This is a genomic window from Curtobacterium sp. NPDC086286, assembly GCF_044746255.1.
GTDB lineage: Bacteria > Actinomycetota > Actinomycetes > Actinomycetales > Microbacteriaceae > Curtobacterium.
The window spans coordinates 110507-216840 of sequence record NZ_JBIVBW010000009.1 but is presented as its reverse complement, the minus strand read 5'-3'; the positions used below and the strand labels follow the sequence as shown (position 1 = coordinate 216840).

107 protein-coding genes and 1 tRNA gene (1 of these 108 cut by a window edge) are annotated in these 106334 nt (G+C 71.0%); 60 read left to right on the top strand and 48 right to left on the bottom strand.

Features of this window, described 5'->3' with window-relative positions:
* Positions 1-175: 175 nt before the first annotated feature.
* Positions 176-628 carry an SRPBCC family protein gene (locus ACIPKM_RS16965; protein WP_070417310.1) on the bottom strand — a complete coding sequence of 151 codons (453 nt, stop codon included), beginning with the start codon at positions 626-628 and terminating at the stop codon, positions 176-178.
* Between the two features lie 74 nt (positions 629-702).
* Here ACIPKM_RS16965 and ACIPKM_RS16960 point away from each other — a divergent pair, with 74 nt between their 5' ends.
* Positions 703-1245 carry an amino-acid N-acetyltransferase gene (locus tag ACIPKM_RS16960; protein WP_070417309.1) on the top strand — a complete coding sequence of 181 codons (543 nt, stop codon included), beginning with the start codon at positions 703-705 and terminating at the stop codon, positions 1243-1245.
* Positions 1246-1309: 64 nt separating this feature from the next.
* A complete protein-coding gene (locus tag ACIPKM_RS16955; RefSeq protein ID WP_402737162.1) occupies positions 1310-1996 on the top strand; it encodes a hypothetical protein in 687 nt (228 codons plus the stop codon).
* A 214-nt stretch (positions 1997-2210) separates the two neighbouring features.
* On the opposite strand, the gene ACIPKM_RS16950 is transcribed toward ACIPKM_RS16955, so the two are convergent.
* Positions 2211-2420, bottom strand: a complete 210-nt coding sequence (locus ACIPKM_RS16950) for a cold-shock protein (protein WP_022907629.1) — start codon at positions 2418-2420, stop codon at positions 2211-2213.
* 304 nt (positions 2421-2724) lie between these two features.
* Between ACIPKM_RS16950 and ACIPKM_RS16945 the strand changes: the two genes are divergently transcribed.
* Positions 2725-3108 (top strand): SseB family protein, encoded by a 384-nt coding sequence (locus ACIPKM_RS16945; protein ID WP_071296496.1) that lies wholly within the window; start codon positions 2725-2727, stop codon positions 3106-3108.
* Between the two features lie 75 nt (positions 3109-3183).
* Here ACIPKM_RS16945 and radA read toward each other — a convergent pair whose 3' ends face one another.
* Both radA and ACIPKM_RS16935 read right to left on the bottom strand, forming a co-directional pair.
* Positions 3184-4545: a DNA repair protein RadA gene (gene radA / locus ACIPKM_RS16940; protein WP_071302988.1), complete on the bottom strand. Its 1362-nt coding sequence runs from the start codon at positions 4543-4545 to the stop codon at positions 3184-3186.
* Between the two features lie 10 nt (positions 4546-4555).
* A complete protein-coding gene (locus ACIPKM_RS16935; RefSeq protein WP_071302970.1) occupies positions 4556-5545 on the bottom strand; it encodes an SGNH/GDSL hydrolase family protein in 990 nt (329 codons plus the stop codon).
* Positions 5546-5687: 142 nt separating this feature from the next.
* Between ACIPKM_RS16935 and ACIPKM_RS16930 the strand changes: the two genes are divergently transcribed.
* Both ACIPKM_RS16930 and ACIPKM_RS16925 read left to right on the top strand, forming a co-directional pair.
* Positions 5688-5777, top strand: a tRNA-Ser gene (locus ACIPKM_RS16930).
* 472 nt (positions 5778-6249) lie between these two features.
* The gene (locus tag ACIPKM_RS16925) at positions 6250-8688 is read left to right on the top strand and encodes a hypothetical protein (protein ID WP_402737161.1); all 2439 of its coding nucleotides are present in this window, start codon (positions 6250-6252) and stop codon (positions 8686-8688) included.
* Positions 8689-8884: 196 nt separating this feature from the next.
* Here ACIPKM_RS16925 and ACIPKM_RS16920 read toward each other — a convergent pair whose 3' ends face one another.
* A complete protein-coding gene (locus tag ACIPKM_RS16920; RefSeq protein ID WP_402737160.1) occupies positions 8885-9226 on the bottom strand; it encodes a nuclease-related domain-containing protein in 342 nt (113 codons plus the stop codon).
* Positions 9227-9268: 42 nt separating this feature from the next.
* Here ACIPKM_RS16920 and ACIPKM_RS16915 point away from each other — a divergent pair, with 42 nt between their 5' ends.
* The 4 genes from ACIPKM_RS16915 to ACIPKM_RS16900 all read left to right on the top strand — a co-directional run bounded on the left by ACIPKM_RS16915 (position 9269) and on the right by ACIPKM_RS16900 (position 13124).
* Positions 9269-10372 (top strand): family 43 glycosylhydrolase, encoded by a 1104-nt coding sequence (locus ACIPKM_RS16915; RefSeq protein WP_402737159.1) that lies wholly within the window; start codon positions 9269-9271, stop codon positions 10370-10372.
* A gap of 106 nt (positions 10373-10478) precedes the next feature.
* Positions 10479-11486, top strand: coding sequence for a TerC/Alx family metal homeostasis membrane protein (locus ACIPKM_RS16910; RefSeq protein ID WP_071296470.1), 1008 nt, complete (start codon positions 10479-10481; stop codon positions 11484-11486).
* 196 nt (positions 11487-11682) lie between these two features.
* Positions 11683-12684 (top strand): aldo/keto reductase, encoded by a 1002-nt coding sequence (locus ACIPKM_RS16905; RefSeq protein ID WP_071296469.1) that lies wholly within the window; start codon positions 11683-11685, stop codon positions 12682-12684.
* Between the two features lie 80 nt (positions 12685-12764).
* On the top strand, positions 12765-13124 hold the full coding sequence (locus ACIPKM_RS16900) for a UBP-type zinc finger domain-containing protein (protein WP_071296468.1): 360 nt from the start codon (positions 12765-12767) through the stop codon (positions 13122-13124).
* Between the two features lie 24 nt (positions 13125-13148).
* Here ACIPKM_RS16900 and msrA read toward each other — a convergent pair whose 3' ends face one another.
* Entirely contained in the window at positions 13149-13670 is a 522-nt protein-coding gene (gene msrA / locus ACIPKM_RS16895) for a peptide-methionine (S)-S-oxide reductase MsrA (RefSeq protein ID WP_071296467.1), read from the bottom strand.
* 85 nt (positions 13671-13755) lie between these two features.
* Positions 13756-14577, bottom strand: a complete 822-nt coding sequence (locus ACIPKM_RS16890) for an aldo/keto reductase (RefSeq protein ID WP_071296466.1) — start codon at positions 14575-14577, stop codon at positions 13756-13758.
* A gap of 76 nt (positions 14578-14653) precedes the next feature.
* On the opposite strand from ACIPKM_RS16890, the gene ACIPKM_RS16885 reads away from it, so the two are divergent.
* Positions 14654-14923 carry a hypothetical protein gene (locus tag ACIPKM_RS16885; RefSeq protein WP_139199413.1) on the top strand — a complete coding sequence of 90 codons (270 nt, stop codon included), beginning with the start codon at positions 14654-14656 and terminating at the stop codon, positions 14921-14923.
* A 28-nt stretch (positions 14924-14951) separates the two neighbouring features.
* Here the strand turns inward: ACIPKM_RS16885 and ACIPKM_RS16880 are convergent, their stop codons facing one another.
* The gene (locus ACIPKM_RS16880; RefSeq protein ID WP_071296465.1) at positions 14952-15962 is read right to left on the bottom strand and encodes a LacI family DNA-binding transcriptional regulator; all 1011 of its coding nucleotides are present in this window, start codon (positions 15960-15962) and stop codon (positions 14952-14954) included.
* A gap of 293 nt (positions 15963-16255) precedes the next feature.
* On the opposite strand from ACIPKM_RS16880, the gene ACIPKM_RS16875 reads away from it, so the two are divergent.
* The 4 genes from ACIPKM_RS16875 (at position 16256) to ACIPKM_RS16860 (ending at position 21580) form a co-directional block, all read left to right on the top strand.
* The gene (locus ACIPKM_RS16875; protein ID WP_402737158.1) at positions 16256-18289 is read left to right on the top strand and encodes a beta-galactosidase; all 2034 of its coding nucleotides are present in this window, start codon (positions 16256-16258) and stop codon (positions 18287-18289) included.
* The gene (locus ACIPKM_RS16870; protein WP_070417295.1) at positions 18286-19200 is read left to right on the top strand and encodes a carbohydrate ABC transporter permease; all 915 of its coding nucleotides are present in this window, start codon (positions 18286-18288) and stop codon (positions 19198-19200) included. Before ACIPKM_RS16875 ends, ACIPKM_RS16870 begins: the two co-directional genes overlap by 4 nt.
* The gene (locus ACIPKM_RS16865) at positions 19197-20147 is read left to right on the top strand and encodes a carbohydrate ABC transporter permease (protein ID WP_229085845.1); all 951 of its coding nucleotides are present in this window, start codon (positions 19197-19199) and stop codon (positions 20145-20147) included. The genes ACIPKM_RS16870 and ACIPKM_RS16865 overlap by 4 nt, the downstream gene beginning before the upstream one ends.
* Before the next feature lie 95 nt (positions 20148-20242).
* Positions 20243-21580 (top strand): ABC transporter substrate-binding protein, encoded by a 1338-nt coding sequence (locus ACIPKM_RS16860; RefSeq protein ID WP_402737157.1) that lies wholly within the window; start codon positions 20243-20245, stop codon positions 21578-21580.
* Positions 21581-21666: 86 nt separating this feature from the next.
* Here ACIPKM_RS16860 and ACIPKM_RS16855 read toward each other — a convergent pair whose 3' ends face one another.
* On the bottom strand, positions 21667-22122 hold the full coding sequence (locus tag ACIPKM_RS16855; protein ID WP_402716354.1) for a MarR family winged helix-turn-helix transcriptional regulator: 456 nt from the start codon (positions 22120-22122) through the stop codon (positions 21667-21669).
* Positions 22123-22282: 160 nt separating this feature from the next.
* On the opposite strand from ACIPKM_RS16855, the gene ACIPKM_RS16850 reads away from it, so the two are divergent.
* The 3 genes from ACIPKM_RS16850 (at position 22283) to ACIPKM_RS16840 (ending at position 24795) form a co-directional block, all read left to right on the top strand.
* Positions 22283-22936, top strand: coding sequence for a hypothetical protein (locus tag ACIPKM_RS16850; protein WP_071296464.1), 654 nt, complete (start codon positions 22283-22285; stop codon positions 22934-22936).
* 126 nt (positions 22937-23062) lie between these two features.
* Positions 23063-23944, top strand: a complete 882-nt coding sequence (locus tag ACIPKM_RS16845; protein ID WP_071296463.1) for a S26 family signal peptidase — start codon at positions 23063-23065, stop codon at positions 23942-23944.
* The gene (locus tag ACIPKM_RS16840; RefSeq protein ID WP_071296462.1) at positions 23941-24795 is read left to right on the top strand and encodes a LamG domain-containing protein; all 855 of its coding nucleotides are present in this window, start codon (positions 23941-23943) and stop codon (positions 24793-24795) included. The genes ACIPKM_RS16845 and ACIPKM_RS16840 overlap by 4 nt, the downstream gene beginning before the upstream one ends.
* A 78-nt stretch (positions 24796-24873) precedes the next feature.
* On the opposite strand, the gene aztD is transcribed toward ACIPKM_RS16840, so the two are convergent.
* Genes aztD through aztB form a run of 4 tightly spaced genes read right to left on the bottom strand, consistent with a single transcriptional unit; the run spans position 24874 to position 29043 of the window.
* On the bottom strand, positions 24874-26058 hold the full coding sequence (gene aztD / locus ACIPKM_RS16835) for a zinc metallochaperone AztD (protein WP_402737156.1): 1185 nt from the start codon (positions 26056-26058) through the stop codon (positions 24874-24876).
* Positions 26059-26084: 26 nt separating this feature from the next.
* Positions 26085-26999: a metal ABC transporter substrate-binding protein gene (locus ACIPKM_RS16830; RefSeq protein ID WP_083403496.1), complete on the bottom strand. Its 915-nt coding sequence runs from the start codon at positions 26997-26999 to the stop codon at positions 26085-26087.
* The gene (locus ACIPKM_RS16825) at positions 26996-28168 is read right to left on the bottom strand and encodes a hypothetical protein (RefSeq protein ID WP_071296460.1); all 1173 of its coding nucleotides are present in this window, start codon (positions 28166-28168) and stop codon (positions 26996-26998) included. The genes ACIPKM_RS16830 and ACIPKM_RS16825 overlap by 4 nt, the downstream gene beginning before the upstream one ends.
* Complete coding sequence (gene aztB, locus ACIPKM_RS16820; protein WP_071296459.1) at positions 28165-29043, bottom strand: zinc ABC transporter permease AztB; 879 nt, start codon at positions 29041-29043, stop codon at positions 28165-28167. Before aztB ends, ACIPKM_RS16825 begins: the two co-directional genes overlap by 4 nt.
* 50 nt (positions 29044-29093) lie before the next feature.
* On the opposite strand from aztB, the gene aztA reads away from it, so the two are divergent.
* Positions 29094-29720 (top strand): zinc ABC transporter ATP-binding protein AztA, encoded by a 627-nt coding sequence (gene aztA, locus ACIPKM_RS16815; RefSeq protein ID WP_071296458.1) that lies wholly within the window; start codon positions 29094-29096, stop codon positions 29718-29720.
* Between the two features lie 27 nt (positions 29721-29747).
* On the opposite strand, the gene ACIPKM_RS16810 is transcribed toward aztA, so the two are convergent.
* Genes ACIPKM_RS16810 through ACIPKM_RS16795 form a run of 4 tightly spaced genes read right to left on the bottom strand, consistent with a single transcriptional unit; the run spans position 29748 to position 34526 of the window.
* On the bottom strand, positions 29748-31013 hold the full coding sequence (locus ACIPKM_RS16810) for an MFS transporter (protein WP_261646050.1): 1266 nt from the start codon (positions 31011-31013) through the stop codon (positions 29748-29750).
* A 51-nt stretch (positions 31014-31064) separates the two neighbouring features.
* Positions 31065-31808, bottom strand: a complete 744-nt coding sequence (locus ACIPKM_RS16805; protein ID WP_402737155.1) for a copper homeostasis protein CutC — start codon at positions 31806-31808, stop codon at positions 31065-31067.
* A complete protein-coding gene (locus ACIPKM_RS16800; RefSeq protein ID WP_402737154.1) occupies positions 31805-33349 on the bottom strand; it encodes a M81 family metallopeptidase in 1545 nt (514 codons plus the stop codon). The genes ACIPKM_RS16805 and ACIPKM_RS16800 overlap by 4 nt, the downstream gene beginning before the upstream one ends.
* Complete coding sequence (locus ACIPKM_RS16795; RefSeq protein ID WP_083295119.1) at positions 33342-34526, bottom strand: ROK family protein; 1185 nt, start codon at positions 34524-34526, stop codon at positions 33342-33344. Before ACIPKM_RS16795 ends, ACIPKM_RS16800 begins: the two co-directional genes overlap by 8 nt.
* 215 nt (positions 34527-34741) lie before the next feature.
* Here ACIPKM_RS16795 and ACIPKM_RS16790 point away from each other — a divergent pair, with 215 nt between their 5' ends.
* The 5 genes from ACIPKM_RS16790 to ACIPKM_RS16770 all read left to right on the top strand — a co-directional run bounded on the left by ACIPKM_RS16790 (position 34742) and on the right by ACIPKM_RS16770 (position 41158).
* On the top strand, positions 34742-36538 hold the full coding sequence (locus ACIPKM_RS16790; RefSeq protein WP_071303289.1) for a peptide ABC transporter substrate-binding protein: 1797 nt from the start codon (positions 34742-34744) through the stop codon (positions 36536-36538).
* Positions 36539-36628: 90 nt separating this feature from the next.
* Positions 36629-37588, top strand: a complete 960-nt coding sequence (locus tag ACIPKM_RS16785) for an ABC transporter permease (protein ID WP_071296453.1) — start codon at positions 36629-36631, stop codon at positions 37586-37588.
* Positions 37585-38484 carry an ABC transporter permease gene (locus ACIPKM_RS16780; RefSeq protein WP_071296452.1) on the top strand — a complete coding sequence of 300 codons (900 nt, stop codon included), beginning with the start codon at positions 37585-37587 and terminating at the stop codon, positions 38482-38484. Before ACIPKM_RS16785 ends, ACIPKM_RS16780 begins: the two co-directional genes overlap by 4 nt.
* Positions 38484-40235, top strand: coding sequence for a dipeptide ABC transporter ATP-binding protein (locus ACIPKM_RS16775; protein ID WP_402737153.1), 1752 nt, complete (start codon positions 38484-38486; stop codon positions 40233-40235). Before ACIPKM_RS16780 ends, ACIPKM_RS16775 begins: the two co-directional genes overlap by 1 nt.
* Positions 40232-41158, top strand: a complete 927-nt coding sequence (locus ACIPKM_RS16770; protein WP_071296450.1) for an ROK family protein — start codon at positions 40232-40234, stop codon at positions 41156-41158. The genes ACIPKM_RS16775 and ACIPKM_RS16770 overlap by 4 nt, the downstream gene beginning before the upstream one ends.
* A gap of 109 nt (positions 41159-41267) precedes the next feature.
* Here the strand turns inward: ACIPKM_RS16770 and ACIPKM_RS16765 are convergent, their stop codons facing one another.
* Positions 41268-41726, bottom strand: coding sequence for a DUF4383 domain-containing protein (locus tag ACIPKM_RS16765; RefSeq protein ID WP_071296449.1), 459 nt, complete (start codon positions 41724-41726; stop codon positions 41268-41270).
* 186 nt (positions 41727-41912) lie between these two features.
* Between ACIPKM_RS16765 and ACIPKM_RS16760 the strand changes: the two genes are divergently transcribed.
* Both ACIPKM_RS16760 and ACIPKM_RS16755 read left to right on the top strand, forming a co-directional pair.
* On the top strand, positions 41913-42800 hold the full coding sequence (locus tag ACIPKM_RS16760; RefSeq protein WP_071296448.1) for an SDR family oxidoreductase: 888 nt from the start codon (positions 41913-41915) through the stop codon (positions 42798-42800).
* A 9-nt stretch (positions 42801-42809) separates the two neighbouring features.
* A complete protein-coding gene (locus ACIPKM_RS16755) occupies positions 42810-43109 on the top strand; it encodes a Dabb family protein (RefSeq protein ID WP_083403494.1) in 300 nt (99 codons plus the stop codon).
* Between the two features lie 27 nt (positions 43110-43136).
* On the opposite strand, the gene ACIPKM_RS16750 is transcribed toward ACIPKM_RS16755, so the two are convergent.
* Together ACIPKM_RS16750 and ACIPKM_RS16745 are read right to left on the bottom strand one after the other, a co-directional pair.
* Positions 43137-43769 carry a Pr6Pr family membrane protein gene (locus ACIPKM_RS16750; RefSeq protein WP_071296446.1) on the bottom strand — a complete coding sequence of 211 codons (633 nt, stop codon included), beginning with the start codon at positions 43767-43769 and terminating at the stop codon, positions 43137-43139.
* A 41-nt stretch (positions 43770-43810) separates the two neighbouring features.
* Positions 43811-44656, bottom strand: a complete 846-nt coding sequence (locus tag ACIPKM_RS16745; protein WP_071296445.1) for a helix-turn-helix transcriptional regulator — start codon at positions 44654-44656, stop codon at positions 43811-43813.
* Positions 44657-44757: 101 nt separating this feature from the next.
* Here ACIPKM_RS16745 and ACIPKM_RS16740 point away from each other — a divergent pair, with 101 nt between their 5' ends.
* The gene (locus ACIPKM_RS16740; protein WP_071296444.1) at positions 44758-45456 is read left to right on the top strand and encodes an SDR family NAD(P)-dependent oxidoreductase; all 699 of its coding nucleotides are present in this window, start codon (positions 44758-44760) and stop codon (positions 45454-45456) included.
* A 73-nt stretch (positions 45457-45529) separates the two neighbouring features.
* Entirely contained in the window at positions 45530-46177 is a 648-nt protein-coding gene (pcp, locus tag ACIPKM_RS16735; protein ID WP_402737152.1) for a pyroglutamyl-peptidase I, read from the top strand.
* Between the two features lie 22 nt (positions 46178-46199).
* Here the strand turns inward: pcp and poxB are convergent, their stop codons facing one another.
* Positions 46200-47924, bottom strand: coding sequence for a ubiquinone-dependent pyruvate dehydrogenase (gene poxB / locus ACIPKM_RS16730; RefSeq protein WP_071296442.1), 1725 nt, complete (start codon positions 47922-47924; stop codon positions 46200-46202).
* A gap of 110 nt (positions 47925-48034) precedes the next feature.
* Here poxB and ACIPKM_RS16725 point away from each other — a divergent pair, with 110 nt between their 5' ends.
* Entirely contained in the window at positions 48035-48760 is a 726-nt protein-coding gene (locus tag ACIPKM_RS16725) for a phosphatase PAP2 family protein (protein ID WP_402737151.1), read from the top strand.
* Here ACIPKM_RS16725 and ACIPKM_RS16720 read toward each other — a convergent pair.
* A complete protein-coding gene (locus ACIPKM_RS16720) occupies positions 48750-50003 on the bottom strand; it encodes a multidrug effflux MFS transporter (RefSeq protein ID WP_402737150.1) in 1254 nt (417 codons plus the stop codon). The two genes, ACIPKM_RS16725 and ACIPKM_RS16720, sit on opposite strands and share 11 nt — an antisense overlap.
* A gap of 45 nt (positions 50004-50048) precedes the next feature.
* Between ACIPKM_RS16720 and ACIPKM_RS16715 the strand changes: the two genes are divergently transcribed.
* On the top strand, positions 50049-50495 hold the full coding sequence (locus tag ACIPKM_RS16715) for a MarR family winged helix-turn-helix transcriptional regulator (protein WP_402716335.1): 447 nt from the start codon (positions 50049-50051) through the stop codon (positions 50493-50495).
* A 63-nt stretch (positions 50496-50558) separates the two neighbouring features.
* Here ACIPKM_RS16715 and soxR read toward each other — a convergent pair whose 3' ends face one another.
* The gene (gene soxR / locus ACIPKM_RS16710; RefSeq protein WP_070417265.1) at positions 50559-51047 is read right to left on the bottom strand and encodes a redox-sensitive transcriptional activator SoxR; all 489 of its coding nucleotides are present in this window, start codon (positions 51045-51047) and stop codon (positions 50559-50561) included.
* Between the two features lie 125 nt (positions 51048-51172).
* Here soxR and ACIPKM_RS16705 point away from each other — a divergent pair, with 125 nt between their 5' ends.
* Positions 51173-51406: a hypothetical protein gene (locus tag ACIPKM_RS16705; protein ID WP_071296438.1), complete on the top strand. Its 234-nt coding sequence runs from the start codon at positions 51173-51175 to the stop codon at positions 51404-51406.
* A gap of 27 nt (positions 51407-51433) precedes the next feature.
* On the opposite strand, the gene ACIPKM_RS16700 is transcribed toward ACIPKM_RS16705, so the two are convergent.
* Complete coding sequence (locus ACIPKM_RS16700) at positions 51434-52462, bottom strand: aldo/keto reductase (protein ID WP_071296437.1); 1029 nt, start codon at positions 52460-52462, stop codon at positions 51434-51436.
* A gap of 188 nt (positions 52463-52650) precedes the next feature.
* Here ACIPKM_RS16700 and ACIPKM_RS16695 point away from each other — a divergent pair, with 188 nt between their 5' ends.
* Complete coding sequence (locus ACIPKM_RS16695) at positions 52651-53895, top strand: MFS transporter (protein ID WP_071296436.1); 1245 nt, start codon at positions 52651-52653, stop codon at positions 53893-53895.
* Positions 53896-53955: 60 nt separating this feature from the next.
* On the opposite strand, the gene mnhG is transcribed toward ACIPKM_RS16695, so the two are convergent.
* The 7 genes from mnhG to ACIPKM_RS16660 all read right to left on the bottom strand — a co-directional run bounded on the left by mnhG (position 53956) and on the right by ACIPKM_RS16660 (position 61286).
* Positions 53956-54312, bottom strand: coding sequence for a monovalent cation/H(+) antiporter subunit G (mnhG, locus tag ACIPKM_RS16690; RefSeq protein ID WP_070417261.1), 357 nt, complete (start codon positions 54310-54312; stop codon positions 53956-53958).
* Entirely contained in the window at positions 54309-54653 is a 345-nt protein-coding gene (locus ACIPKM_RS16685; protein WP_070417260.1) for a hypothetical protein, read from the bottom strand. The genes mnhG and ACIPKM_RS16685 overlap by 4 nt, the downstream gene beginning before the upstream one ends.
* Complete coding sequence (locus ACIPKM_RS16680) at positions 54650-55237, bottom strand: Na+/H+ antiporter subunit E (RefSeq protein ID WP_070417259.1); 588 nt, start codon at positions 55235-55237, stop codon at positions 54650-54652. Before ACIPKM_RS16680 ends, ACIPKM_RS16685 begins: the two co-directional genes overlap by 4 nt.
* Entirely contained in the window at positions 55234-56934 is a 1701-nt protein-coding gene (locus ACIPKM_RS16675) for a Na+/H+ antiporter subunit D (protein ID WP_402737149.1), read from the bottom strand. Before ACIPKM_RS16675 ends, ACIPKM_RS16680 begins: the two co-directional genes overlap by 4 nt.
* Positions 56931-57341, bottom strand: coding sequence for a Na(+)/H(+) antiporter subunit C (locus ACIPKM_RS16670; protein WP_071303302.1), 411 nt, complete (start codon positions 57339-57341; stop codon positions 56931-56933). Before ACIPKM_RS16670 ends, ACIPKM_RS16675 begins: the two co-directional genes overlap by 4 nt.
* Positions 57338-60226, bottom strand: a complete 2889-nt coding sequence (locus ACIPKM_RS16665) for a Na+/H+ antiporter subunit A (protein WP_402737148.1) — start codon at positions 60224-60226, stop codon at positions 57338-57340. Before ACIPKM_RS16665 ends, ACIPKM_RS16670 begins: the two co-directional genes overlap by 4 nt.
* A 109-nt stretch (positions 60227-60335) precedes the next feature.
* The gene (locus ACIPKM_RS16660; protein WP_402737147.1) at positions 60336-61286 is read right to left on the bottom strand and encodes a zinc-binding dehydrogenase; all 951 of its coding nucleotides are present in this window, start codon (positions 61284-61286) and stop codon (positions 60336-60338) included.
* A 73-nt stretch (positions 61287-61359) separates the two neighbouring features.
* On the opposite strand from ACIPKM_RS16660, the gene ACIPKM_RS16655 reads away from it, so the two are divergent.
* From ACIPKM_RS16655 to ACIPKM_RS16635, 5 genes are all read left to right on the top strand, one after another.
* Entirely contained in the window at positions 61360-61776 is a 417-nt protein-coding gene (locus tag ACIPKM_RS16655; RefSeq protein ID WP_402737146.1) for a MarR family winged helix-turn-helix transcriptional regulator, read from the top strand.
* Positions 61777-61875: 99 nt separating this feature from the next.
* Positions 61876-62511: an SIS domain-containing protein gene (locus ACIPKM_RS16650; RefSeq protein WP_083403493.1), complete on the top strand. Its 636-nt coding sequence runs from the start codon at positions 61876-61878 to the stop codon at positions 62509-62511.
* Positions 62486-63004, top strand: coding sequence for an HAD-IIIA family hydrolase (locus ACIPKM_RS16645; protein ID WP_071296431.1), 519 nt, complete (start codon positions 62486-62488; stop codon positions 63002-63004). The genes ACIPKM_RS16650 and ACIPKM_RS16645 overlap by 26 nt, the downstream gene beginning before the upstream one ends.
* 24 nt (positions 63005-63028) lie before the next feature.
* Positions 63029-64069, top strand: coding sequence for a D-alpha-D-heptose-7-phosphate kinase (locus ACIPKM_RS16640; RefSeq protein WP_071296430.1), 1041 nt, complete (start codon positions 63029-63031; stop codon positions 64067-64069).
* Entirely contained in the window at positions 64042-64752 is a 711-nt protein-coding gene (locus tag ACIPKM_RS16635; RefSeq protein WP_139199417.1) for a sugar phosphate nucleotidyltransferase, read from the top strand. The genes ACIPKM_RS16640 and ACIPKM_RS16635 overlap by 28 nt, the downstream gene beginning before the upstream one ends.
* A gap of 28 nt (positions 64753-64780) precedes the next feature.
* Here ACIPKM_RS16635 and ACIPKM_RS16630 read toward each other — a convergent pair whose 3' ends face one another.
* Positions 64781-65581, bottom strand: coding sequence for an SDR family NAD(P)-dependent oxidoreductase (locus tag ACIPKM_RS16630; RefSeq protein ID WP_071296428.1), 801 nt, complete (start codon positions 65579-65581; stop codon positions 64781-64783).
* Between the two features lie 61 nt (positions 65582-65642).
* Here ACIPKM_RS16630 and ACIPKM_RS16625 point away from each other — a divergent pair, with 61 nt between their 5' ends.
* Both ACIPKM_RS16625 and ACIPKM_RS16620 read left to right on the top strand, forming a co-directional pair.
* Positions 65643-66365: an SDR family oxidoreductase gene (locus ACIPKM_RS16625; RefSeq protein ID WP_071296427.1), complete on the top strand. Its 723-nt coding sequence runs from the start codon at positions 65643-65645 to the stop codon at positions 66363-66365.
* The gene (locus tag ACIPKM_RS16620) at positions 66362-67015 is read left to right on the top strand and encodes a FadR/GntR family transcriptional regulator (protein WP_071296426.1); all 654 of its coding nucleotides are present in this window, start codon (positions 66362-66364) and stop codon (positions 67013-67015) included. Before ACIPKM_RS16625 ends, ACIPKM_RS16620 begins: the two co-directional genes overlap by 4 nt.
* A 3-nt stretch (positions 67016-67018) precedes the next feature.
* Here the strand turns inward: ACIPKM_RS16620 and ACIPKM_RS16615 are convergent, their stop codons facing one another.
* Together ACIPKM_RS16615 and ACIPKM_RS16610 are read right to left on the bottom strand one after the other, a co-directional pair.
* Positions 67019-67981, bottom strand: coding sequence for a glycosyltransferase (locus ACIPKM_RS16615; RefSeq protein ID WP_402737145.1), 963 nt, complete (start codon positions 67979-67981; stop codon positions 67019-67021).
* Entirely contained in the window at positions 67978-68946 is a 969-nt protein-coding gene (locus ACIPKM_RS16610) for a GDP-mannose 4,6-dehydratase (RefSeq protein WP_071296424.1), read from the bottom strand. The genes ACIPKM_RS16615 and ACIPKM_RS16610 overlap by 4 nt, the downstream gene beginning before the upstream one ends.
* An 81-nt stretch (positions 68947-69027) precedes the next feature.
* Here ACIPKM_RS16610 and ACIPKM_RS16605 point away from each other — a divergent pair, with 81 nt between their 5' ends.
* From ACIPKM_RS16605 to ACIPKM_RS16585, 5 genes are all read left to right on the top strand, one after another.
* Positions 69028-70176 (top strand): glycosyltransferase family 4 protein, encoded by a 1149-nt coding sequence (locus ACIPKM_RS16605; RefSeq protein ID WP_261646031.1) that lies wholly within the window; start codon positions 69028-69030, stop codon positions 70174-70176.
* A gap of 61 nt (positions 70177-70237) precedes the next feature.
* Complete coding sequence (locus tag ACIPKM_RS16600) at positions 70238-71116, top strand: SMP-30/gluconolactonase/LRE family protein (protein ID WP_071296422.1); 879 nt, start codon at positions 70238-70240, stop codon at positions 71114-71116.
* A gap of 71 nt (positions 71117-71187) precedes the next feature.
* Positions 71188-72333: a glycosyltransferase gene (locus ACIPKM_RS16595; protein ID WP_071296421.1), complete on the top strand. Its 1146-nt coding sequence runs from the start codon at positions 71188-71190 to the stop codon at positions 72331-72333.
* 7 nt (positions 72334-72340) lie between these two features.
* The gene (rlmC, locus tag ACIPKM_RS16590; protein ID WP_402737144.1) at positions 72341-73492 is read left to right on the top strand and encodes a 23S rRNA (uracil(747)-C(5))-methyltransferase RlmC; all 1152 of its coding nucleotides are present in this window, start codon (positions 72341-72343) and stop codon (positions 73490-73492) included.
* Between the two features lie 335 nt (positions 73493-73827).
* The gene (locus ACIPKM_RS16585) at positions 73828-74511 is read left to right on the top strand and encodes a transglycosylase family protein (RefSeq protein WP_071296419.1); all 684 of its coding nucleotides are present in this window, start codon (positions 73828-73830) and stop codon (positions 74509-74511) included.
* A gap of 64 nt (positions 74512-74575) precedes the next feature.
* Here ACIPKM_RS16585 and ACIPKM_RS16580 read toward each other — a convergent pair whose 3' ends face one another.
* Both ACIPKM_RS16580 and ACIPKM_RS16575 read right to left on the bottom strand, forming a co-directional pair.
* Complete coding sequence (locus ACIPKM_RS16580) at positions 74576-75802, bottom strand: LCP family protein (protein WP_402737143.1); 1227 nt, start codon at positions 75800-75802, stop codon at positions 74576-74578.
* A gap of 63 nt (positions 75803-75865) precedes the next feature.
* Positions 75866-76288, bottom strand: a complete 423-nt coding sequence (locus ACIPKM_RS16575; RefSeq protein WP_070417245.1) for a MarR family winged helix-turn-helix transcriptional regulator — start codon at positions 76286-76288, stop codon at positions 75866-75868.
* A gap of 76 nt (positions 76289-76364) precedes the next feature.
* Between ACIPKM_RS16575 and ACIPKM_RS16570 the strand changes: the two genes are divergently transcribed.
* Positions 76365-78491, top strand: a complete 2127-nt coding sequence (locus ACIPKM_RS16570) for an efflux RND transporter permease subunit (protein WP_229085810.1) — start codon at positions 76365-76367, stop codon at positions 78489-78491.
* Between the two features lie 12 nt (positions 78492-78503).
* Positions 78504-79154 (top strand): GntR family transcriptional regulator, encoded by a 651-nt coding sequence (locus ACIPKM_RS16565; protein ID WP_083295114.1) that lies wholly within the window; start codon positions 78504-78506, stop codon positions 79152-79154.
* Between the two features lie 156 nt (positions 79155-79310).
* On the opposite strand, the gene ACIPKM_RS16560 is transcribed toward ACIPKM_RS16565, so the two are convergent.
* Genes ACIPKM_RS16560 through ACIPKM_RS16550 form a run of 3 tightly spaced genes read right to left on the bottom strand, consistent with a single transcriptional unit; the run spans position 79311 to position 83842 of the window.
* Positions 79311-80087, bottom strand: a complete 777-nt coding sequence (locus ACIPKM_RS16560) for an IclR family transcriptional regulator (RefSeq protein WP_070417242.1) — start codon at positions 80085-80087, stop codon at positions 79311-79313.
* Positions 80088-80113: 26 nt separating this feature from the next.
* On the bottom strand, positions 80114-81520 hold the full coding sequence (locus ACIPKM_RS16555; RefSeq protein ID WP_402737142.1) for a hypothetical protein: 1407 nt from the start codon (positions 81518-81520) through the stop codon (positions 80114-80116).
* A gap of 45 nt (positions 81521-81565) precedes the next feature.
* Positions 81566-83842, bottom strand: coding sequence for an FAD-dependent oxidoreductase (locus tag ACIPKM_RS16550; protein WP_402737141.1), 2277 nt, complete (start codon positions 83840-83842; stop codon positions 81566-81568).
* 78 nt (positions 83843-83920) lie between these two features.
* Here ACIPKM_RS16550 and ACIPKM_RS16545 point away from each other — a divergent pair, with 78 nt between their 5' ends.
* On the top strand, positions 83921-85267 hold the full coding sequence (locus ACIPKM_RS16545; protein ID WP_083295113.1) for an MFS transporter: 1347 nt from the start codon (positions 83921-83923) through the stop codon (positions 85265-85267).
* Between the two features lie 138 nt (positions 85268-85405).
* A complete protein-coding gene (locus ACIPKM_RS16540; protein ID WP_261646548.1) occupies positions 85406-86941 on the top strand; it encodes an LCP family protein in 1536 nt (511 codons plus the stop codon).
* On the opposite strand, the gene ACIPKM_RS16535 is transcribed toward ACIPKM_RS16540, so the two are convergent.
* Positions 86934-87575, bottom strand: coding sequence for a TetR/AcrR family transcriptional regulator (locus tag ACIPKM_RS16535; RefSeq protein WP_402737140.1), 642 nt, complete (start codon positions 87573-87575; stop codon positions 86934-86936). The two genes, ACIPKM_RS16540 and ACIPKM_RS16535, sit on opposite strands and share 8 nt — an antisense overlap.
* Before the next feature lie 48 nt (positions 87576-87623).
* On the opposite strand from ACIPKM_RS16535, the gene ACIPKM_RS16530 reads away from it, so the two are divergent.
* Positions 87624-88184 carry a sigma-70 family RNA polymerase sigma factor gene (locus ACIPKM_RS16530; RefSeq protein WP_402737139.1) on the top strand — a complete coding sequence of 187 codons (561 nt, stop codon included), beginning with the start codon at positions 87624-87626 and terminating at the stop codon, positions 88182-88184.
* 25 nt (positions 88185-88209) lie between these two features.
* On the top strand, positions 88210-88992 hold the full coding sequence (locus ACIPKM_RS16525; RefSeq protein ID WP_071303320.1) for an endonuclease/exonuclease/phosphatase family protein: 783 nt from the start codon (positions 88210-88212) through the stop codon (positions 88990-88992).
* 10 nt (positions 88993-89002) lie between these two features.
* Here the strand turns inward: ACIPKM_RS16525 and ACIPKM_RS16520 are convergent, their stop codons facing one another.
* The gene (locus tag ACIPKM_RS16520; RefSeq protein ID WP_402737138.1) at positions 89003-89821 is read right to left on the bottom strand and encodes a hypothetical protein; all 819 of its coding nucleotides are present in this window, start codon (positions 89819-89821) and stop codon (positions 89003-89005) included.
* Between the two features lie 194 nt (positions 89822-90015).
* Here ACIPKM_RS16520 and ACIPKM_RS16515 point away from each other — a divergent pair, with 194 nt between their 5' ends.
* On the top strand, positions 90016-90927 hold the full coding sequence (locus ACIPKM_RS16515) for an SDR family oxidoreductase (RefSeq protein ID WP_071296596.1): 912 nt from the start codon (positions 90016-90018) through the stop codon (positions 90925-90927).
* Between the two features lie 65 nt (positions 90928-90992).
* On the opposite strand, the gene ACIPKM_RS16510 is transcribed toward ACIPKM_RS16515, so the two are convergent.
* Positions 90993-91316 (bottom strand): hypothetical protein, encoded by a 324-nt coding sequence (locus tag ACIPKM_RS16510; RefSeq protein ID WP_402737137.1) that lies wholly within the window; start codon positions 91314-91316, stop codon positions 90993-90995.
* A 168-nt stretch (positions 91317-91484) separates the two neighbouring features.
* Here ACIPKM_RS16510 and ACIPKM_RS16505 point away from each other — a divergent pair, with 168 nt between their 5' ends.
* The gene (locus tag ACIPKM_RS16505; protein ID WP_071296544.1) at positions 91485-92159 is read left to right on the top strand and encodes a TetR/AcrR family transcriptional regulator; all 675 of its coding nucleotides are present in this window, start codon (positions 91485-91487) and stop codon (positions 92157-92159) included.
* Positions 92160-92311: 152 nt separating this feature from the next.
* Here ACIPKM_RS16505 and ACIPKM_RS16500 read toward each other — a convergent pair whose 3' ends face one another.
* The 3 genes from ACIPKM_RS16500 to ACIPKM_RS16490 all read right to left on the bottom strand — a co-directional run bounded on the left by ACIPKM_RS16500 (position 92312) and on the right by ACIPKM_RS16490 (position 94667).
* The gene (locus ACIPKM_RS16500) at positions 92312-93817 is read right to left on the bottom strand and encodes a threonine/serine exporter ThrE family protein (protein ID WP_071296545.1); all 1506 of its coding nucleotides are present in this window, start codon (positions 93815-93817) and stop codon (positions 92312-92314) included.
* 52 nt (positions 93818-93869) lie between these two features.
* Complete coding sequence (locus ACIPKM_RS16495; protein WP_229085802.1) at positions 93870-94127, bottom strand: hypothetical protein; 258 nt, start codon at positions 94125-94127, stop codon at positions 93870-93872.
* Positions 94128-94226: 99 nt separating this feature from the next.
* Positions 94227-94667, bottom strand: coding sequence for an OsmC family peroxiredoxin (locus ACIPKM_RS16490; protein ID WP_071303323.1), 441 nt, complete (start codon positions 94665-94667; stop codon positions 94227-94229).
* Between the two features lie 275 nt (positions 94668-94942).
* Here ACIPKM_RS16490 and ACIPKM_RS16485 point away from each other — a divergent pair, with 275 nt between their 5' ends.
* Positions 94943-95986, top strand: a complete 1044-nt coding sequence (locus tag ACIPKM_RS16485) for an NAD(P)-dependent alcohol dehydrogenase (protein WP_229085801.1) — start codon at positions 94943-94945, stop codon at positions 95984-95986.
* A 19-nt stretch (positions 95987-96005) separates the two neighbouring features.
* Here the strand turns inward: ACIPKM_RS16485 and ACIPKM_RS16480 are convergent, their stop codons facing one another.
* Positions 96006-97907, bottom strand: coding sequence for a gamma-glutamyltransferase family protein (locus ACIPKM_RS16480; RefSeq protein WP_071296549.1), 1902 nt, complete (start codon positions 97905-97907; stop codon positions 96006-96008).
* Between the two features lie 27 nt (positions 97908-97934).
* Positions 97935-98774 (bottom strand): sulfite exporter TauE/SafE family protein, encoded by an 840-nt coding sequence (locus ACIPKM_RS16475; RefSeq protein WP_071296550.1) that lies wholly within the window; start codon positions 98772-98774, stop codon positions 97935-97937.
* Positions 98775-98850: 76 nt separating this feature from the next.
* Between ACIPKM_RS16475 and ACIPKM_RS16470 the strand changes: the two genes are divergently transcribed.
* The 5 genes from ACIPKM_RS16470 to ACIPKM_RS16450 all read left to right on the top strand — a co-directional run bounded on the left by ACIPKM_RS16470 (position 98851) and on the right by ACIPKM_RS16450 (position 102650).
* Positions 98851-99606 carry a helix-turn-helix transcriptional regulator gene (locus ACIPKM_RS16470; protein WP_071296551.1) on the top strand — a complete coding sequence of 252 codons (756 nt, stop codon included), beginning with the start codon at positions 98851-98853 and terminating at the stop codon, positions 99604-99606.
* Between the two features lie 79 nt (positions 99607-99685).
* Complete coding sequence (locus tag ACIPKM_RS16465) at positions 99686-100075, top strand: helix-turn-helix transcriptional regulator (RefSeq protein WP_071296552.1); 390 nt, start codon at positions 99686-99688, stop codon at positions 100073-100075.
* Positions 100072-100548 carry an SRPBCC domain-containing protein gene (locus ACIPKM_RS16460; protein ID WP_071296553.1) on the top strand — a complete coding sequence of 159 codons (477 nt, stop codon included), beginning with the start codon at positions 100072-100074 and terminating at the stop codon, positions 100546-100548. The genes ACIPKM_RS16465 and ACIPKM_RS16460 overlap by 4 nt, the downstream gene beginning before the upstream one ends.
* A 152-nt stretch (positions 100549-100700) precedes the next feature.
* Positions 100701-101897 (top strand): peptidoglycan DD-metalloendopeptidase family protein, encoded by a 1197-nt coding sequence (locus tag ACIPKM_RS16455; protein WP_071296554.1) that lies wholly within the window; start codon positions 100701-100703, stop codon positions 101895-101897.
* A gap of 390 nt (positions 101898-102287) precedes the next feature.
* Positions 102288-102650, top strand: a complete 363-nt coding sequence (locus ACIPKM_RS16450) for an NYN domain-containing protein (RefSeq protein WP_175475942.1) — start codon at positions 102288-102290, stop codon at positions 102648-102650.
* Between the two features lie 215 nt (positions 102651-102865).
* On the opposite strand, the gene ACIPKM_RS16445 is transcribed toward ACIPKM_RS16450, so the two are convergent.
* Complete coding sequence (locus ACIPKM_RS16445) at positions 102866-103042, bottom strand: hypothetical protein (protein WP_175473744.1); 177 nt, start codon at positions 103040-103042, stop codon at positions 102866-102868.
* Between the two features lie 288 nt (positions 103043-103330).
* Here ACIPKM_RS16445 and ACIPKM_RS16440 point away from each other — a divergent pair, with 288 nt between their 5' ends.
* The 3 genes from ACIPKM_RS16440 to ACIPKM_RS16430 all read left to right on the top strand — a co-directional run.
* Complete coding sequence (locus ACIPKM_RS16440; protein WP_071296557.1) at positions 103331-104428, top strand: type I restriction endonuclease; 1098 nt, start codon at positions 103331-103333, stop codon at positions 104426-104428.
* Positions 104429-104501: 73 nt separating this feature from the next.
* Entirely contained in the window at positions 104502-106259 is a 1758-nt protein-coding gene (locus ACIPKM_RS16435; protein WP_083403510.1) for a helicase HerA domain-containing protein, read from the top strand.
* A protein-coding gene (locus ACIPKM_RS16430; RefSeq protein ID WP_254790946.1) for a sulfite exporter TauE/SafE family protein crosses the window boundary here: on the top strand, positions 106202-106334 show its 5' end (the start). Its footprint extends 740 nt past the window's final position; 133 of the gene's 873 nt are visible here — the first part of the coding sequence; the start codon lies at positions 106202-106204; its stop codon lies beyond the right edge, outside the window. Before ACIPKM_RS16435 ends, ACIPKM_RS16430 begins: the two co-directional genes overlap by 58 nt.

The following is a 106334-nucleotide window of genomic DNA, read 5'->3' as shown; positions in this document are numbered from 1 at the left end:
GGGGGCGGTCGGGCCGGTTCCGCCCGTGCGGGGCGGGCCGGGCGACCCCCCCCTCCCCGGGGGGGGGGGGGGGGGGGGGGGGGGGCCGCCCCCCCCCCCGGGGGGGGGGGGGGGGGGCCCGGGGCCCCCGCGCCTCCCGTCCCGACCGTGGTCGCGCTCTCGTGCGTCGGCCTGATCAGGCCTGCACGTCGCCCCGCCACCCGGTGTCGGTGGGCGCCGACTCCACGCGCTCCTTGTAGTTCTGCAGGTCCTTCTTGATGGCGTGACCGCCGACGCCGACCGCTGCGCCGAGCTTCTCGAGGAAGCCGGAGGGCTCCCAGTCGATCTGCGCGGTGACGCGGGTCTCGTCGTCGGACAGCTTGTGGAAGGTGACGACGCCGGCGTGGTCGGTCTCGCCGTCCTTGACCGTCCACGCGACCCGCTCGTCGGGGTGCTGCTCGGTGATGAGTGCACGGAACTCGCGCTCCTGGCCGGCGACCTTCACGGTCCAGTCGGTGGTCTTGTCGTCGACCTGGACGATCTTCTCGACCTCGTCGAGGAACTCGGGGAACTCCTCGAAGCGGGTCCACTGGCCGTAGGCAGCTGCGACGGGGACGTTCACGTCGACGGTTTCGATGATCTGAGGCATGACCCGGACGGTAGGCGGCCACGGCTGGGCGCCGTACAGGGGCGTGTCCCCCGGGGCGCACTAGTGTGAGGGAGATGACTGAGCACGGGAAGCACGCGTTCCACGAACGGGACGAGCACGGCATCCTGGTGCGCCCGGCCCTGGCGTCGGACGTCCCGCACATCCAGCGGCTCATCTCGCCCTACGTCGACCGGCGGATCCTGCTCGGCAAGGAGAACGTCGCGCTCTACGGTTCGATCCAGCAGTTCCGGATCGCCGAAGGCCCCGACGGTGTCCCGATCGGGTGCGGTGCGCTCGCCGTGTTCTGGGACGACATAGCGGAGGTGCGAACGCTCGCCCTCGACGCCGACTGGATCCACAAGCGCGTCGGCCACCGCATGCTCGAGGCACTGGAGCACGACGCCCGCGAACTCGGTGTCGCCCGCATCTTCTGCCTGACGTTCGAGGTCGACTTCTTCACGAAGCACGGGTACCTCGAGATCGGCGAGAGCGTCGTCTCTCCCGAGGTGTACGCCGAGCTCGTCCGGTCGTCGGACGAAGGGGTCGCGGAGTTCCTCGACCTCGCACGGGTGAAGCCGAACACGCTCGGCAACACCCGCATGCTGAAGATCCTCTGACGCTTTCGGCTGCCGTCCGGCGGGGTTCCCTCGTCGGGCTCGCGCCGTTGTCTACCCTGTGCGCATGTCGTCGTTCCGTCACCCCGTCGGGCCCGAGAAGCCGGGCGTCTACTGGCGCCGTCGTGCGATGGTCATCGGGGTGCTGCTGCTGATCGTGGTCGTCGTCGTGTTGATCGTGGTCGGGCGGGGTGGGGCGTCTGCTGACCCGGGGCCTTCTCCCACTTCCGCCTCCGCATCGTCTGCCGGGCCGTCGTCGTCGCCGCGTGCCACGCCCTCTGCAGCCGCTTCGCCCTCGGGATCGGCCTCGCCCTCGGCCTCGTCTTCGTCTTCGGACTCGGCCAAGGACGGGTCGACGTGTACCAAGGAGCAGATCGAGCTCACGCCCGTCGTCGACAAGACCTCGTACGGCCCCACCGAGGACCCGAAGATCGCGATGTCGATCAAGAACACCGGGTCGAACTCGTGCCACATGGACCTCGGGTCGTCCCAGCAGGTCCTCACGATCTCGTCCGGCGAGGAGCAGTACTGGTCGTCGAAGGACTGCCAGACCGGCGGGACCAACCAGGACGTCACGATCAAGGCCGGGCAGACCCTGACCACGCCGGCGATCGCCTGGGACCGGACGCGGTCGTCGACCTCGACGTGCGACTCGTCTCGGCCGTCGGTGACCGGTGGGGGTGCGAGCTACCACCTGGAGGTGGCGGTGGGGAACATCGAGTCGAAGGCGTCGGTGCAGTTCATCCTCGGGTAGTCCGGCGGTGCTCACCGGCTACGATGAAGGCAAGTGGATTGGGAATGCCCGGTCGGCGTCAACCCCCGGATCTCCGGGGGTTTTCGCTTGTCGCGGGGGTTTTCGCTTGTCCGGGGAGACCTCGAGGCCACGGTCCTCGGTGCTGTAACCGTGTCGTGGAACGGGAACGGGCCCGTCGTCACGAGGACGACGGGCCCGTTCGGGCTGGAGGAGATCAGCCGATGACGGAGATGTTCTCCGCCTGCGGGCCCTTGCGACCCTCGGTGATGTCGAACTCCACCTTCTGGTTCTCCTCGAGCGACTTGTAGCCGTTGCCAGCGATCGCGGAGAAGTGAGCGAAGACGTCAGCGGAGCCGTCGTCCGGGGCGATGAAGCCGAAGCCCTTTTCGTTGTTGAACCACTTGACGGTGCCGGTCGATGCCATGATGGCGTTCCTTACTTTCTTGCCAGTCGACATCTGCAGTCGACTGCCTTGCGATGCGGTATTCGCTACCGCCGATCCACCGACGGATGTCGTCAGATCGATGCGTCCTGCGGGCATGGGGCCGGTAGAACGGGTTCGGGGCCAGGCGGCCGGGGAAGGCCAGTGACCGATGGCGCTCGAGGTGCTGTGCACCGGAAGAACGATGGACTCCCGCCGAAGCGGTTGGTACCAATCTACAGTCTTGTGGCCACAAGGGAAGAGCCGAAGTCGCCGAACGTCCATGAATCTGGTGGACTGGGTCTCGATGGCAGACAAGGAACAGCGTTTCCGGAGCGAACAGCTCGAGGCGGCGCTCGAGAAGCAGGACGTCGCGGCGGTGGCGTTCGCGCTCCGCAACGACATCGTGATCGTCCCCCGGCTGGTCACCGGCAAGAAGGACATGCAGGTGCGGGTGTTCGGGCGTGAGGGCTCGGACAAGCGCATCCTGCTGCTGTTCTCGTCGGCAGACGCGTACACGGCGATGGTGCCGGACGAGAAGGTCCGGCAGGTGATGGTCTACGACGGACCGCGGCTCGAGGAGTTCATCGCGGCGCACCTGGATTCGCTCGAGGGCGTCTTCTTCGACATCGCGGGCCCGCACACGATGCAGGCGACGCCCGAGGACCTGCTGGCGGCGCTCCGGGCCTGACTCGCGCTTACGTGTGCGTCGCTCGGCGGCGTGTCGCACCGCCGGCTCTGCCGTGATCGGTGCTGCCGTGATCGGTCAGAACGCTCGGTCGAGTTCGCGCTCCCGCTCGTTCGCGGCCAGGGAGAACGCGACCCGCAGTGCTTCGCGGAGGTGCTGGGCGTCCGCGCCGAGCACGGTCGTGAATCCGAGGCGTGCGGCTTCGCTCGCGCGCTGCTTCGTGCCCGTGGTCGGGCGGATCTCGCCCGCGAGGCTGATCTCGCCGACGGCCGCCAACGTGTGCGGGTACGGGCGGTCGCGGGCGGCACTCGCGAGGGCCAGTGCGATGGCGAGGTCGGCGCCGGGCTCCGTGAGCTTCATGCCGCCCACCGTGGACACGTAGACGTCGGCATCCGACAGCTTCAGGCCGGCGCGACGTTCGAGCACCGCGAGGAGCATCGCCACGCGGGAGGAGTCGACGCCGTTGACGACGCGGCGCGGCTGGGGTGCCGAGCTCGGGACGACGAGCGCCTGCACCTCGACCGGGAGCGCCCGGCGTCCCTCGAGCGCGACGGTCACGCACGTGCCGGACACCGGCGCGCCGTTCTTCGACATGAACAGGCCGCTGGGGTCGGGGACCTCGTGGATGCCGTCGCCGGCCATGTCGAAGCAGCCGACCTCGTCCGTGGGGCCGAAGCGGTTCTTGAGCGCGCGGACGAACCGGAGCGCGGTCTGCCGGTCGCCCTCGAAGTGGCACACGACGTCGACGAGGTGTTCGAGCAGTCGGGGTCCGGCGATCGTGCCGTCCTTCGTCACATGGCCGACGATGAGGACCGGGAGCGCGCGGTCCTTCGCGACGCGGATCAGCGTGGAGGCGACTTCGCGCACCTGCGACGTACCACCGGCGATGCCGTCGATCGAGCTCGACGAGATGGTCTGCACCGAGTCGGCGATGAGGAGGTCCGGCTTGACCTGGTCGATCTGGCCGAGGATGACGCCGAGGTCGACCTCGCTCGCCAGGTAGAGGTCGTCGTGCATCGCCCCTGTGCGTTCGGCGCGGAGCCGGACCTGGTCGACGGATTCCTCGGCGCTGACGTAGAGCACGCGCTTGCCGGTCGCTGCCGCTCGTGAAGCGACCTCGAGCAGGAGCGTGGACTTGCCGACGCCGGGCTCGCCGGAGAGCAGGACCGCCGCACCCGGGACCACTCCGCCGCCGAGGACGCGGTCGAACTCGCCGATGCCGGTCTGCCAGCGCTGGACCGTTGTTCCGCGGGATTCGGTGATGGGCCGTGCCACGCGGTTGCCCGTGACAGCAACCGAGGCGGTTCCCCGGGTACTGGCCGTGGCCGCAGTGGAGTCCTCGACCGTGCCCCAGGACTGGCACTCGCCGCAGCGGCCGACCCACTTGATGCTGGTCCAGCCGCACTCGGTGCAGCGGTAGAGGGACTGAGCGCGCGCCATGATCGCCAGGCTAGGCGGTGCCGCCGACATCACCCGCGCGGTCGTCCGGACCGTCGGGGCGCGTGTCGGGTCCGGCGTCGGGCACGGCGACCGACCCGGTCATGCGCTGCCGAAGGCGGTCGATGCGGCCGGGGCGCTCGGCGTGGTCGAGAGCCTCGGCGCCCTCGGTGTCCTGCTCGGCCCGGGCGGTCGCCACCGCTCCGGCTCCGGCGCCGAGGTCCTCGGCTTCGCGGGCGGACAGGTAGTGCCGGATCGCCGCGACAACGTCGACCCGTGCGTCGACCGCGGGTTCGAACGCGCTCGCCCAGATCTCGTACCCCCGGTCGTTCGGGTGGAACAGGTCGCCGTAGCTGTTGAAGAACGTCCGGCGCAGCCCGACCCGCTTCGTGATGGTGTGGAGCGGCGCGACCGTGAGCCCGAACTCCTCGGCCACGCGGTGCACGATCTCGTTCGCCACAGCGACCTTGCGCTCACGGTCGGGGACGAACATGCACGGCAGCTCGGCGACGATCGCATGTGACGGCACCGCGCCGTAGATGTCGCGGATGTTCCGCTCGAACTTGTCGGGGTGGAAGTCGGCGATGTCGTTCGCGCCGATCGACACCGTGCAGATGTCGGGTGTGTAGTTGCGGAGCTTCGGCAGTTGGTCCTTCCGTGCGCCCCAGGTCGTCGAGCCGGACACGCTGAGGTTCACGACGCGGACCGACGACCGGGAGCGGTGCCGGATCCGGCGGGCGAGCAGTCCTACGTACCCGCGGTGGGGCTCGCTCGCACCGACGCCCTGCGCTGCCGAGTCACCGATCGCGAGGTACGTGATCTGCCCCTCGTGCTGCAAGCGCTCGCGCCACCAGTCGGCATGCACGGGCAGCAGTTCGCCGACGCGACGGGCGGCGGCGCGCTGGCCGCGGACGCCCGCCCGGGCGCCGAAGGCAGCGCCCCCGAGGACGGTGAGGCCGCCGACGACCGACGACAGCAGGGCAATGAGCGTGCGAGATCTCATGCTGTGGACGTTACGCGGACTTCTTCGGGACGCGATCCGTCTCGACCGGGCCGTGGACGGGCGTCCGGGACCGGCCACCTGTGGAGGGGGAGTCGACGCGCGGTGGTGCGTGGTGCCTCCCGGATCGTGTAAACTCTTTCCCGGTACCGTGTCCGAGCGGCCGAAGGATCATGTCTCGAAAACATGTGTGGGGGCAACTCCACCGTGGGTTCAAATCCCACCGGTACCGCCACAGAAAACCCCCGTTCATACGGGGGTTTTCTTCGTTCGGGGGAGCCGTCTTAGAGGAGGCGTGGCGCGGTCTCTCGATACGCCGCTCCGCCTTGCGGCTTTCGCAGGGGCCTCCTCTTCGATCAGGCAGTCCGCCGTGCTTTCCAAGGCCTGAGGCTCCACGTGCACTCTCGCCTGTTCGGTAGCGCGCTTGGCGCGGAACTGCTCGTGGCAGTCGCTCCTGTGGCCGGCTGACTCCAAACGGGACCAGGAGTGGGGCTGAGCGTCATCGAGACCAGGGCTCAGATGTGTGGTGAATCCGCGAGGAGGATCCAAGAACTGCATGCGTGCGGCCGGCGGCAACCCTAGTCCGGGTGAGGCCTGAACCGCTGCATGATCACGCCGCGTGGACGACCGCGTAGCTGAGCGACGCTCCCTTTGGGTCTTGACATCAAGACCACGAGACTGTGACCTGTCACTATGAGCGGTAGGGCATGACCAGCATGGCGGCGACGGCCAAGGAACTTGCAGAACAATACGGGGATCCTCTGTGGCGTCGTAAATTCGTCGATCTCACGGACTTATTACAAATTCTCGCGGATTGCATCATTCCGAACGACTATTCGATACCCGACGGTATGAGTGGCGCTCTGTTGCTCACTGAGGCGGGAACTCGTATGAAGGACCGACTTATCCGTAAGGAGCACGTGCCGATTAAAGAGGCGCACCTTATGTGCGCTTTGACTGTTGGACATGACGAATTATTCCTGAACGTCGAAGAGACTGACCTCGATAAGCTGTCGAATCTTATTGAGGGGCAGCTACGGAATCGTCGAATCAGGTTCCCCTTCAGTTACGGGCGCAAGCTGTATGACGCTTACAGCCGCCTTTTCGAAGACGAAAAGGACGTGCTAACAATAGATGAGACTCTGCAGCTAATTGAGGCCGTCCCTGACGGCGTCTACCAATACGGAAAATACATTATCGGCCCATATGGCCTCCTTCAGAGTCGAGCGGAACGGCATGTCCGCTTCAGCCGAGTCGTGCCGGCCTACCACTGTTCACAACCGACCTGCAAGTCAGTGCATCAGGTGCGCCTTTCAACGGGATACGACGCACCGATCAATGACGAACGAAAGAAGTTGCGGCGGATACTTGACGAGTCGATCGCTAAGGCGGCCGACTGGTGGGGGCTCGCGCTCGAAGTCGACAATTTCGCCGGCGCGTTCTACGCCGATCATCATGCGGCCACGCTTGTAGGCCTGCTGGGTGATGCGGTGAGCGACGACGAATTGCGTCACCTGCTTGTATTTTTGCTCGACGAGACAAAGGGTGAGTTCCGCGCTGCGGTTAAAGATCTTCTCCCCCCGGGTGCGGCCGAGAAGATGGTCGAAGGACTCGGTCGCGACGAGATGCAACAGCTCGTACTGCTGGCAAATGAGGAACGGATCGCCCGGGGGCTCGATCGCCTTGTTTATGCAGGCATCATCGAGGTCCCGCGCGGCGAGGTTCGTCGGCCGGTCACAAACATTCGGAATCGCTCTGGTGCCTTCCAACTTACGCCCGAACTCGGGCACCTCGGCGTTCGCTTCGTCAGTGACGATCCCGGCTTTGCCTCTCTGCGCGAACGTGAATTGCTTGACCGTCTGTATCTTCGGGACAACGAGACGGACACCGAGGAGCTGGACTGGCAGTTGCGTGGATTCGATTCGGAGGACCTTGACGAGCGATTGGAAAACTTTTTCCGGTCCACGGACCCGCGGTCGGCTCTTACACGCATGATTCTGGCACGCAAAACGAATATGATCGCGGCTTGCGAGTATGTCGGGATTGAGGACGGAGCGCATCTATCCGACGAGCTTCTCGTCGAGACAGTGTTGTGGAAGCTTGGCTTCGATGTGCGAATCGAGCAAGATTCTCACGGACGATTTTGGGACCTTCATCAGCGGATCTCAGCCCTGACTCAAGCTAGTCGAATTTCTGGCATTGGCGAATCTGAGACCTTTAGGGGCGTGGCAAGCGCGTTCTTCAATGAACTGGAAGGTCTCTTAGCGGATGCCCTTGCGTTCTCTACGTGGGTGCTACTCGTGGACCATACGAGTCAACGGTTCCCATTCAGCTACAACGACGCTGATGATCGCGCGACAGCGCTTGCACTGCTTCAGATCGCTCATCAGGAGTCGGGTAATGTTGCGGAAGAGTTCGATTTTGGCTCCGATCGCTTAGAGCTCTATGCCCTGATCCGTGGGTTCGAGGTGCTCGCTAAGAAGCTCGACGCGGTTAAGGTACAGCAGTCCAGCCTCAGCCGACCGGCGAACGATATCCCAGATTTCGAAGGAAAGACGGCAATCAAGGAATTCGTCTTCAAGTCGCGCGTGCCGTATCTCAATCTGACCGAAGCGGCGCAAGATCGCTTGATAAAGGGTCTCAAAAGTATCTCGGCGGGGTTGCTGCATCCGGTAGAGGTCCATCAGGTGCGCAACGACTACTCGCATTACCGACGCACGTCGCCTGAGATCGAGCGTATGGTGCGAGCTCTAGATGCTATACGCGACGCGGTCAAAGAACTCGAGAACCTTGGGCTGGCGCGCCTTCTCTGCTTTCCTGCAGGTTTTGAGTCGGACGCCTGGGGTCGAAGTAAGCACCGCTTCTCTGGCCCTCGCAGTGTGGAACACCTGTTCGCCCGACCATCGAAGTTTGACTGGATGGGCCTGCCTGACCTGCAAACTTCCCAGTATATCGTCCGGGCAGCTGTGTTTGCGGAACCAAATGAGGTACTCCGCTTTACGCCCCGGTTTGAGAGTGAGTTTTCCAGGATGTGGGCCGGTTACCCTGCCCGACGCCAAAGTGGCCCAGTCGCCGGTGCGCCAAGTGAGGAATCCGGCCCACACGTGACTAACGTCGGAATGCAGACCGGTAGAACACCCGAGTAGTCCTTCTCAGCGGTGAACGGACGTAAGCGCGATCAGCGAGGGTGACGACGGTCGGTGCCCCAGTACGGGGCAAGCATGCGCTATGCCGAAACGCTAGCCGGCTGGGTCGTACGCGCCGCGACTGCCTGACCGACGCGGCCGACGGAATGAGCTCATGGCCGTCCGCGCTCGCCCTCTCGCGACGATTGTGAGCTCGTCAGATCTTTCCTCGGTGGTGCTTGGCGTCGACGACCCAGACACCGGCGCGGGTGACGACGATGTGGTCGATGTTCGCGGGGGAGCCGGGGATGCGCCGGTCGTGGAACACCACCACGTGTTCGGACGCGATGGCGTCGAGTCTCCGTCCGACCTCAGCCTCGCCGACCGCGCCGGACCTCCACGCCGCGGTGCTCTGTCGCTCGCTCGAGAGTGCGACGGCGATCGTGCCGATCCGCCCCTCGCCCCACGTCGAGCGGATCGTCGCCTCATCGCGCGCCCTGCGGCGGTCGTACTCGCGCTGCGCGGACGCGCCGGCGCCGGTCGTGTGGTCGGTCCCCATGGACCCATCCAGGCAGACAGCCTGCCTCGTCCACGAGCCCCAGTGCGAGGCGCGCGAACGACACGACGGGACGGTCGGACCACCGGACAGGAGGCGCGACACCGGACGCCAGCCGCGCCTCCAGTCCGACAAGCGGTCACCCTGGTCCGCGCGCGCCGACGGGGCGCAGAGTGGAGCGATGCCGACATCCGCACCCTCCGCAGCACCGCAGGCCGTGCGCCTCGTCGGCGCCCCTGGGGCGACGCGTCCCGCCGCGGGCGCCCCTACGCGAAGGACCCCTCCGTCATCCGGTTCGGCGGCCGGTACCTGCTGTACTGCTCCCTCCCGTCCGCGCGCGACGACGAGCCCGAAGGGTGGTCGGTCGGCATCGCCGAGAGCGACGACCTCGTCACGTGGCGGACGGTCGCCGAGCTGCCGTCGTTCGGGGAGTACGACCGCAGCGGTGCGGCAGCGCCCGGCGCGGTGGTGATCGACGGACGCGTCCACCTGTTCTTCCAGACCTACGGCCGGGGCCGCGAGGACTCGATCTGCCACGCGGTCAGCGACGACGGCGTGACCTTCACGCCGAACCCGGAGAACCCGGTGTTCCGCCCGACGGGGGAGTGGACCTGCGGCCGAGCGATCGACGCGGACCTGGTCGTCGCGGGTGATTGGCTGCTGCTCGGGTGGGTGACGCGCGACCCGACGATGACGACGCAGCTGCTCGGGACGGCACGAGCGCCGCTGGGGAGCGCGTACGGTCGCGACGACTGGGAGCAGCTGTCCGTCGACGGCCCGGCGCTGGCCCCGCAGCTGCCCTGGGAGCAGGACTGCATCGAGACGCCGGCGCTGCGGTGGGACGGCGAGACGTTCACGGTGTTCTACGCGGGCGCGTACAACAACCAGCCGCAGCAGATCGGGTGGGCGACGAGCCCGGACGGCCGGACGTGGACGCGCGGCTCCGACGAGCCGCTCGTGCCGGCGGGGCCGGATGGCGCGTGGAACCACTCCGAGTCCGGCCACCCGGGCTTCTTCCGCGACGAGGACGGGCGCGAGTACCTGTTCTTCCAGGGCAACCCGGACGACGGCCACACGTGGTGCATCGCTGCAACGGAACTGACGTTCGTCGACGGTGTGCCGGTCGTGCGGACGGACCCGGTGGGCTGACCCCGCCGGGTCGAGGCGGTCACGAACCGCGCCGTCGAGTGCGGGGCCGGCCCGCGCGCGTGGCAAGCTTGGACGTCCCCGACGCCCCCAACCAGGAAGGCCCCGGATGCTCGAGCTCCCGGCCGTGTTCGAAGTCGGCTCCCTGATCGCGATCGTCGCGATCCTGCTGGCCGACCTCCTCGTCGTCGCGCGGCGTCCGCACGTGCCGACGCTCAAGGAGTCCGGCCTGTGGGTGGGCCTCTACGTCGGCCTCGCGCTGTTGTTCGCCGTCGCGATGTTCGTCTTCGCCGGTGGGGAACCGGCCGGGCAGTTCCTCGCGGGCTGGCTGACGGAGTACAGCCTGAGCATCGACAACCTCTTCGTGTTCGTCATCCTCATGGCGCGGTTCTCCGTGCCGAAGGCGATCCAGCAGGAGGTGCTCATGCTCGGCATCATCATCGCGCTGGTCCTGCGCGGCGTGTTCATCCTGCTCGGCGCCCGCCTGATCGAGGACTTCTCGTGGATCTTCTACCTCTTCGGGGCGTGGCTGGTGTGGACGGCGATCCAGCAGCTCCGTGGCGAGGACGACGACGATGACAAGGACAGCCTCATCGTGCGGCTGCTCCGGCGTCGGATCCGCATCACCGACACCTACGACGGCATGAAGTTCCGCATCGTGCAGGACGGCGCACGGCACTTCACGCCGCTGCTGGTGGTCCTCATCGCGATCGGGACGACTGACCTGCTGTTCGCGCTCGACTCGATCCCGGCGATCTTCGGCATCACCGAGAGCGCGTTCATCGTGTTCACCGCGAACGTCTTCGCCCTGATGGGCCTCCGGCAGCTGTACTTCCTGCTCGGCGGGTTGCTCGAGCGGTTGGTCTACCTCAAGTACGGGATCGCGGCGATCCTCGCCTTCATCGGCGTGAAGCTCGTGCTGCACGCACTGCACGGCAACGAGCTGCCGTTCATCAACGGTGGGGAGCACGTCGAGTGGGCGCCGGAGATCGGCACCGGGGTGTCGTTGCTGGTCATCGTCGTGGCGATGGGTGTGGCGACCGGGGCGAGCCTGCTGCGGATGCGCCGCGAGGACGAGTCGCACGACGAGGTCTCCCGCGACGCCGGGACGGCGTAGCGGTCCTGCACCGCGCCCGTCGCGTGCGTCCGGCGGTGGAGGCACCACGAGACGGACTGGAGGCGCGGGTCGGGCCCGCACCGTCCCTCCAGGCACGGCCGTCACCCCGCTGGCGCGGTGCGCCGGAACCGGCTGGTGGGGTCCGCTAGCGTCGACACCGGACCCCGCCACCCCTCACGAACCGGATCGAGCAACGATGCCTGACGTCCACCGCCCCGCCGACGACCGCTACGAGCGACTCCCGTACCAGCGCGTCGGGAGGAGCGGCCTGCTCCTGCCCCGCATCTCCCTCGGGCTGTGGAACAACTTCGGCGCCGACCGAGCCCTCACGACCCAGCGCGACATCGTGCTGCACGCGTTCGACCGCGGGATCACCCACTTCGACCTGGCGAACAACTACGGCCCGCCGCCCGGAGCCGCCGAGGAGCAGTTCGGTCGCATCCTCGAGTCGGACCTCCGACCGTTCCGCGACGAGATCGTGGTGTCGACGAAGGCCGGCTACGACATGTGGCCCGGTCCGTACGGCAACTGGGGCTCGCGCAAGTCCATGCTCGCCTCGCTCGACCAGTCGCTCGGACGCCTCGGGCTGGAGTACGTCGACGTCTTCTACTCGCACCGGCCGGACCCCGAGACCCCGATCGAGGAGACCGTCAGCGCCCTCGTGACCGCGGTCCGCTCGGGCAAGGCGCTCTACGCCGGCATCTCGAACTACGACCCGGCGCAGACGGCCGCCGCGGCCGAGGCGCTCGCCGCCGAGAACATCCACCTGCTCATCCACCAGCCGCGCTACAACATGTTCGACCGGGTCCCCGAGGACGGGCTCTTCGACGAGCTGCTCCGTCTGGGGACCGGCGCGATCGTGTTCTCCCCGCTGGCCGGTGGGCTGCTGACGGACCGCTACCTCGACGGCTCGGTGCCGGTCGGGTCGCGGGCGGCGGAGGGGCGCTGGTTCGGCGCGGACCGGATCGACGACGAGTACCTGATGACCGCGCGGGCCCTGAACGACATCGCCGTGTCCCGTGGGCAGACGCTCGCGCAGCTCGCCATCACGTGGGTGCTCCGGCAGCCGGCGGTCACGTCCGCGCTCGTCGGGGCGTCGAGCGTCCGGCAGCTCGACGGGACGCTCGACGCGCTCGATGGTGCGCCGCTGACCGACGAGGAGCTCGCGGCCATTGACGCGCTGGTGCCGCGCGGCTGAGTCCGGGCGGCGTGCTGGCCGGGCGGCTGCGTCCGGGCGGAGCGCTGGCCGCGGGGCTGCGTCCGGGCCAGGATGGTCCCATGACGGACCACGCCGAGATGATCCACCCCGACGTCGCACCGAGCGGACCCGGGTGCGTCGAGTGCGACGCCACCGGGTCCTGGTGGGTGCACCTGCGCCGGTGCGCCGCGTGCGGCCACGTCGGCTGCTGCGACGACTCGCTGGACACCCACGCCACCCGGCACTGGGAGGAGACCGGGCACGCGGTCATCCAGAGCTACGAGCCCGGCGAGACGTGGTCGTACGACTACCGCGACCAGTCGACGTTCGAGGGCGTCGAGCTCGCGGCGCCGACGAGCCACCCCGTGGAACAGGCAGTCCCCGGGCCGGCGGATCGCCTGCCCGGGGACTGGTTGGAACTGCTCGGCGGGTCGCGCTGACCCGCCGGGGCCGATCAGGACGCGTTAGCTCGCGCTGACGGCCTCGTCGCGGCGCGGGAGCGTCCAGCCCGGACGCACGAAGTGGCACGTGTAACCGTGCGGGTGCTTCTCGAGGTAGTCCTGGTGCTCCTCCTCGGCCTCCCAGAACTCACCGGCGGGCTCGACCTCGGTGACGACCTTGCCCGGCCAGATGCCGGACGCGTCGACGTCGGCGATCGTGTCGAGGGCGACCTCGCGCTGCTCGTCGTTCGTGTAGAACACCGCGGAGCGGTAGCTGCGGCCGACGTCGTTGCCCTGGCGGTCCTTCGTCGACGGGTCGTGGATCTGGAAGAAGAACTCGAGCAGGTCGCGGTACGAGATCTGCGACGGGTCGAAGACGATCTCGACCGACTCGGCGTGGTCGCCGTGGTTCCGGTAGGTGGCGTTCGGGGTGTCGCCGCCGGAGTACCCGACGCGCGTGCTGATCACACCGGGACGGCGACGGAGGAGCTGCTGCGCTCCCCAGAAACACCCGCCGGCGAGGATGGCGGTTTCGGTGGTGGTCATGGTGGCCTCCTGAGTTCGGGAGTGCCGCTGGCTGCGGCACCGTGTGGTGCAACCGGCGGGGCCGGTCGTGTGTTCCCGCGCTGCGTCAGGCGGTGGTGTCCTCGAGCGCGTCGAGCGTCGCGACGTCCTCGGCCGACAGCGCGAAGTCCACGTCGGCGTTCGCGGCGATGCGGGACGGCGTGGTCGACTTCGGCAGCGGCAGGACGTCCTTCTCGAGCAGGTAGCGGATCGCGACCTGGGCGACGCTCTTGTCGTACTTCGCCGCGATCTCGGCGATCTGCTCGTTGTCGAGGAGTCCACCGGTGGCGAGCGGGGAGTACCCCTCGGTGAGGATGTCGTGCTCGCGGTCGAAGGCCGTCGTCTCGTCCTGCGTGTTGCCGATGAACCAGCGGATCTGGTTGGCGTGCGGGACGACGTCGGTGCGGCCGAGCAGGTCCTCGAGGTCGGCGACGGCGAAGTTCGAGACGCCGATGCTCTTCGTCCGGCCGGCGTCGTAGACCTCCTCGAGGACCTTCCACACCTCGACGTTGCCGTCCCGGTGGTCCGACCCCATGTCGCTCCAGGGCCACGGCGCGTGCACGAGGTACAGGTCCACGTGTCCGAGGTCGAGGTTGCGGCTGGACTCGTCGAAGGCGTCGCGCGCGCCGGCCGCGGTCTTGATCTCGGCCGGGAGCTTCGTGGTGATGAAGAGCTCGTCGCGCGGGATGCCGCTGTCGCGGACCGCCTCGCCGACGCTGGCCTCGTTGCCGTACGCCAGAGCGGTGTCGATGTGGCGGTAGCCGACGTCGAGCGCGGCCTTGGTGGTGTCGTAGGCGTCGGCGCCGGACGGGATCTGCCAGGTGCCGAACCCGATCTTCGGGATGTGCAGGCCGTTGGACATGGTGAACGTGTCGATGAGAGCGGGCATGCACCGGACAGTACGCCGCGCGGACGTCGGTCGGGTCGTCTACCATTCGAACACACGTTCGAACGAGGAGGGCGAGATGATGCTCACGCAGGAGGTCGCCACGCTGTGGTGGGACCGCGGTGTGCCGGTCCGGATGGTCTGGCGCGAACGGCGGTGGCGGGTCTCCGACACCCCGACGCGGCTGACGGCGACGGCGGAGTACCTGCCGTCGGCGGTGACGCACGCGCCGGAGCACACGGTGGGCTGGCGGTTCCAGGTGAGTGCGGACGACGGTGAGGACGACGTGGTGGTCGTCGACGTCGCGCCGGACGGCACCGGGTGGGTCGTCGCCCGGACGTGGCGCTGACCGGCGCTGCGCGATCCGCGCGGGGGTGTCAGGCGCTGCCGCGCCAGACCACCTCGGTGGGCAGGACGAACCCGCGCGGGGTGTCGTCCGTCCCCGCGATCTGCTCGAGCACCTGCCGCGCCGCGTGCTCACCAAGGGTCCGGGCGGGCTGCCGGACGGTCGAGAGCGGCGGATCGCACCGGAGTGCCCACGCGCTGTCGTCGAAGCCCACCACGCCGACGTCCCCCGGGACCGACCGACCGGCACGCTGCAGGACGTCCATCGCGCCGGCGGCCACGGCGTCCGACGCCGCGAAGACCCCGTCGATGTCCGGCGCCCGGTCGAGCAGCTCGCGCATGCCCTCGACCCCGGCGGTGTAGCTGAAGAGCGGGTTCCGCGCGACGAGCCCGGGGTCGAAGCGGTCGCCGAGCGCAGCGGTGAACCCCGCGAGACGGTCCTGGCCGGAGTCGCGGTCGAGGCCGGACGCGAGCATGCCGATGCGTCGGCGGTCGGTGTCCACGAGTCGCCGGGTGATCTGCTCGGCCGCGGCGCGGTTGTCGATGCCGATCCACGACGTGTTCGGCGCGTCGGACGGGTGGCCGACGAAGCACGCCGGCAGCCCGATCTGCTCGATCGCCCGGGTGACGGGGTCGCCGTCGCGGGCGGAGAGCACGATCGCGCCGTCGACGAAGCCGCCGCGCAGGTACTCCACGACGCGCTCGTTGTCGCGGGCGGAGTCGACCATGATCGTGACGAGCTGCTGGTCCGCCTCGGACAGGACGGCGTTCGTGCCGATGAGGATGTTGCCGATGTTCGGGTCGTCGAGCACCTGGACGCTCGGCTCGTGCACGATGAGCGCCACGGCGCCGGACCGCCGGGTGACGAGACTGCGTGCGGCGGCGCTCCGCACGTAGCCGACGCGACGGACGGCGTCCTGCACGGCTTCGCGGGCCCTGGGCGACACGTACGGTTCGTCGTTGAGCACGCGGGAGACGGTCCCGCGGGAGAGTCCGGCCTCGTCGGCGACGTCCTGGATCGTGGCGCGGGAACGGGCGGACATGCGGCAACGATAGCGGCTGGCCACCCGCGGATCGGCGGTCGGACGGCGTCGAACCACGATCGCGACGTCGAACCGGGCGTCGGTGCTGGTTCGACGTCGGATACCTGGTTCGGCATGGTCGTGTTGACACGGCAGGAATTGTGTCGTTTACTCTGGGAGCGCTCCCAGAACCCTCCGACCCCGTTCGGTCGGTACGGACTGGGAGCGCTCCCAGAACTTGGGTGACCTTCGCCGTCGAAGGGGTCGTTCACGACCGGACGGTGCAGCGCCGCCCCGATCAGCGAGGACCCGACGTGACCACCACCACCCTGCCGACGGCCGCCACCGGCGCGCTCGGGCTCGGCTCGACCGGCTTGGCGTTCGGGTGCGACTACAACCCCGAGCAGTGGGACCCCGAGGTCTGGGTCGAGGACGTCCGGCTCATGCGCGAGGCCGGCGTGAACCTCGTCGCGATCAACGTCTTCGGCTGGTCGCACGTCGAGCCGCGCCGGGGCGAGTACGACTTCGCCGCGCTCGACCGGGTCATCGAGCTCCTGCACGGCGCCGGCATCGGGGTCGACCTCGGCACCGGGACGGCCTCCACCCCGCCGTGGCTCACCACCGCCCACCCCGAGGTCCTGCCGGTCGTCGCCGACGGCACCACCCGCTGGCCAGGTGGACGCCAGGCGTTCTGCCCGAGCTCGCCGGTGTACCGCGAGCACGCCCTCGCCCTGGTCCGCGCCACCGCCGAGCGCTACGGCGACCACCCCGCGGTCAAGCTCTGGCACGTCTCGAACGAGCTCGGCTGCCACAACGCGCACTGCTACTGCGACGTCTCGGCCGAGGCGTTCCGCACGTGGCTCCGCGCCCGGTACGGCACGGTCGACGAGCTCAACGCCGCGTGGGGTACCGCGTTCTGGAGCCAGCGCTACTCCGCGTGGGAGCAGGTCCTGCCGCCCCGGGCGACCCTGTCCTTCACGAACCCCGGCCAGACGCTCGACTTCGACCGGTTCTCGTCCGACGAGCTGCTCGCCCACCACCGCGCCGAGGCCGAGGTGCTCCGCAGTCTGAGTGACAAGCCGGTGACGACGAACTTCATGGTCGCGGCGCACATCACCGCGCTCGACTACTGGTCGTGGACGGCCGACATGGACGTCATCGCGAACGACCACTACCTCGACCACCGTCTGCCCCGACCGCACGTCGAGCTCTCCTTCGCCGCCGACACCACGCGCGGGCTCGCGGGCGGGGCGCCCTGGCTGCTCATGGAGCACTCGACGGGAGCGGTGAACTGGCAGCCGCACAACGTCGCCAAGGCACCCGGGGAAATGCTCCGGAACACCGTGGCGCACATCGCCCGCGGTGCCGACGGGGTCTGCTTCTTCCAGTGGCGCGCGTCCGTCCAGGGCAGCGAGAAGTTCCACTCCGCGCTGCTCCCGCACGCCGGGACCGACTCCCGCGGCTGGCGTGACGTCGTCGAGCTCGGCGACCTCGTCGAGCGGCTCGGCGAACTGCGCGGTTCCCGCGTCGTCGCGGACGTCGCGCTCGTCTTCAGCTGGGAGAACCAGTGGGCGGCCGACCTGGAGGCGCACCCCACCACCGCGCTCCGCTACCTGGAACAGGTCCACGCGTTCCACGGCGCGCTGTGGGACCTCGGCGTGACGGTGGACGTCGTGGCGCCGGGTGCGCCGCTCGACGGCTACGCCGTCGTGCTCGTCCCCGAGCTCTACCTGGTGCGCGACGAGCACGCCGCGGTCATCGTCGACCACGTCGCCGCCGGGGGCCGGGCGGTCGTCACGTTCTTCAGCGGGATCGTCGACGAGCGTGACCGCGTGCGGACCGGCGGGTACCCCGGTGCCTTCCGTGACGTGCTCGGCGTGCGGGTCGACGAGTTCCTGCCGCTCGCCGCCGACGCGCACGTCGCCCTGTCCGACGGCTCCACCGGCACCGTCTGGAGCGAACCCGTCGAGCTCCGCGGCGCGACGAGCGTGCTCGACTACGCCGCCGGCCAGCTCGCCGGCTCGCCCGCGGTCACGCGCAACGCGCACGGTGCCGGAGCCGCCTGGTACGTCTCCACCGTCCTCGCCGCCGACACGCTCCGCGGCCTGCTCGGTGACGTCCTCGCCGAGGCCGGCGTCGCACCGGACCCCACCGCGCAGCCCGGCCTCGAGGTCGTCCGACGCCGCGACGACCAGCACGAGTGGGTGTTCCTGCTCAACCACACCGACCAGCCCGTCGAGCACCACGTGACGGGCCACGACCTCGTCGCCGACCGACCCCGGACCGGCACCACGACCATCGCCCCCGGTGGCACCCAGATCATCCGCACGGACAGGAAGCGCCCATGACCACCACAGCCCAGCGACCCCGGGTCGCCCGACGTCGACGCGGCGGGGGCTTCCGGTACCGCCGCGCGATCGCCGTCTTCGTCACGCCGTTCGCCGTGCTCTTCACCGCGTTCTACCTCGTCCCGATCCTCTACGCCGTGTGGCAGTCGCTGCAGAAGATCGAGCGCCAGGGGACCTTCGGTGCGCCGACGCAGGTGTTCGGTGGACTGAGCCAGTACGTGCTCGTGTTCCAGAACAGCGAGTTCTGGGGCTCGATCCTCCGCGTGCTGCTCTTCGGTGTCGTGCAGGTGCCGGTGATGCTCGCCCTGGCACTGGTGTTCGCGCTCCTGCTCGACTCGCCCCTGCTGCGCGGCAAGCGGTTCTTCCGCCTGGCGTTCTTCGCGCCGTACGCGGTGCCCGGCGTCATCGCCGCGATCATGTGGGGCTACCTCTACGCGCCGAACCTCTCGCCGTTCTCCGCCGTCACGTCGAAGGTCGACCTGCTCGGCTCCGGCACCGTCCTCTGGGCCGTCGCGAACGTCGTGACCTGGGTCTACGTCGGCTACAACATGCTCATCATCTACTCGTCGCTCCTGGCGATCCCGACCGAGATCTACGAGGCGGCCAAGCTCGACGGGGCGTCGCAGTTCCGGATCGCCTGGTCGATCAAGATCCCGATGGTGGTGCCGGCGATCGTGCTCACCGCGGTCTTCTCCGTCATCGGCACCCTGCAGCTGCTCACCGAACCGACCGTGTTCCGCCAGTTCACCTCGACGATCTCGTCGACCTTCACGCCGAACATGCTCGTCTACTCGACCTCGTCGGTGCCCAACTTCAACCTCGCCGCCGCGTTCTCCGTCGTCCTCGCGGTCGCGACCTTCGTCCTGTCGATCGGGTTCCTCCGACTGACCCAGCGGAAGGCTGACCAGTGACCGTCAACGCACCGAGCCGACGCGACGCCGTGCGGACCGCCGGCCGACCGCTCGAGCCGAACCGCGCCTCCAGGCCCCTGCAGCACGGAGCGCGCGGACCGCGCGAGAGCGTCATCTCGCGCAGCGCCGCGATGCTCGTGATGGGCGTCTTCACGATCTACTTCCTGCTGCCGATCTTCTGGCTGTTCGTGTCGTCGACCAAGACGACCGCGAACTTCAACACGACGTTCTCGCTGTGGTTCAGTGCCTCGTCGGTGCAGGACTTCGTCGCGAACCTGGGCGAGCTGTTCACCCGGCAGGACGGCGTGTACGTGCGCTGGATGCTCAACAGCATCGCCTACGCCGGTGTCGCCGGACTCATCGGCACCGTCCTGTCGGCGATGTGCGGCTACGCGCTGGCGAAGTACCGGTTCCGCGGACGCGAGGCCCTCTTCAACGTGTTCCTCGGCGGCGTCCTCGTGCCGGCGACCGCGCTGGCCCTGCCGCTGTTCCTCATCTTCAGCCAGGTCGACCTGACGGACACGTTCTGGTCGGTCTTCCTGCCGAGCATCGTCAGCCCGTTCGGCGTGTACCTGTCGCGGCTGTTCGCGGCGTCGAGCGTGCCGGACGAGATCATCGAGGCCGCCCGCATCGACGGCTCCGGCGAGGTCCGCACGTTCTTCACCGTGGCCGTCCGGCTCATGTCGCCCGCGCTCGTGACGATCTTCCTGTTCCAGTTCGTCGCCATCTGGAACAACTTCTTCCTGCCGCTCGTGATGCTCCGCGACTCGTCGCTGTTCCCCGTCACCCTCGGCCTCTACACGTGGAACTCGAGCGTGAACCAGTACCCGGACCTCCGCACCCTCGTGCTCATCGGGTCGTTCGTCTCGATCATCCCGCTCCTCGTCGCCTTCCTCTCCCTGCAGCGCTTCTGGCGGTCCGGCCTCGGCGCCGGCGGCCTGAAGTAGCGCCAGACCGCGGCCGACCGGCCCGCCCGACCGCGGCCGACCGGCCCCTCCCGACCAGCACCACCGACCCCACTCACATCCCGAACGGAAACAGCATGAAGACAACGAAGTTCCTCAGCGTCGCCGCCGTCGCGGTCGCCGCGACCGTCGCCCTCGCCGGCTGCAGCACCGGCGGCAGCGGCGCAGGCTCCGGATCCGACACGGCCGCCGCGAGCTGCAAGCCGTCCAGCGGCAAGGTCACCCTCGACTTCACGACCTGGGTGCCCAACATGGACAAGGTCGTGGACATCTGGAACGAGGAGCACCCGGACATCCAGGTCAAGGTCTCCATCGTCGCGAACGGCAACAGCGGCACGTACCAGAACTTCTTCAACCAGCTCAAGGCGAAGCAGGCGCCGGACATCGGTCAGGTCGAGTACGACACCCTGCCGGCGTTCCGCGTGCAGGGCGGCCTCGAGGACATCGGCGCGTGCTCCGGCATCAGCGCCGCGAAGAAGGACTTCTCGGACGGCCTCTGGAACCAGGTCACGTTCGGTGAGTCGAAGTCGGTCTACGCCGTGCCGCAGGACTCCGGTCCGATGGCCCTGTACTACCGCAAGGACCTCTTCGAGAAGGCCGGCCTCGACGTGCCGAAGACCTGGGAGGAGTACGCCCAGGACGCCGTGAAGATCAAGGCGCTCGGCGGCAACATCACCAACTTCGCCAAGGGCGACGTCAACCAGTTCGCCGGGCTCGTGTCGCAGGCCGGTGGCCAGTGGTTCTCGAACTCCGGTTCGGACTGGACGGTGGACCTGACCGACAGCGCGTCGAAGAAGGTCGCCGACTACTGGCAGGACCTCATCGACAAGAAGCTCGTGAACACCCTGCCGAGCTTCACCGACCAGTGGAACAGCGCCTACGACAAGGGGCAGGACTGGACCTGGGTCTCGGCCGTCTGGGGCGCGAACACCATCTCGAGCGGTGCGCCCTCGACCTCCGGCAAGTGGGCCGTCGCGCCGATGCCGCAGTGGACCGCGGGTGAGTCGAAGTCCGCTGCCTGGGGCGGTTCGTCGAACGTCGTCTTCGCGGGGAGCAAGCACCCGGCCGAGGCGTCGGAGTTCCTGGTCTGGCTGAACACCTCGAAGGAAGCACTCGCGGCGCTGAACAAGGAGGCCAACCTCTACCCCGCCTCGTCGACCGGCGCTGAGCTGCCGGCGCTGACCGAGGGGCTGCCGTTCTACGGGAACCAGAAGCTCTACGAGGAGTTCGCGACCGCGGCGAAGGACATCCAGCCCTTCACCTGGGGTCCGACGATGACGCAGACCTACTCCGACGTATCGGACGGCTTCGGGCAGGCGGCGTCCGGGCAGGGCACGCTCCTCGACGCGCTCGAGTCGGGGCAGTCGAAGACCGTGGCGGCGCTGAAGGCGCAGTCGATCCCGGTGAAGGGATGACGCGCGGGTCCTGACGCGCGCCCACGACGGACGGGAGGCACGGTGCCAGCTGGCACCGTGCCTCCCGTCGTGCGGTGGGTGCGGTGTCAGCGCATCGCTTCGCCGGCCGACCCGTACAGGCCCGTCGCGAGGTCGGTGAGCACCGCGAGCAGGCCGCCGGCGTGCGTCCGGTCGACCTCGGCGAGCACCTGGGCATACCGCTTCCGGTGCTCGCGGACGACCCGCTCGCCCTCGGGTAGGAGTCGCAGCAGCGAACCGCGGCGGTCGTTCGGGTTCGGCGCGCGCTCGAGCAGGTCGGCGGCCGTCATGCGGTCGATCATGTTCGTCACGGCGCCCGAGGTCAGCCCGAGGTACCCGGCCACCTCGGTGGGGGTGGAGTAGCCGGTGTCGCTCACGAGCACCAGGGCGCGCAGGGCGTTCTCGTGCACGCCGGCCCGCGCGCTGAGCTGTCCGACGAGGCTCGCGTTCGCGCGCACGACCGCGTCGAACGCCGCGATGAGGTCGGCCGCGTCGGTCGGGTCGGTCGGCGGCGCAGGGGTCACGGGTTCCTCGCTTCGGGTCGGGTGCGGTGGCGTCCCTCGCACTGGGGTCAGTATACGAGTGGTCAATTTGATGAATGACTGACTATCTTGATGATCGAAGCAAACGAGCCCGAGCCGATTGCTCCTCCACTTCCCTGAACGCCCGACCGAAGAGGTTCCCGTGTCCGACAAGCTCCGCACCTCCGCCCTGAAGCGGATCCGATTCGCCCCCGTCGCACTCCTCGCGGGCATCTTCGCCGCCGTGCTGCTCTCCCTCTCGCTCACCGGCACCCTCTCCGGGTTCGCCGCGAGCATCACCAACAGCAGCAACACCGCCGCCAGCGGCACGCTCACGATGCAGGAGCAGAACGCGGGCGGCACCGTCACGTGCACGAGCACCGACGGCGGCTCGGTCTCGACGAACTCCGCCACGTGCTCGACGATCAACAAGTTCGGCGGCAGCACCACGATGACGCCCGGCAACACCGTCACGACCGCGATCTCGATCAAGAACACCGGCACCGCGAACGCCTCGACGTTCACCCTGACCCCGGGTGCCACGTGCACCCAGTCGGCCAACGGATCGGTGAACGGCACCGCGACCGACCTCTGCGCGAAGATGAACCTCGTCATCTCCTCCGGCTCGACCACGGTGTTCAGCGGCACGCTCGCCAGCTTCAAGGGCGCGGCCGCGTCGGCGTTCACGATGCCCGCCGCACCGGCCGCCGGTGCCTCCGTGCCGTTCACCTTCGCCGTCACGCTCGACTCCTCGGCCGGCAACACCTACCAGGGCCTCGCCGCCTCCGTGCCGATGACCTGGACCTTCACGGCCTAGCCACCCCGACCGGCGACGCTCGACCGACCCCCCCTCCGGTCGAGCGTCGCCACCCATCACCCCACCCCGTCCCACCCCGTCCCACCCCGTCCTCCACCGCCCAGCCGCACACGACCGGAGCAGCAGATGAGCCAGACCGCCGCCATCCCGCTCAGCGGCACGCTCGACCGCCCGCTCCTCGGCGGCCACACCGCCACCCGCTTCGAGACGGTCCTCGCCTGGACGGTCGCCGCGGTCGCCGCCGTCCTCCTCACCGCCGCCGTGCTGTTCCTGTCCGCCGGCGGGCGGTGGTTCGTCGTCGAGACGCCGTCGATGGGCGAGGCCGCGCCGGTCGGCACGCTCGTCCTCGACCTGCCCGTGGACGTCGCCACCCTGCGCGTCGGCGACGTCGTCTCCTTCGAGACCGCGGCGAACCCGGGCGTCGTCTACACCCACCGCATCATCGACGTCGACGCCGCCGGACTGCACACCCGCGGTGACATCAACGGCGCGACCGACCCGTGGACGCTCACGCAGGAGAACGTCATCGGTTCCCCGGTGCTCCTCGTCCCGAACCTCGGGTGGCTGTTCCGGGCGGCGCCGCTCCTGCTCATCGGCACGCTGGTGATCTGGACGCTCACGAGCGTGTTCACCGACCGGGTCACCCGCACCTGCCTCCGCATCGCCGGCGGTGCACTCACGCTGTCGTACGCGGCCTTCATCCTCAAGCCGTTCGTCAACGTCACGACCATCACGAACTCGGCCACCCACGGCGGCGTCGAGGCCACCATCGTGTCCTCCGGCATGTTCCCGGTCCGGGTCGAGGCCCGTGGTGCCGAGAGCGTCCACCTCGTCGACGGGCAGGTCGGGCACATGGTCATCCGCGAGCTCACGAGGAACGGGCACTACCAGCTCACCTCGAACATCGACCTCGGGCCGGTCGGGTGGGGGCTCCTCGTCGTCGCCTGCCTCGTCCCGCTCCTGCTCTGCCTGGCCGTCGGTCGGGTCGAGGCGGTGCGTCCCTCGTGAGACTCCGCCGCCTCCGTGACGGTCGCGTCGTCGCCCTCGTCCTGGTCCTCGCCGTCGCCGTCGTCGGCCTCGCCAACGCGTTCGCGCCGACGCGGTCCGCCTTCAGCGCCGTGGTCGCGAACACCGGCAACAGCGCCGCGACCGCGCCCTACTTCACCTGCAACGCTGCGGTCGGTGCCGACACCTCGACCGCCCTCTTCGCCTACCGCCTCGGCGAGGCCTCCGGTTCGACGACCGCCACGGACTGGTCCGGCAAGGGCCTGAACGGCACCTACCAGGGCTCGATGACGGCGACCACGCCGAGCCCGAACGCCTGCCCGCGCGACGCCGGGAGCTCGTACGCGCTGAACGGCTCGACGAGCTTCGTCTCGACCCCGCGGTCGTACGCCAACCCGACCACCTTCAGCGAGGAGGTCTGGTTCCGCACGACGGTCGCCGGCGGCATGCTCGTCGGGTTCGGCAGCAACCAGGTCGCCGCCTCCGGGCAGCACGACCGCCAGGTCTACCTCAACACCGCCGGGCAGCTCGTCTTCGGCACCTACAACGGGACGACCCAGGTGGTGACGTCTCCGAAGGCGTACACGGACGGCGCGTGGCACCACGTCGTGGCGACGATGTCCGCGAGCACCGGGATGCGCCTCTACGCGGACGGCGCACTCGTCGCGTCGAACACAGCGTTCACCGTGCCCGAGAACTACACCGGCTACTTCCGCATCGGGTACGACACCGTGTCCGGGTGGCCCGGGCAGCCGTCGAACTTCGCCTTCACGGGGTCGATGCGGTACGCGGCGGTCTACGGCTCCGTCCTGTCGGCGACCCAGGTCGCGAACCACGCGGCGGCCGGTCGCTGAGACGCCGACGGACGGGAGGCGCGGTGCCAGCCGGCACCGCGCCTCCCGTCCGCCTGTCCGTTCGTCGGGTCCGCGTCGTTACGCGATCGCCATCTCGTTGGGCACGCCGGGCAGCACGTCGCTCGAGGCGATGGTCTCGCCGGTCGTGAGGTCGACCGCGTGGACCCGCCGCTCGGCAGGGTCGGTGACGTAGGCGACGTCGCCGGCGACCTTCAGTGCCGGGTGGGCGTCCTGCCACTCGGCCGGTCCCTCCCACGGGTCGATCACCGGGAAGGAGTCGAGCAGCTCGCCGGACGTCGTGTCGAAGGTGTGCAGCGCGCCGTCGTCCCCGAGCACGACGGCCTCGTCCTCGGGACCACGGGCGAGGTCCCGGAACGTGTAGCCGACGCCGTCCGGCACGTCGGTGACCCGGTAGGAACCGGATGCCGCGTCGATCAGGGCGATCTGGTGGAGGAGGTACCCCTCGCTGTCCGGGTCGTCGTTGTAGTCGCCGAGTGCGATCGAGGACGTGTCGGTCGTGAACAGGTTGCCGGTCCGGCCGTACTCGGTGGGGGCGTCGAGCTTCGTGAACGCGCCGTCGTCGTACACGAGTGCCCCGTCGGTGCACCCGAAGACCGCGACGTCGCCCTGGACCGCGCCCTCGCCGTGCACGTTCGGGCACTCCTCGGAGCGGGTGGTCTCGTTCCCGTCCGCGTCCAGCGCACGGACCCCGCTGCGGGACTCCTCGTCGCCGATGGTGGTGAGCAGCGTGCCGTCCTCCAGCACGATCGCGACGCCGTGGTGCGCGGCCTCGGACTCGGTCGTCTCGGTGTCGGGCAGTTCGGCGCCGTCGAGCTCGGTGTTGTCGAACGTCGTCACCTGGCCGGTGCCGTCGGCGAAGAGCGCCGTCCGGTCGCCGTGGACGACCGCGTGGCCCCCGGTGTCGGCGGGGAAGACCGCGTCGGTGAGGGCCGGATCGGCCGCGGTGTCGAGCACCCGGAAGCCGCTCGGCACCGTGACGAGCACGTGCCGTCCGTCACCTGCCGGGTTGACGCGGGTGAACCCGTCGACGGCGTCGTCGGTCAGGACGCGCAGATCGTCGTCGAGCACGAGGAGGCCGCCGTCGTACGTGAGCGTGATCCGGGTGCCGTCGGCGCGCTCGGTCGCGGTGCTCGTCGGCTCGGAGGGGGAGGGGTCGGCGGCGCAGCCGGTGAGGGCAAGGGCGGCCGCGCTGAGCAGGGCGGCAGGCAGGGCCGCGGTGCGCAGGGACTTGGTCGTCGTCATGCAGATCACTGTACTGATTCTCATTCTCAATTACGAACGGACAGTCCGTCGACGATCGCCTCGGTGTTCGACCGCATCATCCCGAGGTAGGTGGACGCGGGTCCGTCGGCCGTGAGCGACTCGGTGGCGAGGGAGCGGATCTCGACGTGGACGTCGACCTCGTCGGCCAGCACCTGCGCCAGGCGTGCGGGCTGGGACGCATCGGCGAAGACGGTCGGGACGCCCGCGCCCTCGATCGCATCGGCAAGGTCCCGCAGGTCAGCCGCGCTGGGCGAGGCGAGCGTCGTCCCGCTCGGGATGACGGCTCCGACGACCCGGAACCCGTACCGGTCGGCGAGGTACCCGAAGACGTGGTGGTTCGTCACGAGGGCCCGCTGCCCGGGGCTGAGCGCGCCGAAGGCCTGCTCCATCTCCCCGTCGAGCGCGTGCAGGGCGTCGAGGTAGTCCGCGGTGCCCGTCGCCCGGACGCCCACGTCGCGGAGGTCGTCGTCGAGCGCCTCGACGACGTCGACCATCCGTGCGGGGTCGGTCCAGATGTGCGGGTCCGGGCCGCTGTCGTCCTCGGTCGTCCACTCCAGGGCGTCGACCGCGTCGCCGGCGGTGAAGGCCGGGACGCCGTCGTCGGCCGCGGCCCGGACGTGCCGGGACACGCCCTCCTCGAGGCCCAGCCCGTTCTCCACCACGAGGTCGGCGGTGCGGAGTCGCGCGGCCTCCTGCGCGGAGACCTCGAACGAGTGCGGGTCCGCTCCGGCGGGCATGAGCACCATCACCTCGGCCGCGTCGCCGACGACCTCCGAGACGACGTCGCCGAGGATGTTCGTGGTGACGGCGACGAGTGGCCGGTCCTGCCCGGGAGCAGCGGTGCACCCGCTCGCGCCGAACGCGACACCCACGACGGCGAGGACCGTGACGACGACGGCCCGTGTGCGTGCCCGCGTCACAGTCCGACCTCCGCGAACGCGGCCGGGGCCACGCCGAGGTCGATGGTCCGGGCGACCCGCGCGCCGTCGGCGAAGTCGATCTCGTGCACGGTCCCCGTCCCGCGGTCGGCCAGGTAGGCGCGGTTCGCGTCGAGCTGCAGCAGGGGCGGGGCGTCGTCGGCGACGAGCGGGTCGGTCGCGACGATCGCTCCGGTGGCGAGCGTGTGCACCACCACCCGCCCGGTGTCGTCGACGCCGATCACGTGCTCGTCGGCGTCGTCGACCGCGGCGACGGCGCGGAGCGGGCGCTCGGTCGGCACCAGGCGCCACGAGTGTTCGCGGCTGTCGAGCAGCCAGAAGCCGGCGTCACCGGCCAGGCCCGCGACCGTCGGTCGTCCGGCGCGGGCGGCGAACGAGGTCGGCCGTTCGGCGCCGTCGGGCAACGGCACCGCCGTCGCGCCGTCGTCGTCCACGACCACCGCGCCGTCGGAACAGCCGACGACCGAGCCGGCCCGGGTGACGATGCCTCCGGCCGGGTCGGTGCACGCCGCCTCGGTGCCGGTCGGCGAGCCGTCGGCGTCGAGTACCCGGACGACGTCGTCGGTCGCGGCGACGAGGCGGTCTCCGTCGGGGAGCAGGACCCGTGCGTCGATCCGGGTCCGTTCCTCGACGGTCCCCTGGCCGAGCGCGGCCCGGTCGAGGACGACCGCCTCGTCCCGCTCCGGCCAGGTGATCGTCGTGGTCGTCTCGGAGGAGTGCACCTCGACCGGACCGCCCCCCGCCATCGTGCCGACGACCCGCGGCTCCGCCGCGTAGTAGTGGGTGTGGTCGCCGTGGTCGACCGTCCAGGCGCCGCCGTCCACGATCGTGGTGCGGCTGTCGGAGCTCGTCACGAGGAACCGGCCGTCGGTGGCGGAGTACGTGGGCACGTCGACGTCGTCGAGCGCCGTCGTCTCGCTGCTGAGCAGGTCGTGCAGCGCGGTCTCGCCCGTCCCGGAGACGGCCAGGAGGCGCAGCTGCGGTTCCCGGGATTCGCTCGCCCCCTCGACGAAGCCGTGTGGCCGGGCGGTCGCGCTGGGGTCGCCGGGGGCCGTGCCCGACGAGCAGCCCGTCGTCGCGACGGTGAGTCCGACGACGAGGCTCGTGGTGAGCAGGGTGCGCGTGGGAGCGCGCCGGGTGGAGTGGGTCATGCTGCCTCTCGAGGTGCTGGTACTGCTGTCGGTGGTTCTGTCCCGGGGGTCCGGTCGCGGACCCGGGTGCTGAGCGACGCGGCCGTGCGCGAGAGGCCGACCCCGGCGACGGCGACGGCGGCGATGCTCGCTCCCGCGGCGGTGCCGAGGTGCCACGAGACGAGCAGCCCGACGAGGACGGCCGCGATGCCGATCCCGGCGGCGAGCACCATCGTCGAGCCGACGTGCCGGGTCCACGCACGGGCGGCGGCTGCCGGGGCGAGGAGCAGTCCGACGACGAGCAGCGTGCCCACCGCCCGGTACGAGGCGACGACCGCGAGCGTGACGAGCCCGACCAGCACGATCTCGGCGGCCCGTGGGCGGAGGCCGAGGGTCGCGGCCTTCCGGACGTCGAACGCCGCTGCCGTGAACGGACGGTGGAAGAACACCGCGGTCCCGAGCGCCACCGCGACGGCGATCGTCAGGCCGGTGAGATCCGCACGGGTGACGGCGAGGACGTCACCGAACAGGATCGCGGTGACGTCGGTCGCGAAGGACCTCGAGGAGGAGACGATGATCACCCCGAGAGCGAGCATGCCGACGAACAGGAGCCCGATCGACGTGTCGTACGAGAGCCGGGCCCGACGGCGGAGTGCGCCGACCCCGAGCACCATCACCGCGGCGCTGGCGGCGGCGCCCAGCGCGACGGGGAACCCGGTCAGCGAGGCGATCGCGACGCCGGGGAGCATGCCGTGCGACAGCGCTTCGCCGAGGAAGGCCATGCCGCGGACGAGGACCCACGTGCCGACGACCGCGCAGAGCACCGCCGCCAGTCCGCCGCCCACGAGGGCACGGACCATGAAGTCGACGGAGAGGGGATCGGTCAGCCAGGTCACGGTCGGAGACGCTACATGAAAATGACTATCGATACTGATAGTGTCCTCAGGTGCCCACGACGACCGACGCTGCCACCCTCGACGTCGCCGGACTCGTCGTCCGACGCGGCGACCGGACCGTCCTCGACGGGGTCGATGCGACCTTCCCCGCCGGTTCGGTCACAGCGCTGACCGGGCCGAACGGCTCCGGAAAGTCGACGCTGCTCGACGCGCTCGCCGGGGTCGTGACGCCGGATGCCGGCGCGGTGACGCGCCGCACCTCCGTCGGCGTCGCCTACGTGACCCAGTCGGTTCCGCCGAGCGCGCTCCCGCTCACCGTCCGTGCCACGGTCCGCATGGGCCGGTGGTCCGGCCGTCCGTGGTGGCGACCGCTCGTGCGTGCCGACCGCGACGTGGTCGACGAGCAGCTCGACCGGATGGGGATCGCTTCCCTGTCGGACCGGCCGCTCGACGAGCTGTCCGGTGGGCAGCGTCAGCGGACCCTCGTCGCGCTCGGACTCGCGCAGCGGGCGGGGGTGCTCCTCGTCGACGAGCCCACGGCCGGGGTGGACGCCGAGTCGGGTCGCCTCGTGGTCCGCGCGCTCGCCGACGAGGCAGCGTCCGGGGTCGTGGTCGTGCACGCCACGCACGACCCGACGGTCATCGCCGGAGCGGACCGGGTCGTCCGGCTCGGCTGACCGTGGCGGCGCCGTCCGTCGGGACCATCAGGGGCAGGCGACGGCGACGGAACCGGTCGCGGTCGTCTCCGCCGGAGCGGTGGCACCTGCCGGATCGGGGACCGCGGGAGCGGTGACCTGCGCCGGGGCGGCGCTCGAGCGGCGCGCACCCAGCGTCACGAGCACGATCGCCCCGACGACCGCGACCCCGCCGGCGAGCCAGAAGTCGACGGCCAACCCGAAGGACGACACCGCGGCGCCGCCGAGCACCGACCCGGCCGCGATCGCCAGCTGGATCGTCGTCACGAACAACGCGAGCCCGGTCTCCGACCCCGCGGGCGACGACGTGGACATCCAGGTCTGCATGCCGAGCGGCAGTGCTCCCCACACGAGGCCCCACACGACCAGCAGGACGAACACCCCGACGACCGAGTGTGCGAGCAGCGGGAGCAGGACGACCGCGCCGGCGAGGACGAACTTCGCGGAGCCGATCGTGCCGAGGACGCTCCGGCCGAGCGTGAACCCGGCGACGAAGTTCCCGACGATGCCCGCGATGCCGAAGACCAGCAGCGCGATCGTCACGGTGTCCGCGCCGACCCCGACGAGGTCCTGCAGGTACGGCGCGATGTAGGTGTAGGCGGCGAACTGCGCGGTGAAGAGGAACGCGGCACCGATCAGGCCGACCCGGGCCCTGCGCACACCGAGCAGCGACCCGAGCGTGCCGAACCGGACGCGCTGCTGGGCGGGGATCCGCGGGAGCATCGCGAGCTGCAGGCCGAGCGCGACGAGCCCGAGCACGCCGCCGATCACGAACGCCAGCCGCCACGTGGCGAGGGACGACACGAGTGCGCCGAGGGGCAGGCTGACGACGGTCGCGACCGAGACCCCGGCGGTGATCAGGGACGTCGCGCGGATCACGGACTCGGGGCGGACGAGGCGTCCGGCGATCCCGGCGCCGATCGCCCAGAACCCGCCGATGCCGACGCCGAGGAGCATCCGGGCCACGAGCAGCACCCAGAACGAGGGCGCCACCGCTGCGAGCGCGTCCGCGACGACGAGCAGCACCGTCAGGCCGACCAGGACGACCCGGCGGTCGAGCGCGGACGTCCACACGGTGACGACCGGTGCGGCGACCGCTCCGACGAGGCCGGTCGCGACGACCATGAGCCCCGCGGTGCCGACACCGACGTCGAGGTCGGCGGCGATGGCCGGCAGCAGGCCGATCGGGAGGAACTCGGACAGGACGAGGACGAACGATCCGAGTGCGACGGATGCGACGCTGAGCCACCCACGGCGCGTTGCTGACGAGGTCATGCGGGCGTCAAGCACGCGCCCGCGCGGTCCATTCCCGCGTGACGGGTCGGGTCAGACGTCGAGGGCCCGGCGCGCGGCGGCGACCACCTCGGCGTCGGTGACGAAGTGCGCCGAACCGTCGTCCGCGCCGCCCATCGGCACGCCCGCGTGGGCGCTGTCGGCGGCGGGTCGCTTCGCCGAGAGGTGCACGGCGGCGGCTCCCGTCGCGACCAGGGCGCGGACGTCGGCCGGGGTGACACCGGCGCCCGCCATGACCTGCACGGGCCCCGCGGCGTCGACCATGCGCGTGATGGTCGCGGCACCGGCCACCGCGGTGGGCGCGGCCCCCGAGGTCAGCACCCGGGTGAACCCGAGGTCGGCGAGGGTGGCCGCGGCGGCGACGGGGTCCGCCGCGTGGTCGATCGCCCGGTGCAGGGTGACCTCGGCGGTCGCGCTGACCGAGCGTGCGGCGTCGACGAAGCGCCGGAGGGCGTCCTCGTCGAGCGTGCCGTCCGGACGCAGGGCACCGACCACGACGCCCGCTGCCCCGGAGCGCAGGACCGTGCGGACCTCGCGCACCATGAGCTCGACCTCGTCGGGGGTGTGCACGAAGCCGCCGGGACGGCAGCGGACGAGGGCGTGCGCGGGGATGCCGGTCTCGTGGGTCGTCTCGACGAGCGCCTGGGACGGCGTGAGGCCACCGAGCTCGAGCCCGACGCAGAGCTCGACACGGTCGGCGCCGCCGTCCCGTGCGACGATCGCGCCGGCGGGTGAGGTGACGGCGATCTCGAGGGCGACGGGGGCGGCGGTGGTCACGCGATGGCTCCGAGCGGTTCGTTCGACGGCGGGATGATCCGGGCGCCGAGGTCCGGCGCTGACGGGAACAATCGATCGTAGGGGAACATCGGCCGGACGATCCTGTGGTGCCCGAGCCGCTCGAGGTCCTGGTCGACCCCGCCCGGCGTCAGCGCGAGCATCCAGTCGGCAGCCATGTCGAAGAGCTCCGGCTCGAGGTACCCGATCTTCACGATCACCACGTCGGCGTCCCGCGGGGCGAGGTCGAGGTCGGTGAAGTCGTGCTCGTGGTGGTACGGCTTGCGGAGCTTCGTCAGGATCGCGAACACACTGCCGACCTGCAGCACCACCTCGGTCTCGGCGTCGCGGTCACCGTGCTTGATCGCGTGCACGCGGCCGGTCATCGTGATCGGCCCGGCGTGGACGGCGTCGACCGACGCCCCCGCCGTCACGGTGACCGTCGCGCCGACGCCGGCCTCCACCGCCGCCGCGACGGCCGCGGGGCCGGGAACGCTCGCGTAGATCACCGTCGGGCCGTCGGGCTCCGCGAAGGCCGGGTTCGCCAGCACCTGCGTGAGCCCCCACGTCATGTCGCCCGAGCCGCCGGCGGTCGGGTTGTCGCCGGAGTCGGACACGAAGAACGGCCTCGCGGCGCCCGGTGCGAGCGCAGCGGCGAGACACTCGTCGAACGTGCCGGTCGGTGCGACGAACACGAAGTCCTCACGCACGTCCCAGAAGGCCCGCGCGAGTCGTTCGGCACCCGCGGCGACGGCGTCGGCGTCCCAGCCCGTGACCACGGTGACCGCGCGGTCGCGGGGCTGGTCCGCCCAGGCGTAACCGACCCAGATCGCCGCGTCGAGCACGCCCTCGGTCTGTTCGACGAGCGGCACCTGCGCGTACAGCGACGCCGCGGGCTCGAGGCGCGTCGAGGTCTGCTCGCCGGGCAGGAGCACGGGGATCGGCACCCAGGCCTTCACCGGGCGCTGCTGCCCGACCGGTCGGGTGGTGAGCACGTCGACCAGGTTCCGGACGGCGCGCTCCTTCGTCTCGAGGGCGTCCTCGTGCGGGGCCATCCGGTAGCAGGTGACGAGGTCCACCTGGTGCGCGAGCTCCGCCGTGACGTTGCCGTGCAGGTCCATCGACGCCGACACGATGACATCGGGACCGATCACCGCGCGGATGCGGCCGAGCAGGTCGGCCTCGGCGTCGTCCAGGCCCTCGACCACCATCGCGCCGTGGATGTCGTACCAGAGCCCGTCGACGTGCTCGGCCTCGACGATCGCTTCCAGCCGCGAGACGATCTCCGCCGCGAGCGACTCGTACGAGTCACGGTCCACGATCCCGCCCGGCAGCGCGTGCCCGATGAGCGCCCCGCGGAAGTCGGCGTGCGCCGACAGCGGCCCGAGGAAGTCGTAGCGGGCCACGACCTCGTCCCCGCGGTCCGGGTGGAACGCCGGTGCGTGGGTGCGCGTCGGCGTGAACGTCGAGGTCTCGATGGCGAGACCGGCGATCGCGATGACCGGGCGGTGGGTGGCGGGTGCGGTGGACACGGGCTCAGACACGGACGTTCCTGTTCCTGGTGGTGGACTGGGGGATGGGCGCGGACAGTTCCTCGAGCGACGCGGCGAGACCTCGCTGCAGGGCGAACTGACCGGCCCCGACGAGCCCCGCGTCCGCGCCGAGCGAGACCGGCTCGATGACGAGGTGCTGCGTCATGAGCGGGTGGCAGCTCTCGTACAGCTGGCTCCGCACGGCGGCGATGAACGGGTCGAGGGTGGAGAGGATGCCGCCGAGGTACACGGCGTCCGGGTTGAAGAAGTTGACGTTCGCGGCGAGCACCTCGCCGAGGTACCGGCCCGCGAGCCGCACGGCCCGGGTCGCCTCGGGGTGGGCGTCCGAGGCCAGGCGGACCACGTCGGCGGTCGAGGAGACGTCGACCCCGGCGTCCGACAGGATCCGCACCAGAGCGGCTCCGGACGCGACGGTCTCGAGGCACCCGGTGTTCCCGCACGAGCACGGGGTGTCCCCGGCGGCGTCGATCCGGACGTGCGTGATGTCCCCGGCCGAGCCCGTCGCCCCGCGGTACAGCCGACCGTCGATGACGATCCCGGCCCCGATCGCCGAACCGGCCTTGATCGTGATGGTCTGCCGCCGGCCCGGGTCCTGCACGGTCTGCTCGCCCGCCGCCATGCAGTTCGCGTCGTTGTCGACGACCGCCGGCAACCCGAACCGCTCGGTCAGCCACGACGCCACCGGGAACCCGTTCCACCCCGGCATCCGGCTCGGCAGGTCGACCACGCCGGCCTCGACGTCGACCGGCCCCGGCAGACTGAGGCCGACGCCCCGCAGCCCGTCGCGACCGCGCTCGTCGGCGAGCCGCTCGAGCAGGGCCGCCAGCCGCTGGAGTCCCGCGGTCGGGCCGTCGGAGAGCGCGAACGGGACGTTCGCGACGGACTCGAGCGCGCCTCCTGGCAGGACGATGCCGATGCGCGCGTGCCCGCCGCCGACGTCCGCGGCGACCGCGTACTCGTCGACGCCGCCGATGCGGAGCACCTTGCGGGGGCGGCCGCCGGTCGAGACGTCGGTGCCCTCCTCGGCGAGCAGCCCGTGCGACAGGAGCTGCGCGACCACGTGGGACACGGTCGAGGGGGCGGCGCCGAGCAGCGCGGCGATCTCCGTCCGACTGGAGGCCTGCCCGGACGCGACGAGCTCCAGGACGCGGGCGCTGAGGTCCGGCACGACTTTCTCCAATCCGGGCGGAACGCGGCGGGTGACCACCGACTGCCGCGAGCCTAACCGGCAGATCAACCGGTCCACCCTTTCGCCCGAACGGCAGAAACGAACTATTTACACGGAGATGTTTGTTTTTCCAACGGCTTTGGACATTGACTGTCCCCGTGCCGCTCGGCACGCGTGCTCCACACCCCGAACCTCCCACGCACCAGGAGACACACATGACCAAGCCCCGTCGCTGGGCGCTCCTCACCGGAGCCGCGATCGCCGTGAGCGCGCTGCTCGCCGGCTGCTCCGGGGGCGGCAACGCCTCGTCCGGCAGCAGCTCCGACACGATCGACTACGCACTGCCGGCCAACTTCACGCCGAACTGGATCCTCCCGATCGGCACCGCAGCGCACCTCAACACGAACAACGGCTCGATCGCGCAGTCGCTGTACGAGCCGCTCGTCGCCTACGACGGCTCCACCGGCAAGATCGCGTGGAACAAGGCCGGTTCGGTCGCGACGGACGCGACGTTCGCGAGCGACTCGAAGAGCGTCACGGTCACCCTCGGCGACCGGCACTGGTCCGACGGCAAGCCGATCACGAGCCGGGACGTCGAGTTCTGGTTCAACCTGATCAAGGCGAACAAGGACGAGTGGGGCTCCTACTCGAAGGGCAAGGCGCCGGACAACTGGACCTCCTTCACGGCCGACGACGACACGCACTTCACGATCACGTTCGACAAGGCGTACAACCCGGACTGGATGCTCGCCAACCAGCTGAGCCACATCATCCCGCTGCCGCAGCACGCCTGGGACAAGACGAGCGCGAGCGCGAAGGTCTCCGACGCCGACGAGACCACGTCCGGTGCGAAGCAGGTGTGGAAGTACCTCAACACCGCCGCCGGCAAGATCTCCGACTACGCCAGCGACGACCTGTGGAAGACCATCTCCGGGCCCTACGGCGTGAAGACGTTCACCACGGCGGGCAAGGTCACCCTGACGGCGAACACGAAGTACGACGGCGGCGAGAAGCCCTCGATCACGACGGTCAACCTGCTGCCGTTCACCACGACGGACGCCGAGGTGAACGCGGTCCGCTCGGGCGAGGTCGACTACGGCTACATCAACGCCACCGACATGGACCAGAAGTCGTCCTTCACGTCGAAGGGCTACGACGTGCAGCCCTGGACCGGCTGGGCGATCACGTACATGCCGTACAACTTCAACAACCCGGACATGGGCGCCGTGTTCAAGCAGCTGTACGCCCGCCAGGCCGTGCAGATGTCGATCGACCAGACCTCGCTGTCCAAGGTCGTCTTCAACGGCACCGCCACCTCGACCTACGGGCCGATCCCGCAGGCGCAGGAGTCCGACTACGTGTCGAGCACGCAGAAGGACAACCCGTACCCGTTCAGCACGAAGAAGGCCAAGGCGCTGCTCGAGTCCCACGGGTGGGCGGAGCAGGGCGGCACGATGGTCTGCACCGACCCCGGTACGTCCGACAGCCAGTGCGGCGAGGGCGTCAAGCAGGGCACGAAGTTCACCATGAACGTCCTCTCGCAGTCCGGCTCGACCGTCACCGACAACATGATGAGCGCGATCCAGTCCTCGCTCGCGAAGACCGGCATCGGCTTCACCATCAAGACCGCGCCGGTGTCGAGCGTCCTGTCGCAGACCCCGACCTGCACGAGCGACGAGGCCAGCTGCGACTGGGACCTCTCCTTCTTCGGCACCGCGGGCAGCTGGTACTTCCCGGCCTACCCGACCGGTGAGTCGCTCTTCCAGACCGGTGGTTCGGCGAACTTCGGCTCGTACTCCAACGCCGACGTGGACAAGCTCATCGACGCGACGACCACGTCGCCCGACGCCACCGCCGTGCAGGACTACAGCGCCGCGGTCGCGAAGGACCTGCCGGTGATCTGGCTGCCGAGCCCGGACTACCAGATCTCGGTCGTCAAGCAGGGGCTGACCGGGTTCGACCAGGACTCGCTCGCCAACTTCCACCCGGCCCAGTGGAAGTGGTCGAAGTAACCACCTGACACCCTCTGGAGGCGCGGCGCGGGTCCGACCCGCACCGCGCCTCCCGGGGCCCACCGCACCAATCCAGACGACGGAAGCCGCATGACCACAGCTCTCTACCTCACCAGGCGCGTCCTGCAGGCGCTCGCGGTGATCCTCATCGTCACGATCGTCGTGTTCTGCCTGCTGCACGCCCTGCCGGGCGGGCCCGCCCGCGGCGTGCTCGGCGTCTCCGCGACGCCCGCACAGATCGCCGCGTTCAACACGGCGCAGGGGCTCGACCAGCCGCTGCCCGTGCAGTACCTCCGGTTCCTCGGCCGCCTCCTCACCGGCGACCTCGGCACGTCGTACACGCTCAACGAGCCGGTCTCGCAGCTCATCACGGAGCGGCTGCCGAAGACCCTCGTCCTCACCGGGATGTCCGCGGTGCTCGGCATCGTGCTCGCGATCCCGGTCGGCATGTGGCAAGCGGTCCGTCGCAACGGCGCGGTCGACTACGCGGCCACCGCCCTGGCGTTCGTCTTCTACTCGACGCCCGCGTTCTTCCTCGGGCTCGTCCTCATCATCGTCTTCAGCCAGCAGCTGCCCTGGCTGCCGTCCCAGGCACCGAGCGGGAACACCCTCGCCGAGGTCTTCCAGGACCCGGCCGGGCTCGTGCTCCCCGTCGTCACCGGTGCCCTCGCCATGATCGCCGTCTTCAGCCGGTACATGCGGGCCTCGACGCTCGAGAACCTGCAGGAGGACTACGTCCGCACCGCCCGCGCCGGCGGTGCCTCGACCGCGGCGATCCTGCGCCGGCACGTGTTCCGGAACTCGCTCACCCCGGTGGTGGCGATGCTCGGGTACTACCTGCCGGTGCTGTTCGGCGGGGCGCTCGTCACGGAGCAGCTGTTCAACTACCCCGGCATGGGGCTCCTCTTCTGGAACGCCGCGCAGACCTCGGACTACCCGACGCTGCTCGGGTGCGTCCTCGTCATCTCGATCGCGACCGTGGTGGGCACGCTGCTCGCCGACGTCGCGCAGTCCTTGATCGACCCCCGAGTGAAGGCAGGCCGCGCATGACCGCACAGCTGGCACCCGAAGCCCCCGGAGCGGCGTCGCTCGTGCAGCCCGTCGCCGCCACCGGCTGGCGCCTCGCCGTCCGCCGCTTCCGCCACAACACCCTCGCGGTGATCGGCCTCGTCGTCATCGTCGTCATCGTGCTGTTCTGCTTCGTCGGCCCGTTCCTGTACCCGACCGACCAGACGCACACCCAGCTCTCCCAGGCGAACCTCGCCCCCGGCGCCGCGCACCTGCTCGGCACCGACGCCGTCGGGCACGACGTGCTCGGCCGGCTGATGTTCGGCGGCAAGGTGTCGCTCATGGTGGGCATCGCCGCCGGCGTCCTCGCCACCGTCGTCGGCACCCTCTGGGGCTCGATCGCCGGGTACGTCGGCGGCTGGGTCGACGCGGTGATGATGCGCGTGGTCGACGCCGGCATCGCGATCCCGGCGCTCTTCATCCTGCTCGTCATCTCGGCGATCACGACGCCCGGTGTGTGGGGACTCATCGTGATCCTCGGCTTCGTGTCGTGGCTCGTGCCCTCCCGGCTCATCCGCGCCGAGACGCTGACGCTGAAGAACCGCGACTACGTGCTGACCCTCCGCGCGATCGGCGGGTCGCACGCCCGCGCGATCGGCCGCCACCTGCTGCCGAACTCGGTGTCCACGATCGTCGTCGCCGCCACGTTCCAGGTCGCCGACGCGATCCTCCTCGTCGCCTACGTCTCGTACCTCGGGCTGGGCGTGCAGGCACCCGCGACGGACTGGGGTGGCATGCTCTCGGCAGGACTCACCGCCGCCTACTCGGGGCGGTGGTGGCTCATCGTGCCACCGGGTCTCGCCGTGATCCTGGTCGTCTGCGCGTTCAACGCCGTGGGCGACGGGCTCCGGGACGCCTTCGACGTGAGGGGCCGTTGATGTCCATCCTGACCACCACCGACCTCGGGGTCTCCTTCAGCACGGAGTCCGGCACGGTCGACGCCGTCCGCGGGGTCTCCCTGCACGTCGAACCCGGTGAGACGCTCGCGCTCGTCGGGGAGTCCGGTTCCGGCAAGTCCACCGTCGCCCTCGCCGCGATGGGGCTGCTGTCCGGCAACGCCACCGCCACCGGCAGCGCGGTCGTCGACGGCCACGAGATCGTCGGTGCCGCCGAGCCCGCCCTGCGGTCGCTCCGCGGCAGCACCGTCTCGATGGTCTTCCAGGAGCCCGCGACCGCCCTCGACCCCCTCACCCGCGTCGGGGCGCAGATCGCTGAGGTCATCCGGAACCACGGCGCCGTCTCGGCAGCGGACGCCGCGGCACGGGCCGTCGACCTGCTCGACCGGGTCGGCATCCCCTCGCCCGCGCAGCGTGCCAGGGCGTTCCCGTTCCAGCTGTCCGGCGGCCAGCGGCAGCGCGTGGTCATCGCGATGGCGATCGCGAACTCGCCGAAGCTCCTCATCGCCGACGAGCCGACGACGGCCCTCGACGTCACCGTGCAGGCGGAGATCCTCGAGCTGCTGCGTCGCCTGGCGGCGGACACCGGCACGGGAGTCCTGCTCGTCACCCACAACATGGGCGTCGTCGCGGACTTCGCGGACCGGGTCGCGGTCATGTTGCAGGGGTCGATCGTCGAGACGGGCTCCGTCGAGGACGTCCTGCTCCGGCCGCAGCACGAGTACACGAAGCGGTTGCTCGCGGCGGTGCCGCGGCTGGCCGTGGCCGAGGCCGGTGCTGCCGTCGCGTCCGGTGCGTCCGGCGTGGCCGTCACGTCCGGCGCGGCCGTCGCGTCGGGTGCGTCCGGTGCGTCCGTCGCGGACGGTTCGGACGGTTCGGACGGTTCGGACGGGAGGCGCGGCGCGGCCCCGGTGGTCGACCTGCGGGATGTCTCGGTGACGTTCGGGCGCGGGGCGCGCGCCGTCCACGCGCTGCAGGGCATCGACATCGCCGTGCACGCCGGCGAGACCGTCGGCCTGGTCGGGGAGTCCGGTTCCGGCAAGTCCACCGCGGCCCGGGTCGCGCTCGGCCTCGTCAAGCCGACGTCCGGCAGCGTGCACCTGTTCGGCTCCGACCTGCGCACGGCTCGTGGTCGCGACCGCCGAGCGCTCCGGTCGGGCATCGGCGTCGTGCTGCAGGACCCGGTGGCATCGCTCGACGCCCGGATGTCGGTCGCCGAGTGCATCGCCGAACCGCTCGCCGTGCACCGCCGCGGCATGTCCTCCGCCGACCGTCGGAAGCGCATCGACGAGGTCCTCGACGCCGTCCGGCTGCCCCGGACCCTGGCGTCGCGTGCACCCCGGGAGCTCTCGGGCGGGCAGCGGCAGCGCGTGTCCCTCGCCCGGGCGCTCGTGCTCTCGCCGCGGTTGCTCGTCGCTGACGAACCGACCAGTGCGCTCGACGTCAGCGTGCAGGAGACGGTGCTCGAGGTACTCCGCGAGCTGCAGGACGACCTCGGGTTCGCGTGCCTGTTCGTCTCGCACGACCTCGCCGTCGTGCAGCAGTTCGCCGAGCGGGTCGTCGTGATGCGCCAGGGCGTCGTCGAGGAGCAGGGCACGACCGGTGCCACCCTCATGCACCCGACCACCGACTACACCCGACGGCTGCTCGCCGCCGTGCCCGTCCCCGACCCGGTGGTGCAGCGGCAACGCCGGGTCGAGCGACTCGCGACCCTCGGGGCGGTGACCGCGTGAGCGAGGTCGTCGCCGGCGTCGACGTCGGCGGGACGAACACGAAGGTGGTCCTCGCGACCCCGGCGCTCGAGGTGATCGACCGCATCGACCTGCCGACGCCCGCCCACGCGGGTGGCGCCGCGATCGTGACGGCCGCCCTCGGTGCCGTGACGGACCTGCTCGACCGGCACCGCGCCTCCGTGACCGGTGTCGGGGTGGGCGCTGCCGGCGTCGTCGACGCGAGCACTGGGACGGTGCTCGTGACGGGCAACTCGTTCACCGGCTGGGCTGGTTACGGCGTGACGGACGCGGTCACGTCGGCCCTCGGCGTCCCTGCGACGCTCGACAACGACGTGAACGCGTTCCTGCTCGGCGAGGTCGCCGCCGGTGCCGTGGCGGGGGAGCCGGACGTGCTCGGCATGACGCTCGGGACCGGGGTCGGCGGTGCGCTCGTGCTCGGCGGCTCGCTGTTCGCCGGGCCCCGCGGTGCGGCGGGCGAGATCGGCCACGTCCCGGGCTTCGGCGACGCGGTGTGCACCTGCGGGCAGGTCGGCCACCTCGAGACCATCGCCGGGGCGCGCGGCATCGCCGACCGCTACGCCGAACGGACCGGGCGCCGGGCCACCGTCCGCGAGGTCGCCGACGCCGCACGCGCCGGGGACCCCGACGCCGCCGCGGTGTTCGAGACCGCCGGCTGGGGGCTGGCGCGTGCTGCCCTGCTGACGGCGGGGATCCTCGACGTGACGACCATCGTCATCGGCGGGGGGATCGCGCGGTCATGGGACCTGCTCGAGCCGGCCATCAGCGCCGCCATCGCGCTGGAGCCCCCGGTGAGCGGGGCGCCGATCCGGCTGGCCCTGTCGTCGCTGGGGTCCGACGCCGTGGCGCTCGGGGCCGCTGCGCAGGTGCGGGACCTGGTGCTCGGGAGTGCGCCCGCGCGCTGAGGCGACCGCTTCCCGGAACGACGAGGAGCCGGCCTGGACCACCTGATCGCGTGGCCCAGACCGGCTCCGGTCGTGGGTGCTGTCGGCGGGAGGACCGCCGACGGCCGGGTCAGACCCGACGGGCCCCGACGCGGGGGAGCAGCAGCCCGAGCACGATCATCGCGACGGCGAGCACCAGGTGCAGGACGTTGTCGGCGCTGTTGAGCGGCACGAAGTTCGCCGGGTCGGCCATGCCGGCGGTGAACAGGCCGTAGACGAACAGGACCGCGTAGACGATCCCGCCGACGAGCAGGTAGAGCCGGGCGCCGCGGGCGCTGCGGGCCGCGAGGAGCCCGACGACGCCGAACAGCAGGTGGACGATGTTGTGGAGCACGGACACCTGGAACGTGCCGAGCAGGAGTGCCATCGAGCCGTGGCCGGCCACCGACATCGTGCCCATGTCCATCGTGAGACCGGGGATGAACCCGGCGATGCCGACGATGAGGAAGACGATCCCGAAGACCAGGGCGCCCTTCTGTGTCCAGGTGGAGCCGTTGGCGGTGCGGTTCGTTGCTGCGTTGCTGGTCATGATGCGACCTCTCTCTCAACGAGGGCCGGAACGCCGGTGCGCCGGTCCGGGCGCTCATGACGCCCACAGTGCATTCGGAGCATGTGCCCGGTCGGTTTGCAGGTACTTCGCGACCCACACATCCGCGCGCTGGCCGTGCCTGGGGCCTGAGCCGTCGCGGAGGGGACGCCGGGCATCGTGGAGCGCATGAGCCAGTACGACAAGCGCGATCCCAAGACCCTCTACCCCGCCCCGCCGTACCCGGAGCAGGAGCAGTCGCTCCCCGGGGCCGCGTGGAAGATGGACCCGAAGCCCGACCACGGCGAGGAGAGCTACGTCGGGCTCGGTCGCCTGAAGGGCTTCCGGGGCATCGTCACCGGCGCCGACTCGGGCATCGGCCGCGCCGCCGCCATCGCACTCTCCCGCGAGGGCGCCGACCTCGTCCTCTCCTACCTGCCCGACGAGCAGGAGGACGCCGAACAGGTGCGCGACCTGCTCGAGGGCGAAGGGCGTCGTGCGGTGCTCTTCCCCGGCGACATCTCCGACGAGCAGTACTGCACCGACCTCGTCCAGAAGGCCGTCGACGAGTTCGGTGGCCTCGACACCCTCGTCATGGTCGCCGGGCGGATGGACAGCAACGACGACATCCTCACGCTCACGACCGAGCACTTCGACTCGACCTTCAAGACGAACATCTACTCGCTCTTCTGGCTGACCAAGGCCGCCGTGCCGCACCTCGAGCCGGGATCCACGATCGTCACCACCGGGTCGATCCAGGCGAGCACGCCGTCGCCGGACAAGATCGACTACGCGGTGTCGAAGGGCGCGATCAAGCTCTTCACCGAGGCCGTCGCGCAGCAGCTCGCGCCGAAGGGCATCCGCGTGAACTCGGTCGCTCCCGGACCGGTGTGGACGCCCCTCCAGCCGGGGTCCGACGACGCCGAGACCGTGGCGCACTTCGGCGAGCAGTCGCCGTTCGGCCGCCCCGGTCAGCCCGCCGAACTCGCTGCCGCGTACGTGCACCTCGTCAGCCCCGAGTCCAGCTACCAGTCCGGGTCGACGATCACCATCGCCGGCGGCACCCCGGCCTTCTAGGAGGACACGATGAGCGGGACGACACACGTGGTCCTCGTCGCCTGGGACGGCGACGCAGCCGACCGGTCGGCGCAGGCCGATGCCATCGTGCGCGAGCACCTGCCGCGGATCGACGGCGTCGAGTCCGTGCGGTCAGGCGAGAGCATCAGCACCGAGGGGCTCGAGGGCGGTTTCGACTGGATGCTCGTCGTCCGGTTCCGGGACCGCGCGGCGCTCGCCGGGTACCTGCCGCACGAGGAGCACCAGCCCGTCGCCGCGTACATCCAGGGCGCGAGCGAACGCGTGGTGGTCTTCGACGTCGAGGACTGACGTCGGGGTGGTCGTCGGGCGTGCCGATCAGCGCGACCCGACGACCGCCGTCCGCCGGGCCATGGCGTTGCCCGATGCGCGCACGAGCACGGCGATCACGAGGAAGCCGACGAGCAGTGCCGCGCAGTACAACGCGACGCCGCCGTACCCGCCGACACGGGCCGGGTTGAAGAACGGGTAGGGGTAGAACCCGACGACCGCGCCGCGGACCAGCGTGTACGCGGTGTAGACGGCGGGCACGATCGCGGCCGCCCAGACCATGGTGAACGGCTGCCGGTGGCGGGGACGGTCCACGAACCAGTCGACCACGACGGCCGCCGGGATCACCATGTGGTGCACGACGTTCACCCACGGCAGGAGTTCGCCGAGGTCGGCACCGGCCAGCAGCGTGTTGAACACGATGCCGACGAACGCCAGGTAGACGACCGCGGCGCCGCGCGCGACCTCCCACCCGCGCGACGACGGGACACCCCGCAGGAGCCGGACGGCGCCGATCACGAACACGGTGCTGGCGTAGAGGTTGCCGAGGATCGTGAAGTAGCTGAAGACGCTCACGAGGCTGAAGTCCACCCGCACGCTCAGCACGACCTGGGTGACGACTCCGGCGACGGACGCGGCCGCGAGCGCGAGGCGGACGGCAGCCAGGACGGTCGTCTTCATGGCGCCACCCTACCGATCGCCGGCACTCCCGGACGGATCGGTCACCCGACGAGCGACTGCGTCCCGAGCACGACCGCCAGCGCCAGCCGCTCGGCATCGGCACTGCCCGGCTCCGCGGTGTACGCGAGCACCGTCAGGTCATCGGTCGCGATCCTCAGGGTGTCGCAGTCGAGGGCGATCCGGCCCACCGCCGGGTGGTCCACCACCTTCCGCCGGCCGGAGCTCTGCGGCGGTGCGGTGTCGCCGGTGTCCCACAGCTCGACGAACCGTTCGCTCGCGGCACGGAGGTCCCGCACGAGCTGCCGCAGCCCGCGGTCGAGCGGGTACCGGGCGACCGTGAGCCGGAGCTCGGCGACGACCGAGGCCTCGAACGCCCGCTGCTCGGCGTCCGAGTGCACCGCCCGGCTGCCCGGTCCGACGAGGTGGCGCCACGCGGTGTTCCGCTCGTGCCCACGGAGCGCACCGACCGGCCCCATCAGCGCGTCGTACGGCCCGTTCGCGGTCAGGATCGTGCCAGCGGCGTCGAGCACCGCGACCGGGGTGTCCGACAGCCGGTCGAGCAGCCGCTGCACGCTCGGCGGGATGCGCGAGGGCACGACGTCGGCGCCCGGGGCGGCGTGCCCGGCGAGCCGGAACAGCAGCTCGCGCTCCGCGTCCGCGACCCGGAGCGAGCGGGCCAGCGCCTCGACCACCTGCGCGGACGGCGAGGTCGCCCGCCCCTGTTCGAGCCGGGTGAGGTAGTCGGCCGAGATCCCGGCGAGGGCGGCGAGCTCCTCGCGACGGAGGCCGGTCGCGCGCCGACGGCTCCCCGCGACGACGCCGACGGTGTCCGGCGCGACGTGGTCGCGCAGCCGACGGAGGGTGCGGCCGAACTCGGTGTGTTCCACGGCTCCAGTCTGCGACCCGTCGCGCCCGCTGTCCTGGGTCCAGCAGTCCTACGACAGCGGGACGGCTCCCCGAGGGCGCTCGCCGGAGCGACGCTGGGGCCATGACAACGACATTCGTCACCGGGGCCACACGCGGCCTCGGCAAGGAGACCGCCCGCCAGCTCGCCGCCGCCGGCCACACCGTGTGGATCGGCGCCCGCGACCTCGACACCGGCCACGCGGTGGCCGACGAGATCAGCAGGGGACCGAACGCGGTCCGAGCCGTGCAGCTCGACGTCACGGTCGACGCCTCGGTCGCCGCGGCGTTCGCGACCATCGGCGCTGCCGGCGGGCTCGACGTGCTGGTGAACAACGCCGGCATCGGCAAGCTCGGGCTGGACGGACCGGAGGCGCTCGAGGTGTTCGACACGAACGCCGTGAGCGTCGTCCGGACCACCGAGGCCGCGCTGCCGCTGCTGCGGTCCTCGGCCGCCCCGATCGTCGTGAACATCTCGAGCGCGCTCGGTTCGTTCGCGGCCAACCACGACCCGGAGAAGCCGGCGTCGCAGTACCAGGCGATCGTCTACGGCGCGAGCAAGGCGGCGGTGTCGATGCTCACCGTGCAGTACGCCCGTGCCGTGCCGGAGGTCCACTTCGTCGCGGTCGAGCCCGGGTACACCGCGACCGAGTTCGGGGGTGTGCCGAACCCGCACGGCCGTCCGGTCGAGGTCAGTGCGGCGACGGTCGCCGCGGCGGCCGCCGCGGGCCCCGACGGTCCGACGGGCGTCTTCCTGGAGGACGGTGCGCCGCTCGGATGGTGACCATCCGACGAACGGGAGGCGCAGGGCGGCTGCGCACCGCGCCTCCCGGCCCGCAGGTCCCTACGATGAGGACGTGGCTGACGCGACCGAACCGACCGTCCTGCTGACCGCCTTCGAACCGTTCGGCGGCGACGCCGTGAACCCCTCGTGGGAAGCCGCGCAGCGGCTCGCGGCCACGTGGGACGGACCGGCGACCCTCGTCGTCGAGCAGCTGCCGGTGGTCTTCGCCGAGGAGCGGTCGCGGCTCGCGGCGGCGATCGCGAAGCACCGTCCCGCCGTCGTCATCGCGACCGGGTTCGCTGCCGGACGGGCCGCGGTGACACCGGAGCGCGTCGCGATCAACGTCATGGACGCCCGGATGCCGGACAACGCGGGCGCGCAACCGGTGGACGAGCCGATCGACCCGTTCGGTGCCCCGGCAGCGTTCAGCGGACTGCCGATCAAGCGGATCGTCCGGGACGTCCGGGCGGCCGGTGTCCCCGCTGCGGTGTCCAACACGGCGGGGACGTTCACCTGCAACCAGGTGTTCTACGAGCTCATGTCGTTCGCCGACCGCGAGGGCTTCCGAGCCGGCTTGGTGCACGTCCCGGCGACCCCGGACATCGCCGGGGACGGCCCCTCGCTCGACCTCGACCGGATCGTCACCGCGCTCGACGCCGTGGTCCGCGCCGCGCTCGACCCGGCGCCGGACATCGTCGCCGAGGGCGGCGCGGAGTCCTGATCCGCGCCGCCCGCGTCGTCGGTCAGATGAACTGGCGGAAGTTCGTCGACGCGAGGTCGAGCAACTCGTCGCCGCGACCGGACAGCACGGTGCGGATCGCGTAGAGCGTGAAGCCCTTCGCCTGCTCGAGGGTCACCGCCGGCGGCATCGAGAGCTCCTGACGGTCGGCCTTGACCGACACGAGCGCGGGGCCGTCGTGCGCGAGGGCGGCGGCGAGCGCGTCCTCGAGCTGGTCGGACTCGTCGACGCGGAAGCCCGCGATGCCGATCGCCTCGGCGACCTTCGCGAAGTCGGGGTTCTGCAGCTCGGTGCCGTAGGTGACGAACCCGGCCGCCTTCATCTCGAGCTCGACGAAGTTCAGGGACGAGTTGTCGAACACCACGATCTTCACGGGCAGCTTGTTCTGCACGATCGTGATGAGCTCGCCGAGCAGCATCGCGAGGCCGCCGTCGCCGGCCATGGCGATGACCTGCCGGTCGGGGAACGCCGCCTGCGCACCGATCGCCTGCGGCACCGCGTTCGCCATCGTGCCGTGCACGAACGACCCGATCAGCCGCCGGTCGCCGTTCATGGTGAGGTACCGCGACGCCCACACGACGGGGGAGCCGACGTCGGGGATGAACACGGCGTCCTGGTCGGCGAGCCGGTCGAGCGCGCGCGCGACGTACTGCGGGTGCAGCGGCTTGTGCTTGCCGGCCGGCACGGCCAGGTCGTCGAGCTTCGCGCGGGTCTTCGCGTAGTGCTTGCGCGCGTCCTCGAGGTGCTTCGTGGGGTGCGACCCGGTGAGCAGCGGGATGAGGGCGAGCGCCGTGTCCTTGACGGTGCCGACCAGGCCGATGTCGACCGGGTGCCGCTTGCCGAGCTGTTCGCCGCGGATGTCGACCTGCACGTGCTTCGCCTTCGCGGGGAAGAACTGCTGGTAGGGGAAGTCGGTGCCGAGCATGAGCACCACGTCGGCGTCCTCCATCGCGCGGTACCCGGAGGCGAAGCCGAGGAGCCCGGTCATGCCGACGTCGTACGGGTTGTCCCACTCGATGTGCTCCTTGCCGCGCAGGGCGTGCACGATCGGGGCCTGCAGGCGTTCGGCGAGGGCGATGACCTCGTCGTGGGCGCCCGCGACGCCGGCGCCGGCGAGGATGGTGACCTTGTCGGCGCCGTTGAGCAGCTGCGCGGTGCGCTCCAGCTCGGCCTGTGCGGGGATGATCCGCGGCTCGGCGCGCTCGATGGTCGTGACGCGGGGCGCGACGGCCTCGGCGAGGAGCACGTCGCCCGGGATGACGAGCACGGCGACGCCGCGCTTCTCGACCGCGGCGCGCATCGCGATCTCGAGCAGGCGCGGCATCTGGGACGGGTCGGCGACGTACTCGACGTAGACCGAGCACTCGCGGAAGAGCTCCTGCGGGTGGGTCTCCTGGAAGTAGCCGGAACCGATCTCCGCCGTGGGGATGTGCGCCGCGATCGCGAGGACCGGCACGCGGGAGCGGTTCGCGTCGTAGAGGCCGTTGATCAGGTGCAGGTTGCCGGGACCGCAGCTGCCCGCACACACGGCGAGGTTCCCGGTCAGCTCGGCCTCGGCGGAGGCGGCGAACGCGGCCGCCTCCTCGTGGCGGACGTGCTCCCACCGGATCGTGCCGTCCTTGCGCAGCGCGTCGGTGAAGCCGTTGAGGGAGTCCCCGGGGAGACCGTAGACCCGTTCGACGTCGTTCTGACGGAGGGTGGCGACGATGTTCTCGGCAACGGTTGTCATGCCTTCGTGTCTAGTCCTGGCGGCTGATCCCTGCCGTTCACTGAGCGACCTCTGATCGTCCGACACCGAACTCGGGGCCGCCCGGACGCCGCACCTGCGACGATGGGCGGATGTCCGACCACGATCTCCGCCCCCGCCGACGAGCGTCCGACGAGTACGGGATCCTCGACCGGAGCCGCTACCCGCTCGCGTCGGTGGCGATCGCCGTCGTCGCCGTCGTCCTCATCACGATCGTCGGGTTCACCCTCGGCACGGTCGACCTCGGGCTCTCGAAGGCGCTCAACGGGCTGCACACCGGCGCCCTCGGGGCGTTCACGACGGCGGTCTACCACGTCATCAGTCCCGCCCCGGCGATCGGGATCACGGTCGTGGTCGTCGCGGTGATCTGGTGGCGGACCCGCGACCTCCGCCCGGCGCTGGCGTTCGGGGGCACGATCGCGATCACGTGGGTGCCGTCCGCCGTCGTCAAGGAGATCGTGCACCGGGCCCGTCCGGACGTCGCCGTGCTGCCGCACCCGTTCCCGGTGCAGCCGGACCCCGGCTACCCGAGCGGGCACACGGTCTACATCACCGCGTTCGTGATCGCGCTCATCTGGCTGCTCCGCGACACCCGGTGGCACCGCCTCGCGCTGGGGCTCGGGGTCGTGGCGATCGTCGTCGTGTTCTTCGCGGTGTCGATCGACGCCGTGCACTACCCGACGGACGCCGCCGCCTCGATCGTGTGGGCGCTCGCCGTCGCGCCGGGCGTGCGGGTGGTGTGGGTCGACTGGCTCATGCCGAAGATCCCGTTCCTGCGGCCCCGGGGCCCTGCGGCGCAGCGCGAGGTCACGCGCTGACGCCGCGCCGACCGCGCGCGGCCAGCAGCGCCACCACGGCGACCACCGCGGCCGCGAGCATCACGACCGCGAGCGGCGCCGCCGTGCCCTCGCCGCCGATGCTCACGAGCGGCGACACGAGCGCCGCGAGCCCGAACTGCAGGGCACCCAGCACCGCCGAGGCGCTCCCGGCAGCCTGCGGCACCGCCCCGAGTGCGAGCGCGGTCGCGTTGCCGAGCACGAGGCCGAGCGACCCCACGGCGGTGAACAGCGGGACGGCGAGCCAGAACACCGGTGCGGACGTGACGACGAGCAGCGCGAACGCGACGGTCGAGGCCAGCACGAGGACGATGCCGAGCGCGAGCACCCCGGTGACCGATCGGGTCGCCGTGAGCTTCGCCGAGAGGATGCTCACGCCCATCAGCGCGAGGGCGTTGCAGCCGAACGCGAGACCGTAGCCCACCGTGCCGAGCCCGAGCATGTCCTGGTACAGGAACGGTGACGCGGAGATGTACGCCATCATCACGGCGAACGCGAAGCCGAACACGGCGGTGTACCCGACGAACGTCCGGGAGCGGAGTGCCCGCAGCGGCGAGCCCGTCGCGCCGGACGCCCGTCGCTCGGCGCGCAGGGCATCGCGGCGCGAACGCAGGTGCGTCTCGCGGACCACGGCGAGCACCGCCACGAGCATGAGGACCGACAGGCCGAGCACGATGGTGAGGAGCCCGCGCCAGCCGATCGGCCCCGTCAGGAGCCCACCGAGCAGCGGCGCGACCACCGGGGCGACCCCGCCGACGATCATCATGAGCGAGAACGCCCGCGCCGCCGGCTTGCCCGTCGCGAGGTCGGAGATCACCGCGCGACCGATCACCATGCCGGCCGCGCCGCCGAGGCCCTGCAGCAGCCGGGCGACGACGAGCACACCGACGTTCGGCGCGAGCACGGCCGCGGCGCTCGCGAGCACGCACAGTGCGGCGCCGGCGAGGAGCGGCGGCACCCGGCCGAACCGGTCGGACAGCGGCCCGAAGACGAGCTGTCCTGCGGTCACGCCGACGAGGAACGCGGTGAGGGTGAGCTGCACGGTCGTCGCCGAAGCCTGCAGTTCGGTGGTCATCTGCGGGAAGGCCGGCAGGTAGAGGTCGGTCGCGAAGGGCGCGACGGCGCTCAGCAGGCCGAGCACGAGCAGCAGGCCGGTGGTGATGCCCTGCTGTCGGGTCGTGGGTGTCGCGGCGTGCGCGCGGATGGCTCCGGTGTCCGTGGTCATGATTATGAAAGCATAACTGATGCGCGACGTCGGTAGGGTGACGGCATGGGATCCGCGCCGTCCGACGACCTCCTCGCCGAGCTCGCCGACGTCGTGCTCCGGATCTCGCGCGAGATCGACCCGCACGGTGCGAGGTCGCTCGACATCGTGCCGCTCACCGGTACCGAGGCCCTCGTGATGCGCTGGGTCGACCGGAACCCCGGGTCGACGCCGAGCGCGGTGGCCGAGGCGACGGCCCTCAAGCGCAGCAACCTCAGCGTCGCGGTCGGGTCGCTCGTGGCGAAGGGGATGGTCGAGCGTCGGCCCGACCCGGACGACGCCCGGACCGTGCAGCTGTACTCGACCGAGCTCGCCGCGGGCAGCATCGAACGGCTGCACGCGCACTGGGCCGGCATGCTCCGGCAGGCGCTCGGGGGCGACGACGAGGGTGTGGCGACGACGTTCGCGACGCTCACGCGCATCGACGGCCACCTGCGCGACGCGACGCGCTGACCGCGACGCGGCCGGTCGACGGCCTGGAGGCGCGGGTCGGGCCCGCACCGTCCCTCCTGGCCGTCAAACGGTCCGGTCCGGCACCTCGTCCGCGATCGGCAGCAACCGACGGGCTCCGTGCCCCTCGGCACCGAGCTCGTCGCCCGGGTTCATCACGAGGCAGGCGTTCAGCGACACGCAGCCGCAGCCGATGCACTGCGTCATCTCCTCCTGCAGGCGCTCCAGTTCGAGCTGCCGAGCGCGGAGTCGTGCCCGCCACCGCTCGTTCAGGCGGTTCCAGTCCCGCAGCGACGGCATGCGGTCGGAGGGCAGCGTCTCGAACTGCTCGGCGACCTCGCTCAGCGGGATCCCGAGGCGCTTGGCGACCTGGATGATCGCGATGCGCCGCTCGACGTGTCGTGGGTAGAGGCGGGTGCCGCCGGCGGTGCGCTCGGGGTGGATGAGGCCCTTGCGCTCGTAGAAGTGCAGGGCCGACGCTGCGACCCCGGTCCGGGCGACGACCTCGCCGATCGTGAGGAGGTCGGTCGGGCTCGGACGCGGGATCTCCACCATGGTCGAGATCCTACGACGCGGGAGTCGTCGAGACCGCGTGACATAGCAGTTGACATGAGAACTGATGTCCAATATGTTGTGTACCACGAGCCGCGAGGGGCGGCTCCCGACCCGGAGGTCCGACCATGACCACGATCCTGCAGCCCCGCACCGCCCGCACCACGACCGCCCGTCCGGTCGCTCCCGCACGCGCCACCGGCACCGCCGACGCGACCGACGCGACCGGCGCCACCCGCCAGCCGCTCGCCCTCGACGGCGTGCTCGGTCGGCTCGAGCGCGCCGCCGCTCGGCTCCCGCACGCACTGGCCCTGCCGGTCATGGTCGCGCACGCCGCGGTCAGCACGGTCGCGTACCGCTGATCGCCTCCCGCTGACGCGGTCCTCGCGTCAGTGGGTGAGGACGCGGCCGCGGAGCCGCTCCCGGCTGAGCCCCGGCAGCTCCACCCCCGTGTCGCGTTCCAGCACGTGCGTCCCCGGCGGCACGACCCGGTCGATGGCGTCGAGCACCTCGTCGTCGAGCACCACCTCGGCCGCCTGCGCGTACGCGTCCACGTGCGAGACCGTCCGCGGACCGATCACCACGCTCGACACGTCCGGGTGGGTGAGCGCGAACCCCACCGCGAGCTCGAGCAGGGTGAGCCCGGACTCGTCCGCGAGGTGCCCCAGGCGGTCGGCGACGTCGAGCTTCCGACGGTTCGCCGGGGCGCCGATGTCGTACGCGTGCGGCTGCTCCACCACCCGCGGCGACCGGGGCTGCACGGTACCGTTCCGGTACGCACCCGCGAGCCAGCCACCCGCGAGGGGCGCGGCCGCGAGCACACCGAGCCCGAACCGTCGGGCGACCGGGAAGGTCGTCCGCTCCGCCGTCCGGGTGAGGATCGAGTACGGGGCGTGCGTCGCGCTGGCACTCTTCCCGCCCGACCGGAGCCACTGCGCCTCGACGAGCTCCTCGGCCGGGAAGCCCGGGATCCCGAAGGCGCGGATCTTGCCCTGCGTGACGAGGTCGGCGAGCGCGTCGAGGGTCTCGTCGAGCGAGGTCGCCGGGTCCGGGTGTGCCGGCTGGTAGAGGTCGATGACGTCGGTGCCGAGCCGTTCGAGACTCCGTTCGACCGCGCGGAACATCCACCGCCGTCCGTTGCCGTGGTGCGACGGGTCCCGGTCGACCGGGTCCCCGAACCGCACCGCCAGGAACACGTCGTCGCGGCGGTCGCCGAGTGCGGCACCGAGGACGGTCTCGGCGAGGCCCGCCCCCTCCGCGTCGGACACGTCCACCGCGGTGACCCCGCGCACGAGCGCCTCGTGGACGAGTCGGACGGCGTCGTCCACGTCCCGCTCGGCGACCGTCGACACGGCACGGCTCCCCAGGGTCAGCGCGCTGACGGGAGCCCCCGTCCGCCCCATGCGTCGCTGTTCCATGGCGGCCACGATAGGAGGACGCCCGTGACACCGGGCCCCGGGTGACGAACCGTTACCGCTGGTACCCTGGGGCCGTTCCACCAACACGCAGTGTGTATCTACCGGCCGTCGACACCCCGACGGACAACGGCGGCACCCGATGGGTCCGCCCCAGGAGATCCCCGGCCGGGCCGAGAAGGCACACCTCCATGCTCCACACCCGTTCCACCGCGCCCGCGCCCGCCACCACCGACGACCGCTCGCTCGTCGCCCACGCCGGACGCTGGTACTTCCCCGTCGCGTTCGTCGCCCGGCTCCCCTTCGCGATGATGGTCGTCGGCGTGCTGACGCTCGTCGTCTCCGCGCGCGACTCCGTGGCGCTCGGCGGCGTCAACTCCGCGTCGGTCGGCATCGGCGCCGCGGTCTTCGGCCCGCTGGTCGGTGCCGCCGCGGACCGCTTCGGCCAGCGGAACGTGCTCGTCCCCGTCGGGCTGGTGAACGCCGTGCTGCTCGGGGTGTTCCCCTTCGTGGTGGACGGCACCGCTCCGGACGTCGCCGTGCTCGCACTCGCGTTCTGCATCGGGGCCTCGGCGCCCCAGGTCGCCCCGATGTCCCGGACCCGGCTCGTCGCGATCATCGGGCAGCGGATGGCCCCGGCACGTCGCGGCAAGGTCCTCAGCGGCACGATGGCCTACGAGTCCGCGGCCGACGAGACCGTGTTCATCATCGGCCCGTTCCTCGTCGGGATCCTCGCGAGTGCGATCGCGCCGTGGGTCGCCGTCGCCGGTGCCTCCGCGCTGACGTTCGTCTTCGTCACGGCGTTCGCGCTGCACCCGACCGGCAAGCTCGTCGTCGGCCGGCACGAGGAGCTCGAGCAGGCACCGGCCCGTCAGCTCCTGCGGCCCCGGCTCGTCGTGGTGGTCCTCGGGATCCTCGGCGTCGGCCTGTTCTTCGGCTCGACGCTCACCGCGCTGACCGCCTTCATGGAGACCCACGGCGAGCCCTCGCAGGCGGGATTGCTCTACGGCCTGATGGGCATCGGCTCCGCGGGGCTCGCCCTCGGCTCCGCGGCGTTCCCGCGCGGGTTCGCCCTCGGGTGGCGGTGGCTCGTGTTCGGCGTCGTGCTGCTCGGCGGTGCCGTCTGGTTCTCGCAGGCCGGTTCCGTCGTCGCCGTGGGGGTCGTGCTCGCGGTGATGGGGATCGGGATCGGTCCGACCCTGGTCGCGCAGTACAGTCTCGGTTCCGACCGCTCACCCGTCGGGCGCTCGGCGACCACCATGACGATCCTCGGTTCCGCCGTGATCGTGGGGCAGTCCATCGCGTCGGCGATCACGGGCGACGTCGCCCAGCAGCACGGGGCCGACGCCGCGATGCTGCTGCCGGCCGCGTCCGCGGCGGTCGTCGTGCTCGCCGCGGTGGCGAACCTCGTGCTCTCGCGTCGCGCACACGCGTGACCGCTTGACGGCCTGGAGGGACGGTGCGGGCCCGCACCGTCCCTCCATTCCGTCACCTGGTCACGACTCCGTGTCGTCGACCAGCAGGTCCTCGTGGCGGTAGTCGTCCGCCCGCAGCCCCGCGCGGGCGATCATGTGCGTCGACACCGGCACGAGGAACAGCTGGAACACCATGATCGGCAGGACGACCCACAGCGCCGTCCACGTCCACACGGCGACCACGATCGCGGCGAGGGCGAACGCCAGCCCGAGCACCTGCGGCTTCGCCATCGCGTGCAGCCGGACGAGCGGGTCGGGGAACCGGACGATCCCGACGCCGGCGCCGAGCGACAGCACCGCCCCGACGAGCAGCAGCCCGACGGCGATCCACGCGCGGACCCCGGCGCCGTCGATGAACCCCTGGATGATGTCGATCACTGGGGACGCTCCTGGTCGTCGGCGTGCTCGGGCGTGGTCACGGTCAGCCCCTCGTCGGACGGATCGGAGGACGGGGTGACCGCACGGGCGACGGCGATCGTGGCGAAGACGCTCGTCGCTGCGATCACCACGAGGACGGGTACGGCCGTCAGGTCCCGCCGGATCACCATCGCGGCGCCGATCACCACGAGCGCGGTCGTCAGCACCATGTCCGAGCCGATCATCCGGTCGAGGATGGTCGGGCCCCGCACGATGCGGAGGACGGCGAGCACGAGGGTGGCCCCGAGCAGCGCGAGCACCAGGGCGATCGCGATGCCCATGACGACGACTGCGGCGCTCATCGCGTGACCTCCGGCAGGGGTTCGGACAGTTCGGAGAGGTCCTGCTTCGACCCGAGCGCCCGGATGACGAGCGTCTCGATGCCGAGGGCCTCACGGCGGGCCGCGTCGACCTGCTCGACCCGCTCGGTGTCGAGGACGTGCAGGAGCAGCCGGCGGCGTCGCAGGTCGACGTCGGCGACGTAGGACCCCGGCACGAGGGAGATCGCGAGCGTCGCCAGGGTGAACGTCATCTCGGAGGTGGTGTGGAGCTGGACGAGCGTGATCGAACTCCGCCGGACCCCGCGTGGGCGGAGCGCGACCCAGGCGACTCGGAACGAGGCGAGCACGACCAGCCCGGACCACACCACCAGGAACCACGCGGCGTGCGGGATCGAGAACCGGGCGGACAGCGGCACCGGCGGCAGCGGGAGCAACTGCGTCACGAGCAGCGCGACGACGATCCCGCACAGCAGGGTCAGCGGCGTCCACGAACCCCAGAGCAGCGCCCAGAGCACGGTCAGCCCGGCGACGAGCGGGACGTCGTAGCGCCACGCGACGGCGATGCGCCGCGCGTTCGTGATCCGACGGGTGCTGTCCGCGGTCATCGCGTCCCCCCGAGCACGGCCTGCACGTAGCGGTCCGGGGACTCGAGCGACTCCGCCGCGCGGGTCGCGTAGCCGTACAGCGGGCCGGCCACGACGGTCAGGGCGACCGACCCGAGGACGGCCACGGTCGTCACGCCGACGAGCATGCGCGGCAGCTTCACGCGCGTGGGGGCTTCGCCGACGCCGTCCTGCGTGGCCGTCGGTGCGGTCTCCGGACTGGAGGCGCGACTCGCGTGGGGTGCGTCGGTGACCGTCACCGAGCCTCCTGGGTGGAACGCCTTGCCCGTGTCCTCGGACACGGTCAGCGGCGCCGGTTCCGGCGACCGCAGGTGGGCGTGCGGCTCTGCGGTGCTCGCGTGCGGGGCCGCTGCCTCGGCCGCGGGCTTCGGACGCCAGAACGCGGCGTCCCAGACGCGCATGAGCGCGTACAGGGTCAGGAGGCTCGTCACGACACCGGCGGCGATCGTCGCGTAGGCGAGGGGTGAGCTGTCGATCGCCGCGGCACGGAAGAGGCCGAGCTTGCCGATGAAGCCGGAGAACGGCGGGATGCCACCGAGGTTGAACGCCGGCACGAGGTAGAGCGCGGCGAGCAGCGGGGCGGCCTTGAGCAGCCCGCCGAGCGATCGGGTCGAGGTCGTGCCGCCGACGCGTTCCATCAGCCCCGAGACCAGGAAGAGCGTCGTCTGCACGACGATGTGGTGGACCGTGTAGAACACCGCGGCGGCCGTCCCGGCGACCGAACCGAGGCCGACGCCCATCACCATGAACCCGATGTGGCTGATGAGCGTGAAGGACAGCAGTCGTTTCACGTCGGTCTGCGACACCGCACCGAGCACGCCCACCACCATCGTCAGGATCGCCACGATGAGGAGCACGGTGTTGAGCTGCGGTCTCGGGAAGATGATCGTCTCGAGCCGGATGATCGCGTAGATGCCGACCTTCGTCAGCAGGCCCGCGAACACCGCCGTCACCGGGGCCGGCGCGGTCGGGTAGGAGTCCGGCAGCCAGAACGCCAGTGGGAACACGGCGGCCTTGATGCCGAAGCCGATGAGCAGCATCGTGTGGAGGAGCAGCTGCACGTGCTCGGGCAGGGCAGCCATCCGCTCGCTGATCTGGGCGATGTTGACCGTGCCGGTGGCGCCGTACACGAGGCCGATCGCCGCGAGGAAGATGGCCGACGCGATGAGGCTCGTCACGATGTACGTGGTGCCCGCCCGGACGCGCTGCTCGCTGCCACCGAGGGTGATGAGCACGTAGCTCGCCACCAGCAGCATCTCGAACGCGACGTACAGGTTGAAGAGGTCTCCGGCGATGAAGGAGTCGAGCACGCCGGCGGCGAGCACGAGGTACGTCGGGTAGAAGATCGTGACCGGCGCCTCGCCGTCGTCGGCCGCGAGCCCCTGTCCGATCGAGAAGAGCAGGACGACGAGGAGCACGCTCGCGCTCACGGTGAGGAGCAGCGCGCTCAGCCGGTCGACCACGAGCGAGATGCCGTACGGGGCGTCCCAGCCGCCGACCTGCACCACGATCGTGCCGTGCTGGTCGACGAGCACCATCAGGGTCGCGGCGACGGCCAGGGCGACGACGAGCACCACGACGGTGATCGCGCGCTGCAGCTTCTGGTGGTTGAGGAGTCCGAGCGCGACCGCGGCGCCGAGCAGCGGGACGAGGACGAGGAGCGGGACGAGCCAGGTCATCGGGTCGCCTCCTGTTCTGCGTCGGTGGTGGTCTCGGGGTCTTCGTCCGCGGGTTCGTCGCGTTCCCGACCGATCGCGACGTCGGCCTCGTCGACCTCGACCTCGTCGGCGCGGGAGAGCTTCCACGAGCGGTGGATGAGGGCCAACAGGAACGCGCTCACGGCGAAGGTGATGACGATCGCGGTCAGGGCGAACGCCTGGGGGAGCGGGTCCGTGATGCCCTCGGAGGTCTTGCCGATCGGCGGGTTGCCGGCAGCACCGGACATCACGAGGAGCAGCAGGTTGAGGGCGTTCCCGAGCAGGAGGAAGCCGAGCAGCATCCGGGTCAGGGAGCGTTCGAGGAGCAGGTAGACCCCGCAGGAGAACAGCACCGCCATCGCGATGACGAGCACGAGGGTGACGGTCACGTGGCGCTCCCTTCCGGGGTGGGGGCTTCGGTCATGTCCTGCACGGGCGTCGAGGCGTCTTCGAGCCGCTGCCGGTCGACCTCGGCGCCGAGGCTGCGGAGGACGTCGAGCACGAGGCCGACGACCACGAGGTACACGCCGATGTCGAAGAACGTGGCGGTGACGAACTCGACGTGGCCGAGCACCGGGACGGTGGCCTCGAAGAACTCGGAGTACAGGGCTTCCCTGCCGAAGAACATCGGCACGAGGGCGGTGATCGCGGCCGTGGCGACGCCGAGTCCGAGCAGGCGTCCGGCCCGGACCGGGGCCGCGGCGCCGAGCTCGGCCGGGCCACCCGCGAGGTACCGGGCCGCGAGGGCGATGCCCGCGACGAGACCGCCGGCGAACCCGCCGCCCGCCGCGTTGTGCCCGGCGAAGAGCAGGTAGACCGACAGGACGATCAGGCCGTGGAACAGCAGGCGGACGACGACGTCGAGCAGCGCCGAGCGGCCGGTCGGGATCGCGGCGCTCGTCGGCAGCCAGGCGCGGGGCTCGCCGTCCGTGCGCTCGTCGCGGTCGGCGGTCAGCCGGGCCGGCAGGTCGCGGAGGCGGGGGAGCGTGTCCTCGCGGGAGTTCACGAAGATCAGGCTCGCGACGCCCGTCGCGGCGGCGACCACGACGGTCAGCTCGCCGAGGGTGTCCCAGCCTCGGAGGTCGACGAGGGCCACGTTCACGACGTTCAGGCCGTGCCCGAACGAGCTCGTCAACGCCGGCAGGTCCGGCCAGAGCGGCTCGGCCGTCCGTGCCGACGCGGCGACGACGACCACGATCGCGAGGGTCAGCCCGGCGAGGCCCGCGAAGAGCGCCCGCACGACCCGGAAGCGGGACGGGTTCGCGGTGGCGATCCGCGGGGGGAGCCGGCGCAGCACGAGCACGAACGCGATGAGCGTCACCGTCTCGACCACGAGCTGGGTCAGCGCGAGGTCGACCGCTCCGTGCAGCACGAACAGGACGGACATGCCGTACCCGGTCACACCGACCAGCACCGCTGCGGCGAACCGGGTCTTGGCGGTGAGGACGGCGATCGCGGCGATCGACATGACGAGGACGACGGGGATCTGTCCCCACGAATCGGCGAACCGGACGTGGAACGCCCACGGTCCGCCGATGACCAGGTTGACGAGCGCCCCGGCGACGAACACCGACAGGATGACGGTCAGGTAGTAGGGGAGCGAACCGCGCTGGACCCCGGCGGTGAGGCCCGTGGCCACCCGGTCGAGCCCGCGCATGAGGTGTCGGTAGATGCTCGACGCGCTGGGGGAACCCGCGAGGCGGTGCTGGAGCGCCTCGACCGGACGGCGCAGGGCGAACAGCGCGAGACCGCCGACGAGCGTCACCGCGGAGAGGCCGAGCGCCGGCTCGAGACCGTGCCAGAGCGCGAGGTGCGGGACCTCGCCGGGGAGGGCGGCGGCGTGCGCGGCCGGCTCGATGCCGTGCGCCACGAGGGGCGTCGCGAGGCCGAGCGCGAGACCTGTGAGTGCGAGGACCGACGGGACGACGCCGAGGCCGTGCAGGCCGTGCGGTTCGGTGTCGGGCACGCCGGGCTTCCGGGCGAAGGCGCCCCACAGGAACCGCAGCGAGTAGGCCACGGTGAGCACCGAGCCGATCGTCACGCCGATGAGCGCGAACCACGCCCACCCGGCGTCGGGGCCGTGCAGCGAGTCGATGAAGCCGGTGAGCACGGCCTCCTTCGCGACGAAGCCGATCGTCGGCGGGATGCCCGCCATCGACAGCAGTGCGAGGACGGCCACGACGGTGAGCCAGGGCATCCGGCGTCCGAGGCCGCTCAGGCGCGCGAGGTCGCGGGTACCCGTGACGTGGTCGATCGCACCGACGACGAGGAACAGGGTCGACTTGAACGCCGCGTGGGCCACCAGCAGCGCCACCCCGCCGAGGGCGACCTCGGGCGCACCCCACCCGGCCGCGAGCACGAGGAACCCGAGCTGGGCGACCGTGCCGTAGGCGAGCAGGAGCTTGATGTCGGTCTGCCGGAGCGCACGGTACCCACCGATGAGCATGCCGAGCACCCCGAGCACGGTGATGGTCTCGCGCCACCCGCCGAGGAGCGCGAACGCGGGCGCGAGCCGGGCGACGAGGTAGATGCCGGCCTTGACCATCGCCGCGGCGTGGAGGTACGCGCTGACCGGGGTCGGGGCGGCCATCGCGGCGGGGAGCCAGAAGTGGAACGGCACGATGGCGGACTTCGTCAGCGCGCCGAGCAGGACGAGCACGACGGACACCGAGACGATCGTCCCCGACGGAGGGTCCTGGACGATCCCGGAGAGCGACGTCGTCCCGGCGGTCACCGACAGCACCACGAGACCGGCGAGCATCGCCAGACCACCGGCGGTGGTGACCACGAGCGCCTGCATCGCCGCCGCGCGACTGGCACGCTTCACCGAGTCGTGGCCGATCAGCAGGTAGGAGAAGACCGTCGTCGCTTCCCAGAGGACGAACAGCACGATGACGTCGTCGGCGACCACGAGCCCGTACATCGACCCGGCGAAGGCGGTGAGGACCCCGGCGAACCGACCGAGTCCGGGTTCGTCCGGCCCGAAGTACGTGGCGCAGTACACGAGCACGAGGGCACCGACCACGGTCACCACGAGGGCGAGGACCCACGAGAGGGCGTCCATCCGCAGGGCGATCGCGAGGTCGAGCTGCGGCACCCACTCGAACCGCTCCGTGACCGCGCCGTGCAACGCCGGACCGGTCTGCGCGACGGTCAGGACCGCGGCTGCTGCCGGTGCGAGGGCCGCCACGTAGAAGACGCGGCGGCCGAGGACGGGGGTCAGGGCGGGGACGATCAGGGCGACGATCGCGAACGCGACGAGGACGATGACCATCGGGCACCTCCTCGGGGTCGGGCTGCAGTCCGGCTCACTGGGCCCTCACAGCCTACGGAGAAGGGGATGTGGAGTTCCTGAGTGGGCGGACAGGGAGGCCGATCGAGGATCAGGCTTCCAGCACCACTCTGCCCGTCGACCCACCGACCTGTCCGGCCCAGGCCGCCTCGACCTCCGCCATGCGCACCGCCGTCGCGTCCACCCGGATCGTGCCGTCGGCGATCGCCGCCACGATCCCCGGGAGTTCCGCGACGAACGCCGCCCGACCGACGGAACCCTGGCCGCTCCCGACGATGGTCAGGCCGGACGCACGGAGCGCTGCGGAGGGGATCCGCGCCTCCTGGCCCGCCGTGGAGCCGATCGCCACCCAGTCGAGCCGGCGTCCGCGCTCCTGTCGCGCCGTGACGAGTGCGCGCATGACGTCCGCGGCGGGCTGGCCCCACACGTAGTCGATCACGACGTCGACGTCCGCGGCTGCCGCACCGACGGCGTCGACGTCGACGTCGTCGAGCGGGACCACGACGTCCGCGCCGAGTGCCGGCAGCGCTCCGAGTCGTGTCGCGTCCCGTCCGCTCGCGACGACGTGCTCGGCGCCGAGGTGCTTCGCGACCTGCACCGCCGCGGAGCCGGAGGCGCCCGTCGCGCCGAGCACGAGGACACGGCTGCCGGCGGCGAAGTCGATGCGGCGTCGGAGCGCTACCCACGAGGACATCACGGGGTTCGCGCCGGCGGCGACCGCGACCGGGTCGGCACCCTCGGGCAGGACGACGCTCGCCCGCGGGTCCACGGCGACCCGTTCGGCCATCGTGCCGCGGGTGTCGCTCGCGACGGCGAAGTAGCGGAGCGTCCCGTCGGGGAACCGCCCGACCGCGTCGACGCCCGGGACGAGGGGGAGCGCCCCCTCGCTCGTGTAGTGCGAGCCGTCGGCCTGGGACCGCACCCGTGGGTGGAGTCCGGCGGCGACGACGTCGACGACCACCTCGTCGGCGGTGGGGACGGGGTCGGTGAACTCCTGCCAGACCGGGGACCGGCCGAACTCGGTGACGACGGCTGCGTGCATGACTGCCTCCTGAAAGGTTCGTGTTACGAACAAAGTAGTTCGTAACACGAAGTGAGTCAAGTAGGCTGTCGGTATGCAGGAGATGACGGAGGACGAGCGGCTCGTCGACGCCCTCGGCGAGAGTGCGTTCCGGACGATGGGTGCCCTGACCGGCATCGCGGCGGATGCCGGGCTGTCGCTGACGCAGCTGCGTGTCCTCGCGATCCTGCGTGACCGGCGGATGCGGATCGGCGACCTGGCGCAGCACCTCGGCCTCGAGAAGTCGACGATGACCGGGCTGGTGGCGCGCGCGTCGGCCAAGGGGCTGCTCAGGCGGGTGCCGAACGCCGAGGACGCCCGGGCGGTGGACGTCGTCATCACCGATGCCGGGCTCGACGTCGCCCGATCGCTCGAGGCGGCGATCCGGGAGTCGCTGCTGCCCCTGACCACCCGGTTGTCCGTGGGGGAGCGGGGGGAGCTGCGGGTGTTGCTGGAGCGGATGCTGCGCTGAGTCTTCGAATATGAAATGCTTGCGTGTGATATTTCGACAAGGTAGCATGGTTCCGCACCCACCTCCGGTGCGCGAACGAGAGGCAGCCCGATGCGCAGCATGGAACGAATCTTCCGCGACACCATCGCAGTGAAGGAGCGAGTGCTCCAGGATCGAACGCTGCTCGACGCGGCCGATGCAGTGGCGGACGCCATGATCGCCACCTACCGCAGCGGCGGCCGCGTCTACTTCTGTGGCAACGGTGGCAGCGCCGCCGACGCGCAGCACTTCGCGGCCGAACTGAGCGGTCACTTCATCTTCGACCGACCGCCCCTCGCAGCCGAAGCGCTGCACGGCAACGCCTCTCACATGACCGCGGTCGCCAACGACTACGACTACGAGAGCGTCTTCGCCCGGGCGCTGACCGGCTCCGCACGTCGAGGCGACCTGCTGGTGGCCATCAGCACCTCGGGTGACTCCGCGAGCATCGTCCGCGCAGCCGAGGCCGCACGGGTCCACGGGGTCTCCGTCGTCGCCATGACCGGTGCCGGTGGCGGCGCACTCGCAGCCCTGGCCGACATCGCGCTCCGCATCCCGTCGAACGAGACCGGCCGGATCCAGGAGTCGCACATCGTCTTCGTCCACGCGATCTCGGAGCGTGTCGAGCACGTGCTCTTCGCCGACGAGTACAAGCTCCCCGCCGAGCGCCCCTGCGCCTTCGAGTCCGCCGATGTGGCCGCTCTTCCTCGACCGTGACGGCGTGGTCAACCGGCGGATCGCCGGTGACTACGTCCGGAGCGTCGAGGAGTTCGAGTTCCTCCCGGGGGCGCTCGACGCGCTCGTGTCCCTCGCGTCCTGGGCACCTCGGATCGTCATCGTCACGAACCAGCAGGGCGTCGGGCGCGGGATCATGTCGGCCCGTGCCGTCGACGAGGTGCATGCCGAGATGACCGCTCGGGTCGCCGCCGCGGGTGGGCGCATCGACGACGTGCTCGTCTGCCCGCACCTCGCCGGTACCTGCCGGTGCCGCAAGCCGCTCCCCGGGATGCCGCTCGGCTGGCTCGCCGACCACCCTGAGGTGGACCCCAGCCGGTCGACCATGGTCGGTGACTCCGACTCCGACATCGCGATGGGACGAGCCCTCGCACACCATACCGGCGGGTGCCGCACCGTCCGCATCGGGGTCGGGGACCCCATGGCAGACCAGTCCTTCCCCTCCCTCGCCGCGTTCGCCGCGTCGATCGCCTGACACCCGCCCGAACGGAGACCAGCCATGCACACCATCCGCAGTCGCGCACCCCTCCGCCTCGGTCTCGGCGGTGGCGGCACCGATGTGTCGCCCTACTCCGAGGACTTCGGCGGGCGTGTCCTCAGCGTCACCATCGACCGCTACGCCTACGCGACGGTCTCCCCGGCAGCGTCCGGTGTCGAGTTCCACTCGCCGGATCGACAGTGCACCGGCCGTGCCGCGCACGCGGACCTCGACGCGCTGCTCTCCGACTTCGGGCTCCACGTCGCCGTGTACCGCCGCATGGTCCGCGACCACAACGGCGGCCACGACGTCGCGCTTCGCCTCGCCACCGAGGTCGATGCGCCACCGGGGTCCGGGCTCGGGTCGTCCTCGGCGCTCGTCGTCGCGATGGTGCAGGCGATGGCAGAGTTCCTCGGCGTGAGCCTCGGCCAGTACGAACTCGCCCGCACGGCCTGGGAGATCGAGCGCGTGGACCTGGGGCTCGCCGGCGGTTGGCAAGACCAGTACAGCGCAGTGTTCGGCGGTTTCAACTACATGGAGGCCGACCGTGAGCGCGTCGTGGTGAACCCCTTGCGGATCCCGCGTGAGGTGCACGCGGAGCTCGAGGCGTCGCTCCTTCTGTACTTCGGTGGAGTGTCCCGAGACTCCGCCGTGGTCATCGAGCAACAGCAGGGGAACGTCGTCGCCGGTCGCGAAGACGCCCTCGCCGCGACCCACACCGTCCGGGCCGAGGCTGAGCGGATGAAGAACGCGCTCCTCGTCGGCGATGTCCCGGAGTTCGCCGCGAGCCTGAACGACGGCTGGCTCGCGAAGAAGCGGACGGCGGCGAGCATCAGCAACGCCGCCATCGAGCGAGCCCACGAGGTCGCCTCACGGCACGGGATGATCGCCGGCAAGGTCTCGGGAGCCGGAGGAGGTGGCTTCATGATGCTCGTCGTCGATCCGGAACGCCGGCTCGAGGTGGCTCGTGCGCTCGAATCAGAGTGCGGCGGCACCGTGACGGGAGCCCACGTGACACACCACGGCGTCGAGTCGTGGCCCGTCACGAAGGCGGTGCGCTGATGCAGGTGGTGGTGCTCGCCGGGGGCCTCGGGACCCGGCTCCGCGGAGTGATCCCGGACAGCACCCCGAAACCGATGGCGACCGTTGCCGGTCGGCCGTTCCTCGAGTGGCTGCTCGAGGACTGTGCGCGAGCGGGCGCGACCGAGTTCGTCCTGCTCGTCGGGCACCACGCGGACGTCATCCGTGACCACTTCGGCTCCGCGTTCGCCGGCGTCCCGGTCCGGTACTCGACGGAGACCGGCCCTCGGGGGACCGGCGGAGCGGTCCGGGACGCCCTCCCCCTGCTCCGCGATCGCTTCGTCGTGATGAACGGCGACACGTACGGCGCCGCCGAACTCCCGATGCTCGTCGCCGCCCTTGACGACGCCGACTTCGCGATGACCCTCGCCACCGTCCCCGACGTCGGGCGTTTCGGCGGGGTCGACACGGACGGCGCGCGCGTCGTGGCGCTCCGCGAGAAGGGATCGACGGGGCGGGGGCGGATCAACGCGGGTGTCTACGGCATGCGCAAGCGGTTCGTCGAGACGTTCCCGGCCGACCCGTTCGTCTCGTTCGAGCGCGACGTGATGGAGGTCAGGATCCCGGAACTCCGGCCGCCCTTCGTCGTCGGGGGTGCGACCTTCTTCGACATCGGGGTCCCGGACGACCTGCGCGCGGCCGACGCCTGGTTCCGCGAGCGCTGACGGACGAACGGGCCGTGGGACAGCGCCCTCAGCGCCCGTGCGCCCGCGCCGGGATCTGGGTGGCCAACTTGCCGCCGGACACGTCCAGCAGCGTCCCCGTGATGTACCCGGCGGCGTCGCTCGCCACGAACACGAGCAGGTCGGCCACGTCGTCGGCCGTCTCCCACCGACGGAGCGACAGGGTGTCGAGCAGGCGGTCCTGTGCCTCGGCGGGCATCGTCGCGAAGCCGTTCATCGCCGTCGGCACCATCCCCGGGGCGTACGCGTTCACGGTGATGTCCCACGGGCCGAGCTCCGATGCGAGCACCCGGGTGAACGCGACGACCGCCGACTTCGACGCGGCGTAGGCAGCGCTCCCGACACTCGGTACGATCGCCGCGAACGACGCCGCGTTGATGATCCGTCCGCGCCCGGCGGCCTGCATCACGGGTGCCACGGCCTGGCTCATCAGGAAGGTCCCGCCGAGGTTCACGTCCATGCAGCGGCGCCAGTCGTCCCACTGCAGGTCGGCGACGACACCCTCGACGTTGATGCCGGCGTTGTTCACGAGCACGTCGATCGTGCCGTGCCGGGCGACGACCTCGTCCACGGCGGCGCGGACGGAGTCGGCGTCGGCGACGTTGCAGCGCACCCGGTCGACCGGCAGCGCGGCGCCGGCGGCGGCCTCGTCCCCGGAGGCGGGCGCGTCCGCGGCAGCGGGTTCGTCGAACGCCAGGTCGAGCGCGACGACCCGGCACCCCTCAGCGTGGAACCGCGCGGCGATCGTGGCACCGATGCCGCGCGCGGCTCCGGTCACGACGACCACGCGGTCGGTCAGGTCGAGGTGCATCGTCGCTCCCGTCGTCGGTGCGGCCGTGGTCCGGTCGCAGCAATAGGCATACTATTCCCCCATGAACGACGCACGCGTGCTCTGGATCACCGGCGGCGGCAGCGGCATGGGAGCGGCGAGCGCTCGTGCGGCGGCCCGCGACGGCTGGACGGTGGTGCTCAGCGGACGCCGGGCGGACCGGCTCGCCGCGGTCGCGACCGAGATCCGCGACGAGGGTGGGACGGCGGACGTGCTCCCCCTCGACGCGAACGACCCGGAGGCCGTCGCCGCTGCCCGCGACACCCTGCTCGCGCAGTACGGGCGGCTCGACGGACTCGTCCTCGCCGCCGGGCTCAACAGCCCCGAGCGTCGGTGGGACGACCAGTCGCTGCCGGACTTCCGCGCCATCGTCGACACCAACCTCACCGCCGTCGTCACGGTCGTCGACGCGGCGCTGCCCGCGCTGCGCGAGTCCGGCGGGATCGTCGTCGTCGTGTCCTCGTACGCGGGCTGGTCGTTCCAACCCGGGGCCGGGGTCGCCTACTCGGCGTCGAAGACCGCGCTCGGCTCCGTCGTCCGGACGCTCAACCAGCAGGAGGCCGGGCACGGCGTCCGAGCGACCCACCTGTGCCCCGGCGACGTCGCCACCGACTTCCTCGACCAGCGCCCCTCGGTGCCGGACGCGGCCGCACGCGCGGTCATGCTCCAGCCGGAGGACATCGCCCGCTCGGTCTCGTTCGTGCTCGAGGCCCCGTCGTACATGCGCGTCGACGAGCTCGTGGTCAGCCCGGTCTCCCAGCGGTGATCTTCGACCGGGTGCTCGACGGGCTCGGCGCCGCGATCGTCGACGGATCGCTGCCGACGGGGCACCGCGACAGCATCGACGGGTTCGTCACCCGCACGGGCTCGAGCCGCAGCATCGTCCGCGAGACCGTCCGCGTCCTCGTCGGTCTCGGCCTCCTCAGCGCCGGTCGTCGCGTCGGGCTCCGGGTCCTGCCCGCGTCGGAGTGGGACGTCCTCGACCCGCGCGTCATCGGCTGGCGGCTCGCCGGTCCGGAGCGTGGGGTCGTCCTCGGGGAGTTGCGCGCGCTGCGCCGCGCGGTCGAGCCGGTGGCCGCTGCGGCAGCCGCCGGGCGCGCGTCCGACGCGTCGCACCGTGCCGACCTGGAGGCGCTGCTCGCCGCCGCCGACCGCCTCGCCGCCGCCACGGGTCCGGACGACGCGGCCACGTTCCTCCAGGCAGACCGCGAGGTCCACCGACTGGTGCTGGAGCTGTCCGGGAACGCGATGTACGGACGGCTGCACCGCGTGGTCGCGCGCGCACTCGACGAACGTGCGGGCATCCGCCCCGACGCGCACGACGTGGGCCTCCACGCGGCCGTCGCGCGCGCGGTCGCAAGCGGCGACGAGAGCGGTGCGTCTCGCGCCATGCAACAGATCGTCGACCGAGCGTGAGCGTCAGCGAACCACGCGCCAGCTCTCCGTGCACCGGGCGAAGTAGTCGCTCTGTACGGTTTCGAGTGACGGGCCTTCGCCGTCGATGACGGCCTCGATCGCACGTTCGTACGCGGCGGCGTCTCCGTCCGTCGCGACGAGACCGGGGTGCCCGGCACCGAACAGCCCGCGGAGGAAGTCGGTGTCTTCGCCGACCGTCGGCGTCCCCATCTCGACGGCTCGCAGTGAGACGCCGGACTGGAAGTACTGCCGGTACGTCAGCAGGTGCACCCACGAGCGGCCCAGGAGGTGCTCGAGCTCGTGCTCCGCGACGAACCGGTTCTCGACGGTCCAGCCCTCGATCTCCGGCCAGCCTCTCCCGACGATCGTCGTCTCCCACCCCCGCGCTCGGAGCCGCGGACCGAGAGCGGCGAGCAATTCGACGTTCCGGGCCGGCTTGTACTGACCGGCGACGAGGATCGACGGTCGGGCTGTCTTGTCGACGTGGCGTCGCGTGCTCAGCATCGGGTGCAGGACACTCTCGATCCGGTGGTGCGGAAGTGCCTGGCGCGCGATGGCGAACGCGTGGTCGTTGGAGACGAGGACGGTCGGGCGGTGCTCCGCGGGGGCGGCGGCTGCCCAGCGACGTGAGCGCTCGGAGTGCCCGTACTGGCGTCGGAGCGGAGCCGGGTCGTGCAGCATGACGTAGCGAGGGCCGTTCGGCGACGACCAGAGCCGGGTCTCGAGGAGACCGAGGCTCGGCCACGCCTGGAGGACCGGTCGCCGCTCGGCGCGCTGGCGCCGGAGGTTGTGGACCGCGTTCGCCAACATCCGCGCCTTGTCGAGGGCTCCGGGGAAGCCCTCGACCGGACGAGACCAGTGGGCCTGCGTCGCTGAGCCCCCGCCGCTCGCGAAGACGTCGTGGAGCTGTCGCTGGTAGTGGTGCTGCACGACCGGGATCGGGTCGGAGAACAGGAGGTCGATCACCGCGCACCTCGGGCGTACTGGACCTGCTCGAACGCGAGGACGTCTGCGATCGTCGTTTCGAGGCCGATCTCCGGACGCCAGGCCGTGTGCGACCGGATCTTCGACGTGTCACCGAAGATGATCGCCTCGTCCGACGGGCGGAGGAGGAGCGGGTCGACCTCCGTCGGCAGGCGACGTCCGGCCGCACGGAAGTACATCTCCAGTACCTCCGAGATGCGGTAGGCGCGGTCTGCGCAGATGTTGTACACCTCGCCGGGGCGGCCGGTCAGCGAGAGGTCACGGAGCGCCCGGACCATGTCGCGCACATCGATGATCGCGCGCTGGGTCTCGAGGTTGCCGTGGCGGACCGGTGTCCCCTCGTGCAGCGCTCGGACGACTGCACGGCCGAAGTCCGAGACCACGTCGTTGCGCTTCCGGGTGCCCGTGCAGTTGAAGATGCGCGCACGGACGGCTCGGATGCCGTGGTTCGCGTGGTACTGGTACGCGAGGAGGTCTTGGCTGACCTTGCTGACGCCGTAGGGGTGCAGCGGGAGCAACGGGGTCTCCTCGGTCACCGGGACGTTCGCGGGTGTGAGGCTCGCCCCGTACTCCGCCGACGAGCACGCCACCACGACGGTCGGGTCGTACTCGGGATCCAGACGGCGGACGTCGAGGACCGCTTCGAACACGTTGATCGTGCCCTCGGAGTTGACCCGCATCGTGGTCCACGGGTCCGTCCACGACACCGTTGGCAGGCTCTGCGCAGCGAGGTGGTGGATGACGGAGGGCCGGTGCGCCGCGATGGACCCCGTCACGGCATCGCGATCGAGGACGTCGAGTTCCCGGAACCGCACGGAGGGGTCGACGGTCGAGAGGTCGATGGTCGGGTGGAGCGAGGTCGCGACCACGTCGTCCCCGGCACTCATGAGGAGTTCGGCGAGGTGGGAACCCATCATGCCGCCGGCTCCGGTGATCAACACAGTCATCTCTGCTCCTTCGTTCCGTTCCAGTGTATTGTATATCAGTAGATATGTCATCAGCCGGTATCGCGACAGGGAGACGAAGTGATGGTCGACAAGGAACCGCGGGTCCGAACCACTCCGGCCGCGAGCATGCGGATCGTCCCGGAACTCCGGGCCGCGCACATCGAGCGACACCGACTCGGGACCCCTGCCGAGCTGCTCTACCTCGACACGAACTACGACCTCGCGGGCACGCCGCTCGTCGCGGGCATCCGACGCGTCACGATGCCGGGCGCGCTGCGGCGGTTCCTGCGCACCGGCGCCACCACGCTCGAGGTCCCCGAGCCGTACTGGATGCGCTTCTGGCCGAAGCACCTCGGGCTCGTGCTCGGCTTCAAGGCCGCGGGCGTGCTCCGGCGCCGCCGGCACCGCGTCGTCACCTACGCGATGGAGAACAACGCCCTCGCGACCCTGGTCGGCGGGCGGCGTCGGGTCCCCGGGTGGGCCGTCCGGGCCGTCGCACTCCTCATCGGCGGTGTCGCGCGCCTCACCCTGGACCGCATCTGCTTCGCGAGCGACGCCGCCCGGGTCGCGTACGCACGACTCCCGTTCCTGTCGGGGGTCGACCAGCGCACGACGCTCGAACTCCCGCGGGCGAACGACACGTCGGTGTCCGCCGAGCCGCTCTCGTGCGTGTTCCTCGGGGTGCTCGAGGAACGCAAGGGGCTGCGCGGGCTGACGGTGGCGTGGAGTGCCGTCGAGGAGGCGCTCCCGGACGCGCGGCTCTCGATCGTCGGTCCCGGGCCGCTGCAGGCCGAGCTCGAGGCGTGGGCAGCGCGCCGTCCGGACAGCCGGACGGTGCTCGGACGGTTGCCCCACGGCGAGGCCGGCGCGCTGCTCGCGTCGAGTTCCGTGCTGGTGGCCCCGTCCGTGCCCGACGGTCGGTGGATCGAGCAGATCGGCCTCCCGATCAAGGAGGCCCTCGCCGCTGGGCTGACGGTGGTCACGACGGACCAGACCGGTCTGGCGCCCTGGCTCGTCGCACACGGGCACGAGGTCGTCGACGTCGATCCGTCCGGGCTCCCGGAGCGGCTCGCAACGGCGCTCGTCCGGGCGCTGCGGAACCCGCTCGATCGTGACGAGGTCCGCGCCGCCCTCCCGGACCGTGACGGACGACTCGTGGCCGACGCGTGGTTGCACGAGCTCGTCGGTGGCACCTCGTCGGCAACCGGTGCACCCGAGGCCGACGGGTAGGGTCGATCCGCGGCCGAACTCCGACCGCGCCGCACCGCGGATCGTGTTCGAAGGAGAGCACATGTCGTTCACCGATCTCGTCCCCGACCCCGGCGCCGTCGAGCGCATCGCGACGGGCAGCACCTGGGCCGAGGGGCCGTGCTGGATCCCCGCGAGCCGGACCCTGCGGTGGTCGGACATCCCGGGCGACCGCATCCTGCAGTGGCACGCCGGCTCCGGTGAGACGTCGGTGTACGCCGAGGGGGTCGAGTTCACGAACGGCCGCACCCTCGACCGCGACGGCAGCGTCGTGCAGTGCTCGCACGGGAACCGACGGGTCGAGCGCGACCGGGACGGGGTCGTCACGCCGATCGTGGACGCGTGGGACGGCGTCCGGTTGAACTCCCCGAACGACGTCGTGGTCGCGCGGGACGGCAGCGTGTGGTTCACCGACCCGGCGTACGGCATCACCCAGCCGCGCGAGGGGCACCCGGGCGAGCGGGAGTACGGCGACCACTGGGTGTTCCGGTGCGGCCCGGACGGTGCGGACCTGCGGCCGGTCGCCACCGACCTCGACGAACCGAACGGGTTGGCGTTCGACCCGACCGAGCAGGTGCTCTACGTCGCGAGCTCGTCCGGCGACGACCCGGTCATCCGGGCGTACGACCGGCGGGGCGGCCGGGGCGACCTGCTCAAGAACGGTCGGGTGTTCGCGCGGTTGGAGCCCGGCGAGGGCGCCCCGGACGGCATCCGCGTCGACGTGCACGGCAACGTGTGGTCCTCGTCGCACCGGGGCGTGGTCGTGTTCGACCCGGACGGCACCCGGCTCGGCGACATCGCCGTCCCCGAGGTCACCGCGAACCTGTGCTTCGGCGGCGACGACGGCACGACGCTGTTCCTCGCCGCGACGACGTCCGTGTACCGGATCGCGACCACGACCCGGGACGCCGCCGCCGAGTAACCCGCTCTTCCGTCACCTGGAACTGCAATGTAGAATATCATTGCAGTCATCAGGTGAACGAGGGAGCGGGTATGTCCAAGCGTGTGGCGATCATCGGGACGCGCGGGTACCCGTCCTACTACGGCGGGTTCGAGACGGCCGTGCGGCACATCGCACCGCACCTGGCCGACGCCGGCTGGGACGTCACGGTCTACGGCCGTCCCGGACAGGAACGGGTGGACGACCCGTCCCTCGACCACCGGGTGACCCGACGCACGACCCGTGGCCTCGAGTCGCGGTCGCTCTCGACCCTCACGTACGGCATGACCGCCGTGCTCGACACGATCCGACGACGGCCGGACGTCGCGCTCGTGATGAACTGCGCGAACGGGTACTGGCTCCCGCTCCTGCGGCTCGCCGGCATCCCCACCGTGGTCAACGTCGACGGGATCGAGTGGGAGCGCGCGAAGTGGGGGCGGCTCGCCAAGGCGGTGTTCAAGACCGGCGCCCGGGCCACCGCACGGTTCGCCGATCGGCTCGTCTTCGACGCCGATGCCATCGGGGACTACTGGCGTCGCGAGTTCGGCCGCTCCGGCGTGATGATCCCCTACGGCGGCACGGAGTCCGACGTCCTGCCGCTGCACCCCGACGACGCGCACCTCGCCGGGCGACCGTTCGCCCTCGTGGTGGCGCGGTTCGTGCCGGAGAACACGGTGGCCGAGTTCCTCGTCGCCGCGGAGCGCATCGCCGAGCGCCACCCGGTCGTCATCGTCGGGTCGACGGGCTACGGCGGGGAGCTCGACACCGCCGCGCAGGACCTCGCCGACCGGAACACGGGCGTGTCCTGGCTCGGCCACGTGTCCGACGACGACCGGCTCTTCGCACTGTGGCAGCATGCCGGCGCCTACTTCCACGGGCACAGCGTCGGCGGCACGAACCCGGCCCTCGTGCAGGCGATGCACTGCGGGGCGCCCACCGTGGCCCGCGACACCGTGTACAACCGCGAGGTCCTCGCCGGCACCGGCGTCCGGTTCGTCCAGCCCGACCCCGGCGCGATCGCCGATGCCGTCCTCGACCTGCTCGCCGACCCCGTCGAGCAGGAGCTGCTCCGGGGCAGCGTGCGTGACCGGGCCCGCTCGGCGTACACGTGGTCGGGCGTCTGTGGCGCGTACGAAGACGCCCTCGAGCAGCAGACCCGCGGCGTCACCGTCCGGAAGGCGGCCGCTGCCGTATCCTGACTCGGCCATGCAGTGCGACTACTTCGACCGCGGGGTGTGCCGCTCGTGCACGCTCATGGGGCAGCCGTACGCCGAGCAGGTCCTCGACAAGGAACTCCGCACGCGCGAACTCCTGCACGACGCGGTCGAGGCCGCCGGGGGTCCGGGCTCGGTCGAGTGGCTGCCCGCGATCACCAGCCCCGAGTCCGCGTACCGCAACAAGGCGAAGATGGTGGTCGGCGGGACCGTCCAGCACCCGACGGTCGGCATCCTCGACCACCGGCAGCGCGGGGTGGACCTGCGGCACTGCGGCATCTGCACGCCCGGGATCCAGCACGCGCTCCCGATCCTGGCCGGGTTCATCGCGGACGCCGGGCTCATCCCGTACGACGTCGCCACCCGCCGGGGCGAGCTGAAGTTCGTGCTCGTGACGGAGTCGCCGGACGGGGAGCTCATGGTGCGGTTCGTCCTGCGCTCCGAGGGACAGCTGGTGCGCCTCCGGCAGCACCTCGACGCGCTCCACCGGGTGCTGCCGAACGCCGTCGTCGTCACCGTGAACCTGCTCCCGGAGCACAAGGCCGTCACCGAGGGGGAGCGGGAGATCGTGCTCACCGAGCGGGAGACGCTCTCGATGCGACTCGGTGACGTCACGATGCACCTCCGCCCGCAGAGCTTCTTCCAGACGAACACGCACGTGGCCACCGAGCTGTACGCCCAGGCCTCGGCGTGGATCGACGAGGTGGCGCCGGCGTCGATGTGGGACCTCTACTGCGGCGTCGGCGGCTTCGCCCTGCACGCTGCCCGCCCCGGTCGCGCGGTGACGGGCATCGAGACCAGCCGCGAGGCCGTCCGGTCGGCGGGGCAGTCGGCGCGCGAGGCCGGCCTCGAGGGCGTCCGCTTCGCCGCGGACGACGCGACCGAGCACGCGCTCCGTGCCCGTCCCGACGCCGTCCCCGAGCTCGTCGTCGTCAACCCGCCGCGGCGCGGGATCGGCGAGACGCTGTCGACCTGGCTCGAGGAGTCGGACGTCCGGCACGTCGTCTACTCGAGCTGCAACCCGGTGACCCTGGCGAAGGACCTCGCGCGGATGCCGTCGCTGCGCCTGCGGCGCGCGCGGGTGCTCGACATGTTCCCGCAGACCGGCCACCTGGAAGCGGTGACGCTGCTGTCCCGAGGGTGACCGACCGGCGGACGGGAGGCGCGGGTCGGCGCCGCCACGTGCCTCCTGGCCGTCATTGCCAGGGAATTGCCAAGGTGGCGTACCCAGGCGCGCCGCGATGACCATGCCCATGGGGATCCACGCGTACAGGTTCCGCTCTCGGAGACATAGCACCAACGGGTAGAACCGTTTGTCTCGGTTTGATAACGGTGAAGAGTTTCCTATGGTGGCCGACCGAGGCGCCACCGGCACGAGACCACTGCCCCCGGTGGCGCACCCCACGACACGACCGCGATCGGTCGGGACGGGCAGTGGCGATCGGCTCTCGATCCGTGGTCCCGGTGGAGCAATCAACCATGAAGAAGCTTTCTCGTACCCGCACCATCGTCGGTGGCCTCGCCTTCGCGGGCATCGCCGCGACGGGTGTCGGCCTCGCGGCGGCGCCCGCGAACGCAGCATCCGGCTCGACCTGGGACGCCCTCGCGCAGTGCGAGTCCGGCGGCAACTGGGCGATCAACACCGGCAACGGCTACTACGGCGGCCTCCAGTTCAACCTCGGCACCTGGCAGGCGAACGGCGGCACGGGCAACCCGGCCTCCGCGAGCCGTGCGACCCAGATCGCCGTCGCCGAGCGCGTCCTCGCCTCCCAGGGCTGGGGCGCATGGCCGGCCTGCTCCGCCCAGCTCGGGCTGAGCGGCACGACCGGCGCCGCCCCGCAGGCCGCCGCTCCGGCTCCCGCCGCCCCGACCCAGCAGGCTGCCCCGCAGCAGCAGGCGCCGGTGCAGCAGGCCGCCCCGCAGCAGGCCGCGCCGTCGACCCCGGCCCCCGCGACCGAGGCGGCTCCGGCTGCCCCGAGCAAGCCCGCGGCCGTCAAGACGAGCGGCAAGACCTACACGGTCGTGTCGGGCGAGACCCTCGACAGCATCGCGACGAAGCTGCGCATCGACGGCGGCTGGAACAAGCTCTGGGCCGCGAACACGTCGACCATCGACGACGCGAACCTGATCTACGCCGGCCAGGAGCTCCAGCTCCCCGCCTGATCGTTCCTCCGATCGACAGGACGCCCGGTGACCGTGTGGTCACCGGGCGTCCTGCTGCGTCCGGCTACTGCGGGTTGTCGGCCAGCCACCCGGCGACGTCGTTCGAGCGGAGCGCCTGGGACAGTGACTGCACGGCGATGGAGTTCACCGCGACGTAGGACTGTCCGTCCGCCGAGGTCCCGCCGCCCGCGGTCGGCATCGTGAACGTCCGCAGGTCCGACGGCCGGACGTCACGCAGGGACCAGCCGAGGTCGACCATCGTGCGGACGGTCAGACCGGCGTCCACCGACAGGTACTCGCTCGTCGCCCGGACGAAGTCCTGCACGCGCCCGGGGTTCGTGAGGGTGTCGCGCGAGAGGAGTCCGTCGACGATCCCGCGCATGAACGCCTGCTGGTTCCGGACGCGGGTGTGGTCGGCGTCGGCGAAGGCGTACCGCTCGCGGACGAACGCCAGGGCCGCGTCGCCGTCGAGGTGGTTCGCGCCGGCGGTGAACTCGTGCCCGCGGGCCGAGAACGCCGTCCGTGACTGCACCGTCACCCCGCCGAGCGCGTCGGTCATGCCCGAGAAGCCGGCGAAGTCGATCTCGGCGACGTGGTCGATGCGCACGTCGAGCAGGCGTTCGACCGTCTGGACCGTCAGCGGGACCCCGCCCCAGGAGTACGCCGCGTTGATCTTCGCGGTGCCGTGGCCGGGGACCTCGACCCACGAGTCGCGCATGATCGACATGAGGTACACGGCCCGCTTGTCGGCCGGGACGTGGGCGAGCATCAGGGTGTCCGAGCGACCACCGGCAGCGCGGTCGCCGTCGGGGTCGGCGCCCTGGCGGGAGTCCGATCCGATGAGCAGGATGTTCTGCGCGCCCTCGGTCGGAGCAGGGCGCGCGCCGGTCGGGAACGGGTCGGCGAGGACGTCGGCGTCGAAGCTGCGGACGAGGCCCGCGATGAAGAGGCCGGCGACGACGGCGAGCACCGTGGCGACGGCGACGAGCGAGCCAGCGGTGCCGAGGACGGCGACGAGGAACGGGCGCTTCCGGCGGCGTCGGCGCCGCTTCCGGCCGTTGCTGCCCCGGCTCCCGCTCCGGCTCGAGCCGCTGCTGTGGGGCCTGCGGGCGCTCGATCCGCTCCGGGGTGCCCGCGGTGCGGGGGCGTCGGTGCCCGCGTCGGTGCCCGCCTCGGTGCCGGCGTCGGCGGCGGCGATCGATGCTGCCTGCGCTGCCGCCTCGGCCAGTTCGGCCGCATCGGCTGCTTCGGCTCGTTCGGCGGCCTGACGGGCTGCTCGGCGCTCGGACATCGGGTCTCCTGCGGGTCGGGTCGGTCGTGCTACCGACTCCGCGAGTCTACCGTATGTGGTATATCAACCGCTAGGTGTTCGGTTCGGACGGTGCTTCTCGAGCAGCAGGGTCAGGGCGCCGCGCAGTGCGGCATCGTCCGGCAGGACGTCACGCTCGATGTGCCGGGCGGTCTCCCACGCCTCGCGCCCGTGCTCCGTCACGGTGACGATCCGCCGTCGCCGGTCGTCCGGGTGCGGCGAGCGTTCGACGAGGCCGTCGCGCTCCATCCGCTCGAGCGTGCGGGACATCGTCTGCGGCTGCACGCGTGCCGTCCGGGCCAGGGTGTCCGCGCCCGTCGGGCCGGTCCGCACGAGGATGTCGATCGCGATGAGCGCCGCGTGCGGGAGGCCGATCGCGCGCAGACGCTCGTCCCAGTCCCGTTCGATCGCCCGGGCAGCGGCGGAGAGGAGACGCCCCAGCGGCCATGCGTCGGGGGTGTCGTCCATGACCCGAGTCTACGGATCCCGTTCCTTCGATCTCTCTAGTAATCAGCATGCTGACGATTGGAGTACGCTCACGGACGTGTCCCGCTTCCTCCGCATCGTCCTCCCCGCGCTCGTCATCGTGGTCTGGCTCGCGATCGCCTCCGTCGGCGGTCCCTTCTTCGGCAAGATCTCCGAGGTGTCCACGAACGACCAGACGTCGTTCCTGCCGGCATCGGCGGACGCCACCAAGGTGCAGGAACGCGCGTCCGAGTTCCGGCAGGCGTCGGGCGCCCCGGCGATCATCGTGCTCGAGCGCGACGGCGGCCTGACGGCTGCGGACCAGCGCGCCGCGACCACCCTGGCAGACCGGCTCGGGGACCGCGACGACGTGCAGGGCGTCAGCCCGGTGATCCCGAGCGAGGACGGCGACGCGGTCGAGATCGTCGCCACGCTGACCCAGAGCGCGGACACCGGTGACGCCGTCGAGGCCGTCCGCGCCGACGTCGAGGACGCGCTGCCGTCGGGGGTGCAGGGCTACGTCACGGGTCCGGCGGGCTTCACCGCCGACCTCACCGAGGCCTTCGCGGGCATCGACGGGCTGCTGCTCGGTGTGGCGCTCGCCGCGGTCTTCGTGATCCTCATCATCGTCTACCGCTCACCGCTCCTGCCGATCCTCGTGCTCGGTACCGCGACGTTCGCCCTGTGCGCGTCGATCCTCGTCGTGTGGTGGCTCGCCAAGGCCGACATCGTGACCGTGAACGGCCAGGTGCAGGGCATCCTGTCCATCCTCGTCATCGGCGCCGCGACCGACTACGCGCTCCTCTACACCGCACGCTTCCGCGAGGCACTGCGCGACCACCGCACCGGGTGGGACGCGACGAAGGCCGCTCTGCGGGGGAGCCTCGAGCCGATCCTCGCCTCGGGCGGGACCGTGATCGTCGGCGTGCTCTGCCTGCTGCTCTCCGACCTCAACTCGAACAAGGCACTCGGTCCCGTCGCGGCCATCGGCATCGCGTTCAGCCTCCTCGCCGCGCTCACCCTGCTGCCCGCGCTCCTGCTGGCGTTCCGGCGCGCGGCGTTCTGGCCGCTCCGCCCGAAGTACGGCAGCGCGCACCCCGTCCTCACCGGGCCCGACGCCCGCGGGCTCTGGGCACGGGTGGGCCGCCTCGTGGCGCGCCGCTCCCGGATCGTCTGGATCGTGTGCACCGTCGGGCTCCTCGCGATGGGTACCGGCCTCGTCGGACTCAAGGCCGACGGCGTCCCGCAGAGCGACCTGGTCATCGGGAGCTCGCAGGCGCGCGACGGTCAGGACGTGCTCGCGGACCACTTCCCGGGCGGGTCCGGCAGCCCGGCCCAGGTCATCGGCGCCGCGTCGAGGACCGACGAGCTCGCCGCCGCGATCACCGGCGTGGACGGCGTGGACAGCGTCGTGGCGGCCGCGAAGGACGCACCGTCCGGCACCGTCCCCGTGACGACGAGCGGCAGCCCGGGTGGCACCACCGGTGCGACGCCGACCGTCTCCCGCGGCGACGTCCTCCTCGAGGCCACCCTGTCCGACCCGGCCGACTCCGACGCCGCCGAGCAGACCGTGCGTGCCCTCCGCACGGCGGTCGAGCGGGTGGACCCCGGCGCGATCGTCGGTGGCGCGACCGCGACCGCCGTCGACACGAACGACACCGGCATCCGGGACCGCACGCTGATCATCCCCGTGGTGCTCGCGGTCATCCTGCTCATCCTGATGCTGCTGCTCCGGAGCATCGTGGCGCCGCTCGTGCTCATCGGCAGCGTCATCGTGTCCTTCGCCGCGGCGCTCGGCGTCGGTGCCCTCGTGTTCGACCACGTGTTCCACTTCCCCGGGGCCGACCCGAGCGTCCCGCTGTACTCGTTCGTGTTCCTCGTGGCGCTCGGCGTGGACTACAACATCTTCCTCATGACCCGGGTGCGCGAGGAGGCCCTGCGGCACGGTCCGCACGAGGGCGTCCTGCGCGGGCTCGGGGTCACGGGCGGCGTGATCACCTCGGCCGGGGTCGTCCTCGCGGCGACGTTCGCGGCGCTCGGCGTGATCCCGATCCTGTTCCTCGTGCAGATCGCGTTCGTGGTCGCCTTCGGCGTGCTGCTCGACACGATCGTCGTCCGCTCGCTGCTCGTCCCGGCGCTGGCGTACGACCTCGGGCGTCGGGCCTGGTGGCCGTCGCGCCTGTCGCGTCCGGCCCATCACATGTGACACGCTGGGCGCATGCCAGTTCCTTCGACGCAGCCCGCCGCCGAGCGGAAGCTCCTCCGTGACACCGTGCAGGACAAGATCCGGGACGCGATCATGGACGGCACCCTCGAGCCGGGCGAACGGCTCAACGACGACGACCTCATCGCCTGGCTCGGTGTCTCCCGCACCCCCATCCGTGAAGCCCTCGCCGAGCTCGCCCGCGCCGGACTCATCGAGATGGCGCCGAACCGGTACACCCGCGTCGCTGCCCCGACCAAGGACGAGCTCCTCGACGCCTACCGCACGCTCGGCGTGATCTACGGCGGTGTCGCCCGCCTCGCGACGCCGCGCTTCACGGACGCGCAGCGCAAGAAGGTCGTGAAGACCCTCGACGACGTCACGGCGCAGGTCGAGGCCCGGCACCAGGGCGAGGTCGCCCAGCACGGCGCGGACATCTACGCGATGTGGGCCGACCACTGCGGCAACCCGTCGCTCGAGCAGCTCTGCAAGGCGACGACGGACGGGCTCGCGTTCAAGCTGCGGGTGCCGGAGCTGGCCGAGCTGGTGCCGGCCGAGGTCGTGCTGCCGGAGCTCGAGAAGCTCAAGGCCGCCGTCGTCGCGAAGGACCCGATCGCCGCCGAGCTCGCCATGGAGGCGATCCACCTGCTGCCGTCGCGCGACTGACGCGACGAGCGCGACTGACGCGACGAGCGCGACTGACGCGACGAGCGCGACTGACGCGACGAGCGCGACTGACGCGACGAGCGCGACTGACGCGACCGGCGCGACCACCTGACGGCCAGGAGGCGCGGTGCGGGCCCGCACCGTCCCTCCCGTCCGTCAGTGCGCGACCGCGCTGATCATGCCGAGGCCGACGCTGATGCGGTCGGCCACCTCGATGAGGTCCTCGGCGAGCGACGCGGTGTCGCGGTCCCGCAGCTGCGTCACCCGCCCGGAGATCGACAGCGCCGCGACGATGCGCCCCGACGCGTTCCGGATCGGTGCCGCGATGCAGAACCGGCCGAGCGCGACCTCTTGGTTCTCGACGCACCAGCCGCGCTTCGCGGAGGCCTCGAGGTCCGCCGTGAGCGCGTCGTGCGACGTGATCGTGTGGTCCGTGTAGCGCGCGAGGTCCGCGCCGAGCAGCGCCTCCCGCTCGGCCTGTGACAGGTCGAGCATGAGCGCCTTGCCGAGCGCCGAGGCGTGCAGCGGCTGCCGCATGCCGATCATGGTGTGCGACTTCGGGGCGAGTGAGCCCTCGAAGTGGCAGAGGTAGATGCAGGCCGCGTCGTCCTGCACCCCGACGTTCGCGGTGAGGCCGATGCGGTGCGCGAGCTCCTGCGCGGCGGCCCGGCTCTCGCGGTGGACGGGGTTGTGGTTGAGCCCCTGGCTGGCGAGCTCGAGGACGGCCCGCCCGACGGAGTACCCCTGCGACTCGGGGTCGCGTCGCACGTACTCGAGCGACTCGAGCGTGGCGAGGAGCCGCCCGGTCGTCGACGTGCCGAGGCCGATCGCCCGTGCGATGTCGGAGGCGCGCATCGCCCCGTCGGCGGCACCGAGCGCGCCGAGGACCGCCGCGGCGCGCTCGATGCTCTGGTTCGGAGGGGTGGTGGCCATCCGCCCATTCTGTCCCGTGGAGTCGATCAGGACACCGTGACACCGCTGACGAACTGGTTCGTCCGCACCTGTGCCGTGGTGAGGGGTGCGCCGCCGAGCACGACGTCCTCGAAGGCGACGTCCGACACCCCGTGCGTCGCGTCCCACCCGGACAGCGTCACCGTGTCGGCCGTGACGTCGGTGAAGTCGCGGATCGTGATGCCCGTGATCCTGCCCCGCTCGTCGCGGTACCCGGTGTCGTTCGAGTACTGGCCCTTGAGCACCTGCAGCACGATGGCCTGCCCGCCGACGGGCTGTGACTCCACGTGGAAACCGTCCATGGTGACGTCGGAGACCGTCGCCCAGTCCTGGACGTCGAACTTCAGGGCGACCTCCTTCGCGCGGAGGACGTACGACTGCGTGATGGAGACGTCGGTGAAGACCTCGGTCTCCATGGACGAGCCGAACCGGACGGGGTTGCCGCCGGTGACGTTCCAGAACGTGGTGTCGGTCGCGTGCAGCCCACGGGTCTCCGGTTCGCCGTTCGTGGCCGCGTCGAGGGCGTGCCAGCCGAACCCGTCGTCACCGCTCATCACGAAGTTGTGCTCGACCGTCATGTCCTGCACGCCGTCGGTGTCGATGCCGTCGTTGTTGATGAGCGTGCCCATCAGGTTCAGCCATGACACGTGGATGCCCGAGGAGCGGATGTACAGCGTCTGCCACCACTGGGCGTTGCGGACGCCGATGCCGGACACCGTGATGTCCGAGCTGTCGTGGAAGCGGATCGCCATCGTCTTGTCGGTCCGCGACGTGTCCGAGCCGGCGTCGAGGATCCCGCGCCCGAGCACGTGCACGCCGGTGACGTCGTCGCCGTCGATGCGCCCGTGCACGAGGGCACCCGGCGCGAGGTAGACCGTCTGGCCCGACACCGGGCGGATCACGCCGGCGTGGTGCTCGCCGGGTCCGAAGTACAGCACGTCGGGGTCCGACGCGGACGGTACCGCGGTCTCCGACGGCGTGACGAAGAGGAACAGTGCGCGGACGCCGGGGGTCTCGATGACGAGCGGGTGCGCGTCGCGGATCGTGAAGGTCACGGTGTCGCCGGCCCGGGTCGTGGCGATCCCGAGCGTCCGGGGCGTGACGACCGGGGTGGCCGACGCGGCGAGGCCGGGCATCGTGACGCTGATCGTCGCGGTACCCGTCCCCTTCGCGAACATCGCGACGTCGTGCGAGGTGCCGCTCACGGACTCGGCCTTGACCGGCACGGCGGTCCCGTTGACCGTCACCGTGTGCGCGGTGGCGGTGGGCGACGTCGGGTTCCCCGGGTTCGCCTGGATGCTCGCGGTGCCGGCGGCGACCGCGGTGCCGGACGCGACGGCCGGCGGCCCGACGACCCCGACGGTGGTGAGCGACAGTGCGACGGCCGTCGCGATGGTCAGTGCGCGCAGGCGCATGGCGATCTCCCTTGATCGTGGTGGTGCTGCGGGTGGTGCGGTGGGTCAGTAGACCTTCACGGCGCTCGCCGACACGAACGGTGAACCGTTCGTGGCGGTCACGACGACGCGGAGCGAGGCGGTCCGCGTCGGCGCGACGTCGTGCACGCGGTGCCGGTGCCGGTTGTCGGTGACGGTCGCGAGTCCCTGCCACGATCCGTCGACGCACGCCTCGATCCGGTAGTCGCGGGCCAGGGTCGGGACCGCGTCCCACGGCGTGCGGTGGTGGTGCAGGTTGATGAGGTCGGCATCGACGTCGTCGTTCCAGACGATGCGGACCTCGCGGACGTCGACGGGCTCCGCCCAGTCGAGGGTGAGGGTCGCCGCGCCGTCGTCCGGGTCCGACGACCACAGGTGCGGTCCGCCGAAGGGGCGCTGGTAGCCGTCGGTGACCCGGGAGGCGCGCCACGCGTCCGACGCGTCGGCTGCGGTGAACGCGAAGGAGCGTCCGCGCAGGGCCCGGGCCTCCCAGTCGGTGACCGGCTGGTCGGCCTCCTCGGGGATGTGGTCGTCGAACTGCTCGTCGTCGGCCGTGCGGGCGCGGAGCGCGAGGACGCCGTACGGGTGCCCGTCGGTGAGGACCAGGCGCACGCCGGGGGTCCGGCGGACCACGACGACGGCGTTGCACGGCTCGTCCGGCCGGAACCCGAGGTCGACGACCGCCTCGCCCGCCCCGGCGGGGATGCTCGCGGTGTGCGTCGACACGTGCGCGATCGGGGCGTAGTTCTGCGGCCGGCCCGTGATCCAGAGCTCGATCGTGACGTCGGTGTCGTGGTCGGCGACGGTCCGGAACGCGACGGAACCGAGCACGGGGTCGACCGGCACGACCAGCGCCGCGTCGCGGTCGAGCGCGAAGGTGTCCGCGGTCGCCCACGGGGTGGTGTCGAGCCGGACGAGTTCGCTGCTCGCGCTGATCCGGGCGCGCTGGGCGAGGTCCGCCCCGTCGTGGGCCCGGACGCCGATGAGCGGCGCGTCCTCGCGGAGGAGCGTCTGCTGCAGCATCGCGACGTGGTCGGTGCCGAGCTCGCGCGGCGTGACGCCGTGACGGGCGGCGAGGTGCGCGGCGGTCCCGGCGGCCTGGCCCTGGGTGGCGCAGGTGGCCATCACGCGGGTCGACCCGAACGCGACGTGCGACGCGGAGATGTTCCGGCCGGCGAAGAGCAGGTTGGCGACGTCCGCCGAGTAGAGGGAGCGGAACGGGATGTCGTACGTGCCGTCGGTGTACCGCTGCTGCGCCCCAGCGGTCTCGGCGTAGACGCCCTCGACCGGGTGCAGGTCGATCGACCACCCGCCGAACGCGACCGTGTCCGGGAAGGTCCGCTGCGAGAGGAGGTCCTGCTGGGTGAGGGTGTGGTCGCCCACGAACCGTCGGTACTCCCGCTTGCCCGGGATCGCGCCGACCCAGTCGAGGGTGAGCGAGTCGGCGTCGAACGCGCCGGAGTTCTTGATGTGGTCCCAGATGCCGTAGACGACGCCCCACAGCTCGTCGCGGATCCGTTCGTTCTCGGTGACGGTGTCGAGCTCGCCGCCCCACTCGATCCACCAGTAGTTGCAGCCGTTGTCCCCGGTCTTGATCGCGCGGTTCGCCAGGATCGGCGTCGTGCTGAGGTCCTTCGCGATCGACGGCGGCACGAACTTCTCCGGGCGGCCGGTGTCGTGCGTGGAGAAGAAGATCGAGCTGCCGAGGAGTTCGTCGTCCGGTTGTTCGGGCGCCCACTCCTCGCCGTGTTCGTCGCGGCCCTCGCGCCCGATCCGGTACGACGCCCCGGCCAGGGCACCGACGAGCCCGTCTCCCGTGCAGTCGAGGAACACCGGGGCGGTGAACGTCGTCTCGATCTCGGAGCCCATCGTCCAGCCGGTGACGGATGCGATGCGCGGTGCGCCGGTCTCGTCGTCCACCGTCGTCACGGTCCGCACGTCGGTGTTGAGGTGCAGGTGGACGTTCGGCTCGGCGCGCACGAGGTCGAGCACGACCTGGTCCCAGTAGATCGCGTTGCCCTGCGGGTTCCGGTACTGGTTCTCGAGGAACAGCTCGCCCATGATCCCGGTCTCGCGGGCGAACCGCTGCGTGCCGTGGGCGGTGGCGCCGACGACCCACACGCGGATCTCGCTCGAGGAGTTCCCGCCGAGGACCGGGCGGTTGGTGACGAGGGCGACGCTGGAGCCGAGGCGGGCGGCGGCGACGGCGGCGCTCACACCGGCGAGGCCACCTCCGACGACCACGACGTCGTGGTGCTGTTCACGGGACTGCATGGCGGCGACGGTATCACTTGCTGGCGACACTTTCCCACTGTGTGGCAAAGTGTGCCCGGCGAGTGCTATCGTCAACCAACTCTCGACAACGAAGTGTGAGGTCTCCCCATGAGCGACGGAACCCAGACGCGCACCAGCGCCGACGCCGCCAACGCCCCCGTCCCGGACGTGTTCGGCGACGACGCCCGCCGCCGGAGCATGCGGAAGGTGATCGTGGCGGCCGGCGTCGGCCACTTCGTGGAGTGGTTCGACTTCGGCCTCTACGGCACCCTGGCGACGGTCATCTCGCTGTACTTCTTCAAGCAGGGGGACCCGCAGGTCGCGCTGCTCTCGGCCTTCGCCGTGTTCGGCGCCGGGTTCGTGATGCGTCCGCTCGGTGGACTCTTCTGGGGCTCGCTCGGCGACCGGGTGGGCCGGAAGACGACCCTCGCGACGGTCATCCTCATCACGAGCGGCGCGACCGCGGTGATGGGCATCCTGCCGACCTACCAGAGCGTCGGGCTGCTGGCGCCGATCCTCCTCGTCGTGGTGCGGCTCGTGCAGGGCTTCGCCGCCGGTGGTGAGGGAGCGGGGGCGACCACGCTCCTCGCCGAGTCCGCGCCCTCGAACCGACGCGGCTTCGTCACGAGCTTCATCGACGTCTTCGGCTTCGCGGCGTTCATCGTGGGTGGCGGACTGGTCTTCCTGTTCACGGCGATCGCGGGCGACGGCGCCCTCGAGTCGTGGGGCTGGCGCGTGCTGTTCCTCATCGCGCTGCCGCTCGGGCTCGTCGGGCTCTACCTCCGCTCGAAGCTCGAGGACACCCCGGAGTTCCGCGCGCTCAAGGCCAAGGGCGACCTCGCGAAGAACCCGCTCCGGCGATCGCTCCGCACCGGGTGGAAGGCACTGCTCTTCTGCGTCGGGTTCGTCGTCCTCAAGGCCGTCGGGCACTGGATCCTGCAGACGTTCATGCCGTCGTACCTGCAGGCCGACCTCGGCTACTCGCCGCTCGTGTCGTACGGCGTGGTCGTCATCGGGTTCATCGTGATCGCCGGACTCGTGCCGTTCTTCGGCCTGCTCTCGGACAAGATCGGCCGGAAGCCCGTGATGCTCGCCGGCTGCGGCGGCTTCCTCGTGCTCACCTACCCGACGCTCATGCTCATGAACGCCGGCAACTTCTGGGCTGCCGCCGGAGCGATGGTGCTCCTCGGGCTGTTCATGGCGGCCTTCGACGGTGCGGTGAGCGCTGCGATGGCCGAGCTCTTCCCGACCGCGATCCGCTACGGGTCGATGGGCATCGCGTACAACATCAGCGTCGCGCTCTTCGGCGGGATCACGCCGTACTTCGCCACCTGGCTGATCACGGCGACGGGCAACACGTTCGCGCCGGCGTTCTACGTGATGGCGGCCGCGGCGATCACCGGGATCACGGTGCTGCGGGCGCGGGAGACCAACAAGGGCAAGCTCGCGTCCTGAGACGCGACCGAACACGGACGGGAGGCGCGGTGCCGGCTGGCACCGCGCCTCCCGTCCGCCGGTCGGTCACGGCGGGATCGCGGCGACCTGCCAGGACGGTTTGATGTTGTCGGCACACACGCCGGTTATGGTTTCCGGGTGACGAACGAGCCCGAGCAGACGACCGGTCGTGGCCGCCGCGGCTTCACGCCACCGCGGCACGGCCGCCAGAAGCGACGTGGCGGGGTGGTCCTCCCCGCCGTCGCGGGCGTGCTCACGATGGCGCTCCTGCTCGGCGGCGGCTACGCCGCGTACGCCTACGGATCGCTGTCGAACGGCGTCACCAAGATCAACGCGATCACCGGGAGCACTGCGACGAAGGACGACGTCGACGGCCAGGCGCAGAACATCCTGCTGGTCGGCGACGACCACCGCCCGGACAACGCGACGCCGGAGGAGATGGCGGAGCTCAGCACCGAGTCGGACGGCGGTGCGACGAACACCGACACGATGATCGTCCTGCACATCAACGAGGACGGCTCGCAGGCGACGATGATCTCGTTCCCGCGCGACTCGTACGTCGACATCCCGGGAGTCGGCAAGGGCAAGCTCAACAGCGCGTTCTACTTCGGCACCCTCAACGGCGGCGGGGACACCGGGGGCGCGAAGCTGCTCATCAAGACGATCCAGAACCTCAGCGGCCTGACGATCGACCACTACGTGCGCGTCTCGCTGCTCGGCTTCTACCAGGTGGTCAAGGAGCTCGGGCCGGTCGACGTCTGCCTCAACAACGCCGTCAACGACCCGTACTCGGGCGTGAACCTGCCGAAGGGCAAGTCCACCCTCGACGCGAAGCAGGCGCTGTCCTTCGTCCGACAGCGGCACGGGCTGCCCAACGGGGACCTCGACCGCAACGTCCGGCAGCAGTACTTCCTCTCGCAGGAAGCCCGCAAGGTGCTCTCCGCGGGGACGCTGCTCAACCCGATCAAGATGGGCAACATCCTCAAGGCGGTCGGCGGCTCGATCCAGACCGACACCGACCTGGTCAACCTGGCGACCCAGATGCGGAACCTGCGCCCGGGCAACATCCAGTCGGCGACGATCCCCACGCTCGGTACCCCGACGATCACCGTCAACGGCTCGCCGCTGTCGATCGTCGAGGTCGACACGGTCGGGCTGCCGGCCTTCGTGCAGGGTCTCGTCGGTGAGCCCGCGGAGTACAGCAAGGCCGGGCGCGCCCAGCCGGCGAGCACCTCGGTCACCGTGCTGAACGGCAGCGGTGTCACGGGTGCCGCAGGAGCCGCCGGGACCGTCCTCACCGCGCGCGGCTTCCAGGTCGGTGCACCCGGGTCCTCCGACCTGACGAAGACGACCCAGGTGCAGTACCCGGCCGGCATGGAGAAGCAGGCGAAGGCGGTCGCGGCCGTCGTGCCCGGTGCCGTCGCGGTGCGGACGAACGCGGTCACCGGCGTGACGCTGGTGCTCGGGTCGGACGGCAAGACGGTGACCCCGGTCGCCGCTGCCGGTGGGACCGCCTCGAGCCCCGCAGCCGGCTCCGGTTCGTCCGATGCCGGTTCGACCGGTTCCGGCGCCGCGGCTTCGAAGCCCGCGGCCTCGAAGCCCGCCGCGCCCGAGCCGAAGCCGTCGTCGACCGACGTGAAGAGCTACGGCAAGGCAGGCGTCTGCATCAACTGACGCCGGAGCCGGTCGCGTGCCGGCGGATGGTCGTGATCGCGGTGTCGAGCCCGATCGCGAGCGGGTGGACGTCCCGCTGGACCTGCGCCAGGAGCAGACCGCCCTGCAGCGCCACCATCACGGTCGTCGCCAGCGCGGCGGGGTCGGCGTCCGGCCCGAGCAGCCCGCGTTCGCGCATCGTGCGGATGCCGTCGTGGAACCCCTGCTCCCAGCGGGCGAAGCCGGCGGCGACGAGGTCGCGGGTGTCGGCGTCGCGCTCGGCGACCTCGGTCCCGAGGGACCCGAGCGGACAGCCGCCCACGCAGCCGCCGGCCTCGGCGTCGGCGACCGTCCGGTCCCGCCAGCGCTGCCAGGCGTCCCACGTGGTGAGGTCGCCGTAGTCCGGCCCCTGGTGCGCGATGATCGCGTCGGTCTGCTGCCGGACGACGTCGCGCACGAGCTCCTGCTTGTCGGCGAAGTAGTGGTACATCTGCGACCGTCCGACCGTGGCGGCGGCGCCGATGTCGTCGAGCGTCGTCCCCGAGATGCCGCGCGTGAGCATCAGGTCGGCCGCGGCGGCGACGATCCGGCTCCGGGTCGCCAGTCCTTTCGACGTCGTGCGTCGAAGGGTCTTCGGGGTGTGTTCGGGGCGCATGCTCAGAGTGTACTTGCGAGTACATTTGCAGTATGTGACATTCGAGTCGTGAACGACGAACTCCTCGCCAAGCGCGACGAAGAACGCATGCTCCTCCTCGCGGTGGCCGCCGGTGACCGGGCCGCCTTCACCCGGCTGCACGACCGCTTCCGACCGCTCGTCGAGCGGTACGTCCGCCACCAGCTCGTCGATGCGTGGCAGGCGGAAGAGGTCGTGCAGGACGTCTTCCTCGAGATCTGGCAGATCGCCGACCGGTTCGACCCGGCGCACTCGGCCATCGCGTGGATCCGCACGATCGCGCAGCGCCGGGCGATCGACCGGGTCCGGAAGAGCCGGGCGGACCGTGACCGCGACCTGCGGATCGGTACCAGGGACGCCGACCTCGTGGACCACTCGAGCGTGGAACGGGCCGAGAGCGTCCTCGACCGTGCCGAGCTCCGCCGCGCCGTCGCCGCGCTCCCCGGGCGCCAGCGCGACGCCGTCGTCCTGCGGCACCTGGTGGGGATGACCGGGCCCGAGGTCGCCGCGCGGCTCGGGGTCCCGGTCAGCACCGCCAAGACCCGGGCGCGCGACGGGGTCATCGCACTGCGGCGGGTCATGGTGCCCTGAGCGTGCCCGTCGGTAGGTTCGACGGGTGAGCAACGCAGCGCGTCCGATCACCCTGATGACCTACAACGTCAAGAACCCGGATCCGGCCCACGACTGGCCCGCCCGGTTGCCGGTACTGCTCGACGTGGTCCGGCGGCACGACCCCGACCTCGTGTGTGTCCAGGAGGCCTTCGCGCACCAGCTGGACGACCTCCGCGCCGGTCTGCCCGACCACGGCGACGTCGGCCAGGGGCGCGAGGGCGGCACGGCCGGTGAGCACGCGGCCGTCTTCTTCCGTCGCAGCCGACTCCGGCCGATCGACGAGGGCGCCTTCTGGCTCTCGGACACCCCGGACGAGCCCGTGTCGAACACCTGGGGGAGCCTGTTCCCCCGAGTGGCGAACCACGCGCGGTTCCTCGACGCCGAGGGCGAGGCGTTCACGCTCCTGACGACGCACCTCGACCACGAGGTCGGACCGCACGGGGACGACGTCCGGGCGCGGAGCGCGGCGCTCATCGTCGAACGCCTGAGCACGGCGGACGGCCCGGTCATCGTGGCGGGGGACTGCAACGAGCCGGCCGGAGCGGGACCTGCGTCGCGGGTGCTCGTCGAGGCCGGGTTCGAGGACGCCTGGCTGGTCGGTGGCGACCCGGCGGACCGGACGGCGACCTTCAACGACTGGCAGCCGCCGGTCGACTCCGGGGAGCGCATCGACTGGGTGTTCACCCGGGGGATCGCCGGCGTCGACCGCGTCGTCATCGACCACGACGGCCCGGAGACGTGGTTCGCGAGCGATCACTTCCCGGTGGTGGCGACGCTGCGGGTCTGACCGGGGTCGGTCAGCAGGTGCGCTTGGCGTGCACCGGCATCGGCGACCCAAGCACCGTGACCGTGGTGTCGTCGGTCAGGGCGGAGACGCCGTTCGTCCCGAGGTCGGCGGCAGCGGACTCCGTGTCCGTGTCCGTGTCGGACGGCGTGCTCGTGTCCGTCTCGGTGCCCGTGCCGCGGCTGTCGGGCGGGCTCGCGGTGTCGTGCTGCGGGGCCCACCCGGGCTCGAGCAGGAGCTGGAACGCACGGGCGTCCGCGGAGCCGAACGACATCCGGTCGGACTTCGGGGCGTCCCGGATCGCCGTGCGGATGTCGTCGCCCACCTGGACACCGTCGGGTCCGGTCAGTTCGACGTCGCCGCCGAAGCGGGACCGCACCGTCTCGCGCAGGACGCGGATCTCCACCGCGTTGCCGGCAGCGGCGGGGGACGTCAGGGCAGCCACGCGGACCGCCCCGCCCCACGTGTAGGTCGTGCCGGCGGGGAAGCACGCGCCGCCGTCCCCCTCGGCCGTCTGCGTGCGCGACGCGGTGCCGAGCAGGCGGTTCAGCAGGCTGACCGTCGTGCGGGAGTCGCGCATCGACGCCTCGGTCACGGTCTTGTCGCCGCGCCGGAACACGAGCGATTCGGCGTCGAGCTCGATCGAGTCGACCCGCTTGAGCTTCGCGTTCGTGACCCGGACGGGCTCGTGGTGCACCGGGTCCGGACCGAGCTCGGCCGCGCTCGCCGGGGTCGCTGCGACCCCGGTCCCGACCGTGCCGTCGACGGCGACCGTGCCGGCCGAGAAGGCGAGCACGGCGGCGCTCAACGCCAGCACGGTCCGGAAGGTCACCACTCGACGGTACGACGCCCGACCCGTCTGGACGACGGGTGTTACCGAATCGGGGCCTGGTCGTCACCGGACCGTGACATTCGTCGGTGACGCGTCACGAGCCCTCGGCAGCCCCCACCGACGGGAGCCTGTCGGCCGAACGGGGGACAGCCTCCTGGACGGTGCGGGGGTGCCGCGTGCGTACCGTCGGCGGCATGACGGACCAGCAGATCGACCAGTACAGCATGCAGGACCCGACGAAGATGTACGCCGACAAGAAGCCCGACGAGCAGTACCTCGAGGGTGCCGGCACCGACGAGGAGATGGCGGAGAACGTCCCGGCCGACCACGGCGAGGACACCTACCGCGGCTCCGGTCGACTCACCGGCCGCAAGGCGCTCATCACCGGCGGTGACTCGGGCATCGGGGCCGCCGTCGCGATCGCCTACGCACGAGAGGGTGCCGACGTCGCGATCTCGTACCTCCCCGAGGAGCAGGAGGACGCCGACCGGATCATCGCCCTCGTCGAGGCCGCCGGTCGCAAGGCCGTCGCCCTGCCCGGTGACATCACCTCGCTCGCGACCTGCGAGCAGCTCGTGGCGGACGCCGTCGAGCAGCTCGGCGGGCTCGACATCCTCGTGAACAACGCGGGCAAGCAGCAGAACGTGTCCTCGATCGAGGACATCTCGGACGAGGAGTTCGACGAGACGTTCAAGACGAACGTCTACGCGACGTTCCGGATCACGAAGGCGGCCGTGCCGCACCTGCAGCCGGGATCGACCATCATCAACACGACCTCGATCCAGGCGTACGCGCCGTCGCCGCACCTCGTGCACTACGCGGCGACGAAGTCGACCGTGAACAACCTCGCGAAGGGCCTCGCCGCGCAGCTCGCGCCGAAGGGCATCCGCGTGAACGCCGTCGCACCGGGGCCGATCTGGACCCCGCTCCAGCCCGCCGGTGGTCAGCCGCCGGAGGCCCTGCCGTCCGCCGGTGAGCAGACCTACCTCGGCCGCTGGGGGCAGCCGGCCGAGCTCGCGCCGGCGTACGTCTTCCTGGCGAGCGGCGAGTCGTCGTACGTCGTGGGTGAGACGCTCCACGTCGACGGGGGCATGCCGACGCCGTAGTCGCGACCCGGCGACTGACGGGAGGGACGGTGCCAGCTGGCACCGTCCCTCCCGTCAGTCGGTCGTCAGCAGGGCGCGGTGCAGGTGCGCGCCAGGCGCTCGAGCAGTTCGCGCGCGGACAGCGCCGCGGCCAGCTCGACCTCGACCGGGTTGATGCCGACGGCCCGTTCGAACGCGCGGCGCCGGGCCTGGTCGGCGATCGGGACCTCGGGGCGCTGCGGGAGCGCGGCGATCGCCCGGGCTGCGGCGTCGAACGCGCCGGTCGGCCGCCCGAGTTGCTCCCACATGGTCCGGAGGTCGTGGGCGACCTGATCCGGGTCGCCGCCGAACTCGAAGCCGGCCGAGGCCATGGTCGCCAGTCCCTGCGCGGTGGGGTCGTTCGGGGTCATGACGGCATCGTCACACGGATGACCGCGAACGCGCTGCGAACCGCATCGCTTGTCCCCCGACATGCCGACACCCGGACCGGGGATTCTGGTGTCCCCCGATCTCCGTTTGGATGGACCTGCCCCCAGGGGCGACACGGACAGGACGTCCGGGGACCGACGGAGGGCACGATGCTCGAACACACCAGCGCGGACACGCAGGCGGCAGCCGCCGCGGCCGCGACCCTGCACCTGCGGATCACGATCGTGGGGGCGACCGTCGACCTGCTGCGGGACGTGCCCTTCCACGAGGCCGACGCGGGACTCGTCGCCCAGCGACTGGGGATCACCGTCGAGGAGCTCCGGCAGCACTTCCCCTCGTGGGACGGACTCGTGCTCGCCGCAGTCGACCGGTGGAACGGCGGCCGCATGGACGAGGTCGCGCGCGAGGTCGGGGACGGCTCGACCGTGCAGCTCCTGCGCGGGATCGTCGCGTCGAACGCCGAGGACCCGGCGCTCATGCGGCTCCTCGTGGCGCTGCTCTCGGTCGCGGGCAACCCGGCGCACCCCATGGCGTCGTACCTCCGGTCGCGCTACCAGCTCTTCTACGCGCAGATCAAGCGCGGCCTCGAGCACGACATCGCGGTCGGTCGGGCGCCGCACACGATGGACCCGCGCCGAGGGGCCGAGCAGCTCATCGCGCTGTACGAGGGACTCCAGTTGCAGGCGTTGCTGCGGTCGGACCTCGATCTCGTGCCGGCGTTCGACCGGGCCGTCGCGCGGCTCGAGCGGGGCTGGATGGAGCGGTACGAGCCGCAGGCGGCCCGGCGGCTCTCGACGTGGAGCGACGGCGGCTGGGAGCTCTGACGCCGCGCCGCGGCGCGCAGCGTCACGCGGCGGTGCGCGTTCTCACGGGCTGGGCGACACTTCACGCGCGTCGCGGCCCGTGAGATGTCGCTCAGCCCGTGAAGTCGTCGGCTGGCCGGCTCGCCGGCCGGCGCGGCGCCGGCGCCAGCCCGTCAGCGCGGGCGCGGCCCCCGCGGCACCGAGCCGTTGCCGGGGTCGTAGCCCGAGTCACGGATGACCTTGATGGCCGTCGTGTCGTTGTGCACGGAGTGCACGACCACCCGTCGGGACCGCCGGAGCGCCCGCCGTGCCCCCGGCGTCGCCACGAGGCCGCCGAGGACCAGCCCCGCCCCGATCGCCAGCGCGACCGAGACCGCCGCGACGAAGTCCAGCGCGGCACTCGACGACCCGGACATGAAGTTGAGCAGCGCGTTCGACACCGCGACACCGGGCAGCAGGGCGCCGCAGAACGCCGGCACGGAGATCGCCGCCACCGCCGTCCGCATCCGCGCGGCCGCGATCGTCGCGAGGACGCCCAGCAGCACGGCGGCGAGGAACGTCGCACCGAGCAACGGGATGCCGAGCTCCCGGAGGCCCCGCAGCGCGGCACCGGCGGCGACCGAGAAGACCACCGCGACCGGGATCACCCGCGCGCTGGCCTGCTGCACGAAGCAGTTCGCCGCGGCCGACACCACGGTGAGCAGCAGTGACGCCCACAGCGGCAGCGTCTGCGTGACGATGCCGGACGGGTCGACCTCGATCCGGAGCCACTTCGTCACGGCGATGCCCGCGGGTACCCCGACCACGATCGCGGCGATGACGAGCCCGATGTAGAACGCCCGGGCCACCGCCATCGCCCGGAAACCCGAGATCGCGTCCTGCGCCCAGGTGACGAGCGACGGGTGCGGGAGAAGCAGGACCACGAGCGCGGCCACCATCGTCGCCGCCTGCCCCGGGTGCAGCACACCCGCCCAGATCGCGAGGGTGCCGATCGCCGACGCCACCGCACCCTGCGCACCGGAGACGAAGAACTGCGGGAAGCCCCGGCCGGTCAGCCACCGGCCCGAGACGATGATCCCGAGCATGAGCACGAAGGCGCCGAGTCCGGCACGCCAGCCACCGCCGGCCTGCATCGCGATCGAGATGCCGAGGATCGACAGCCCCACGTCGGCCGTCCACCGCGGCCAGCGCGGCGGGAGCCGGAGCACCGCGACCAGGGCGCTCACGGCAGAGGTCATGTCGCGCTCGTCGTGGACGAGGTCGTCGACGATCTGGTTCGCCCGCGCCAGGCGGTCGAGGTCGGATCCGTCGGACTGCACCGTGCGGACCTTCACGAGCGGCGGGTGGTCGGCCGGTGCGTACTGGATCGTCACCGAGCTACCGGAGAAGTCGAGGTCGAGCGGCGCGAGGTTCCACTTCGTCGACACCGCGACGACGGCCGTCTCGACGCTGCGGGTGTCCGCACCGGACGCGAGCATCACCTCGGCGAGGTCGAGGCAGAAGTCCACGATCTGCACCGGCGAGTACTGCTCGAGCGGTCGGGTGTCGGGGACGACCTCTTCGTAGATGGTGCCGCGGAGGCGTGCCCGGGCGTCGCGGATGTCGTGCTGCGCGAGGCTCCGGACGCGTGGCCGTGGTGGACGCCCGGGTCTGGCTCCGGGGAGGGACTGCTCGGCCATCACGCCATCGTGCCAGGCGCGCTCCGCCGAGTCCGGACGCGCGCTGAACGCCTCAGCGCGGGCGACGGACGCTCAGCCGACCGGCGGCGAATGCGGCGACCACCGCGCCCACGACGACGAGCAGCTGCCCGACGACCCGCTGCCACGAGTTGGTCCCCGCGACGAAGGCGTAGTCCGACAGTGGGGCGTACGCGAACCACCCGAACGCGGCCGGCGGCGCGGAGGCCGCGACGACGAGTCCCGCGACCACGGCGACGAGTCCCGCCCAGAACACGATGCCGGTCGGGGTGGCGAAGAGACGTCGGATCACGTCGGCCAGCGTACGTGGTGACCGACGGACGGGAGGCGCGGTGCCAGCCGGCACCGCGCCTCCAGTCCGTCATCAGGTGACGGCTCCTGCGTCGCTCGCCTACTGCTCGAACGTCGCGTGCAGCGTGATGTCGACGCCGGTGAGTGCCTTGCTGACGGGGCAGGTGGCCTTGGCGTCCTCGGCGGCCTTGAGGAAGGCCGCCTCGTCGATGCCGGAGACCTCGCCGTTCACGGTGAGGACGATGCCGGTGAGCTTGAACCCGCCCGCGCTGTCCGGGCCGAGCGAGACGTCGGCCTTGACGTCGAGTGCCTCGACCGTGCCGCCGGCCTCACCGAGGACGGCGGAGAACTGCATGGCGTAGCACGCGGAGTGCGCGGCGGCGATGAGCTCCTCGGGGCTGGTGGTGCCGTCGGCGTCCTCGGCGGCGCGCTTCGGGAACGAGACGTCGTACGTGCCGACCTTCGAGCTGGAGAGCTCGACCTGGCCGGTGCCGTCCTCGAGGCCGCCGTTCCAAGCAGTGCGTGCGGTGCGCGTGGGCATGGCCGCTCCTTTCGTGTGGGGGATCGGTCCCGATCGGGACCGCCGACGCCGAGTCAATCAGAGAACGACCGTTCTCGCATCGGCTCTCGGGGAAGACGCAGGTCTGCCCGACGATCGGGCGCATGGGGGACAGTGGTGGTCGGCCGATCGCGTCCGGGCGGTGCCCGCTTCGACCGCGGGCTCTTCGCCGGTCGCGCGGCGGTCCGGCCGGATGCGCAACACGTGTCGCCCTGAACGACGGGTGTAATCTGGGGGGTGTTCAAAGGAGACCCACCATGCGCGCCGTCGTGTTCGAACAGTTCCAGACGTTCCCGTCCCTCACGGACGTCCCGAAGCCCACCCCGGGTCCGGGGGAGGTGCTCCTCAAGGTCGCCGGTGCCGGTGCGTGCCACTCGGACGTCGCCGTCTACCGCGAGTTCCAGGCGGGGCAGCCGGGCGCGCAGCAGCCCCCGTTCGTCCTCGGGCACGAGAACTCCGGCTGGGTCGAGGAACTCGGCGACGGCGTCTCCGGCTTCACGGTGGGCGACGCCTACCTCGTCTACGGCCCGGTCGGCTGCGGGCACTGCTCGTACTGCTCGAAGGGGCAGGACACCTACTGCGAGAACGCCGCCACGAACCCGTACATGGGCATCGGCCTCGGGCGCGACGGCGGCATGGCGGAGTACGTCACCGTGCCGGCGCGCAACCTCGTGCCGCTCGGCGACGCCGATCCGGTCGCCGCCGCACCGCTCAGCGACGCGGCCCTCACGCCGTACCACGCGATCAAGAACTCCCTGCCGAACCTGGCCGGCGGCGGCAAGTACGCCCTCGTCGTCGGACTCGGCGGCCTCGGGCAGATCGCCGTGCAGATCCTCACGGCGCTCACCGGTGCGACCGTCATCGCGACGGACATGAAGCAGGACGCCATGGACCGCGCCGCTGCTCGTGGGGCGATCACGGTGCCGGGCGGCCCGGACCAGGCCGCTGCGATCCGCGAGATCACCGGCGGCCGCGGTGTGGACGCCGCGTTCGACTTCGTCGGGGCGACGCCGACGATCACGGTCGCCCAGGCGTCCATGGCCGTCGGTGGCCGGTTCACCGTCGTCGGGATCGCCGGTGGCACCACCGAGTGGAACTTCTTCCGGACGCCGTACGAGTCGACCATCACGAACACGTACTGGGGCACCATCGAGGACCTGCACGAGGTCGTCGCGATGTACCGGGCGGGGCAGATCGTCCCCGACGTCGAGCGCTACGCCCTGTCCGACGCGCTCGAGGCGTACCGGAAGCTCGAGGCCGGCGAGCTCTCGGGCCGCGCGGTGGTCGTCCCGACGCGCTGACCCACTCGCCTCGGGGCGGTCAGCGTCCGGCGGCGTAGCCCTGCGCGCCCCGCGAGTTCGCCGCAGCGCCGAGCACGCCGGTCGCGGGGTCCCGCGTCACGCAGGACAGCCGCCCGAGTGCCCAGTCGCCCGCCCGGGTGACGACGTGCCCGCGCGCCTCGAGGCCGGCGATCACGTCGTCCCCGAGGCGGTCCTCGACCACGAGCCCCGCCGGTTCCCACGTGCGCGGCCAGAAGGACCCCGGGAACGACGTCGTGTGCAGCGCGGGGGCGTCGATCGCCTGCTGCGGGGAGTACCCGCCGACGATCCACCGCAGCAGGAACAGCAGCTGCCACTGGTCCTGCTGGTCGCCGCCGGGTGAGCCGAGCGCGGCGACCGGTTCGCCGTCGCGGAGCACCAGGGTCGGGGTGAGTGTGGTGCGCGGGCGCTCGCCGGGGCGCAGCGTCGACGCCGTGCCCGGTTCGAGCCAGGTCATCTGCAGCCGGGTGCCGAGGCAGAAGCCGAGCTCGGGGATCGTCGGGGACGACTGCAGCCAGCCACCGGACGGGGTCGCGCTGACGATGTTGCCCCAGCGGTCGACGACGTCGATGTGGCACGTGTCGCCGCGGGTCTCGCCGTCCGGTGCGACGAACGGCTCGCCGCGGTCCTCGACGGGAGCGGCGGGAGCAGCAGGCGCGGCGGGCGCGGCGGGTGCGGCAGCCGCGGCTGGGGTCCGGTCCCGAGCGACCTGCACGGTCGGTTCGCCGAGCCCCGCCGCGGCACCGGTCGCGTACGACGTCCGGACCGGCGGCATGGCGTGCACGACGCCGTCGACCGTCCCCGGACGCAGTTCGGCCGACGCACGCTCGCCGATCAGTGCCCGGCGCGCGTCGGTGTACGCGTCCGAGAGCAGCACGTCGAGGGGGACGTCACCGTCGCCGTAGAACGCCTCCCGGTCGGCCAGCGCGAGCTTCAGGGCCTCGGCGACCGTGTGCGCGCCGAGCTCGGTCGACGGGTCGAGACGAGCGTCGTCGAGCGGTTCGAGCAGCCGGAGGGTCTGCAGGAGCGCCGGGCCCTGACCCCACGGGCCGGTCTTCGCGATCGTGCAGCCGCGGAACGCCGCCGTCGTCGCGGGTTCGTAGGACGCCCGGAACGCCGCGAGGTCCGACGCCCGGATCACCCCGGCGTGGTCGGTCCCGGACGCGTGCCGGTGCGGTTCGCGGACGAACCGGTCGATCGACTCGGCGACGAAGCCCTCGGCCCACTCGCCGCGGGCGGCGTCGATGCGGGCGGTCCGGCTGTCGGCGTCGGCACCGGCGGCGACGAGCCGCTCGAACACCGAGGCGAGCGCCTCGTTGCGCACCAGTTCCCCGGGGACGGGCACCGCGCCTCCTGGCATCCACTGCGCTGCGGAGGTGGGCCAGTGCTGCCGGAACAGGTCCTGCACGGCGGTGATCGTCCGGACCACCGCGGGTGTGACGGGGTGGCCGTCGCGTGCGTAGCCGACCGCCGGTGCGAGCACGTCCGCGAGTTCCCACGTGCCGTGGTCGCGGAGCAGCAGGAGCCAGGCGTCGACGGCGCCGGGGACGGTGGCGGCGAGGGCACCGGAACCGGGGACGAGGTCGAGGCCCTCGGCGCGGTAGTGCTCCGGCGTCGCGCCGGCCGGGGCCGGACCCTGCCCGACGAGCACCGTCGGCGTCGGGTCCGTGGCGGTGGCGAACACCGCGGTGAGGTCGCCTCCGGGGCCGTTCAGGTGCGGTTCGACGACCTGCAGGACGAACGCCCCCGCGACCGCTGCGTCGAATGCGTTCCCGCCGCGCTCGAGGACGGACTGCGCCGTGGCGGTCGCGATCCAGTGCGTGGCCGCCGCCGTGCCGAACGTGCCGCGGATGTCCGGGCGGGTGGGGTGTGCGGTGGGCGGCGTGAACGCGGGGTTCGGCATGCTCCCATCCTGTCCCCGCGGTCCCGATCAGGCGGCAGCCACGGCGACACCGGCGGCGACGAGCAGCACGAGGTACCCCCACGCGTGCACGGCTTCGGGCAGGTGCGGGGGACGGCGTCGGAGCAGGACGATGACCGGCACGGCGCCGAGGAGCAGCGCTGCCGCCGCCCGGACGTCCACGGCGCCGACGAGGCCCGCCGCGTGCAGGGCCCCGGCGGGCACGAGCAGCGTCGCGATGGTCGCGGGCAGGGCGATCGCGAGGGTGAGCGGGTTCGCCAGGGTCGTCGCGGCGGACATCGTCGCACCCGCTCGGCGCATCACCGGGACGGTCATCACGCTGCCGCCGACCCCGAGGAACGCCGCGGCGGCGCCGATCGGCAGGCCCGCCACCGTCGGCAGGCCGCCACCGGTCGGGACGTCGGCGGCGGTCGCCCGGCCCGCGGTCGACTGCACGGACGGGTCCGGGGCACCCGGGCGTGCACGGCCGGGACGGAGGAACCCCGGGCGCAGCACGAGGTCCGCGACCGTGACGGCGAGGTAGACGACGAAGCCCCACCGGATGAGCACGTCGGGGGCGAACCGGGCCGCCGCGACGCCGACGACCCCACCGCCGCCGAGCAGCAGGAAGAGCGTCCACCGGCCCCGGAGCGGCGCGAGCGCACCTCGGCGCGCGGACGCGGTCGCCACCGCGGCGTTGACGAGCATCACGAGCGCGGAGGTCGCCGTCGCCACCCGGACGGCGTCCCCGCCGAGCGCGGCGTCCGCCACCGTGATGATCGGCACGGTGACGAACCCGCCGCCGAAGCCGAAGAGGACCGTGGTGACCCCGACGAGGACACCGATGAGGACGAGCACGACGAACGACACCCCTCCATCACAGCCGGAAGGGGAGCGGCGGACGATCGCATGCGCGGCAACTTCCTTCGAGACCTAGCCTTGCCGTGTGCGCAGCGTGTCCGTGGCCGACTTCGACGGCCTCCCCGTGGACGTCCTGCCGATCGGTACCGACTACCCGCCCGACCACCTGCTCGCCCGGCACGAGCACCGGCGGGCACAGCTGCTCTACGGCGCGAGCGGGGTGATGCTCGTCGAGACCGACGAGGGTTCGTGGACGGTGCCGACCGACCGCGCCGTGCTCATCCCCGCGGGCGTCGCGCACGAGGTGCGGATGCTCGACGTCACGACGTGGAGCCTCTACGTCGAGCCCGACGCCGTCCCGTGGTGGCCGACCGTCTGCACCGTCGTCGAGGTCGGCCCGCTCCTGCGCGAGGTCCTCCGCGCCGCGAACGCGCTCGAGGTCCCCTACGACGAGGCCGGTCGGGACGGGGTGCTCGTCCGGCTCGCCCTGCACGAGCTGCAGCGGGTGGCGCCGATCCCGCTCACCGTGTCCCTGCCACCGCAGGGGGTCCTCCGCGAACTGTGTCGTTCCTACCTGGCAGCCCCGGACGTCCACGTGACGAACGCGGACTGGGCGCGCGCGGCCTCCGTGTCCGAGCGCACCCTCGATCGGCACTTCCGCGAGGCGACGGGCGTGGGGCCCGCGGGCTGGCGGGTCCGTGCGCGTCTGTTGTCGAGCCTCCCGGCCCTCCGACGGTCCAGCGTGACGGACGTCGCGGGCCGGCTCGGGTACGCCACCCCCGCGGCGTTCACCGCCGCCTTCACGAAGGCGTTCGGTGCGCCGCCGTCGCGGTTCCGGTGAGGGGCTTGCGCAGGACCGAGCTCGCACCCATACTGAACCCAGCGGTTAATTAACCGCAGGGTTCACCGAGGGGGCGACGATGGAGACCGACCGCACCGACGCCGTCCTGTCGGCGCTCGCCGACCCCATCCGTCGCCGCATCGTCGAACGACTCGGCAGGGGCGAAGCCACCGTCACCGACCTCTCGGCACCGTTCGACGTCAGTGCGCCGGCGATCTCCCGGCACCTCGGCATCCTCGAACGCGCCGGCCTCATCACCCGCGAACGGCACGGCACCTGGCGCACGTGCCGCCTCCGGGAGGAGGCCGTCGACGAGCTCGGCACCTGGGTGGGCCGGTTGCGGCCCGACTGGGACCGCCGGTTCGACAGCCTGGAGGCGCTGCTCGCCTCCCAGCGACCGCCCGCCCCGGTGGGTGGCGCGTCCACCGCACCGACCGTCACGTCCGTCGACCAACAGGAGCAGTCATGACCGAACAGTTCACCGCCCACGCCACACACCGGTTCGCGTACCCCGTCGCGGACGTCTACCGCGCCTTCGTCGACCCCACCCTGCTCGCACTGTGGTTCGGGCCGCTCGGCTTCCACGTCCCGGCAGCCACCGTCGAGGTCGACGCCCGGGCCGGCGGGGCGTGGAACCTGACGATGGTGAGCAACGACAACCCCGAGTGGACGTCGCCGGTGAGCTCGGCGCTCGAGCAGATCGAGGAGAACCGGATCATCGTCGGCACCTCGACCGCCCAGGGGATCCCCGGGATCGAGGACGGGACGCCGCTGTCCCTCACGCTCGAGTTCGCCGAGGACGGCGACGGCACGATCGTCACGCTCACCCAGGGCCCCTTCCCCGAGGTCATGCGCGACATGAACATCGCCGGTTGGACGCAGTCGTTCCACAAGCTCGAGGCGCTGCTGGCGTCGCCGAAGGAGTTCCTCCAGGCCCCGTGACGACGGCCGTTGCCCCCGGAACTGGGGTTGTCCGGTCCGGGCAACGGGGTTGTGGACTCGTCACGAAAAGGTGACCATCGTTCGGCGGCGTGTCGAGAGCACGTCGCCGAACGGCCGCGCAGGGGCTCGGCCGGTTCCAGATCAGGGGTTCCATGACCAGCACACCGTCCTCCGTCGCGCACGCACGCCGACTCCCTCGACTCGCCGCCGCGGTCGTGGCCATCGCCGTCGTCGCCGGCGGTGTCGTCGGGATCGCCGAACCGGCGTCCGCCGCCGTTGTCTACAAGGGCTCCGTCCCGGCCGGCACGACGCTGCAGCCCGGGGACTCGGTGACCTCGCCGAACGGGCAGTTCCGGCTGATCCTGCAGGGCGACGGCAACCTCGTCGAGTACGGCGTCGGGAACCAGGTGCTCTGGGCATCGAACACCTCGAACCAGCCCGGCGCGATCGTGACGATCGGCCGCAACCGAGCCGTCGACCTGCTGCGGGGCGGGAAGCGGATCGTCCGCTGGGCCTCGGCCGGCACCGCGCAGTCCACGTCGTTCGCCGTCCGCGCCGACGGCACGATGGGGCTCTACTCCGGCAAGACCGCGATCGTGAACTGGACGAGCCAGCAGGGCACCGTCCCCGCCGGCAACTCGATCTACTCGGGCACCGTGCTCAGCTCCGACACCAGCGGTGCCCGTCGCCTCTCCATGCAGGCCGACGGCAACCTCGTGCAGACCGTGAACCGCAAGGTCGTCTGGCAGTCCGGCACCGCCGGCCACAAGGGCGCGTGGGCCGAGCTCCGCAAGGACGGCAACTTCGCCGTCGTCGGCCGCGACGCCGCCCAGAAGAAGGTCACGCTCTGGAACTCGCGGACCGGAACGGCCGGCGCAGGCACGCTCATGGTGCAGGTGGACGGCAACGTCGTGCTCTACGGCGGCAAGGACACCCGGGTGTGGTCGACCAAGCCCGTCACCGGCATGATGTGGCCGGTCGCGAGCACGAAGATCTCCGGGCGCTACGGCGACGACCGCGGGGCCGGACACGTCCCGCGCTACCACCAGGGTGCCGATGCCCCGGTCGCGGTGGGCACTCCCGTGTACGCCTCCGGGACCGGCACCGTGACGAGCACCGTCGCGAACAACGCCTCGTACGGCAACTACATCGTCGTGACCTACGGGAACGTCACCGTGCTCACGGCGCACCTCAGCAAGATCGAGGTCAAGCAGGGGCAGATCGTGTCCGTGCGGAGCGAGATCGGGCGGTCCGGGAACACCGGGCAGTCGACGGGGCCGCACGTGCATGTGGAGACGCGGCGGGCGGGGTCACTCTTCGATCCGTTGACGCTGCTGCACTTCCGCTGACGCCGGGGAAAGGCCCGCACTGGACCGGTGCGGGCCGTTCGTCGTCGTTCGCCCCCGGGGGCGAGGAAATCCACAGCCTGATCGACTCCCGCACATCACATGTCACGATCGTCATGTGACGGGAGCCAAGCGCGCAGGGATATACATCGACGGGTTCAACCTCTACCGCCGCGCGCTCGAACAGCGGCCCGAGTGTCGGTGGCTCGACGTCCGACGGCTCTGCGAGCTCTTGCTCCCGGACTTCGAGGTGGTCCACGTCCGGTACTTCACCGCGTACTCGCAACCGTTCCGGGGGTCTCCCTGCACTTCGGGACCTTTCGGTCGAATCGTCGGTGGATGGCCGTCAGCCCGCTCGAGCTGCAGGCCGACGGATCTCCTCGAACCGTGCGGGTGCGCAAGATCGAGGAGAAGGGGTCGGACGTCAGCCTGGCCGCGCACCTCGTCTGCGACGCGATGAGCGGGAGCGTGGACGCGGTGTTCGTCCTGTCGAACGACTCGGACTTCGTCGATGCGCTGCGGCTGGCACGGGAGCGCGCCGATGTCGAGATCGGGTTGATCAGCCCGACGGCGGCACCCGCTCGGAGCTTGCTCGCTCTCGCTCCCGATCACGTGCGGCATGTTCGCGCGGCGTCGATGCTGGCGGCGCAGCTGCCCGAGCGGATCGTGGATGCCCACGGCACGGTCACCCGGCCGAAGCGCTGGGTGACCAGAAGTACAGAAGCCCCGCCGGAGGCGGGGCTTCGCGCCCGGTAGTCGAGACATCCGGGGGTGTGGCACACACGCTATCCGAGAGGCCGGCCACGAGCAAGCGCGGGACCTTGCCGCCGTCTCGTCTGCGCCGCTCGCTCGACTCGTGGCCGACGCGCGACACCAGCACGGACTGCTTTGCTCCAGTCGACAGTCCCGGACCTCGGCGACGTCCCTCCAGTCGGAACGGCCCGCACTCGTGCCGAGTGCGGGCCGCCGTCTCAGTCCCGCCGCCAGACGTCGAGCAGGAGCCTGGTGACGGCCACGAGCAAGCTCGCGACCGGCAGCCAGGACATCCGACGCCTGGGCTCGGACCCGTTGTCCTTCGACATCGAGACCACCTCCGGTGTGTCAGCGCCGGCGGACACGAGGAGCGGGGTGCCGAGGGGTGCGTCCATGACCGGGGTCACGTATGCTAGTTCCGAGCGAAACGCTCGGGACGTCGCGTGTCCCTCTGGCACTCCACTCGGAGAGCAACTCGAAGCCCATCACCGTTGCAGCGGTGGTGGGCTTCAATCTTGCCCGGGACGATCGTCCGGCGACCGCCGCCCCATACAGCAGCCTACGGTGATGATGTGTGATGTTCCACCTGCAGTAGCTTGGTCACTGCCCGCGAATTGGGGGCGCGAGCGATCGCATTGGTGACAGGTCTTCAACTAACGTTGGATCGACCCAGGGGAGGAACGATGGAGTTCGAAGAACGCCTTGCTGCACTGGCCACGAAGGTGCAGAACCAGCGCGAGGCCATCCAGACCGAAGAAGCGACGAAGAACGCGTTCGTCATGCCGTTCATCTCAACGATCCTCGGCTACGACGTGTTCAACCCGCTCGAGGTCGTACCGGAGTTCACCGCCGACGTCGGTGTGAAGCGCGGCGAGAAGGTCGACTACGCGATCATGCGCGACGGCGAGGTGCAGATCCTCATCGAGTGCAAGAAGTCCACCGAACCGCTGAAGATCGAGCACGCCTCCCAGCTGTTCCGCTACTTCTCCGTCACCAACGCCCGCATCGCGGTGCTCACGAACGGCGAGGTCTACAACTTCTACACGGACCTCGATGCGCCGAACAAGATGGATGACCGGCCGTTCCTGGTGCTGGACCTCGCTGACATCGACGAGACGCTCCTCCCGGAGTTGAGCAAGCTCACGAAGGACGTCTTCGACCTCGACTCGGTCATCAGCGCGGCGGAAGAGCTCAAGTACGTCGGCTCGATCAAGCGAGCGATCGCCGCGCAATTCCGCGAGCCGGAGGAAGACTTCGTCCGACTCTTCGCCTCTCGTGTGTACGACGGCCGTTTCACCCAGGAGGCGCGGACGCAGTTCACGACGCTCGTCGCGAAGGCGTCGAAGCAGTTCCTGAACGAGCAGGTCAACGATCGCCTCAAGACGGCTCTCGGCGCCTCCTACACGTCCCCGGTCGGAGCGGAAGCACCTGCGGAGGCCATGACGAGCGCGGCAGTCGCGGAGGACGATCTCGACCGGGACACCGAGATCGAGACCACGCTCGAGGAACTCGAGGGGTACCAGATCGTCAAGGCGATCGCCTGCAGCGAGGTGAAGCCGGACCGCATCGCGCACCGCGACCAGAAGTCGTACTTCGCCGTCCTGCTCGACGACAACAACCGCAAGCCGATCGCTCGTCTGTGGTTCAACGGCAAGAAGCAGAAGTACCTCGGGCTGTTCGACGAGAACAAGGTCGAGACCAAGCACCCGATCGAGGCGCTCGACGACATCTACCTCCACGCGAACGCAATACGCGCCAGTGTCGCCAGCTACCTGAAGTGATCACCCCGGCAGTCTCCCCTCTGATGAGATTCGGTATCCGGCCCCGACTAGCTATTTACGCGATTGAAGGCAGATGCTCCAGGTGAACTCCGTACGCCGCCGCGCACTATTCGGACTGGTGGTACTCCTCGCTTTCACGGCGGTTGCATCCTTAACGGGTGAAGCATTTTACGGGGCTTGGTGGTTCTACACGGCACTTGGCGGAATCCTATCCGCGTCACTGCTCGAACCGTTCTATACGGCGGCTCGGCCGGCGTTGGTTAACGCGATTGGCGCCATCGCGGCGTTCTTTACTGTTGACCGGAGCCCCCTGTGGGGGCTGTGGGTTTCCTACCTCGGCCTTAGCTTGATCGTTGTCGTAGCGGCATTATTGGCAATATTCCTTGCGGATGACACGGCTTTGAAGCGCGTATCCTACCGAGTTTCATCGTGGGGAACTGCCGTGGCGCTGGGGGTTACCGCGCTTCAGCTCTACGCCGTCAATCGCATTGCGGCTGGTGATTCAAGGTATGTGTGGTTGGTAATAGCTGCGACCTTGGTCGCATTCGCTCCAAAAGTCGTTCCCCTTGCCGCGCTGTGGCGTAAAGAGCCAACGGTGAATGGAGCGCTCATAGACGCGATCGCGCCTGGCGTCGTGCTCCTCGGCGGATTGGGGCGTATCGAAGCAGGACGCCGCGTTCGTGTCTCCGACGTGGGCGAAGGTGTGGTGACCGGTCAACTACCTGGGCAGACCGGCTGGCAGACCGTCGTGTCTCTTGCCCAGGCTGGTGATGTATCGGGCGGTGGTCTTCAGCGGAGTGTTGGTGTCGAGGTGGGGGCGCATTCGAACGTTGTAGGCGTGGCAGGGCCCGGTACGACCGTCTCGTTAGTCCATTTCACCTCTCTTGAAGCGCTCGAACTCGGTCAGGTGCTGGCCGCTGACGTCGACGGTGCAGATCGGTGGCTGCAAGTCGTTCACCTCGAGTTGAACGAAATGAACTGGTCTAATTCGAAGGCGGTGGGCGCGTCCATCGTTGCGACGCAACTGGGAACCGAGGTGGCCGGTTGGCTCAGGCATTCCGTGCGCCTTTTGCCGCCTCATGCTCCGCTCCGACTTGCGGCACCCTCGACGAGCGCTCTGCCAAGCACTCATTTTCGCGTCGGTGAGCTCCCTGGTACCTCGATGCCGATTGGCGTCGCTACTGATCCTGCTGTTAGGGGCCATGTCGCGGTGCTCGGGATGTCAGGAATGGGAAAGACAACAACTGTCGCTCACATTGGGGAGCAACTCTCCAAGATGGCGCAGGTGGTGGTCCTCGACGTTACCGGGGAGTACTCAAGTAAGAGATCGATTGCTTCATATTCGACCGGAGCCGCGTTCTCGAACGGGTTCTCAGTGCAGGATGTGCGAGGGGCTCCGGCCGCTGCGACAGAGGTATTTGTTCGGGAGATGATGAACTCTGGGCATGCGGAGTACATGGCGGGTTCACCGAATAGCCGGGTGGTGTTGTTAGAGGAAGCGCACAGTCTCGTCCCAGAGTGGAACTTTGCGAGTCGGCCCGAGCAGGACGCATCGGCATTGTCGGCGCGCTACGTCATGCAGGCTAGAAAATTCGGCCTCTCGTTTGTTCTTGTCTCGCAAAGAACGGCGGTTGTTTCGAAGTCTGTTCTCAGTCAATGCGAAAGCTACATCGTATTTCGCGTGGTGGACGACACCTCTCTCTCGTATCTAGAGTCTATTGTGGGCCCTATTGCGCGCCAGGTGGTGCCGTCCTTGAAGCGATACGAAGCCTTGTGCTTTGGGCCTGCCTTCAACTCCGACGGACCGGTTGTCGTGAGGATGGACGTCTAGGCTCGGTTTTGATGGAGAAGCGCGGCGGTCGGGTGCTCGTGTTGGTGGCGATCGGGGTGGTCGCGGGGGTGCTCT

Coding starts and splice junctions, on each gene's coding strand:
- ACIPKM_RS16460 (WP_071296553.1), top strand. CDS start 100,072: ATGACCGAACAGTTCACCGCCCACGCCACACACCGGTTCGCGTACCCC.
- ACIPKM_RS16720 (WP_402737150.1), bottom strand. CDS start 50,003: ATGACCACGGACACCGGAGCCATCCGCGCGCACGCCGCGACACCCACG.
- ACIPKM_RS16905 (WP_071296469.1), top strand. CDS start 11,683: ATGCCTGACGTCCACCGCCCCGCCGACGACCGCTACGAGCGACTCCCG.
- ACIPKM_RS16685 (WP_070417260.1), bottom strand. CDS start 54,653: ATGAGCGCCGCAGTCGTCGTCATGGGCATCGCGATCGCCCTGGTGCTC.
- poxB (WP_071296442.1), bottom strand. CDS start 47,924: ATGACAACCGTTGCCGAGAACATCGTCGCCACCCTCCGTCAGAACGAC.
- ACIPKM_RS16555 (WP_402737142.1), bottom strand. CDS start 81,520: ATGCGCCTGCGCGCACTGACCATCGCGACGGCCGTCGCACTGTCGCTC.
- ACIPKM_RS16645 (WP_071296431.1), top strand. CDS start 62,486: ATGTGGCCGCTCTTCCTCGACCGTGACGGCGTGGTCAACCGGCGGATC.
- ACIPKM_RS16600 (WP_071296422.1), top strand. CDS start 70,238: ATGTCGTTCACCGATCTCGTCCCCGACCCCGGCGCCGTCGAGCGCATC.
- ACIPKM_RS16725 (WP_402737151.1), top strand. CDS start 48,035: ATGTCCGACCACGATCTCCGCCCCCGCCGACGAGCGTCCGACGAGTAC.
- ACIPKM_RS16650 (WP_083403493.1), top strand. CDS start 61,876: ATGGAACGAATCTTCCGCGACACCATCGCAGTGAAGGAGCGAGTGCTC.
- ACIPKM_RS16750 (WP_071296446.1), bottom strand. CDS start 43,769: ATGAAGACGACCGTCCTGGCTGCCGTCCGCCTCGCGCTCGCGGCCGCG.
- ACIPKM_RS16580 (WP_402737143.1), bottom strand. CDS start 75,802: ATGTCCGAGCGCCGAGCAGCCCGTCAGGCCGCCGAACGAGCCGAAGCA.
- ACIPKM_RS16955 (WP_402737162.1), top strand. CDS start 1,310: ATGTCGTCGTTCCGTCACCCCGTCGGGCCCGAGAAGCCGGGCGTCTAC.
- ACIPKM_RS16945 (WP_071296496.1), top strand. CDS start 2,725: ATGGCAGACAAGGAACAGCGTTTCCGGAGCGAACAGCTCGAGGCGGCG.
- ACIPKM_RS16435 (WP_083403510.1), top strand. CDS start 104,502: ATGCTCCAGGTGAACTCCGTACGCCGCCGCGCACTATTCGGACTGGTG.
- ACIPKM_RS16595 (WP_071296421.1), top strand. CDS start 71,188: ATGTCCAAGCGTGTGGCGATCATCGGGACGCGCGGGTACCCGTCCTAC.
- rlmC (WP_402737144.1), top strand. CDS start 72,341: ATGCAGTGCGACTACTTCGACCGCGGGGTGTGCCGCTCGTGCACGCTC.
- ACIPKM_RS16515 (WP_071296596.1), top strand. CDS start 90,016: ATGACGGACCAGCAGATCGACCAGTACAGCATGCAGGACCCGACGAAG.
- ACIPKM_RS16465 (WP_071296552.1), top strand. CDS start 99,686: ATGGAGACCGACCGCACCGACGCCGTCCTGTCGGCGCTCGCCGACCCC.
- ACIPKM_RS16775 (WP_402737153.1), top strand. CDS start 38,484: ATGTCCATCCTGACCACCACCGACCTCGGGGTCTCCTTCAGCACGGAG.
- ACIPKM_RS16660 (WP_402737147.1), bottom strand. CDS start 61,286: ATGCACGCAGCCGTCGTCACCGAGTTCGGCCGGTCCCCGGTCTGGCAG.
- ACIPKM_RS16535 (WP_402737140.1), bottom strand. CDS start 87,575: ATGCGCCCCGAACACACCCCGAAGACCCTTCGACGCACGACGTCGAAA.
- ACIPKM_RS16605 (WP_261646031.1), top strand. CDS start 69,028: ATGGTCGACAAGGAACCGCGGGTCCGAACCACTCCGGCCGCGAGCATG.
- ACIPKM_RS16630 (WP_071296428.1), bottom strand. CDS start 65,581: ATGCACCTCGACCTGACCGACCGCGTGGTCGTCGTGACCGGAGCCGCG.
- ACIPKM_RS16680 (WP_070417259.1), bottom strand. CDS start 55,237: ATGACCGCGGACAGCACCCGTCGGATCACGAACGCGCGGCGCATCGCC.
- ACIPKM_RS16655 (WP_402737146.1), top strand. CDS start 61,360: ATGCAGGAGATGACGGAGGACGAGCGGCTCGTCGACGCCCTCGGCGAG.
- ACIPKM_RS16625 (WP_071296427.1), top strand. CDS start 65,643: ATGAACGACGCACGCGTGCTCTGGATCACCGGCGGCGGCAGCGGCATG.
- ACIPKM_RS16900 (WP_071296468.1), top strand. CDS start 12,765: ATGACGGACCACGCCGAGATGATCCACCCCGACGTCGCACCGAGCGGA.
- ACIPKM_RS16740 (WP_071296444.1), top strand. CDS start 44,758: ATGACAACGACATTCGTCACCGGGGCCACACGCGGCCTCGGCAAGGAG.
- ACIPKM_RS16920 (WP_402737160.1), bottom strand. CDS start 9,226: ATGGGGACCGACCACACGACCGGCGCCGGCGCGTCCGCGCAGCGCGAG.
- ACIPKM_RS16560 (WP_070417242.1), bottom strand. CDS start 80,087: ATGGCCACCACCCCTCCGAACCAGAGCATCGAGCGCGCCGCGGCGGTC.
- ACIPKM_RS16675 (WP_402737149.1), bottom strand. CDS start 56,934: ATGACCTGGCTCGTCCCGCTCCTCGTCCTCGTCCCGCTGCTCGGCGCC.
- ACIPKM_RS16510 (WP_402737137.1), bottom strand. CDS start 91,316: ATGACCCCGAACGACCCCACCGCGCAGGGACTGGCGACCATGGCCTCG.
- ACIPKM_RS16485 (WP_229085801.1), top strand. CDS start 94,943: ATGCGCGCCGTCGTGTTCGAACAGTTCCAGACGTTCCCGTCCCTCACG.
- ACIPKM_RS16695 (WP_071296436.1), top strand. CDS start 52,651: ATGCTCCACACCCGTTCCACCGCGCCCGCGCCCGCCACCACCGACGAC.
- ACIPKM_RS16545 (WP_083295113.1), top strand. CDS start 83,921: ATGAGCGACGGAACCCAGACGCGCACCAGCGCCGACGCCGCCAACGCC.
- ACIPKM_RS16585 (WP_071296419.1), top strand. CDS start 73,828: ATGAAGAAGCTTTCTCGTACCCGCACCATCGTCGGTGGCCTCGCCTTC.
- ACIPKM_RS16575 (WP_070417245.1), bottom strand. CDS start 76,288: ATGGACGACACCCCCGACGCATGGCCGCTGGGGCGTCTCCTCTCCGCC.
- ACIPKM_RS16500 (WP_071296545.1), bottom strand. CDS start 93,817: ATGGCCGAGCAGTCCCTCCCCGGAGCCAGACCCGGGCGTCCACCACGG.
- ACIPKM_RS16960 (WP_070417309.1), top strand. CDS start 703: ATGACTGAGCACGGGAAGCACGCGTTCCACGAACGGGACGAGCACGGC.
- soxR (WP_070417265.1), bottom strand. CDS start 51,047: ATGGTGGAGATCCCGCGTCCGAGCCCGACCGACCTCCTCACGATCGGC.
- ACIPKM_RS16490 (WP_071303323.1), bottom strand. CDS start 94,667: ATGCCCACGCGCACCGCACGCACTGCTTGGAACGGCGGCCTCGAGGAC.
- ACIPKM_RS16445 (WP_175473744.1), bottom strand. CDS start 103,042: ATGGACGCACCCCTCGGCACCCCGCTCCTCGTGTCCGCCGGCGCTGAC.
- ACIPKM_RS16765 (WP_071296449.1), bottom strand. CDS start 41,726: ATGACCAGCAACGCAGCAACGAACCGCACCGCCAACGGCTCCACCTGG.
- ACIPKM_RS16640 (WP_071296430.1), top strand. CDS start 63,029: ATGCACACCATCCGCAGTCGCGCACCCCTCCGCCTCGGTCTCGGCGGT.
- ACIPKM_RS16755 (WP_083403494.1), top strand. CDS start 42,810: ATGAGCGGGACGACACACGTGGTCCTCGTCGCCTGGGACGGCGACGCA.
- ACIPKM_RS16885 (WP_139199413.1), top strand. CDS start 14,654: ATGATGCTCACGCAGGAGGTCGCCACGCTGTGGTGGGACCGCGGTGTG.
- ACIPKM_RS16950 (WP_022907629.1), bottom strand. CDS start 2,420: ATGGCATCGACCGGCACCGTCAAGTGGTTCAACAACGAAAAGGGCTTC.
- ACIPKM_RS16965 (WP_070417310.1), bottom strand. CDS start 628: ATGCCTCAGATCATCGAAACCGTCGACGTGAACGTCCCCGTCGCAGCT.
- ACIPKM_RS16665 (WP_402737148.1), bottom strand. CDS start 60,226: ATGGTCATCGTCCTCGTCGCGTTCGCGATCGTCGCCCTGATCGTCCCC.
- ACIPKM_RS16870 (WP_070417295.1), top strand. CDS start 18,286: ATGACCACCACAGCCCAGCGACCCCGGGTCGCCCGACGTCGACGCGGC.
- ACIPKM_RS16440 (WP_071296557.1), top strand. CDS start 103,331: ATGGAGTTCGAAGAACGCCTTGCTGCACTGGCCACGAAGGTGCAGAAC.
- ACIPKM_RS16880 (WP_071296465.1), bottom strand. CDS start 15,962: ATGTCCGCCCGTTCCCGCGCCACGATCCAGGACGTCGCCGACGAGGCC.
- ACIPKM_RS16910 (WP_071296470.1), top strand. CDS start 10,479: ATGCTCGAGCTCCCGGCCGTGTTCGAAGTCGGCTCCCTGATCGCGATC.
- ACIPKM_RS16455 (WP_071296554.1), top strand. CDS start 100,701: ATGACCAGCACACCGTCCTCCGTCGCGCACGCACGCCGACTCCCTCGA.
- ACIPKM_RS16760 (WP_071296448.1), top strand. CDS start 41,913: ATGAGCCAGTACGACAAGCGCGATCCCAAGACCCTCTACCCCGCCCCG.
- msrA (WP_071296467.1), bottom strand. CDS start 13,670: ATGACCACCACCGAAACCGCCATCCTCGCCGGCGGGTGTTTCTGGGGA.
- ACIPKM_RS16565 (WP_083295114.1), top strand. CDS start 78,504: ATGCCAGTTCCTTCGACGCAGCCCGCCGCCGAGCGGAAGCTCCTCCGT.
- ACIPKM_RS16925 (WP_402737161.1), top strand. CDS start 6,250: ATGACCAGCATGGCGGCGACGGCCAAGGAACTTGCAGAACAATACGGG.
- ACIPKM_RS16705 (WP_071296438.1), top strand. CDS start 51,173: ATGACCACGATCCTGCAGCCCCGCACCGCCCGCACCACGACCGCCCGT.
- radA (WP_071302988.1), bottom strand. CDS start 4,545: ATGGCGCGCGCTCAGTCCCTCTACCGCTGCACCGAGTGCGGCTGGACC.
- ACIPKM_RS16610 (WP_071296424.1), bottom strand. CDS start 68,946: ATGACTGTGTTGATCACCGGAGCCGGCGGCATGATGGGTTCCCACCTC.
- ACIPKM_RS16505 (WP_071296544.1), top strand. CDS start 91,485: ATGCTCGAACACACCAGCGCGGACACGCAGGCGGCAGCCGCCGCGGCC.
- ACIPKM_RS16845 (WP_071296463.1), top strand. CDS start 23,063: ATGAGCCAGACCGCCGCCATCCCGCTCAGCGGCACGCTCGACCGCCCG.
- ACIPKM_RS16480 (WP_071296549.1), bottom strand. CDS start 97,907: ATGCCGAACCCCGCGTTCACGCCGCCCACCGCACACCCCACCCGCCCG.
- ACIPKM_RS16790 (WP_071303289.1), top strand. CDS start 34,742: ATGACCAAGCCCCGTCGCTGGGCGCTCCTCACCGGAGCCGCGATCGCC.
- ACIPKM_RS16860 (WP_402737157.1), top strand. CDS start 20,243: ATGAAGACAACGAAGTTCCTCAGCGTCGCCGCCGTCGCGGTCGCCGCG.
- ACIPKM_RS16780 (WP_071296452.1), top strand. CDS start 37,585: ATGACCGCACAGCTGGCACCCGAAGCCCCCGGAGCGGCGTCGCTCGTG.
- aztD (WP_402737156.1), bottom strand. CDS start 26,058: ATGACGACGACCAAGTCCCTGCGCACCGCGGCCCTGCCTGCCGCCCTG.
- ACIPKM_RS16715 (WP_402716335.1), top strand. CDS start 50,049: ATGGGATCCGCGCCGTCCGACGACCTCCTCGCCGAGCTCGCCGACGTC.
- ACIPKM_RS16785 (WP_071296453.1), top strand. CDS start 36,629: ATGACCACAGCTCTCTACCTCACCAGGCGCGTCCTGCAGGCGCTCGCG.
- ACIPKM_RS16825 (WP_071296460.1), bottom strand. CDS start 28,168: ATGACCCACTCCACCCGGCGCGCTCCCACGCGCACCCTGCTCACCACG.
- ACIPKM_RS16700 (WP_071296437.1), bottom strand. CDS start 52,462: ATGGAACAGCGACGCATGGGGCGGACGGGGGCTCCCGTCAGCGCGCTG.
- ACIPKM_RS16935 (WP_071302970.1), bottom strand. CDS start 5,545: ATGAGATCTCGCACGCTCATTGCCCTGCTGTCGTCGGTCGTCGGCGGC.
- ACIPKM_RS16810 (WP_261646050.1), bottom strand. CDS start 31,013: ATGACCTCGTCAGCAACGCGCCGTGGGTGGCTCAGCGTCGCATCCGTC.
- ACIPKM_RS16890 (WP_071296466.1), bottom strand. CDS start 14,577: ATGCCCGCTCTCATCGACACGTTCACCATGTCCAACGGCCTGCACATC.